At 68.6% G+C, this 81714-nt stretch carries 75 protein-coding genes and 21 pseudogenes (1 of these 96 running past the window's edge); 45 read left to right on the top strand and 51 right to left on the bottom strand.

Annotated elements, in window-relative coordinates; all coding sequences use genetic code 11:
* Window positions 1–441 precede the first annotated feature (441 nt).
* Together ACFZDJ_RS50455 and ACFZDJ_RS50450 are read right to left on the bottom strand one after the other, a co-directional pair.
* Window positions 442–1545, bottom strand: coding sequence for a histidine kinase (locus ACFZDJ_RS50455; protein ID WP_390940772.1), 1104 nt, complete (start codon window positions 1543–1545; stop codon window positions 442–444).
* The gene (locus tag ACFZDJ_RS50450; protein WP_390940774.1) at window positions 1542–2204 is read right to left on the bottom strand and encodes a response regulator; all 663 of its coding nucleotides are present in this window, start codon (window positions 2202–2204) and stop codon (window positions 1542–1544) included. The genes ACFZDJ_RS50455 and ACFZDJ_RS50450 overlap by 4 nt, the downstream gene beginning before the upstream one ends.
* Window positions 2205–2379: 175 nt before the next feature.
* Here ACFZDJ_RS50450 and ACFZDJ_RS50445 point away from each other — a divergent pair, with 175 nt between their 5' ends.
* From ACFZDJ_RS50445 to ACFZDJ_RS50430, 4 genes are all read left to right on the top strand, one after another.
* Window positions 2380–3615 (top strand): DUF418 domain-containing protein, encoded by a 1236-nt coding sequence (locus ACFZDJ_RS50445; protein WP_391069654.1) that lies wholly within the window; start codon window positions 2380–2382, stop codon window positions 3613–3615.
* A gap of 122 nt (window positions 3616–3737) precedes the next feature.
* Window positions 3738–4418, top strand: coding sequence for a histidine phosphatase family protein (locus tag ACFZDJ_RS50440; RefSeq protein ID WP_391069652.1), 681 nt, complete (start codon window positions 3738–3740; stop codon window positions 4416–4418).
* A gap of 489 nt (window positions 4419–4907) precedes the next feature.
* The gene (locus ACFZDJ_RS50435) at window positions 4908–6011 is read left to right on the top strand and encodes a DUF4037 domain-containing protein (RefSeq protein WP_391069649.1); all 1104 of its coding nucleotides are present in this window, start codon (window positions 4908–4910) and stop codon (window positions 6009–6011) included.
* A 452-nt stretch (window positions 6012–6463) separates the two neighbouring features.
* Window positions 6464–6991, top strand: coding sequence for a hypothetical protein (locus ACFZDJ_RS50430; protein WP_391069647.1), 528 nt, complete (start codon window positions 6464–6466; stop codon window positions 6989–6991).
* A 309-nt stretch (window positions 6992–7300) separates the two neighbouring features.
* On the opposite strand, the gene ACFZDJ_RS50425 is transcribed toward ACFZDJ_RS50430, so the two are convergent.
* From ACFZDJ_RS50425 to ACFZDJ_RS50400, 6 genes and pseudogenes are all read right to left on the bottom strand, one after another.
* Window positions 7301–7675, bottom strand: coding sequence for a zf-HC2 domain-containing protein (locus tag ACFZDJ_RS50425; RefSeq protein WP_390940784.1), 375 nt, complete (start codon window positions 7673–7675; stop codon window positions 7301–7303).
* 147 nt (window positions 7676–7822) lie between these two features.
* Complete coding sequence (locus ACFZDJ_RS50420; protein ID WP_391069670.1) at window positions 7823–8518, bottom strand: response regulator; 696 nt, start codon at window positions 8516–8518, stop codon at window positions 7823–7825.
* Window positions 8490–9719: a histidine kinase gene (locus tag ACFZDJ_RS50415; RefSeq protein ID WP_391069645.1), complete on the bottom strand. Its 1230-nt coding sequence runs from the start codon at window positions 9717–9719 to the stop codon at window positions 8490–8492. Before ACFZDJ_RS50415 ends, ACFZDJ_RS50420 begins: the two co-directional genes overlap by 29 nt.
* A 95-nt stretch (window positions 9720–9814) precedes the next feature.
* Window positions 9815–10172 (bottom strand): annotated as a pseudogene (locus ACFZDJ_RS50410) (IS701 family transposase); the annotation flags it as partial.
* A gap of 58 nt (window positions 10173–10230) precedes the next feature.
* Complete coding sequence (locus tag ACFZDJ_RS50405) at window positions 10231–10986, bottom strand: glucose 1-dehydrogenase (protein WP_391069643.1); 756 nt, start codon at window positions 10984–10986, stop codon at window positions 10231–10233.
* A 92-nt stretch (window positions 10987–11078) separates the two neighbouring features.
* Window positions 11079–11510, bottom strand: coding sequence for an Rrf2 family transcriptional regulator (locus tag ACFZDJ_RS50400; RefSeq protein ID WP_384926668.1), 432 nt, complete (start codon window positions 11508–11510; stop codon window positions 11079–11081).
* 837 nt (window positions 11511–12347) lie between these two features.
* On the opposite strand from ACFZDJ_RS50400, the gene ACFZDJ_RS50395 reads away from it, so the two are divergent.
* From ACFZDJ_RS50395 to ACFZDJ_RS50380, 4 genes and pseudogenes are all read left to right on the top strand, one after another.
* A complete protein-coding gene (locus tag ACFZDJ_RS50395) occupies window positions 12348–12647 on the top strand; it encodes a DUF1259 domain-containing protein (RefSeq protein ID WP_391069640.1) in 300 nt (99 codons plus the stop codon).
* Window positions 12647–13852, top strand: a complete 1206-nt coding sequence (locus tag ACFZDJ_RS50390) for a cytochrome P450 (RefSeq protein WP_390940794.1) — start codon at window positions 12647–12649, stop codon at window positions 13850–13852. Before ACFZDJ_RS50395 ends, ACFZDJ_RS50390 begins: the two co-directional genes overlap by 1 nt.
* A gap of 681 nt (window positions 13853–14533) precedes the next feature.
* Window positions 14534–14884: pseudogene (locus ACFZDJ_RS50385) on the top strand (GNAT family N-acetyltransferase); the annotation flags it as partial.
* A 337-nt stretch (window positions 14885–15221) separates the two neighbouring features.
* Window positions 15222–15344, top strand: coding sequence for a hypothetical protein (locus tag ACFZDJ_RS50380; RefSeq protein ID WP_391069676.1), 123 nt, complete (start codon window positions 15222–15224; stop codon window positions 15342–15344).
* A 219-nt stretch (window positions 15345–15563) separates the two neighbouring features.
* Here ACFZDJ_RS50380 and ACFZDJ_RS50375 read toward each other — a convergent pair whose 3' ends face one another.
* The 3 genes and pseudogenes from ACFZDJ_RS50375 to ACFZDJ_RS50365 all read right to left on the bottom strand — a co-directional run.
* Complete coding sequence (locus ACFZDJ_RS50375; RefSeq protein ID WP_390940800.1) at window positions 15564–15836, bottom strand: hypothetical protein; 273 nt, start codon at window positions 15834–15836, stop codon at window positions 15564–15566.
* A 129-nt stretch (window positions 15837–15965) separates the two neighbouring features.
* Complete coding sequence (locus ACFZDJ_RS50370) at window positions 15966–16280, bottom strand: hypothetical protein (RefSeq protein ID WP_391069638.1); 315 nt, start codon at window positions 16278–16280, stop codon at window positions 15966–15968.
* Window positions 16281–16610: 330 nt separating this feature from the next.
* A pseudogene (locus ACFZDJ_RS50365) lies at window positions 16611–16922 on the bottom strand (IS630 family transposase); the annotation flags it as partial.
* Window positions 16923–17045: 123 nt separating this feature from the next.
* On the opposite strand from ACFZDJ_RS50365, the gene ACFZDJ_RS50360 reads away from it, so the two are divergent.
* Together ACFZDJ_RS50360 and ACFZDJ_RS50355 are read left to right on the top strand one after the other, a co-directional pair.
* On the top strand, window positions 17046–17765 hold the full coding sequence (locus ACFZDJ_RS50360; RefSeq protein WP_390940804.1) for a DinB family protein: 720 nt from the start codon (window positions 17046–17048) through the stop codon (window positions 17763–17765).
* Window positions 17766–17892: 127 nt separating this feature from the next.
* Window positions 17893–18315, top strand: a complete 423-nt coding sequence (locus ACFZDJ_RS50355; RefSeq protein WP_391069636.1) for a transposase family protein — start codon at window positions 17893–17895, stop codon at window positions 18313–18315.
* Window positions 18316–18652: 337 nt separating this feature from the next.
* Here ACFZDJ_RS50355 and ACFZDJ_RS50350 read toward each other — a convergent pair whose 3' ends face one another.
* Both ACFZDJ_RS50350 and ACFZDJ_RS50345 read right to left on the bottom strand, forming a co-directional pair.
* Window positions 18653–19201, bottom strand: coding sequence for a GNAT family N-acetyltransferase (locus ACFZDJ_RS50350; RefSeq protein ID WP_391069634.1), 549 nt, complete (start codon window positions 19199–19201; stop codon window positions 18653–18655).
* 164 nt (window positions 19202–19365) lie between these two features.
* Window positions 19366–19974: an AraC family transcriptional regulator gene (locus ACFZDJ_RS50345; protein WP_391069632.1), complete on the bottom strand. Its 609-nt coding sequence runs from the start codon at window positions 19972–19974 to the stop codon at window positions 19366–19368.
* Between the two features lie 753 nt (window positions 19975–20727).
* Between ACFZDJ_RS50345 and ACFZDJ_RS50340 the strand changes: the two genes are divergently transcribed.
* The 4 genes and pseudogenes from ACFZDJ_RS50340 to ACFZDJ_RS50325 all read left to right on the top strand — a co-directional run.
* Window positions 20728–21135, top strand: a complete 408-nt coding sequence (locus ACFZDJ_RS50340) for a YciI family protein (RefSeq protein WP_391069630.1) — start codon at window positions 20728–20730, stop codon at window positions 21133–21135.
* 8 nt (window positions 21136–21143) lie between these two features.
* Window positions 21144–22289 carry a DUF6596 domain-containing protein gene (locus ACFZDJ_RS50335; RefSeq protein WP_391069668.1) on the top strand — a complete coding sequence of 382 codons (1146 nt, stop codon included), beginning with the start codon at window positions 21144–21146 and terminating at the stop codon, window positions 22287–22289.
* Between the two features lie 542 nt (window positions 22290–22831).
* Window positions 22832–23128: pseudogene (locus tag ACFZDJ_RS50330) on the top strand (SDR family NAD(P)-dependent oxidoreductase); the annotation flags it as partial.
* A gap of 46 nt (window positions 23129–23174) precedes the next feature.
* Window positions 23175–23342: pseudogene (locus ACFZDJ_RS50325) on the top strand (SDR family NAD(P)-dependent oxidoreductase); the annotation flags it as partial.
* A gap of 168 nt (window positions 23343–23510) precedes the next feature.
* Here ACFZDJ_RS50325 and ACFZDJ_RS50320 read toward each other — a convergent pair.
* Both ACFZDJ_RS50320 and ACFZDJ_RS50315 read right to left on the bottom strand, forming a co-directional pair.
* Window positions 23511–23876 (bottom strand): annotated as a pseudogene (locus ACFZDJ_RS50320) (transcriptional regulator); the annotation flags it as partial.
* 458 nt (window positions 23877–24334) lie between these two features.
* Window positions 24335–25291, bottom strand: a complete 957-nt coding sequence (locus tag ACFZDJ_RS50315) for a helix-turn-helix domain-containing protein (protein WP_391069628.1) — start codon at window positions 25289–25291, stop codon at window positions 24335–24337.
* Window positions 25292–25553: 262 nt separating this feature from the next.
* Between ACFZDJ_RS50315 and ACFZDJ_RS50310 the strand changes: the two genes are divergently transcribed.
* The 3 genes from ACFZDJ_RS50310 (at window position 25554) to ACFZDJ_RS50300 (ending at window position 28104) form a co-directional block, all read left to right on the top strand.
* On the top strand, window positions 25554–26132 hold the full coding sequence (locus ACFZDJ_RS50310) for an ester cyclase (protein ID WP_391069626.1): 579 nt from the start codon (window positions 25554–25556) through the stop codon (window positions 26130–26132).
* A 169-nt stretch (window positions 26133–26301) separates the two neighbouring features.
* Window positions 26302–27069 carry an SDR family NAD(P)-dependent oxidoreductase gene (locus tag ACFZDJ_RS50305; protein WP_391069625.1) on the top strand — a complete coding sequence of 256 codons (768 nt, stop codon included), beginning with the start codon at window positions 26302–26304 and terminating at the stop codon, window positions 27067–27069.
* Between the two features lie 189 nt (window positions 27070–27258).
* Window positions 27259–28104 (top strand): SDR family NAD(P)-dependent oxidoreductase, encoded by an 846-nt coding sequence (locus tag ACFZDJ_RS50300; protein ID WP_391069623.1) that lies wholly within the window; start codon window positions 27259–27261, stop codon window positions 28102–28104.
* A gap of 28 nt (window positions 28105–28132) precedes the next feature.
* Here ACFZDJ_RS50300 and ACFZDJ_RS50295 read toward each other — a convergent pair.
* Window positions 28133–28258 (bottom strand): annotated as a pseudogene (locus ACFZDJ_RS50295) (short-chain dehydrogenase); the annotation flags it as partial.
* A gap of 421 nt (window positions 28259–28679) precedes the next feature.
* On the opposite strand from ACFZDJ_RS50295, the gene ACFZDJ_RS50290 reads away from it, so the two are divergent.
* The 3 genes from ACFZDJ_RS50290 (at window position 28680) to ACFZDJ_RS50280 (ending at window position 31898) form a co-directional block, all read left to right on the top strand.
* Window positions 28680–30230, top strand: coding sequence for an APC family permease (locus ACFZDJ_RS50290; protein WP_384921603.1), 1551 nt, complete (start codon window positions 28680–28682; stop codon window positions 30228–30230).
* Between the two features lie 807 nt (window positions 30231–31037).
* Entirely contained in the window at window positions 31038–31427 is a 390-nt protein-coding gene (locus ACFZDJ_RS50285) for a hypothetical protein (protein WP_391069621.1), read from the top strand.
* A gap of 120 nt (window positions 31428–31547) precedes the next feature.
* The gene (locus ACFZDJ_RS50280) at window positions 31548–31898 is read left to right on the top strand and encodes a VOC family protein (RefSeq protein WP_391069619.1); all 351 of its coding nucleotides are present in this window, start codon (window positions 31548–31550) and stop codon (window positions 31896–31898) included.
* Window positions 31899–32258: 360 nt separating this feature from the next.
* Here ACFZDJ_RS50280 and ACFZDJ_RS50275 read toward each other — a convergent pair whose 3' ends face one another.
* A complete protein-coding gene (locus tag ACFZDJ_RS50275; RefSeq protein WP_391069617.1) occupies window positions 32259–32849 on the bottom strand; it encodes a TetR family transcriptional regulator in 591 nt (196 codons plus the stop codon).
* A gap of 516 nt (window positions 32850–33365) precedes the next feature.
* Here ACFZDJ_RS50275 and ACFZDJ_RS50270 point away from each other — a divergent pair.
* Window positions 33366–34328 (top strand): alpha/beta fold hydrolase, encoded by a 963-nt coding sequence (locus ACFZDJ_RS50270; protein ID WP_391069615.1) that lies wholly within the window; start codon window positions 33366–33368, stop codon window positions 34326–34328.
* Here ACFZDJ_RS50270 and ACFZDJ_RS50265 read toward each other — a convergent pair.
* On the bottom strand, window positions 34312–34578 hold the full coding sequence (locus tag ACFZDJ_RS50265; RefSeq protein WP_390940887.1) for an ankyrin repeat domain-containing protein: 267 nt from the start codon (window positions 34576–34578) through the stop codon (window positions 34312–34314). The genes ACFZDJ_RS50270 and ACFZDJ_RS50265 overlap by 17 nt on opposite strands.
* 134 nt (window positions 34579–34712) lie before the next feature.
* Here ACFZDJ_RS50265 and ACFZDJ_RS50260 point away from each other — a divergent pair, with 134 nt between their 5' ends.
* Window positions 34713–35696, top strand: coding sequence for an aldo/keto reductase (locus ACFZDJ_RS50260; RefSeq protein ID WP_391069614.1), 984 nt, complete (start codon window positions 34713–34715; stop codon window positions 35694–35696).
* 104 nt (window positions 35697–35800) lie between these two features.
* Here the strand turns inward: ACFZDJ_RS50260 and ACFZDJ_RS50255 are convergent.
* The 3 genes and pseudogenes from ACFZDJ_RS50255 to ACFZDJ_RS50245 form a co-directional block, all read right to left on the bottom strand.
* Window positions 35801–35994, bottom strand: a pseudogene (locus ACFZDJ_RS50255) (hypothetical protein); the annotation flags it as partial.
* A 180-nt stretch (window positions 35995–36174) separates the two neighbouring features.
* Window positions 36175–37710, bottom strand: a complete 1536-nt coding sequence (locus tag ACFZDJ_RS50250; RefSeq protein ID WP_391069612.1) for an AMP-binding protein — start codon at window positions 37708–37710, stop codon at window positions 36175–36177.
* A 153-nt stretch (window positions 37711–37863) separates the two neighbouring features.
* Entirely contained in the window at window positions 37864–38157 is a 294-nt protein-coding gene (locus ACFZDJ_RS50245; RefSeq protein ID WP_391069610.1) for a hypothetical protein, read from the bottom strand.
* A 474-nt stretch (window positions 38158–38631) separates the two neighbouring features.
* Here ACFZDJ_RS50245 and ACFZDJ_RS50240 point away from each other — a divergent pair, with 474 nt between their 5' ends.
* Entirely contained in the window at window positions 38632–39153 is a 522-nt protein-coding gene (locus tag ACFZDJ_RS50240) for an HAD domain-containing protein (protein ID WP_391069608.1), read from the top strand.
* Between the two features lie 956 nt (window positions 39154–40109).
* Window positions 40110–40691 (top strand): DUF2231 domain-containing protein, encoded by a 582-nt coding sequence (locus ACFZDJ_RS50235; protein WP_384921629.1) that lies wholly within the window; start codon window positions 40110–40112, stop codon window positions 40689–40691.
* Between the two features lie 290 nt (window positions 40692–40981).
* Here the strand turns inward: ACFZDJ_RS50235 and ACFZDJ_RS50230 are convergent.
* Window positions 40982–41415 (bottom strand): annotated as a pseudogene (locus ACFZDJ_RS50230) (hypothetical protein); the annotation flags it as partial.
* Window positions 41416–41710: 295 nt separating this feature from the next.
* Here ACFZDJ_RS50230 and ACFZDJ_RS50225 point away from each other — a divergent pair.
* On the top strand, window positions 41711–42205 hold the full coding sequence (locus tag ACFZDJ_RS50225) for an SPW repeat protein (protein ID WP_391069606.1): 495 nt from the start codon (window positions 41711–41713) through the stop codon (window positions 42203–42205).
* A gap of 424 nt (window positions 42206–42629) precedes the next feature.
* A pseudogene (locus tag ACFZDJ_RS50220) lies at window positions 42630–42826 on the top strand (IS5/IS1182 family transposase); the annotation flags it as partial.
* 57 nt (window positions 42827–42883) lie between these two features.
* Here ACFZDJ_RS50220 and ACFZDJ_RS50215 read toward each other — a convergent pair.
* The 4 genes and pseudogenes from ACFZDJ_RS50215 to ACFZDJ_RS50200 form a co-directional block, all read right to left on the bottom strand.
* A pseudogene (locus tag ACFZDJ_RS50215) lies at window positions 42884–43422 on the bottom strand (PQQ-dependent sugar dehydrogenase); the annotation flags it as partial.
* 293 nt (window positions 43423–43715) lie between these two features.
* On the bottom strand, window positions 43716–44966 hold the full coding sequence (locus ACFZDJ_RS50210) for a SpoIIE family protein phosphatase (protein WP_391069604.1): 1251 nt from the start codon (window positions 44964–44966) through the stop codon (window positions 43716–43718).
* 684 nt (window positions 44967–45650) lie between these two features.
* Window positions 45651–45977, bottom strand: a pseudogene (locus ACFZDJ_RS50205) (LysR substrate-binding domain-containing protein); the annotation flags it as partial.
* 147 nt (window positions 45978–46124) lie between these two features.
* Window positions 46125–46415, bottom strand: a pseudogene (locus ACFZDJ_RS50200) (permease); the annotation flags it as partial.
* 57 nt (window positions 46416–46472) lie between these two features.
* Here ACFZDJ_RS50200 and ACFZDJ_RS50195 point away from each other — a divergent pair.
* Entirely contained in the window at window positions 46473–46754 is a 282-nt protein-coding gene (locus ACFZDJ_RS50195) for a hypothetical protein (RefSeq protein ID WP_384921638.1), read from the top strand.
* 128 nt (window positions 46755–46882) lie between these two features.
* On the opposite strand, the gene ACFZDJ_RS50190 is transcribed toward ACFZDJ_RS50195, so the two are convergent.
* Window positions 46883–47314 (bottom strand): SRPBCC family protein, encoded by a 432-nt coding sequence (locus ACFZDJ_RS50190; protein ID WP_371651023.1) that lies wholly within the window; start codon window positions 47312–47314, stop codon window positions 46883–46885.
* Between the two features lie 213 nt (window positions 47315–47527).
* Here ACFZDJ_RS50190 and ACFZDJ_RS50185 point away from each other — a divergent pair, with 213 nt between their 5' ends.
* A complete protein-coding gene (locus ACFZDJ_RS50185) occupies window positions 47528–47734 on the top strand; it encodes a hypothetical protein (RefSeq protein WP_390940841.1) in 207 nt (68 codons plus the stop codon).
* A complete protein-coding gene (locus ACFZDJ_RS50180) occupies window positions 47734–47892 on the top strand; it encodes a hypothetical protein (RefSeq protein ID WP_391069602.1) in 159 nt (52 codons plus the stop codon). Before ACFZDJ_RS50185 ends, ACFZDJ_RS50180 begins: the two co-directional genes overlap by 1 nt.
* A gap of 116 nt (window positions 47893–48008) precedes the next feature.
* Here the strand turns inward: ACFZDJ_RS50180 and ACFZDJ_RS50175 are convergent, their stop codons facing one another.
* Entirely contained in the window at window positions 48009–48755 is a 747-nt protein-coding gene (locus tag ACFZDJ_RS50175; RefSeq protein ID WP_391069600.1) for a protein phosphatase 2C domain-containing protein, read from the bottom strand.
* A 418-nt stretch (window positions 48756–49173) separates the two neighbouring features.
* Window positions 49174–49660 (bottom strand): annotated as a pseudogene (locus ACFZDJ_RS50170) (transposase family protein); the annotation flags it as partial.
* A 170-nt stretch (window positions 49661–49830) separates the two neighbouring features.
* On the opposite strand from ACFZDJ_RS50170, the pseudogene ACFZDJ_RS50165 reads away from it, so the two are divergent.
* A pseudogene (locus tag ACFZDJ_RS50165) lies at window positions 49831–50260 on the top strand (Hsp20/alpha crystallin family protein); the annotation flags it as partial.
* 153 nt (window positions 50261–50413) lie between these two features.
* Here the strand turns inward: ACFZDJ_RS50165 and ACFZDJ_RS50160 are convergent.
* The 8 genes and pseudogenes from ACFZDJ_RS50160 to ACFZDJ_RS50125 form a co-directional block, all read right to left on the bottom strand.
* The gene (locus ACFZDJ_RS50160; RefSeq protein ID WP_391069598.1) at window positions 50414–51118 is read right to left on the bottom strand and encodes a hypothetical protein; all 705 of its coding nucleotides are present in this window, start codon (window positions 51116–51118) and stop codon (window positions 50414–50416) included.
* 100 nt (window positions 51119–51218) lie between these two features.
* Window positions 51219–51563, bottom strand: coding sequence for an SsgA family sporulation/cell division regulator (locus tag ACFZDJ_RS50155; protein WP_391069596.1), 345 nt, complete (start codon window positions 51561–51563; stop codon window positions 51219–51221).
* A 651-nt stretch (window positions 51564–52214) separates the two neighbouring features.
* Window positions 52215–52770: pseudogene (locus ACFZDJ_RS50150) on the bottom strand (GTP cyclohydrolase).
* A gap of 95 nt (window positions 52771–52865) precedes the next feature.
* Window positions 52866–53048: a hypothetical protein gene (locus ACFZDJ_RS50145; RefSeq protein ID WP_391069594.1), complete on the bottom strand. Its 183-nt coding sequence runs from the start codon at window positions 53046–53048 to the stop codon at window positions 52866–52868.
* Window positions 53020–53241 (bottom strand): hypothetical protein, encoded by a 222-nt coding sequence (locus tag ACFZDJ_RS50140; RefSeq protein WP_391069592.1) that lies wholly within the window; start codon window positions 53239–53241, stop codon window positions 53020–53022. Before ACFZDJ_RS50140 ends, ACFZDJ_RS50145 begins: the two co-directional genes overlap by 29 nt.
* Before the next feature lie 60 nt (window positions 53242–53301).
* The gene (locus tag ACFZDJ_RS50135) at window positions 53302–53436 is read right to left on the bottom strand and encodes a hypothetical protein (RefSeq protein ID WP_391069590.1); all 135 of its coding nucleotides are present in this window, start codon (window positions 53434–53436) and stop codon (window positions 53302–53304) included.
* 132 nt (window positions 53437–53568) lie between these two features.
* A pseudogene (locus ACFZDJ_RS50130) lies at window positions 53569–53703 on the bottom strand (zinc-binding dehydrogenase); the annotation flags it as partial.
* A gap of 45 nt (window positions 53704–53748) precedes the next feature.
* Window positions 53749–54081, bottom strand: a complete 333-nt coding sequence (locus tag ACFZDJ_RS50125; protein WP_391069588.1) for a hypothetical protein — start codon at window positions 54079–54081, stop codon at window positions 53749–53751.
* Between the two features lies 1 nt (window position 54082).
* Between ACFZDJ_RS50125 and ACFZDJ_RS50120 the strand changes: the two genes are divergently transcribed.
* Together ACFZDJ_RS50120 and ACFZDJ_RS50115 are read left to right on the top strand one after the other, a co-directional pair.
* A complete protein-coding gene (locus ACFZDJ_RS50120; RefSeq protein WP_391069586.1) occupies window positions 54083–54379 on the top strand; it encodes a hypothetical protein in 297 nt (98 codons plus the stop codon).
* A 545-nt stretch (window positions 54380–54924) separates the two neighbouring features.
* Window positions 54925–55561 (top strand): annotated as a pseudogene (locus ACFZDJ_RS50115) (HoxN/HupN/NixA family nickel/cobalt transporter); the annotation flags it as partial.
* Between the two features lie 261 nt (window positions 55562–55822).
* Here ACFZDJ_RS50115 and ACFZDJ_RS50110 read toward each other — a convergent pair.
* From ACFZDJ_RS50110 to ACFZDJ_RS50090, 5 genes are all read right to left on the bottom strand, one after another.
* Window positions 55823–56440 carry a malonic semialdehyde reductase gene (locus tag ACFZDJ_RS50110; RefSeq protein ID WP_391069584.1) on the bottom strand — a complete coding sequence of 206 codons (618 nt, stop codon included), beginning with the start codon at window positions 56438–56440 and terminating at the stop codon, window positions 55823–55825.
* 148 nt (window positions 56441–56588) lie between these two features.
* A complete protein-coding gene (locus ACFZDJ_RS50105) occupies window positions 56589–58607 on the bottom strand; it encodes an acetoacetate--CoA ligase (protein WP_391069583.1) in 2019 nt (672 codons plus the stop codon).
* 16 nt (window positions 58608–58623) lie between these two features.
* Window positions 58624–60246, bottom strand: coding sequence for a bifunctional 3-(3-hydroxy-phenyl)propionate/3-hydroxycinnamic acid hydroxylase (locus ACFZDJ_RS50100; RefSeq protein ID WP_391069581.1), 1623 nt, complete (start codon window positions 60244–60246; stop codon window positions 58624–58626).
* Window positions 60243–61181 (bottom strand): fumarylacetoacetate hydrolase family protein, encoded by a 939-nt coding sequence (locus ACFZDJ_RS50095; RefSeq protein ID WP_390940863.1) that lies wholly within the window; start codon window positions 61179–61181, stop codon window positions 60243–60245. Before ACFZDJ_RS50095 ends, ACFZDJ_RS50100 begins: the two co-directional genes overlap by 4 nt.
* Complete coding sequence (locus ACFZDJ_RS50090; RefSeq protein ID WP_391069579.1) at window positions 61178–62323, bottom strand: VOC family protein; 1146 nt, start codon at window positions 62321–62323, stop codon at window positions 61178–61180. The genes ACFZDJ_RS50095 and ACFZDJ_RS50090 overlap by 4 nt, the downstream gene beginning before the upstream one ends.
* A gap of 137 nt (window positions 62324–62460) precedes the next feature.
* Between ACFZDJ_RS50090 and ACFZDJ_RS50085 the strand changes: the two genes are divergently transcribed.
* The 4 genes from ACFZDJ_RS50085 to ACFZDJ_RS50070 all read left to right on the top strand — a co-directional run bounded on the left by ACFZDJ_RS50085 (window position 62461) and on the right by ACFZDJ_RS50070 (window position 64536).
* A complete protein-coding gene (locus ACFZDJ_RS50085) occupies window positions 62461–63096 on the top strand; it encodes a TetR/AcrR family transcriptional regulator (protein WP_384921673.1) in 636 nt (211 codons plus the stop codon).
* A gap of 43 nt (window positions 63097–63139) precedes the next feature.
* Window positions 63140–63493, top strand: coding sequence for a hypothetical protein (locus ACFZDJ_RS50080; protein WP_391069674.1), 354 nt, complete (start codon window positions 63140–63142; stop codon window positions 63491–63493).
* A 126-nt stretch (window positions 63494–63619) separates the two neighbouring features.
* Window positions 63620–64033, top strand: a complete 414-nt coding sequence (locus tag ACFZDJ_RS50075) for a hypothetical protein (protein WP_391069666.1) — start codon at window positions 63620–63622, stop codon at window positions 64031–64033.
* On the top strand, window positions 63943–64536 hold the full coding sequence (locus ACFZDJ_RS50070) for a SpoIIE family protein phosphatase (RefSeq protein ID WP_391069664.1): 594 nt from the start codon (window positions 63943–63945) through the stop codon (window positions 64534–64536). Before ACFZDJ_RS50075 ends, ACFZDJ_RS50070 begins: the two co-directional genes overlap by 91 nt.
* Before the next feature lie 19 nt (window positions 64537–64555).
* Here the strand turns inward: ACFZDJ_RS50070 and ACFZDJ_RS50065 are convergent, their stop codons facing one another.
* Complete coding sequence (locus ACFZDJ_RS50065; RefSeq protein WP_391069577.1) at window positions 64556–65602, bottom strand: zinc-binding dehydrogenase; 1047 nt, start codon at window positions 65600–65602, stop codon at window positions 64556–64558.
* A 134-nt stretch (window positions 65603–65736) separates the two neighbouring features.
* Window positions 65737–68958, bottom strand: coding sequence for a cytochrome P450 (locus tag ACFZDJ_RS50060; RefSeq protein ID WP_391069575.1), 3222 nt, complete (start codon window positions 68956–68958; stop codon window positions 65737–65739).
* A gap of 1112 nt (window positions 68959–70070) precedes the next feature.
* Here ACFZDJ_RS50060 and ACFZDJ_RS50055 point away from each other — a divergent pair.
* Both ACFZDJ_RS50055 and ACFZDJ_RS50050 read left to right on the top strand, forming a co-directional pair.
* Window positions 70071–70727, top strand: a complete 657-nt coding sequence (locus ACFZDJ_RS50055) for a TetR family transcriptional regulator (RefSeq protein WP_391069573.1) — start codon at window positions 70071–70073, stop codon at window positions 70725–70727.
* Window positions 70728–70911: 184 nt separating this feature from the next.
* Window positions 70912–71130: pseudogene (locus ACFZDJ_RS50050) on the top strand (trehalase-like domain-containing protein); the annotation flags it as partial.
* On the opposite strand, the gene ACFZDJ_RS50045 reads toward ACFZDJ_RS50050, so the two are convergent.
* The 3 genes from ACFZDJ_RS50045 to ACFZDJ_RS50035 all read right to left on the bottom strand — a co-directional run bounded on the left by ACFZDJ_RS50045 (window position 71100) and on the right by ACFZDJ_RS50035 (window position 72907).
* On the bottom strand, window positions 71100–71558 hold the full coding sequence (locus tag ACFZDJ_RS50045; RefSeq protein ID WP_391069571.1) for an alpha/beta fold hydrolase: 459 nt from the start codon (window positions 71556–71558) through the stop codon (window positions 71100–71102). The pseudogene ACFZDJ_RS50050 and the gene ACFZDJ_RS50045 sit on opposite strands and share 31 nt — an antisense overlap.
* 52 nt (window positions 71559–71610) lie before the next feature.
* Window positions 71611–72363 (bottom strand): TetR family transcriptional regulator, encoded by a 753-nt coding sequence (locus tag ACFZDJ_RS50040; RefSeq protein ID WP_391069569.1) that lies wholly within the window; start codon window positions 72361–72363, stop codon window positions 71611–71613.
* Window positions 72364–72619: 256 nt separating this feature from the next.
* Window positions 72620–72907, bottom strand: coding sequence for a hypothetical protein (locus ACFZDJ_RS50035; protein WP_391069567.1), 288 nt, complete (start codon window positions 72905–72907; stop codon window positions 72620–72622).
* Between the two features lie 67 nt (window positions 72908–72974).
* On the opposite strand from ACFZDJ_RS50035, the pseudogene ACFZDJ_RS50030 reads away from it, so the two are divergent.
* The 4 genes and pseudogenes from ACFZDJ_RS50030 to ACFZDJ_RS50015 all read left to right on the top strand — a co-directional run.
* A pseudogene (locus ACFZDJ_RS50030) lies at window positions 72975–73130 on the top strand (transposase); the annotation flags it as partial.
* Window positions 73131–73531: 401 nt separating this feature from the next.
* Window positions 73532–73726, top strand: a complete 195-nt coding sequence (locus ACFZDJ_RS50025) for a hypothetical protein (protein ID WP_391069672.1) — start codon at window positions 73532–73534, stop codon at window positions 73724–73726.
* A gap of 239 nt (window positions 73727–73965) precedes the next feature.
* On the top strand, window positions 73966–74349 hold the full coding sequence (locus tag ACFZDJ_RS50020; RefSeq protein WP_384924504.1) for a VOC family protein: 384 nt from the start codon (window positions 73966–73968) through the stop codon (window positions 74347–74349).
* A gap of 180 nt (window positions 74350–74529) precedes the next feature.
* Window positions 74530–75674: pseudogene (locus ACFZDJ_RS50015) on the top strand (IS701 family transposase); the annotation flags it as partial.
* Window positions 75675–76108: 434 nt separating this feature from the next.
* Here the strand turns inward: ACFZDJ_RS50015 and ACFZDJ_RS50010 are convergent.
* From ACFZDJ_RS50010 to ACFZDJ_RS49995, 4 genes are all read right to left on the bottom strand, one after another.
* A complete protein-coding gene (locus tag ACFZDJ_RS50010) occupies window positions 76109–76615 on the bottom strand; it encodes a hypothetical protein (RefSeq protein WP_390937339.1) in 507 nt (168 codons plus the stop codon).
* Between the two features lie 1601 nt (window positions 76616–78216).
* Window positions 78217–78546, bottom strand: coding sequence for an NIPSNAP family protein (locus ACFZDJ_RS50005; RefSeq protein ID WP_391069566.1), 330 nt, complete (start codon window positions 78544–78546; stop codon window positions 78217–78219).
* A gap of 69 nt (window positions 78547–78615) precedes the next feature.
* Entirely contained in the window at window positions 78616–79035 is a 420-nt protein-coding gene (locus ACFZDJ_RS50000; protein ID WP_391069564.1) for an SsgA family sporulation/cell division regulator, read from the bottom strand.
* Between the two features lie 27 nt (window positions 79036–79062).
* Window positions 79063–79317, bottom strand: a complete 255-nt coding sequence (locus tag ACFZDJ_RS49995) for a hypothetical protein (protein WP_390937347.1) — start codon at window positions 79315–79317, stop codon at window positions 79063–79065.
* Window positions 79318–79826: 509 nt separating this feature from the next.
* On the opposite strand from ACFZDJ_RS49995, the gene ACFZDJ_RS49990 reads away from it, so the two are divergent.
* The 3 genes in view from ACFZDJ_RS49990 to ACFZDJ_RS49980 are tightly spaced (at most 31 nt apart) and all read left to right on the top strand, a layout consistent with a single transcriptional unit that may run on beyond the window.
* On the top strand, window positions 79827–80036 hold the full coding sequence (locus ACFZDJ_RS49990; RefSeq protein ID WP_384924483.1) for a ferredoxin: 210 nt from the start codon (window positions 79827–79829) through the stop codon (window positions 80034–80036).
* Window positions 80026–81399, top strand: a complete 1374-nt coding sequence (locus tag ACFZDJ_RS49985; RefSeq protein ID WP_390937350.1) for an FAD-dependent oxidoreductase — start codon at window positions 80026–80028, stop codon at window positions 81397–81399. The genes ACFZDJ_RS49990 and ACFZDJ_RS49985 overlap by 11 nt, the downstream gene beginning before the upstream one ends.
* A 31-nt stretch (window positions 81400–81430) precedes the next feature.
* Window positions 81431–81714 carry the 5' end (the start) of a cytochrome P450 gene (locus ACFZDJ_RS49980; RefSeq protein ID WP_391069563.1) on the top strand. The gene runs 901 nt beyond the window's last position, so 284 of the gene's 1185 nt are visible here — the first part of the coding sequence; it begins with the start codon at window positions 81431–81433; the stop codon falls past the right edge of the window.

The following is an 81714-nucleotide window of genomic DNA, read 5'->3' as shown; positions in this document are numbered from 1 at the left end:
CCAAACCCCCACCCCCACCACCCACATCACCGCACACCAAAACAACACCACCGTCTTCACCGCACAACTCACCACCCACACCCCCACCACCACCTAAACCAACCGGCAACATGGCACGGCAGCCCCCGCAGCAGGTCGGCTACGGCACCCCCGACCGGCAGACGACGACTCGTCAGCCGACGCCCCGCCCGCGCCTCACCCCATACGGCTCCCGCAACTTGTACCGCTGGAGCTTTCCGGTCGCCGTACGCGCCAGCACCTTCCGGAACTCCACCGAAGTCGGCGCCTTGAAACGGCCGCGTCGACTCCTTCGTCACCACCCGCTGAAACATCTCCCGCACACCGTCAGGCGCCAACCGTTCAACCATGGGCACCCGCAGAAATCACCGGACCCGTTGAGAAAGGTGATCTTTTCTGGACGTGGCGGCGGCCAGTAGTCCGTCACGACGCGCCCTCGACCGGAAGCTCCAGGTGCAGTTCGTAGCCACCGTCGGCCGTTGGGCCGGAAGTGACGGTGCCCCCGAGGAGGGCGGCGCGCTGCCCCAGGCCGACCAGACCGTGGTGCGCACTTGGCAGAGGGAGGGGAGGCCGGGTCGGTGCGGTATTGGTGACCGTGGCACGGATAGCACCGCCTTCGTGGCGGATGCGAACTGTCGCGCTGGTCCCGGGGGCGTGCTTGCGTACATTGGTCAGCGCTTCTTGGACGGTGCGGTAGACGGCGCGCTGAACGGTGGGCGGAAGGCCGTCGGACACGTCGGTCTGCAGCTCGACCTGGATGCCGCTGTTGTCGACCAACCGCTCAAGGTCGGCCAGGGACGGCTGCGGTGTCAGCTCCGTGGGGCGGCCCCCGGAGGCGCGTAGGACGCTGACCATGTGCCGCAGTTCGTCCAGAGTCTGTACGCTCAGCCGCCGAATCGTGGCGGCGGCTTCCTTGACTTCGGCGTCCCTGGTGCCGACCTGAAGGGCTCCGGCCCGCACCGCGATCAGACTGACCTGGTGGGAGACCACGTCATGCATCTCCCGGGCGAGCTGCGCGCGTTCCCTGGCCAGCACTGCCTGGGCGGTCAGCAGCCGCTTGTGGTCGCGCGCCTCGGAGATCTCGGCGAGCCGCTGCGACAGATCGCGCCGGGTCTGGACGAGTTGCCCCAGGAAGACCGGAGCGGCCGCCGTCGCCGCGGTGTAGCCCAAAGTGACGATGGTCGAGGTGGCGACGAGGTTGAGGTGCAGTGCCGGCCACGAGGTCATGTCGCAGATCGCGAATGTCGTCGCGCAGACGGCCAGCAGGGTGCGGTGTCGGGTGAATGAGGCGAGGGTGTACAGCGCGGCCAGCGCGGCGAAGACCGCGTCGGAGACCAGGACGGCGGGCAGAGTGAGCAGGAAGGTAAGCAGCGGCCGGCGACGGCGCAAGAGAAGAGAGAAGGCGGCAACCAGGGCGCAACCCAGGCGCAGCGGCTCGTCGATGTGGACCTTGACCCAGACATCGAGCAGCGAGGCTCCGACGAGGGTGGCGTCCAGCAGCGGGCCATGCAGGCGGCGAGGGATCATCCCCCCTCCTGGTCCCGCGGCGGTTTGAGCAGGCAAGCCCGTTCGGCGAGCAGGGCTGCCTGAACACGGCCGTCAACCTCGAGTTCGGTGAGGATGGCGCTCACATGGTCCGTGACCGTGCTCGTGCTCAGATGCATCCGTGTGGCGATGTCGGTGTTGGACAGTCCCTCGGCGATGAGGACGAGTACGGCGCGCTCGCGGTCAGTGAGTCGGGCGAGGCTGCGGGCAGCGGGACCCTGGGGTCCGGTTTTCAGGTGGACGTCCACGACCGTCCGGGTGACCTTGGACGACAGTACGGTACCGCCACCGGCCAGGGTCCGCACCAGGAACGGAAGCCGCTCGGGGTCGGTGTCCTTGAGCAGGAAGCCCGCGGCGCCCGAGCGCAGTGCCGTTGCCACGTATTCGTCCATGTCGAGTGTCGTGAGCATGGCCACCACCGGAGGGTGGCGCAGTCGGCGGAGGCCGGCCAGGACGGTGAGGCCGTCGACGTCCGGCATCCGGATGTCCAGGAGCACGACGTCAGGACACATCTCCCGCGTCGCCTGAAGCGCCTGGCTGCCAGGAACCGCCGCGACCTCGATGTCCTGCGCCGCGTCGAGGATGTGCTGAAAACCCTTACGAATCAGGGCCTCGCCGTCGACCACCAATACTCGGATCACGGGTCCTCCACTCGCCATCGGACCACTGTCCGATTCGTACCATGCCGTGACACTCCCGGCGGTGTGAGTCACGGAATCCAGCCAGTCGGCGGGGGCTGCATCGGCCAGTCGGCGGGGGCGGTTCCGGACACCTGCCGGATGGTTGTGACGCACACCGTCCACGACCCTGGATCACATGTCGCACGTCGTATCAGAGGTCGCACCGTCCGAGGCGGCACCCGCTCTGGGGGCAGGTCCCGCCCCCTCTCTTACGGCGTCAACAGGACGGCTGATCGGCCTCGACCTGGCCCGCGGCCTGGCGGTGTTCGGCATGTACGCGGCCCACATCGGTCCCGACCCCTCGGTGGGCGGCCCGCTGGGCTGGTTGATGGAAGTGGCACGTGGCCGTTCCTCTGCCCTGTTCGCCCTGCTCGCCGGGTTCACCCTGGTCCTTCTCACCGGTCGGCCGCAGCCACGGACGGGGCGAGCCGGGCGGCAGGCCATGGGCAGGGTACTGATCCGCTGCGCCGTCCTGGTTGCCCTGGGATATGCCCTGACCTGCCTGGACACCTCGGTCGACGTGATCCTCGCCGCCTACGGAATGGTCTTCCTCCTCGCCCTTCCGCTGTACCGGCTGCGGGCCGAAACCCTGGCCGTCATCGCCGCGGCGACCGCGCTCGTGCTGCCCCAAGTCCTGTATGTGCTTCGGGCTGCGGTCGAGGGAGGAAGCTGGGCCGATGCCGTCATCGCCCACGACCCGCTGGCCCGGATCACCGCTTCGGACGGGATCGTTGAACTATTCATCACCGGCGCGTACCCGGTACTGACCTGGCTGCCCTTCGTCATCGCCGGAATGGCGGTGGGCCGACTCGACCTCGCCAGGCCCGGCATAAGCGCCAAGGTCGCTCTCGTCGGCAGCGCACTGGCCCTACTCGGCTACGGCGGCTCTTGGCTGGCCCTGAACCTGGTCCCTGGCGCGCAGGCAGTCGTGAGCGCGACGGCGGTTGGCGGGTCGGCCGCATCGGCCTGGTGGTCCGACGCCGTGGGCGACCCCACCACCAGTACCCCGGACTGGCTGCTGGTGGCCGCGCCGCACAGCCAGACGACATGGTCGATCCTGGGTAACACCGGCGTCGGCCTCCTGATCGTCGCCGCCTGCCTCATCGCCACGGACCGGTCGGCCCGCCTTCGGCGGCTTGCCACGCCCGTCATCGCGGTCGGCTCGGTCTCCCTGACCGCCTACGTCGGCCACATCGTCGCCATCAAGACCTTGGGCATCGACGACCTGCCGGCCTCCGCTGCCCTGCCGGCCCTGGCCTGCCTGGCCGCGGCCACCATACTGCTGGCCGTCGCCTGGACGCGGGCCTTCCGACGCGGACCACTGGAATACATGCTGCACGCCGCCGCCACACCCGCTCGCCTGATCAACTAGCCGACCGTGGTCGGCCAAAGCCCTTACAGGACACAGCCTCCGTCACCGATTCCGCAGCGCCCAAAGTTTCCGAAGGTCTCACACCATCCGGCGCCACGCCGGGCCAGGAAAGAGGTAAGCCGATGTCGGTCCGCCTGACATTCATGTGCGCGACAGCCGGGGACACCAGCAGGAACGCAGTCTTCGGTGACGGTCTCCTCAGCGAGCGCGGCCTGCGCGAGGCACGCGTCGTCGGCGCAACACTCCCCCCGTACTCGCTGGCCATCCGGGCACCGTCGAACCGCTGCGCGCAGATCGCCGACGCTCTCGGCCTGAACGCCACGCTCGAACCCGCACTGCGCGACTTCGACTACGGCACGTGGCGCGGGCGCGCAGTCGGCGAGGTCACCGAGGACGACCCCTACGGGTACGGCGCCTGGCTTACAGACCCGGATGCCGCGCCACACGGAGGCGAGTCGGTACGCCAGCTCTGTCGCCGAACCGCCAACTGGCTGAGCAGGGTGCCGCCGGGCACGGGCGACGCACTGGCCATCACCGAGCCGGCGATCATCCGGGCCGCGCTCGTCCATGCTCTGTCCGCACCACCAACGGCCTTCTGGCATTTCGATGTGCCACCCCTGTCCGCGGTCTCCCTCACATTGCGTGGTGACCACTGGAACGTCCGGCCCGGGCCCGTCACCTCTGGAGGAGGCGGCACCAGTCGCGCTGTTCCCAGGCCTTGTGTCGCCGCACGGAATCAGACGACGCTCCTGTGGAACGAGGCGGCGAGCCACGAGCGATACGACCTCGTCGCCTGGGTGTGACGCACGAGCAACCTGAACGCGAACGTCCCCGGGAACCCTCCCGCCTTGCTCGTGGTCATGGACACCGGCCTGGGTTTCGTGCAGGGGCACGGCGGCGGGCTCGTCGCCCGGAGCAGGGAGTGGGTGGCACCGCGCCTGGAGGGCTCGCCTGCCTATCGATCGGCCCGGGAGTCGCCGTCCACGCCGCGGCCTGGCGGACGACTGTCATCAACGCCGCCCCTGCCGGGCGCCAGAAGACCTGCCGACCTGCCAACCAGCCGCACCCGCGGCTCGATCCCCCGATACGGTGCCGATACGGTGCCGAGCGGCAGCCTCGGGCAAGGGCTGGACCACCACCCGGACCTCCGGGAGGAACTCGACGCCGCCTCGGAAGAGTTGGTCCGCCGCTCCTCAAACCTACGGCTTCCTCACGAGTGGAAGACGACGTGAAGACACCACGCATGCCCCGCCATAAAATGGGCACGGCTTGCTGGCATGAGCGTCACGAATATGCCACCCTTCATTCCCGGCCTGGAACTCTCCCGCCGCTTCTATACCGAAGCAGTACGCCCCCTGCTGGAGGAAGCCTCCCCCGGAATCCCTCACTCCGCAGCACGCCTGGGCAGCGGCTCCGAGGTGCTCGGTTTCGACACCCCACGCTCCGCCGACCACGAATGGGGACCCCGTCTCCAGCTCTTCCTCCGCCGCCAGGACGTCTCCCGGCACGCGGGACGCATCAGACACGTACTCGCCGAGCACCTGCCGAAGACCTTCCACGGCTACCCCACCCACTTCGCCCCCACCGGCGACGGCGACATCCGCGTCATGCGGGCCACCGACCGCCCCGTCCACCACCGCGTCGAAGTCACCCACCTCTCGGGCTGGTTCACCGACGCACTCGGCTTCGACCCTTCCTCCGGCATCACCCCGACGGACTGGCTCGCGACCCCCACCCAGTTACTCGCCGAAGTCACCGGCGGAGCCGTCTTCCACGACGGTCTCGGTGAACTCGCTCCCATACGAACGGCCCTCCGCTGGTACCCGCACGACCTCTGGCTCCATGTCCTGTCCTGCCAGTGGCAGCGCATATCCCAGGAGGAGGCCCTCGTCGGCCGCTGCGGCGAGGTCGGCGACGAGCTCGGATCCGCCGTGGTCGCCGCCCGCCTCGTGCGCGACCTGATGCGCCTGTGCCTCCTTATGGACCGCCGCTATCCGCCCTACAGCAAGTGGCTCGGCAGCGCGTTCGCCCGCACCCCCATGGGCCCTCGCCTCACCCCTGACCTCACCGCCGCCCTCGCCGCCACCGACTGGCGCGACCGTGAGCGGCATCTGGCGCACGCCTACGAGACGGTCGCGGGCCTGCACAACCAACTGGGCCTGACCGACCGCGTCGACCCCGCCACCCGCCCCTACCACTCCCGCCCCTTCCAGGTCCTGCGCGCCGACCGTTTCACCAAGGCCCTCACGGCCCGCATCACGGACCCGACGCTTCGCCATCTGCTGCCCGTCGGTTCCGTGGACCAGTTCCTCGACAGCACCGACGTCCTGAGCCGCCCGAAACTGACCCGCGCGGCAAGCCACACCGTGCGAAAATCCAGGTCGGAGTGGACCTGACCTGGGCTTCCGAGCCAGCAGCGTGCCGCCGCAGCCGACCCAGGGAGTCGTCGAGGAAGTTCAGGAGCATGATCCGGCCGGCGTTCCGACCGCCCGGCTGTGGCGTGCCGATGACCGGCTCCGTTTCCGCCGGCCCGACGCCGTGCCGCCTCAACTGCGGCCGTTCGGGGTCCAGTTGGCCCGCCTTGGCATCGCTCACGTCATGGACGCCACCCCGGACCTGGACAGCACCGCGATCGAAACCATCGGCCGGGCCATGCGCGCCGGGGCCCTCCCTCAGCAGTCCGGCTGTTGGACGCGCCCCTGCACGGGACGTTGCGTTGAGGCCGGTTGCAGGTGGTCGAGGCCGCACCACACTGACGCGACGCAGGAGCAGGAGAGGTGACGCCGGAAAAGCGCCGAGCCGGGAGGGCCAACTTCCCCATGCCCCGCCGGTGATGGAGGATCCACACATGACTCAGCAGCGAACCGATGAAACGCCGTCGGCCGACGCGGCCAACGCCTACCTGGAGGTACTCCGTGAGCGGCTGGCGGCCGACGGATGCGAGGTGACCGCGACCACCTGGCGCGACTACCGGGTGGTGATCGGAAGTCGATCGGACCGCAGGGTGCGGTGGTTCGGCACCAAGGTGGAGCTGTTCACCCTCGCCGCCGCTGTCCCCGAGGTCGACAACGCCTCGATGGCCGAGTTCACCGGGTGGGCGATGGACTACGTGAAGAGCCTCCGCAGCGGTCTGCCCGGCGCCCGCAACGCGGCGATGATCCTGCCGGCCCTGGTCGGCTGCAGCGTCCAGCCGTCCGCGAGAAACTGGGCTGCCAAAGACGCACGGATCCTCGGGACGTCCCTGATCAGTCGCCCCATCACGGTGGAGACGCCGACACCGAGGGCCACCCAAGTCACCATGTACCGGGGCAGGGTCGTGTACGGCGGGATGTTCACGCGTCACGTCCTGGAAAAGGCGTCACTGTACTTCCCCTGAGTGCTTCTCTGAAGGCGCTCCGATGGCGCGGCGGTGATCTGGTCGGCTACGACGCCCGGTGGATAGGGAAGGTCAGACAACAGCCGCAGCCGGATGCGGCGGCGGTAACCGGTTCGGTACGCGCGGGTTGCGGCCGATCGTGATGAACAGGCCAGGCCTCACGCCCCGTTCGCAAGGCGGTGGACCCCTCCGCCGTCCGTCTCCTCATCAACCGTACGAGTGCTCTTCGCCGGTCGGCGGTGAGACGCCTCAGAAGGGTCCCCCTTGCCGTTCCGCCCCAGGCCACATCGTCTCTTCCGCGACGTCTGCTCACGTGATGGGCGACGTGGTCCTGCTGACCCATTGGGACAGCGTGAGCTGCGTGGTCAGGTTCGCTCGGTGTGGCCCGCGGTGGCGGGGCGACGCGTGGCCGCGCCCTGGCCGGGTGGCAGCGTGCGTCCGCGTGTTACGGCCCTTGCCGCAGGCCAGGGCGTCGCGTAGAAGAGACAGGTGTGCGGGCACGGCTGCGAGGCGGTTGTACTCGTCCCGGCATATGTTGCAGGTTGCCAGGTGGGCCCGCACCGCGCTTGCCTCATTGGCTGCAAGGGTCTCGCGTTCGTTTGCGGCCAGAAGTTCACGGATCGCGCGGCATTCCTCGGCGGCCGTCTTCTCGTCGGACTTCGTCAGGCAGTGGGCTTCGGTCATGGCGAAACCTCCGTTCAGGGTTCCACCTTGGCTCAGAAGCGGCCCTCAGCGCGTCGTCCCCACGCAGCGACTTCCGGCTACCACGGCTGCGGTATGCGGTACGTCGGCCTACAGCCTGGACAGAAGTTGGACGCACCGCGCCGGCGATCATGCGGGTTGCTGGGACTGATCTGCTTCCGTAGCCGGGCTGACCAGCCCGCACTGGTAGGCGATGACCACGAGCTGGGCGCGGTCACGGGCCGCCAGCTTGGTCATGGCCCGGTTGACGTGGGTCTTGGCGGTGAGCGGGCTGACGAACAGGCGCTCGGCGATCTCGTCGTTGGACAGGCCCAGAGCGACCAGGCTCGTGACGTCGCGTTCCCGCGGCGTCAAGTTCTCCAGCCGCTCGTGTACGGCCGACGGGCATGGATCCGGCTGGGCCAGAAAACGAGTGATCAATGCTCGCGTCGCCGACGGGGACAGCAGTGCCTCGCCGTCTGCGACCGTGCGGACGGCATCGAGGAGCTCCTCGGGTCGCGCACCTTTGCCGAGAAAGCCGCTCGCACCCGCACGCAGTGCGTCGGCGACGTGCTCGTCGTCTTCGAAGGTGGTCAGGATGAGCACCTTCACACTTGCCAGTTCCTCAGACTCGGTGATGAGCCGTGTCGCCTCGAGGCCGTCCATCTCCGGCATGCGGATATCCATCAGGACCACGTCCGGGCGCTGTGAGCCGGCCAGCTCGACCGCCTCACGGCCGTTGGACGCCTCGGCCACGGTCTCCATGTCATCCGTGGCGTCGAACAGCATGCGGAAGGTGCCCCGCAGCAGGGCCTGGTCATCGGCAAGCAGTACGCGAATCGTCATGCTCATGTCTCCGATTCCCTGCCGGACTGGGGCGCAGCGGGAGTTCCGCGGTCACGGTGAAACCGCCCTCGGGGCGCGGTCCCGCATACAGCGTGCCCCCTATCGTGGAAGCCCGCTCACGCATCCCGATCAGCCCGTGACCGGCCCCCGGGTGAGGATGGTACGGTCCGGCGCACCCGTCGTCCTCGACGGTGATCGTCAGCCGTTCACAGTGGTAGTGCAGGAACAGCCGGGCGTGGTCGGCCCCGGCGTGCTTGCGCACATTGGTCAAGGACTCCTGCACGATGCGATATGCCGCCAGGTCGACCGCCGGCTCCAGCGGTTCGGTGGTGCCCAGCCGTGTGTGGCTCACGGCCAGCCCGGCGCGTTCGAACGACGCCAGAAGTGCTGGTACTTGCGCAAGGCCCGGCATCGGGTCGCGGAGCGCGACCGGCTCGTCGGACTGCCGCAGCAGGCCTACCGTCACCCGTAGTTCGTCCAGCGCTGAGCGGCTGGTGTCCCGGATGTTCTCCAGAGCCGTCAGGATTTGTTCCGGGCGCTGGTCCACCAGGTGGACGGCGACGCCCGCCTGAGCGTTGATCAAGGCGATGTGGTGCGCGACGATGTCGTGCAGCTCGCGTGCGATCCGGACGCGTTCGGCCGCCACTCGCTGCTGTGCTTCCTGCTCGCGGGTGCGCTCGGCGTGCTCCGCCCTTTCCACCACGGCCGCCACATAGGCGCGCCGTGAGCGCAACCCGTCCCCGACGGCGGCCGGCAGGGCCGTCCAGGCCACCATCGCAGCCTTGTCCGGGTCCAGCCACGAATTCGAGGTCCACACCGCGTCGGCGCCTACCAGGACGGCGGCCGAGACAGCTGCCGCGGTCCAGGCGGTACGCCGGTCGGTCCGCAGGGCCACGTTGTAGATGGACGCCAGAACCGGGCTTGTCACCAGCGGGCTCTCCCGGAAGCCGAGCATCTGAAAGACCACCCCGCAGCCAATGGTGATGGCCAGTACTCCGAACGGGTGACGGCGCCGCCAGAGCAACGCCGAACAGCCGACGGCAGCCAGCACCACGGCGGACCAGCGCAGCACGAATTCGTGCTCGTGCGGGTCGACCGAGGCAGCCACGACCGAGAGCACGCACAGCACGCCCACGCCCAAGGCATCGACCGCGCGGCTCCGGGCTCGCCCTCGCCGCCTCCAACCGTTGAGCACCGTCATGCCATCACCGTAGGGTCGGTGGCCGGGTCGGGCATCGTTTCACCACGGCAGGGGCGCCCCAGGGCGCCGTTGCCTGATCCGCGATGCTCCAAGGGTGCTTGTGTGGCCAGGGCTATGTGACGGTGCGAGCCCAGGTAGCTGTCGGCGTTGCGGATCAGCTCGTCCGGAACGGTCCCGGGCGGGCAGTAGGCAATGTCGTAGGAGATCTCCTCGGGCCTACGCACGCTGCGGCGAGCGAGTACCCAGTGGCGGCGGTCCTCACGGTGCCAGGGCCGGAACGCGACGCGGGCCCAGCCGTAGATCCGCCGTCCGCGGGCCCCTCGCCGCACGAACGTGGTCGATGGACCAGCGGGTGACGACGGCTTTGTGCCGGTTGATGGCCATGATGTGGACGACGTCGGCCTGCTCCATCTCGAACCGCCGGCCCTGGTTGAAGCCGTAAGCGGCGCCCGCCGCCGCCCGGACGTCGTGCTCGGTGACCGCGGCGACGACCATGACAAACAGTCTCGGTCTAAAGCTGGGTGGCGCCGCCGTCGACGAACAGTTCCGCCCCGGTGGTGAAGGAACTCTGGTCCCCGGCCAGGTAGAGGGCGGTGGCGGCGACCTCGTCGGGGCGGCCGACGCGGCCGAGCGGGGTCGGCACGGCGGACTCGGTCGCAGCGGTGGCTTGATCGCCGTGCGGGAAGGTGGCCCGCAACTCGTCGCCGCCGGGGGTTGCGACGGGGCCGGGGGTGAGGGCGTTGACCCGGATGCCGCGGCCGGCGAGTTCGGCGGCCCAGGTGCGGGAGAGGCTGCGGATCGCGGCCTTGGTGGCGGCGTAGACACCCAGGCCCGGGACGCCGCGCAGGGCCGCGCTGGAGGAGAGCAGGATCACTGAGGCACCGGCCGACAGCAGCGGGAGCGCCTTCTGGACGGTGAAGACTGTGCCCTTGAGATTGATGGTGGTGGTGCGGTCGTACTCCTCCTCGGTGATCTCGCCGAGCGGACGGAAGTCCCCGACGCCGGCGTTGGCCACGACGATGTCGAGATGACCAATGCGCTCGGTGATCTCGGCGAAGAGCCGGTCGAGGTCATCGAGCCTCGACACGTCGCTCTGGATGCCGATGCCGCGGCTGCCGACCTGCTCGACGGCGGCCTCCAACTCGGCCTTGCGACGGCCGGTGAGATAGACCGTCGCCCCCTCGGCGGCGAACCGACGGGCGACGGCCAGGCCGATACCGGTGGAGGCACCCGTCACGAGAGCGGTCTTGTTGTCCAGTTGCCCCATGAGATTCTCCCTATGCTTGACGTAACTATTTTTGTTACATTATTGGGTGCAAGAAGTGCCTTACCGTGCCCAGAGGAGGCCAGCGGTCGAAGCTAGGCGGCTTTCAGCACGTCCTGCAGCACGTCCTCGAGCGTGGTTCCCGCCAGCTCCCTGCGGAGGGCGGCTTCGATCCCGTCATAGACGGCTGTCATCACCGGCACGATGCCGTGGCCCACGACGCACTCGGGGTCAGGCGCAGCGCGGTGCAGGGCGAAAATCGGCCCCACCTCCACCGCCTCGTAGACATCGAGCAGGGTGATCGCCGACAGGTCCCGCGACAGCGTCCAGCCGGCACCGGCGCCCCTCCGCGAGTCGGCCAGGCCGGCCTTGCGCAGCTCGGCCAGCAGGCGACGAATCACCACTGGATTCGTATTGACGCTGGTCGCGATCTGCTCGGAAGTGGCGACGTCGTGGCCACGGCGCTGATACAGCCCGATCCAGGTCAGGGCGTGTGCAGCGACAGTCAATCTGCTGTTGGCGCTCATATCGCCCATCACCTCCACTATGTTGTAACTGTAATAGTTACGACTACCTACGGCAAGCCCGATGGAGAGATCAGCGCCTGATTCGTGCGCCAGGAGACCAGAGCGTGTCGCCCCCAGACAGTCAGACGACCTGGAGCACTGTCGCCAAGTGGGCGGCCCGCACGCGCAGGCCATACGGGTGACGCACGTCGCCGAAGATGGCCGGCGGCACCTGCGCACCCGCCGTTGGGCCGCCACGGCGTGTCCGCCAGACGCTGGTTGGGGCGGCCTCGATGGCTGCGCGGCGAGCTGCTGTACAGCTGCGGTCCATAGGCGGCGGCCAGTTAGCCCACCTGGCGGGTTGTGGCTGTGCCGATCAGCGGTCGACGAGGTCTCCTGTGCTTCCATCGCGCAAGGAGGCATATGACATGGCTGACAAGCGACAGCAGGACACCCGCTCCCGACTCACCCCGTCCCGGCGCCGTGTGCCCGCCGCGGCCGCCCTTGCGCCCGTACTCACCGGTGTGCCTGCCAGGGCCCGCGCCCTGGCCGCCAGAGCGGAGGACCGGTCCCCGATCGAACCGGTAATGACCGAGCCGGCGGACTGGACGGACGCGGACGAGGCGCTCGGCCCGCCCAGTGACCTGAGGCGGTTCATGCACCACACGCGCTTGCCGCGCCGGGGCCTCACGGCTTTCTCTCGCGGCACCCGGATCAACCGCGAGCCACTCCTGGGCACGCACGTGCCCTTCGTCCGCCACGCAGACCACACCATGACTTTGTTGAGCGACGCCGTGGTCACCGAGCGCGAACTGCGGCATTTTGGATGTCCGCCGCGAGACCGTCGCCGACGGCCCTGTGAGCCCGCCTCCGGGACCGGGCGCCACCACCTCCGTCACCTTCCAGCCGCTCTGCGGCGGAAGCGCCGCCCTCAGCGATGACCTGGTCATGATCGCCAAGGAGGTCCGCCCCGCCCTCGTGGCCCTGCCGCGCGGAGGCGTCGAACTCGTCGAGGGACACCAACACACCCTCAACGACGAACCACGCCTGTTCTTCGTCCACTACCGGGCCGTCGGCGACGCCGTCGGCCTCGCCAAGGCCATTCGCCGGGCTGTGGACACCACCACCGTCGTACCCATGCCCGGAGGAGCCGCCTGATGACCGCGGACAACGAGACAAACATCTGCCCGTTCGACTTCAGTGAAGCCCTGGAGTTCGACCCTGTGCTCACGGACCTGATGGACCGCGATTCCCCTGCACGCATCCGGCTTCCCTACGGCGATGCGGACGTCTGGCTGGTCACCGGCTTCGACTCCGTCAAGCAGGTGACCACCGATCACCGGCTCAGCCGGGCCGCCATCATCGGCCACGACTACCCCCGGTTGACGCCGGAGCCCATCGTCTCGCCCGAATCGATCAACGTGATGGACCCGCCCCACAGCAGCCGCGTCCGCCAGCTGGCCTCGCAGGCCTTCACCCAGCAGCAGGTCGACGGGATGCGGAGCCGGATCATCTGGCTCGCGGACGTCCTGCTGGACAAGATGGAGGAGGACGGCCCGTCTGCGGACCTGGTTCAGTACCTCTCCGACCCGCTTCCCCAGCACACCATCCTGGACCTCCTCGGCGTCGAGCAGGAGGACTGGCCCCAAATGCAGGAGTCCGTACGCCAGTTGCTCGTCGTCGGCGCGGGCAACAAGGAGGCCGCGGCGAGCGCCAAGGCCGATCTGACGTCCTACTTCGCCAAACTCGTCGAGCAGCGCCGGAACTCGCCCGGCAAGGACCTCATCAGCGCGATGGCCGCAGCGCGGGACGGCGCGGACCAGCTTGACGACAGGGAACTGGCCGTCATGGCACTGACGTTGACACTCAGCGGCCAGGACACGGCGACGTGCCAGATCAGCGACATCGCATACCTGCTCCTGACGCGTCCCGAGCTGATGGAACACGTCAGGCGTCGGCCGGAGACCCTGACTGACGTCCTGCAGGAGATGCTCCGCCACATCCCGTTCCGCAAAGGGGTCGGTATCCCCCGGATTGCCCTTGAGGACATGGAGCTCGACGGCGTACGGATCCGGGCGGGCGACTTCGTCCACGTGTCGTACCTGGCGGCCAACCGTGACGCGAAGCGCTTCCCGGACCCGCACGTCCTCGACCCCGACCGGCCGTACCAGACGCACATGACGTTCGGCTGGGGCGGACACCGGTGCATCGCGGTGCCCTTGGCCATGGCGGAGCTGGAAGTGGCGATCGGGCGCCTCTTGGAGCGCTTCCCCACGCTGCGACTTGCGGTACCGCCGGAGGAAGTGCGATGGGACACGGAGACGATCCGGCGTTTTCCGCTGGAGCTGCCGGTGACTTGGTAGGAACGCCTGAATCGCGCCGGGCCTGATGGGCTAGTGCATCGGCTCGCTCGGCCGATGCGAGCCCTTCAGGTGGGGGGCACGGGGACGGCGACCAGGCTGTCCGTGTCGCAACAGCACTTCGCGGGACGCGACCTCAGCGTGTGCCTGCCGGTCACGTCTTACGGCGTGCCCGGCAGGCACGCGCCGCAGTGGCAGCAGCATCCTCGTGCACCCCTCGTACGAGCACCTGCCCCGGGCTCAACGGCGGGGGCGAGTAGCTGGCCGAGGAGGGCGGGCGACCGCTGACGCTCGTTCAGAGTGCCCCTGTCCGAGTGAGACGCACCCCGTACGGCAACTCGCGGAGCGTGCGCGGCCACGATGCACGCTCCGCGTGGTCGAAAGTCGTACACCTTGCCGCAGTACCAGCGGCCCGGCCGACGATCCGGGTTCCCCTAACGTTCGGTCCGGACGACGTCGGCACAGTCTCGCCTTCTTCAACGGTGCCGCCATCTCGCTGCGGAATCAGCGCTCAGGTCAGGCGCGTCTCGGACTGCTGAGGAGGTATTCCTCGTCGCGCGCGTGGCGGCGGCCATGCCCGATCGCTTCAAAGAGTCACCGAGTACGCTCCTTCAGTCCTTCGTCGAGAGGAGTTGCTGAGTGGCCCGGTCAAGTGGACCCGTTCTGCGCACCCAGAGGCTTGTGATGGAGCCGATCCGCCACGAGGACGGCGACGATCTCTTTGAGGCTGTGGTCAGTCAGGACAGCGTCATGCGATGGCTCGCGACCGGACGGGCGGACAGTCGGTCTGCGGCCACGGCCATGTGCGACGACCACGTCGCCCACTGGACCAGACATGGCTACGGCGACTTTGCGGTCAGGGATAGTGCAACGCACGCGTTTCTGGGCCGGGTGGGACTGCGTAATCGGGCCCAGCACGGAGTTGACCTCGGTTTCGCCGTGCACCCACGGGCCCAAGGCCGTGGGATCGCCGGCGAGGCGGGCCGTGCGTGCCTGGACCTGGCGTTTCGCCGCCTCTCGCTCCCTTCCGTTTTCGCGTTCGTCCTGCCCGGCAACACGGCCTCGATCGCGGTACTGCGCCGCCTGGGTGCCCAGGCGGACGGGACTGTCCAGTCCAGCGGCCTGCATTGTCTGCGCTACCGGTTTGACCCAGCGGCCACGACCACCACGGTCGCTGCGGAGCATGTGGTGGACGACGATGGTGCGGACCTCCAGCTGATCCATGCGCTGGGCCCCGGTTATCCGGATGATGGAGCCGCACTCCGCTATGGCCTGGCCGACCCCTTCGGGGTGAACGGGCTCGGTCTGGTGTGGGCGGACAAGCAGCACACCCTCACGGCTGTCTCCGAAGGCCGGCCGGAGCCGACTCTCCGTGCCCGTCACCCTCCGGCAGCCCGACGGCGCTCGGACCTCGCCGCTGACCACCATGATCTACGACCTGGCCGGCCTGCCTCATCCGACCATCGGTGTGGACCTGCGGGGCCTGCCCTTCTGATGCAGCACCCCGCGGATGGCATTGCTGTCGGGCAGGGGGGCGAGAGCGGCAGGCCGAAGCTCCAGTCGTTCGGGAGGATGCGCTCCAGAACGTCCGAGAAGACGCCCTGCGTGTTCTGTCCAATCCGCACGGCCTCGCCGGGCGCTGTATGAGGGCCTCGGTGAGGGTCTACGGAGCCCTGGCCTGATCACCTGGCTCAGCGTCTGATCCAGGATGGCGCTAGTTGCGCGCGTAGGTGGGGCTGTTGCCGTCGTATCCACCGAAGCCGGAGATCCGCAGGTAGCCGGTTCCGTCCGGCAACCGGGCGTACCCGATGCGACCGTTCGCGAAGGTCCGCAGTCGCGTGCCGGCGAGGTCGCGCTGCTCGACGAACGCCTGGGCCTGCCGGTCAAGTCCGGGGCCGGGGATCATGGTGCCGGGGCGGCTCTGCCCGAAGCCCCCGGTGTCACCGGCGTCGATGCCCACATGCGCGTCGTACAGCGGCAGCACCATCTCCCGCAGAAGGGCGAGGAGCTCGGTGTCGGGTATTCCGTCGTAGATCCGTGGGCGGTATCGGTCCCTGACTGTCTGCCAGTCGGTCTTCTTGGCTGCGAAGAGGGGATGGTTTTCCTCGAAGGTCTGTCAGAAGACGTCGAACGTCGCCGGCGCTCCCGTCGGTGCAGCCTTGGTGCAGCCAGCAGGCAGTGCCGGAAGGCGCAGCAGCCTGCGGTCGCCGACCGAGCCGTCGAGGGGCAAGGTCGCGTCGGCTCCATCCACCGCGGGGCGTATCCGGTAGATGGTCGCGTCGTCGCCGGTATAGATCACCGAGCCGTTGCTCCCCTGGCCGGTGCGCCGTGCGGTGTCGCCGGCCAGACAGCTGACGGCGGTCGCCTGGTATTCCTGCAGCCGCCCGTCCTCGATGGACAGCACGGCGCCGTAGCCGTCGAAGCGCCACACGCCATCGCCGCGGTCGGCTGTGTGCGGCGGGGCCGACAGCCGGCTCCAAGCCCGCTACCAGGGTGAGTAGAACAACGGCTGCGGCGCCCCTGCTCCTTGTTCGCCCCCTGAGTCCCCTGGCTTCTTCGACCGGTGAGTTCCTGCTGAGCACGGTCGCGCCTTCCTGTTCGCCTTGTCAGCTCCGGACATCATGATCTTCGGCGCGGTCTCGGCGTGGTATCCGGCTGACCGGCCCAACCGCGCGGGGGGGGCAAACCCCACCCCAACGTCGTTTGCAGGCCGCATGGCTGCGGCCCAGCCAGCGTCACCTGCGCACCGAACCGCCCGGAGCCCGGCGCGCCCCCAGCAGGAGCCTGCGGTGATCCGGATACCCAGGGGCCCGAACTCGTCGAAGGCGAAGACCCGGTCCGGGAGGCGTTCCAGCAGCTACTCGACACGGTCAAGCTTGGCGTCGTGGGCACCGTAAGGCCTCACGGCCGATGCGGGTGACGCGTCCGGGGACGCGGCGCAGCTAAGTGGCGAGTTTGCGGATCGACCGGCGAGTGAAGGGCCGGCCGAGTTCGGTGGGCGGGCGGCGGCCGTCCCGATGACGAAGTCCTCATCGTCATCGCTGAGCAAGCGGGGACGGCCTGAACGAGTGCGGTGATGCGGGTGGTGCTGCACCGTTTCGTGGGCGAGGAAATCGGTGGCACCTCGTGAGGTGAGCCGTTAACTTCCGCCTGAGCGCAGTGAAGTACGAGACACGACGGCGAAGGGAAGCAATGCGTGGAGACTGAAGGCGTGCGGACCGACCGTTTGGGCTTGCTGCTCGACCAGTTCGACCAGGCCAGGGAGATGGCCCAGGTACGGCTGTCGGGGCTCGGCGACGAGGAGTACCTGTGGGAGCCGGTGCCTGGTTGCTGGTCGATCCGGCGCCGGGGTGATGCGGCGACGCCCAGGGCGTTCGGGCCGGGCGAGTGGGTGCTCGACTTGGGCGAGGCGGACATCCCGGCGAGCGAGTACGCCGAGGTCGCCCGGCAGGCCGCCGGCGGCATGACCATCGCCAAGATCGCCGATGACTGGAGCGTGAGTACCGAGCGGGTGGAGCAGATCCTCGCCCACACCGGTGTGCCGGAGCCTGACTCAGCGCCGGTCTCGACCATCGCGTGGCGGCTGGGGCACCTGCACTTCCACTTTGCGGGGGGATGGGAGTGGACCTTCGGTGAACGCCGACAGGAGCCGAAAACGCTGGTCGACTTCACCCCCTCCGCCGCCGTGGCACTCGAGCGGTTCTGGGCTCTGATCGACCGCTGGCGAGAGAGTGTCGCCGCCCTCACCGACGAGCAGCTCGACAAGGTCGGCTTCTCGCAGTACCCGTACGCCTCCGACCCCGACGACCCATACATTGCCGTGCTGTCCGGGGCCAACCTCGAATTCATCCATCACATGGCCGAGATCGCGTTGCTCCGCGACCTGTGGCGGGCCCGCTTCACCACTCCTGGGTAGGCCCGCGAACGCTCCGTAACCTCGTTCGTAACCTCCGGCGCGCGCTTGCCAGTTGAGCAGACAGGAGAGCGACGCCCCCGGTAGACGGGTTTTCGACCAGGAAACCCGTCTCCACCAGGGACTTCGTGTGCTCGTCTACCCGCCCGGCAGAGACATTCCAGCTCCACCCTGCGCTTGGTGTCCGCCCGCCTGTTCGTCCGTCACCGCGACCGCGGCACCCGTCTGGCACCGACTGACCACCGGCCGCGAGACCCCGCTCGCTCGCCCTGGCCACCTGCGCCGCGGCCACACCTACACCCAACTCGCCGCCGGGTTCGACATCGAGGTCACCACCGCCTGCCGGTGCATCGGCGAGGCCGTCGACGCTCTCGCGCCCCTGGTGCCGATCTGCCAGGGCGCTGTCCGAACGGCACGCGCGAAGGCGTACGTCATCCTCGCGACGGCACCCTGTTGCCGATTCAGCCGGGCGGCGGCCTGTTCGGACGTCTTGGCCCGGGCGGCCTCTCGCACCATGAGATCGGCCAACGAGCGTAAAGGTGACGGCAATTGACGCTCATGGCATCAAGCCGGCCTACATAGCGGGCTTCTCGTTTCCCTGTCTGGCGACGGCGGCGGTGCAGTTGTACCAGCATGGCGGCCCGTTCTGGCTGATGATCACCGTTTTCGTGGCTGTGGCCTGGAGCAACGGCCGATGGCGGGAGGCGGCACAGGCGCGAGAGGCAGGTCAAAGCGATGACCATCTGCTCACCGGCCCTGCCTTCTCCTTGATGTTGCTGGCTCCGCTGTCAACCATAGGGTCATCAAGACCGCCACCATCCACCTGGCCGCACTCCACATCGCAGGCATCATCATTTGGTCAGGGTCATGATCCGAAGAGACGACCTAGCTCAACCGGACGGCGTGACCGAGGACCACACGCCGAACCACTGCTCGGCGCCGTAGTCCTCGAACCGCTCCACCTCGGTGAACCCCAGCTTTGCCGCGAGACGCATCGAGCGCTCGTTGGCGGTCTGGGTGCGCAGCACCACCGGCTTGCCGGGAAGCGCGTCGGCGAACCAGTCGAGTGCCGCTGCGCACGCCTCGGCGCCGTACCCGCGTCCCCATACCTCGGGCAGGAACAGGTAGCCGAGCTCGGCGTCCCCGACATCCGGACGGACGTGCCCCGGACTCTCCGCGTCGTGCCGATCGAGCTTGACCATGCCGATCATCGCTCCGCCGAGATCGATCGCGAAAAGGCCAGGCCGCCGTCGGGATATCTCGGGCACCGCGCGCTCGAGTTCATCACGCGATCGAGGGCCACCGAGGTAGGTATGCACCTCCGGTGAGGCGAGCAGCTCGATGAACGCCGCATGGTCTCGGGCCTCGGGCTCGCGGAGCACAAGCCGTTCGGTTCTGATCGGGGCAGGTGGCCAGGCGACGGAGCCGAGTCCATTCATGGCGCGCAACCTATCCCACGCCCGTGAGAGTGATCCGAAAGAGATGGCCAAGACTGAACCCGGTCACGCGCCCGAAGCTCCCGCAGTGCGCCTTCCCGCGGAGCCCACCGCGGGTCGGCCCACGGCTCGGTCAACTCGGCCAGGAGCTGCCTGATCGCGGGGCATCAGCCCAGTACGGCCTCGCCCGCGTGGACGGCACGCATGGCGCGCTCGACAGTCTCCTGGTTTTCGCCGACCGGAGCCACGTACCCGATGACGTCGCGCGCGGCGTCCTCCCCGAGCGTCCGGGTGATCACCCACGTGGCGAGATACTGGGACGCCAGACAGCCGCCCGCTGTAGCGATGTTCCCCTCGGCGTGGAACGGCGCGTCCAGCACGGTGACATCGCAGGCTTCGACAAAGGGCCGGCTCTTCATGTCCGTGCAAGCCGGCATGCCGCCCAGCAAACCGAGCCGCGCAAGCACCAGTGCGCCGGAGCACTGTGAACCGATCAGTTGTCGCGAGGGGTCGAGTGGCAGCCTGGAGATCAGCCGGTCGTCGTCGACCACGTCTCGCGTCTTCACTCCGCTGCCGATCAGCACGACGTCGGCTTCGGTCACGAACTCCATCGGGCGCTGCCCGGTCACCTCGACGCCGTTCATCGACGTGACCACCGGCGTCGGCGTCGTGATGAAGGCCTCCAAGCCGTCCTTACGGCACCGGTTGATCAGCGCGGAAGCGATAAAGCTGTCGAGCTCGTTGAACCCGTCGAAGGTGACCACGGCTACCTGCATCACGACTCCTTCAAGTACGGCATCGGACCGCCAGTCTCCCTGGCGCACCGTTCCGGAGCGAGAGCCAATCAGCGGCTGGTGGCATGCCTATCGCCGCTCTGCGTCTCGGGTTCCGGCCTCAGTACCGTACTTACTGTCCCGCCGACCTGCTGACGTCCCGAGGCTCTCCAGGTTCGGCTCAGCGAGAGCCCAATCGTGCTCGCCCTCGTCAGTGGGCACGCGCGCCGCACCATGTAACTCCGGCGTCGTCCGCGATCTCCTGAAGGGTTACTGGCCCCGTTCAGTGAACCTTCGCGACGCTGCGCGGAGAGTGCCGTCCCGCCTAGCTGCCCAGTCCTTGACGCGCCTCGTGTCACGGCCCTTCGAACGAGTGGTTCGCGTCGCCCGTTTCGTCCCTCGTGATCCGGCCTCACCCACATCGTCGAGTCCCCCATACCCTTGCCGGCGCGAGCGAGTCGAGGATGGTCTTGGATGGCTTTGGCAGCTCGGACCGTCTTCGCCTCGATCGCACGTACCGGCACGCACGCAAGGCCTTCTCCAGATTCTGTTGCTTGGTCGCTGCTGATCTTGGAAGGCCTCGCTCCGTCCCGCCCTCGCGCCACGCCGTGGACCCGGACATGGCGAGACGGCTCACCCAGGCTCATCCACGAGAGCCAAAAAGATTCGGTCGGCGATGTCGAGAACCCGTGCCCGGCTCCGTCCCCGAGGTGAACGCGCCCACAATGGGTCGCACCAGCACCGAGGAGAACGACGATGGCCAAGTGCCTGCTGCTGAAGCACTACCGCGGCGCCCCCACTCCCGTGAACGACGTACCCATGGACCAGTGGACGCCCGAGGAGATCTCGGCCCACGTGCAGTACATGAACGACTTCGCGGCCCGGCTGGAGAAGACCGGCGAATTCGTCGACAGCCAGGCCCTCGCCCCCGAGGGGACGTTCGTCCGCTACGACGGCGAGGGGCGCCCGCCGGTCACCGACGGCCCGTTCGCCGAGACCAAGGACGTCATCGCCGGCTGGATGGTGATCGACGTCGACAATTACGAGCGCGCTCTAGAGCTGGCCGGGGAGCTGTCGGCCGCCCCCGGGGCCGGTGGCAAGCCGATCCACGAGTGGCTGGAGCTGCGCCCGATCCTCGGCGTGCACCCCACCGTAACGGAGTGACCTCCGAGGTGAACGAGGTCCTGCTGAGAAGCCTCACGCCGAGCGTGCTCGGGATCCTCGTCCGCCGCGGAGCAGACTTCGCGGCGGCCGAGGACGCCGTACAGGACGCGCTGGTCGAGGCGGTCCGCGTCTGGCCGGCCGATCCGCCACGGGATGCGAAGGGCTGGCTGGTCACGGTGGCCTGGCGGCGGTTCCTCGACGCCACCCGCGCCGACACCGCCCGCCGCCGGCGCGAGGACCTCGTGGACGAGGAGCCGGCGCCCGGGCCCGCGCCCGCGGTGGACGACACGCTCCAGCTCTACTTCCTCTGCGCCCACCCGTCACTGACGCCGTCGTCCGCCGTCGCGCTCACCCTGCGTGCCGTCGGCGGACTGACCACCCGCCAGATCGCCCAGGCCTACCTGGTCCCCGAGGCGACCATGGCGCAGCGCATCAGCCGGGCCAAGCGCACCGTCTCCGGCGTGCGGTTCGACCGACCCGGCGACGTCGCCACCGTGCTGCGCGTCCTCTACCTGGTCTTCAACGAGGGCTACTCCGGCGATGTCGACCTCGCCGCTGAGGCCATCCGGCTCACCCGGCAGCTCGCGGCCGCGATCGACCACCCCGAGGTGGCGGGGCTGCTCGCCCTCATGTTGCTCCACCATGCCCGGCGCGCCGCTCGGACCGCGCCCGACGGCAGCCTGGTGCCGCTCGCCAAGCAGGACCGCGGCCGGTGGGACACCGAGTCGATCGCCGAGGGCGTCGAGATCCTGCAGACGGCCCTCGCCCGCGACCGGCTGGGCGAGTTCCAGGCCCAGGCCGCCATCGCGGCACTCCACGCCGACGCACCCACCGCCGAGGAGACCGACTGGGTACAGATCGTCGAGTGGTACGACGAGCTCGCACGCCTGACCGACAGCCCGGTCGTCCGGCTCAACCGCGCGGTGGCCGTCGGCGAGGCCGACGGACCACGCGCCGGCCTGGCCGCACTCGCGACGCTGGACGACACACTGCCCCGCCACACCGCGGTTGCGGCGTACCTGCACGAGCGCGACGGCGACCTGGCGACGGCGGCACGGCTGTACTCCGAGGCGGCCCAAAAAGCACCCAACCTCGCCGAACGCGACCACCTGACGCGCCAGGCCGCCCGGCTCAACGCGCGCAGGTGTCTCTGACCGGTCGCGCTCGGCTTTGCCCCGCTGCACTTGGCGCGGCCTCGCAGCCACGGCGGTCGCCTCAAAGTGAGTCGGAGGTCGAGACGCGTTGAACGACCCGTCCGCGACGGTTCGGCTGCCCGAAAAGCGGCTCACGCAGGCTCATCTGCGAAGAGTCGATATCGGCGGGGGTGCCCTGCGCGGCGAGCCCGAGGAGGCGCGGGTCGTACGGCGAGCGGGTTTCGAGCAGTCCGGCACCGGCCGGTGCGACCCCCGGCCGCCGACGTAGAGCTTGTCGTAGCCGACGTGGTCGCGCCGACGTGATCGCCATGCAGGTGCATGAGGAAGGCCGCACTGAACGGACGGTCGCGGCGGCCCGTGCCCGGCCGTGACGATGTCGCCGCCAAGCCACGTCGACGTCTACGGCCATAAGCAGTACGGCGGGCTGCCTGAACCAGGTGAGCACACCACCCAGCCTGCCAGGGCGGTATCGCGATGCGCCTGCCGGGGCGGTATCGCGGTACGCCTGCCGACCGGCAGGTGGGAGTTGGCTTACCCACGCAATGCGAAGGAGGGTGTGCGGCACCCACGTCGGTGGGGCCTTCTTGCCGGAGTCACGTGGCCGAAGACCCGGGTTGTCGGCGATCGCCGATACCGAGCTTCACCCCACTCCGGAGGGTCCTGAGACCACGACTTCCATCCCGTCCGACCGCAAAATCGTCCGCGTGACAGGGGCGTCCAGCGGCATCGGCGAGGCGACCGCCCGCCACTTGGCCGCGGCCGGCCACCACGTCGTCCTCGAGGCCCGGCGCACCGACCGCCTCGCATTGCTGACCAAGGAGCTGAGCGAGGCCGGGTTCAGCGCCGAGTACGCCGAACTGGACGTCACCGACCAGGCCGGCGTCCATGCCTTCGCCGAGGGTGGCACCGGCCCGTCACGGCCGCATCGACGTGCTGGTCAACAACGCGGGGGTGATGCCGCTGGCACCGCTGGCAGCCGTACGCGTCACGGAGTGGGACCAGATGATCGACGTGAACGTGCGGGGTGTGCTCCATGGCATCGCGACCGTGCTGCCGTCGATGCTGGAGCGCCGGTCTGGGCACGTCATCAACATCGCGTCCGCCGCCGCCCCGCAGTGCCACCGAGATGATCGGGCTGAACGCCTCGGCGGACGCAAGGTAGGTCAGGTCCTCCGCGCTACGGCTGCCTGGCTCTGCCGAACCCACCAGCAGTTCCTGGCCGGGCGCGTCGTGCACGTCGAAGCGTGGGTAGGTGAGCTCGATGCGGCCGACCTCTGGGTGGACGAACACCTTGTGGGCGCGCGTGAGGGTCCCGACGGTCTGGTCGTGCCACAGGGCCCGGAACTCCTCTGACGCCTCCAGCAGTTCCTGGACCAGGTCGCCGATCTCGGGGGCGTCGCTGAACCGGGCCGCATTCAGGCGGAGCACGTACACGGTCGCGCTGGTGACCAACTGCCGGTCGGGGAAGACCTCGCGGGCCCGCAGGTGGGTGAACAGAATCCGCGGCATGCTGGTCTCCCCCTTGAAGGGGGACAGGAGGGCGTCGGCGATGGCGTTGGTGGCCAGGATGCCGAACGCCGGACCCATCACGTAGGCCGCGGCCGTCGGGAAGGTGTCGAGCAGCCGCAGCAGGTCGGGGTGTATTTGGTCGCGGAAGCTGTCGGCCTTCGTGCGGGGGTTGATGCCGGCGAGGCGGAACAGATGAGTGCGCGCATCGGCGCCCAGGCCCATGCCCTGCCGAGCGCGTCGACGACCTGCGGTGAGGGGTTGGTTTCGCAGCCCTGTTCCAGGCGGATTAGTAGTCGGCGCTCACGCCCGCCAGCACGGCGGCCTCTTCCTGGCGCAGGCCCTTCACTCTGCGGGTGCCGCCGCCGACGGGCAGCCCGACGTCGGACGGTTCCAGGCGGAAAGGCCGACGCGCAGGAAGCCGCCGAGTACGTTGGCAGGCGCGTTCCGCATGTGACCGACAGTACCGCCCGGACGGCTTCCCGCACCTGTGAGCGGCCGTTGACGACTCCCGCGGATCGACACGCCCGGCCCGTCGATCAGTCGGTTGTCTCGGCCGACTCTGTCGACTCGGGATCGTCGGTCGGCGCGGACCGCTCGATGTCCTGGTCGGCCGCGGCCCAGCTGGCCAACAGGTTCAGGGCCTCTTGCGAAGGTGACCCGGGCTCGGCGGTGTACGTGAGAAGGCTCTGGCCCGCGTCGGCCCCCAGGGAGAAGGCCTCGAAGGGCAGGTCGAGGTCCCCGACGACCGGGTGATGGAGAAGCTTCATGCCCGTGGTGTGGATCCGGACGTTGTGAGCGGCCCAGCGGCGACGGAACTCCTCACTGCGGGTGGACAGCTCCCCGATCAGGTCCGACAGTCGCCGGTCGTAGGGATCGCGGCCCACCTCGGCGCGCAGCATGGCGACCGTGTCACCTGCGACCTTGTCCCAGTCGCGGAAGAACTCGGTCGCGCCGGGGTCGAGGAAGACGAACCTGGCGTTGTTGGGCGGCCGCACCGGGTCGGCGTAGACCGGCGAGAACAGCGCGCGTCCGAGATGGTTGGCGGTCAGGATGTCCAGGCGTCCGCTGAGTACGAAAGCGGGCGTGCCGAGCATCGAGTCGAGGACGCGCTGCACCGTGGGGCGGACGCGCTGCTGGGCCGGTCGGCGGCGCGGCGGACGGGTCGTGTTGGCGCCGCGCAGGAGGTCGAGCAGGTGGGTTCGCTCGGCCTCGTCGAGCCGTAGCGCTCGCGCGATGCCGTCGATGACACTCTCGGAGACGCCGGTGGCGTTGCCGCGTTCCAGGCGGGTGTAGTACTCGCTCGAGATGCCGGCGAGCAGGGCGACCTCCTCGCGGCGCAGCCCGGTGACCCGTCGGCGGTCTCCGTACACGGGCAGTCCGACCTGCTCCGGGGTGACCCTGGCCCGCCGTGTGCCCAGGAATTCCCGGATCTCCGCGCGGAAATCACCACGGACATCGCGATTGGTGCCGTAAGGGATGTTTCTGCCTGCCATGGGCTCCACTCTACGAGCGCTGCCGCACGGCTGGGGGTCCCTCTCAGTACCCCCTCCCATCAGGGTCTCCCACCGTCTCGTGACAACCGGTTCTGTAGATGGTGCACCGCCCACGGTGGTGTGAATCGCCCGGAAGCGGCGGCGCATCCGCCGCCCGTCGCCGGCCTCTCCGCGGAGCCGTCCGCGCTGCGGTTCTCCGCCAACAGCAACACGACCCTCCGGAACAGATTCAGAAGCCGGAACAGAATCAGAAGGACGAACAATGCGTCGATACACCAAGCCGGCCGTCGCACTCACGACGCTGGGAGCGCTCACCCTCGCGGCCTTGGGATCGGGTGCTGCGGACGCGGCCGGCGCGGCGGGCGGCACCACCGACTCCGGGTCGACGTCGCGCGCCGCAGCGGTATCGCTCTCGTGGAAGCACGGGACCGCCCGGGTGAACAAACGCATCATGGAGCGCTTCACCAGTGAGTTCCTGCCCACCGGCGACCCGGCGCTGGCGAGGAAGTTCATCAGCCCGGACATCGTCATGCACTTCGGCGGCCGGACGCAGCAGGGCCGGGACACGTATCTCGGCGTCGTCGCCGCGAACATGAAGGCATTCCCCGACCTCAAGTGGACAGTGGAGGACATGCGCGCCGAGGGCGACACCGTGGCCGTCCGCTACACCATGACGGGCACCCACAGGGGCCCCTTCGCCGGTGTCGAGGCAACAGGCAAGGCCATCCGCGCGGAGAGCATGGCGTTCTACCGCCTGGCCCACGGCAGGATCGTCGAGGAGCGCGCCCAGCTCGACATGCTGAGCATCCTCCAGCAGATGGGCGCCGTACCGGCCGCGTAGCAGCGCCCGACTTCACCCACGTCCCCTGCGCCCGCCCCACCCCGCCGCACCCACCGCCACGGCCACGCGGTGACCGGCGCTCGCCTCGCCCCTCGGCACAGATGGGTCCGCCCCCACCGACCCTGCCCCGCACATCCAGAGAACCAAAGAAAGAGAACAGGACACCCCCATGGCATCGAAACTGACCGGCACCGTCGCGCTCGTCACCGGCGCGAGCAGCGGTATCGGCGCGGCCACCGCCCGTCGGCTCGCCGAGGACGGCGCCTCCGTCGCCCTCGTAGCCCGCCGCAAGGGCCGTCTGGACGACGTCGCCGCCGAGATCGAGAAGGCGGGCGGCACCGCCCTGGTGGTGGAAGCCGACATCACCGACCGCACCCAGGCCGAGGCCGCAGTCCAGCAGGCTGTCGAGCACTTCGGGCGCCTCGACACCCTGGTCAACAACGCCGGCCTGATGCTTCTGGGCCCCGTCGTCGGCGCGGACGTCGACGAGTGGGAGCGCATGCTCGCCGTCAACGTCCAGGGCCTGCTCCACACCACCCATGCCGCCCTCCCGCACCTGCTCAAGGCCGCCGAGGACGGCCCCCGCAAGGTCGCCGACATCGTCAACATCAGCTCGATCGCCGGCCGTGTCGCCTGGAACGGCTATGGCGTCTACAACCTCACCAAGTTCGGCGTGAACGGCTTCACCGAGTCCCTGCGCCAGGAGGTCACCCAGCGGCACGTCCGCGTCGGCGTCCTGGAGCCGGGCGGCGTGGACACCGAACTCGGCTCGCACAACGATCACAAGCCCGAGATCCGCGAAGCGATCGGCACCTTCTACGAGCAGACCGAGGTCCTCGCCCCCGAGGACATCGCCGACGGCGTCGCCTACATGGTCACCCGGCCCCGCCACGCTTCCATCGGCGAACTGTGGATCATGCCCACCGACCAAGCCTGACCGTGACCGGTCGCGTCGGCTCCCGCCCACCCCCTCTCCCCTCCACCGCCCGGACATCCACCTCCGGGACATCCACCGCCCGGACATCCCCCGGGACATCCACCGCCCGGCCGGCCGCCGGGACGGACACCACGCGTCATCACCGCACCACACCGGGTGCCGGACCACGGCACCTGAAAGGAACCCCTCATGAGCAAGGTCATTCTCGTCACCGGCGCCGGACGCGGTCTGGGCACGGACATCGCCCGCCAGGCCCTCGCCGCCGGCCACCAGGTCGTCGCCACCGGCCGCCGTCCCCAAGAGGTCGAGAAGACCCTCGGCGGCCCCCAGGACAACCTGCTCGCCACCAAACTCGACGTCACCAGCCTGGACGACGCCGAAGCCGCCGCGCAGGCCGCCGTCGACCGCTTCGGCCGCATAGACGTCCTGGTCAACAACGCCGGCAATTTCTTCGCCGGCTACTTCGAGGAGATCACGCCCGCGCAGATGCGCCAGCAGATCGAGACCAACCTCTTCGGCCCGATGAACGTCACCCGCGCTGTCCTGCCGGTCCTGCGGAAGCAGCGCGCCGGCCACATCATCACGCTCTCCTCCTCCGCCGGTCTGATCGGCCAGGAGTTCTGCGTCGCGTATGCCGCCTCCAAGTTCGGGGTGGAGGGCTGGATGGAATCCCTGCGCTACGACGTCGAGCCCTACGGCATCCACACCACGGTCGTGGAACCCGGCTTCTTCCGCACCGAGTTGCTCGTGGACGCCTCCACCACCTGGCCCGAGCCGACCATCGGCGACTACGCCGAGCGCACCACCGCCACCGTCGCGGCCTGGAAGAACATGAACGGCCGGCAGACCGGCGACCCCGCCAAGCTCGCCCGCGCCCTGCTCACCATCGCCGACCAGGACAAGCCGCTGCTGCGTTTCGTCGCCGGCGCGGACGCCATCGAAGGCGTCGAGGCCAAGGCCAGGGAACTCCTCGCCCAGGCCCAGGCATCCCGCGAACTGGGCGGCGACCTGGCGTACGACGACACCCCGCAGTAGGGGGACGGACCCGGATTCAGGACCAGTCGATCGGTCCGGTGCGGGCGATGACGGACTGAGGTCCGCTGTGGCCGCTGAAATTGGTTGCCGTACAGCAGGGATCGGCGGCATTGACGCGAACGTCCTTCAGCCTCTTGGCGTACTGAGTGGTCAACTTGGCGTACTGAGTGGTCAACAGGGTCAGGTGGTGCTCTGGGACCGCGAGTAAGAGTGGGTCGAAATGCGGCCGCACGCCCGTTACGCCCTGACCGCCGAGATCCCCGTGCCCGATCTGACTGTCGACTTCGCCTCGGTCGAGGAGCTGCGCCGAGATGTCCGCGCAATTCCGCCAGGACGGCATCCGCGTGGAGCCGACGGCCGCCGGGATCGCACTCCGCCGTCGGCGGAACGATTCGGGCGGTCGCTCCACACTGTCACCGACATTCCCCACAACGTAGCGAGTACATTTCGACGGCGTTTCCGGTGGCGTGCCGAACTTGGGATTTGGTCAAGAATGGGATTCAACCCTTGTCGCCCGTCGGCACACCGACACACCATGTGCCGAACATATCGACGCCTAACAGCAGGAGGCCTGGGTGTCCGCTGGTCTGTCCAAAATCGAGGTGGACACCACTACACTCGCGGCGGAGTCCGAGCGGAACAAACTCCGCAAACATTTCGGCCGCTTCGACATCCTGTTCTTCCTGGTCTGCACCCTCGTCGGCCTCGACACCATCGGTACGGTGGCCGCCTCCGGAGCGGAGGCGTTCACCTGGCTGATCGTACTGGCCGTCATCTTTTTCGTGCCCTCAGCACTGCTCACCGCGGAACTGGGCACGGCCTTCGCGGAGGAAGGCGGCCCGTACATCTGGACCAGCCGGGCCTTCGGGCGGCTGGCCGGAGCGGTCAACAACTTCCTCTACTGGGTGACCAATCCGGTCTGGCTCGGCGGCACTCTCTCCGTCTCGGCGGTCGCCGCGTTCACCACCTTCTTCAATGACGGCAAGGATCTGAGCACCCCCGCCTTCTACGCCTTCACCCTGATATTCATCTGGGTCGGCGTGCTCGCGGCGATCCTCTCCTTCGACGTCGGCAAGTGGATCCCCACCGCCGGGGCGTGGTCCCGTTTCGTGCTGCTCGGCCTGTTCACGCTCACTGTGGTCATCTACGCCTTCAAGCACGGCCTGCACGGTTTCGGCTTCGGCGACTTCTCCCCGACGTACGCCGGCTTCGTCGGCCTGGTCCCGGTCCTGATGTTCAACTACGTCGGCTTCGAATTGCCCAACACCGCGGGCGACGAGATGACCGACGCTCAGAAGGACATCCCTTACGGCATCTTCCGCGCCGCCGGGCTCGGCGTGCTGCTGTACGGCCTGCCGATTCTCGGCATCCTGCTGGTCCTCCCGGTCAAGGCCATCACCGGTCTCGGCGGCTTCCTCGACGCCATCCGCCAGGTTTTCACCGTCTACGGCGGCCACGTCGCCTCCGACGGCACGGTCACCCTCAGCGGGGCCGGGACCGTGCTCGGTGATCTGGCCGCAGTGATGTTCATCCTGACTGTGCTCTCCTCGGGCGTCACCTGGATCATGGGCTCGGACCGTGCGCTGGCGGTCTCCGGATACGACGGCGCCGCACCCCGTGCCCTGGGTGTGATCTCCGAGCGGTTCGGCACGCCGGTCCGGGTGAACCTGCTCAGCGGAGTGCTCTCCACCGGCGTGCTGATCCTCGCCCACCAGCTCACCGGTGGTAACGCGGGCAAGCTCTTCGGCGCCGTGCTCGGGCTCGCCGTCTCCACGACGCTCATCAGCTACCTCGGCATCTTCCCGGCGCTGCCGGTGCTCCGCCGCAAGTACCCGCAGGTGGAGCGTGCCTACCGGGCACCCGCTGCCTGGCCGATCACGATCGTGCTGACGCTGCTGATCCTGTTCGCCTCGGTGCAGCTGCTGGTCCCGGGCGCGCCCTTCGACTGGTTCAGTTCGGACTTCCGACCGGACGGCTGGAGCTACAGCGAGCGCTGGACCTATCTGCTGACGGAGGCGGTGCCGCTGGCCGTCTTCATCGTCACGGGCGTGATCTTCTGGGCACTCGGCGCACCGACCCGCGCCAAAAGCAAGAAGACGGGCGCCGCAGGAGTGACCCAGGGTTGAGCGCCGGCTCACCGACGCGGCCGTGATCTCGTTCCAGCGTCAGTGGCAGGCCGTGGCGTGGTGCTGGTGGCGACGTCGCCACCAGCACCAACGCAGGGCGACATGAGAACGAGTCAGCGCCCAAAACTCCCCTCGCCCCTGTCCCCCACGATGGACAGTGAACTATTTCTCGTCCTCCCACGTCGGTCCCGGTCAGTCGGGACGGCGCTCCCCACGACATCGCCCTGGTGGGCGAGTTAGTTGGCCGCAACCTTGCCCGGGTAGCAGCGTCGCGCGCTATGGCGCAGCGAGCGGAAACAGGGCGGTCGCCGATAACCGCACAGCTGCGTTTCACCGGGGCGCAGACGGTCCGACTGGTGAAGAGTGCGGGATGCCTCGTCGTAGCGACGCGGGTGATTGCCGGATTCGGCCGCCAGCGTCCTCGATCCACAGGTGGGTGGTGGGTGGCGAGCCTGCTTCGCAGACCGTCCGCCCCGGCCCTACGGCGACCCGAGGCTGAGGCACCGTCTTCCGCTGCCGCTGCCGCCAACGGCTCGGCGAGCAGTTCCCGGAGCTTGAGCGCGGTCTTGTCCTCGGCGGCCACGAAGTCGACTGAGCGTCGACTCTGACGATCGGCAGACGTTGCGAACCTCGTGGAACCGACCCGTAGTCCGTCCCGTCGGCCGCGAGACTGGCGGGCCAATGAAGCCACGGCTTGACTGCGTTGCCAGACGGGTTCGCCACCAGCTCATCGAGCCTCGGGCTCGTCCGAGGTGACCGAGGAGACCCCAGCGCAGGGTCAAAGCCGACTCGCACAAGGAGAACCTCGTGAAAGTTGCGCGGTCGGCGCTGATGCGGGGTGCCTTCGTCCTGTTGAGTGCTCTGGGAGGAGTGATCGCCCTGGGTGCCAGTCCGGCACAAGCGGCGGACAAGTGCGTGAACCTTGGCAACGGCAGGCTGTGCGTAGCCATCACACCCGTCAATGCCCAGGGAGCGATACAGGTGATCTATCAGAAGACAGGAGGAGCGCCGATCTACGGACATCTGGCCTGGCAGGTTCCGGGCGGAGATGATTTCGTGTCGCCGGATATCTCCATGACCGCCGGGCACACCTACTACCACACCTGGCCGACTTGGGTCGGTCCTGGTTACGTGGAGGGCGCCTTGTGGTCAGACCGGTACGGGCGTCTCAGCACCGGCTATGTGAAGGTGAACTGACGGCTGTTGAGGGCTGGGGTGCACCGGCCCTCTGCTCGGACGGTTGACCGGCAACGAACCGCAACACTCTGTGTGACTCCGCAGCACCGTGCTGTCCGTATCAGCACCTACCCTGGACGCATGATCAATGGTGGGCACATCATCATCTACAGCCATGATGCGGAAGCGGACCGGGTCTTCTTCAGGGATGTTCTGGAGTATCCGCATGTCGACGTGGGAGGTGGCTGGCTGATCTTCAAGCTTCCGCCGACCGAGATCGCCATGCATCCCACGGACGGCCCGGAGACACAGGAGCTCTATCTGATGTGCGACGACGTTGACGCAACCGTGAAGAGCCTGACCGCGAAGGGAGTGGAGTTCACGCAGCCGGTCACCGACGCGCGCTGGGGGCGGCTGACCAGGTTCCGTCTGCCGGGTGGCAGCGAGGTGGGCTTGTACGAGCCCCGCCATGAGCGGGCGACCGACCTGTGAGGCATCCCGGCACTCGGAACGGCCCCGCCGGGAAAGAGACTTCGCGGCCTTCGTCCGCGACTCGACGTCATCAAGCCGGCGATCGCCACCCTGGTCTCCGAGGGAAACCACTGGATCACCGCCCAGAACAGCGAGGCTGAGGCGGGATGTGTACGTGATGGATGGCTTGCGGTACACACACGGACCCGAGTGGGTCCGCGTCCAGGACGGCAAGGCGACCATGGCCGTGATGCCGTACGCCTTGGAGCGCCGTGACGTCATCTACGCCGAAGTCCTCGGTCAAGAGAGCCACTTGGGGGGCGGTGAGTCTTTCGCGACGGGGAGTCGGTCAGCGCCCTACGTCGGATGCCCTGCCGATCGTCACTGTGGCTGGCGCAGTCCGGCGATGAGGAGGCCGACCAGTCGGCGTGCGTCGTAGCGCGGATCGCTGTCCGCACCGACGCAGAGGTTGCCCACGCCTCGCATCAGCTCAAGGCCCTCAAGGCCGGTACGGATCTCGCCGCGATCGGCCGCGGCGTCGAGCAGTTCGTCGCACACGGGCACGAGCCGGTCGAGGAAGTAGGCGTGCAGCGTGTCGAAACCGGCATTGTCGGGCTGCAGCACGGCAGCCAGTCCGTGCTTGGTGACCAGGAAGTCGACGAAGAGGTCGATCCACTGCCCCAGCGCGGCGTAAGGAGTGGCGCAGGTCGCCAGCAGGGCCGGACCGGCCTCGGCGCAGGCGTCGACCTGGTGACGGTAGACCGCGATGATGAGATCCGCCCGTGTCGGGAAGTGCCGGTAGATCGTGCCCATCCCGACACCTGCCTTGGCCGCGATGTCGCGTACCGGCGCCTCTACGCCCGAGGTGACGAAGACTGCGGCAGCCGCATCCAGCAAGGTCTGTCGATTGCGCCGGGCATCCTTGCGCTTGGATCCCGCTGCACTTTCCGCGCCCTGACCGCTTTCGTCCACCGCGGCGATCCTTCCATGAGACTCATGAAGCGGAACATTGCTCCGTATCAACTGCGGAGCGAGGTTCCGCTTCGTGCATTGTGGCAGACCTGGGACCAGTGCCCAAGCCGTCTGCCGTCAACACGCTCCGCCCGGACGACAGACACGCACTCGTCGACACCTGACGTCGATATGGCCGCGCGTGCGAGCTGTAGGTGTAGGGATCGGTGAACCAGCGTTCTTCGGTTCGGTGGGCCCGTCGACCGGCGCCCCTCCCTTGTTTCGGAAGGCGTCACCGTGCCCCGCCCCGAGCGACACGCATCCAGCAGGGACCGCCGACACGGCCAAGCCCGCTTCAAGCTGGTCCGCCGGGTGGAAGCAGACGGGCTTCGGCCCATGGCCCGGAAAGGGAACAGAACGCGCTCTCTTGGCCTCGCCCCGCAGCGTCGGCCAGACCGAAGCCGGCTCGCTGCGACACGAGCGAGGCGGGCTGCCAGTAGGACCAGCCCGAAGATCACGACACGTACCCTTACGCCCATGGTTGAGCATCGAATGGTTGACGTGAACGGCGTTCGGCTGCACATCGCCGAGCAAGGCGACGGCCCCCTGGTAGTTCTCCTGCACGGCTTCCCCGAGTCATGGCACTCCTGGCACCACCAGTTCGGTCCTCTGGCCGATGCCGGCTTCCGAGTGGTCGCCCCCGACCAGCGTGGATACGGACGCAGCGACCATCCCGACGACGTCGACGCGTACACGATCCTCCACCTGGTCGGCGACGTCGTCGGACTGATCCAGGCCCTGGGCGAGGAGAAGGCGTACGTCGTCGGGCACGACTGGGGCGCGCCGGTCGCCTGGCACACCGCGCTGCTGCGACCGGACATGGTGCTCGGGGTGGCCGGCCTGAGCGTGCCGCCCCCGTTCCGGGGGACGGAGCCTCCGCTGGCCGCCATGGAGAAGAGGTTCGAAGGCCGCTTCTACTGGAACTACTTCAACCGCCCCGGTGTCGCCGACGCCGAGTTCGCCAAGGACACCCGCACCGCGTTGCGGAAGTTCTTCTATTCGGCCTCCGGCGACGCTCCGGGCGCCCTCGAGAGCAGGCAGCCGCTGGTCGACCCCGAGCGGGGCTGGCTCGCCGCCATGCCGGACCCCGAGGTACTGCCGGGGTGGTTCACCGAGGACGATCTCGACGCGCTCACCGAGAGTTTCTCCAAGGGCTTCACCGGGGCGCTCAACTGGTACCGCAACCTCGACCGCAACTGGGAACTCACCGCTCCCTGGCACGGCGCCGTCGTCACCCGACCCGCGCTGTACATCTACGGCGACCGCGACTTGGTCCCGGCGTTCCCCGGCACTCCCGAACTCATCGAACGCCTTCCCGACCTCATGCCCAACCTCTGGCGCGAGCCCCTCAAACTGACCGGCTGCGGACACTGGACTCAGCAGGAACGCCCGGCCGAAGTGAACGCGGCGCTCATCGAATTCCTCAAGGCCTGCGCCTGAGCCCGGCCTGCCGAATCGCCGAGCCCGCCAGGCTCTGACCTGCCTTGTGAAGCGGCGTCGCGCCTGCGACGGTGAGGAGATCGGCAGTTTCGGGATGAGGGCCATTGAGTGCCCAGTCCAGTGGGGACCAGCCTGCGCCGTGATCTTCTCGGAGATTCGGATCGGCGCCGTGCGCCAACAGTTCGCGCACTGTCTCGGTGTGCTGGTTCACGAGCGCCGAGGTTGGCGACCGGGCGCGTGGCGGGGCCAGTCATATCCGCTCGTTGACGGCCGCGACCAGCGCGGTTGCCGCGTAGGGGACCGCAAGCCTGATAACCCACTTGGGAAGGTGGCACGGGCCACGGGAGGATGGTCGCGTCACCAGCCGCATGAGGGGAACGGTGGATGAGGCGAAACCGGCTTGGGAAGAGCAAGGTGCAGGTCACGGAACTTGGCTTCGGCGGCGGACCACTCGGGGGACTCTTCGCACCGCTGGACGACGAGACCGCCGCGGGAGCCCTTGAGGCAGCCTGGGACAGCGGGATCCGCTACTTCGACACCTCTCCGCACTACGGCATCGGACACTCCGAGCGCCGTACCGGTGGAATGTTGCGCGGCAAGCCGCGTGAGGAGGTGACGCTGTCCACGAAGGTCGGCCGGCTGCTGGTCCCGCAGGACCCGGCGGGCCGGATGGACGAGAGTTTCATGGTGCCCGCCACACACCGTCGAGTGTGGGACTTCACGCGGGACGGTGTTCTGCGCAGCGTGGAGGACTCGCTCGAGCGGATAGGCGTCGACCGTATCGACGTGCTGTTCCTGCACGACGCGGAGCAGCATTTCGAGGATGCGTTGCGCGAGGGCTGTCCGGCCCTCGCCGAACTGCGTGCCCAGGGGGTGGTGGGTGCGATCGGCGCGAGGATGTACCACCCCGGCAAACTGACCCGGCTGGTCGAGGAGTCGGACATCGATGTAGTCATGCTCTCCGGCCGCTACACGCTTTTGGACCAGAGCGCCCTCGACGAACTGCTGCCCGCCTGCACGGACCGGGGGGTCTCGGTACTCGCGGCGTCGATCTTCAACTCCGGGCTGCTCGCGACGGCCCGACCTGCCGAGGGTGCCACCTTCGACTACGCGCCCGCCGCGCCGTGGATGCTGGAGCGCGCGCATCGCATCGCCGATGTCTGCGAAACACACGGTGTGACGCTCCCGGAGCTGGCGATGGCCTTTCCGCTCCGTCACCCAGCCGTCTCGGGCATCGTGGTCGGCACGCGTACCGCCGACGAAGTACGCCGCAACATGGCGGCGTTCGCCGCAAAGATCCCGGCTCAGGTCTGGGACGATCTGCGAAGCGAAGGCCTCTTGGACGAGCGGGCACCAGTGCGCGCCTGACGGTCACCCGACCGATGGTCCGCCACCCAACCCTCAGGCCCTGTCCGGCGTGTCTTCCTGGCCCAACAATTCGCGGCCGAACGGCTTGACTTGCTGCAGGGCCTGTAGCGGCGACTGCGGCGGGAGGAGTACGCCTCATCGCCTCCGGGGTGGGCCGGCCTGGTACGGGGCGCCCGCCGCCGAGCCGACCGACGCGAACGCGTTCCAGGACGGGTATCTGGTGAGCCCGGCAGGAGGTGGAGTCCGCGCTCACCATCACCATCGACCAGTCAATGAGGCCTTCCGCGTCAGCGGCCGCGAAGAGCTTGTCCCCCGTGCACTGGCCGATGCAGGACCCCGTTGATGATCCTGCGATGTGGAGTCCGGCGCGAAAGACTGTGGCGGTGTTCCCGTAGCGGGCGGCGGCAACAGCCAATCCCCCGCCATCTACGTCACCGAACACCTCGCCACCAGCATCGGCCCCCACCTGGCAGACAGCTCAGCCAATGCCCCGCTCGCGGCCCTCCCAATACGGCTCCCGCAACTTGTATTTCTGCAGCTTGCCGGTCGTCGTACGCGCCAGCTCCTCCCGGAACTCCACCGAAGTCGGCGCCTTGAAGCCGGCAAGATGCTCCTTGCAGAACTGGATCAGCTCGTCCTGCGTCACCCGCGCGCCGGGAGCGAGAACCACCAGCGCCTTCACAGTCTCGCCCCACTTCTCGTCAGGCACCCCGATGACCGCGACCTCGGCAACCGCCGGATGGCTGAAGAGCACGTCCTCCACCTCGATCGACGACACGTTCTCCCCGCCCGTGATGATCACGTCCTTCTTGCGGTCACTGATCGTCAGATGGCCGTACTCGCCGATCGACCCCCCGTCCCCGGTGTGGAACCACCCCCCGGACAACGCCCGCGCACTCTCCTCCGGCTGCTCCCAATACCCCTCCAGAACCACATTCGAGCGCGCGAGAACCTCACCGTCGGCGTCCGTCCTGAGCGTCACGCCCAGTGCGGGAGCACCGGCCCGCACCAGCTTCTCCGCCCGCTCCGCAGCGCCGAGGTCGTCCCACTCGGAGCGGGCACGGTTGACGGTCAGCAGCGGCGAGGTCTCGGTCAGGCCGTAGATCTGAATGAACTCCCACCCCAGCTCCGACTCCACGCGCGCGACCGTCTGGGTCGGCGGCGGAGCGCCCGCAACGATGATCCGCACCCGATCACGGCCGGGGATCTCTCCCTCCCAAGACTCGGCGGCCGCCAGCACCGCCCCCACGACCGCAGGCGCCGCGCACATCACCGTCACGCCGTGCTCGGCCACCCGGCGCAGGATCTCGGCCCCGTCCACCTTGCGCAGCACGATCTGTCGCACGCCCAGGGCCGCCATCGCGAACGGCATGCCCCAGCCGTTGGCATGGAACATCGGCAACGTGTGCAGATACACGTCCCGGTCCGTCACCCCGGCGTGCAACGCGAAGGTGACCGCGTTCACCCAGATGTTGCGATGGGTGATCTGCACCCCCTTGGGCCGGGCCGTCGTGCCACTGGTGTAGTTGATGGTCGCGGTGGCGTTCTCGTCCGGCTCCCAGGCCTGCGGGGCGGTGCCGAAGCGGTACAGCTCGGCGTCGGCGGCGGCCCCGAGCGTGAAACGGTGCCTGCAGCTGACACCGGCCAGACGCTCCGTCAACTCCGGATCGACAAGGAGCACATCGGCCCCGGAGTGACCGACGATGTAGCTCACCTCGTCCGCCGTCAGGCGGAAGTTGACCGGGACCAGCACCCGCCCGTGACCGCTGACACCGAAGAACGACGTCAGAAGCCGCGCGCTGTTCGGCGAGACCACCGCCACCCGAGCACCCAGCGGCACACCCAGCGCATCCAGCCCGGCAGCCTGAGCCCGCGCCAACTCCCCCACCCGCCCGTACGTCAGCCCCTCCCAGACCTCGGCCGGTTGGTCCGGCTCGTCGACCACACCCACCCGGTCGGCATACACAGTGACGGCACGGTCCAGAAAATCACGGACCCCGAACGGGACGATCATCACAGCCTCCGAAGCTTGAACGACACAGAGCCTCTATCCCGCCACGCCCTCGAGTATCCCGACAAGCCATCCGACACCCTGCAAACAACTCAGCACCACCCGGCCTCGCGAGACCCGGCCGGCCGCGGTGCTACGGCCGGACGGTCGCCGTGGCTAGGAGCTCCGCGTGATGTAGTTGTTCCCGATACGGTCCGATCCGCCGACGGCGTAGATCCCGATGTGGTGGCCCACGAACCGGTTGTCCCGCACGACCGTGCCCGCGGTGCCGGCCACGATGCCCGCATGCTGGGTCTCGCTGAAGAAATCGGGGCCGCAGTCCGGATCTGGTTCCTTGCAGTCGTTGCCGCTGACGGTGCTCCGCGTGACGCGCCCGACCGCGCCGGCCACGAACCCGATCCCGTCGGTCGACAGTCGCCGATGCCCCATGGCGGCGCTGTCGACGATCACGGCGCTGAACCCTCAAGACGAGCTGCGACAGCGCTGCGGACGCACCGTTGTGGATCTCGACGATCGAGGTACCGCCGTCCTCACCGGCAACCAACGTCTGCGGAGCCAGGATCCTTGTCTTCCGAGCCCCCGAGCCGGTGATCGACACATTCTCGCCGGCCAGTCGGTCGCGACGACGGCCCACAGGCCCAGGCGTGCGGCCGTTCTGATGCGCGGGAATGCCATTGCGTTTCCGCTCTCGTGCGGTACTCCATGGGGCCGCAGCATGACCGTGGCCCGCCTGCCGACTGCGCACGCAACGTATCCACGGTTCGGAGTGCGGGAACTGAGGTACACCTGATCGCGAGCCTGCTTCCCTCTGACGGACGACCGGCAGACCTCGATCGGATCGCCGTGCATGTTCGGAGGCCGGCCGCAGGGCTGACGTGATCGAGACGGACCGGTCCCGTTGCGATCCGCGGCTATCGTGCGGGCGTGACTGGCTCTCCGCAGCATCCGCTGCTGTTTCTCGATGTCGACGGACCGCTCATCCCGTTCGGCTCGGCGCCCGAGCAGTATCCGGCCCATGCCACCTGCCTCGAACCGCTCGATGCCGATACGAATCCGCTCTTGGCCCGACTCGATCCCGAGCACGGGCCTCGGCTGGCGGCGCTCCCGTGCGAGGTGGTCTGGGCCACGACATGGATGGCTGACGCGAACGAGTGCATCGCCCCGCGCATCGGTCTGCCGCAGCTGCCTGTGGTGGTCTGGCCGGAACCGTCCGCCATCGATGATCAGGACGAGCGGAACGGACTGCACTGGAAGACCCGCACCCTTGTCGAATGGGCGGCGGGACGTCCGTTCGTCTGGGTCGACGACGAGATCACCGACGCCGATCGGGCCTGGGTCGCCGCTCACCATCCAGCGAACGCCCTGCTCCACCGGGTCGACCCCCGCCGTGGTCTGACTGATCACAACTATGCGGCGATCGACTCCTGGCTGAGACGGTTGTTCTGACTCCCTCGTGGAGCAGGTGAGGTAACCGTCGGTCCGCAGCCGGGCCCAACACTGTATGGGCCTGTCCAGCCTGTGGCCTGGTCCGATTCGCCGGCTGAACCTCGGATCACCTATGGTCGTCCATCACGTACGCGTCCCACTCCGCCCCGTTGGCGCCGCACGCGAACCGAGCGATGGGCAACCGCGCCGCATCCGCGCCCTGTTGGCCGGATCACCGGCAAGCCGGGGCGGGCCCGCCCCGCTGATCTCCGGCTACTCCGACATAGCCATCGGCACCCGCCCGGCCCGCGGCTCCCGGGTGACACGCGGTCCCAAACAGAAGATCATCTCCCGTTGCTGCCGGGCTCTTTGCGCAGTGCTCCAGGTTTCGACCCGGGGGTGAAGCGCATCCTGTGGCTGCGACGCGGGGTGTCGTGGCGCCGGGTGGGGGCGGAGCGCCCGCAGGGCTGCCCTGCGGAGCCGGGGAATGCCTCATCCGGGCCGGTGTTGCCCGTATGACAGCAGTGCAGAAGTACACCTGGTTCATCCACGAGGACCAACGCCTGTCCGCCCCAGAGGCTTACCTCAATGGCGATGCGCGCCGTACCCAAGCGACCGCTGTCGGCCTCGAGCTCCAGCCAGCGGGGCGGTTCCACCCGACGAACCCCCATCCGCCCTTCGTACGTCCATGGGCCCAGGCCGACGCGATACGCCCCTGGTCGCACACTGGATCGATGGGTGCTCCCTCATGCCGCCGCCGACGAGGAGACTTCACGGTGATCACCCCGACCTGCGCGGCTCCGGCGAATCCGTCAAGCACACCCTGCTGCCCAGCCGACCTGCCGCCCGTCCGGGAGGCATCGAGCCGCAGCGCACGGCCGGCCCGGCGCCCGGACATCGAAATCGTGCAGGCCAACCGTTCGGGTTCAGTCGAGGCCACGCTGGGACAGCGGCGTGATGCTGGGTAGTCGTTGTGCATGAACACTCACGCCCTCGACACCTCTGCGAAGGCCAGAAGGACCTCGGCCCTGGACACCGCGTCGACATGGTGGCTGACGGCCCTGGATCGTATCGAACGGTCGGTAGTAGCGGATCCGGCGATCCGGGCCCTCCAGCGGGGAATCCGCTCGGTGCCGCTGGGCGAGGTACGCGACCTGCTGCGCGGCAGGCCGCTGGGTCATCCGGTGCATCCCGTTCTGGTACAGGTACCGATCGGCTGCTGGCTGTCGGCCGCTGTACTGGACATCGTGCCGGCAGGGCAGCGTGCGCCTACAACCCTCACGGCCGTCGGTTTGGCCGGAGTCGCCCCGGCAGCGGTCGCCGGCTGGGCTGACTGGGCGGACCTGCCGCCCGAGCAGGCCCGGGTCGGACTGGCCCACGCGGTCTCGAACGTGGCTGCGGTGGCCTTCTACACCGCGTCCCTGACGGCGCGGCTCCGCGGTCGCTCGACGAAGGGCAGGCTGTGGTCGTTGGGCGGATTGACAGCGGTCGCTGTGAGCGGTGCGCTGGGCGGGCACGTGGCCTATCGGCAGGCCGTCGGAGCGCATGCCTCAACCTAGGCAAAGCGCATGGCAACCATGCCGAATGGGTGTGAAGGTCTAGGCGCCGTGCCCGCGAAACGACAGGGGCCAGACGCCCATCCGGCATGTTGCGCCGATCGGGCGCACCCCCTCCCGCGGCCGTCACCGCTGGTAGCGCCCGGCGGCGGCGACCCCTTGCGCGCAGCCGAGCTGGTCGCTTCCGGACGGCCAGGAGGCCCCGGGCCGAGCAGCTGGGCCCTGGATGGGGCCCGCTCCCCGCGGATCGCGGACGAGCCCTGGCTTCCACGGGTTTCGTTCCAGGAGGTGAGGGGTGTCGCGGTGTGGTCGGGATGGTGATGGGTGCGGCGGCTCGCCTTCAGGCGGGCCTCGTGCAGGTGGTCGCGTCCGTCGGCCAGCTCGTCCACCATGTCGCGTTCCGTCGCGGCGAAGGGCTGGTAGTGGGCGGAGTTGTAGGCCTCAATGATCTGGAAGGTCCATTGTCCCGGGATGACGTCGCAACCTGCGATGTCGCGCTCGACCAGTGCGGCCTGCTCGTCGTGGCCCGCCCCGCGCAGGAGCCGGACGGCCTCACCGAGCTCGAAGTCCGCCGAGCCGAGGTCAGCTGGTGGAGCCCATAGCGGTGGCCGCGGGCCCGCTCCGTGGTCTCCAGCGCTTTCGAGAGCGCGTCCAGCGCGAGCACCGTCTTGACGTCGACACCGTCGGGTACCTGGTGCGCCGCATCCAACTCGCGATTGCTTTCCATGGTGGTTCCTTGCCCGGAGGGTGTCTTGCCGAGCAGTCGATTGCGCCATGCGGCGTACGCGCTTCCACCGGGCGCAGGGCCCGAGGTCGAGGTCGAGGTCGAGGTCGGTAATGCCTATCGGGTCGCGGGCACCGCTGTGCGGATCAGCTGACCCACCAGCGCGGGCGGGCGTGCGTCAGCGGCCACATCCGGCACCGGCGCACGCCTCCGCAACCAGAGACATGCCCTGTTTGAGTATTTATGTCGGCTTTACGAGGGTAGACGGTGGGTGAATATCTCTCCCTTGGAGGCCATCATGGCGTCAACCCATCACGCGCCCATCGAAGAACACCCCGACCTGATGGAACTGCGCGCCCGGCACGACCGCGCCGCCGCCACCCCACGAGCCCAGATGATCGAGGCCCTCGCGCTCATCACCGGCCTGTACCTCGCCGCGTCCCCCTGGATAGTCGGCTTCAACGGCTTCACCACCCTCGCCGTCACCAACCTCATCGCCGGGATCGCCTACATGCTGCTCCTGGGCGGCCTCGGCAGCTCCTACGAGCGCACCCACTCCATGGCCTGGGCCGCCGCCGCCATCGGCATCTGGACCTGCGTCGCCCCCTGGGTCGTCGCAGGCGACGTCGCCCACACCCGCTCCATCACCAGCAACCTCATCACGGGCGCCATCGCCACCCTCCTCGCCCTCGCCGCCGCCTCCGCCGCCCGCGACCGCACCGACAACCGCCGCAGCAGCACCGGTAACTACAACGACCGCCGCACCATGTCCCAGGGGCGCGACGACCGCTGACCCTGCGAACCCCGCCGCGAACGCCGCCAGGAGGACCGCACCCCTTCGCCTCCTGGCGGCCCCACCTGCCGCCAGCAGCTCTCAGCACCAAGATGTCTGCCAGGGCCTCTCCCAGGAAGTCCTGACGGCAGTGTGGGTACCGATAAATCATCCGGCCTGGTCACGCGGCATGTTGATACTCGTGGAGGGTTCCGCCGAGTCGGTCTCGTCGACGAACCTCGAGACGTCTGATCTTTGCCGGTTCGTGGAATGAGTGCGGGAATGGACGGAGTGGAGCAGCTCGGCCGAGGGCCCGGTGGGGCCGATGCTCGTTGTAGAGGGTTTCGAGATCATGATGCCGCCGATACCCTGCGCAGGTGAAGACACTGGGGTGAGGGACAGGCACGGCCGAAGACCGGCGATCAGTGCGGTGACCTGCGCAGATGTTGTATCGGCACCCGCAGTGCTCAAGAGCAGGCAACGGCGCGCTTTGGACTCCACCGTGCTCGATGACGCGGTAGCCACCCAGGGCACCGTCACCCAGGTCATCTCCGCCATCCGGCGGGTGATCCGCGAGCTCCTCCGCGGCCGCGAGACGGCCGCGAACACTGCACCGCACACGACTACCAGTCCGGACGGCCGACTCCGACGGCCGGGGCAGCAGACCTGATGTACCCGCCGTGGCGTGCCTTCAGGACACCTGAGCAGCAGGATGCGGTCGTCGCCGCCTCCGGGGAGCTTGCCATAGGTGTTGCTGGTGGCCAGCCACAGCCTGTCTCCACCTGCCGCCATCACGGTGCGCAGCCTGCCGTACGAACCCTCAAGGGCGACTGACGGCTCGCCCGCGACCTTGGAGCCGCCGAGCGGAATGCGCCAAAGGCGCTCGCCCCGCAGGCCCGCCATCCAGATGGCGTCCTCGGCGTAGGCGATGCCGCTGGGTGAGGCGTCGGCGGGACGCCACTGGGGCACCGGATCGGCGAAACCCGCCCGGTTGCTGCTGCCCGCGCCCCCCGGCCAGCCGTAGTTGCGACCGGGCTGGATCAGGTTCAGCCCGTCCCAGGTGTCCTGGCCGAACTCCGATGCCCACAAGCGCCCTTCGTCGTCCCAGGCCAGGCCCCGCGGGTGCGGTGACCGGAGGAGTACACCAGCGAGTCAGGCTCGGGATTGCCGCGGGCGGGGCGGCCCTCGGGGGGCATGCGGAGGATCTTGCCGCCCAGGGAGTCCTGGTCCTGGGCCAGCGGCTACTCCCACTTCTCGCCGGCACAAAGACCGAGGCCGGCACCGCGGCGGAAGACGGCGGCCTGGCGGGCAACACGCGCGCCCAGGTGCTCCGCGGGCCTGTGCACGTATGCGCTCGACGAACTCGAGCCCCGGGGCAGTACGACGTCGGCCCCCAGCCCCCGCTGAAGCAGACCGATACGGCTGCCCATCAGGAGTCCGAAGCTGTTAGCCACGATGAACAAACGCGCCCGGGAACAGCTCGAAATCGAGCGGCCCGCCCCGACATCCAGAGCTACTTCCGCAGAGAGTCTCATGGAATGCCGTTCAGGCGGGCCATGAGGACGGTGATGTCGTCGTGGTGGCCGTCGGGATGCTGGTGCCGCATCAGCGCCTCACAGGTGTCCTCCAGCGAGGAGTGCTGAGCGGTGAGTCTGCGGCCGAGCGCGCGGAGTGCCTCCTCGATGTCCTGCCCGCGGGTCTCCACCAGGCCGTCGGTGCACAGCAGGAGGAGGCTGCCGGGGTCCGTGAGCAGTTCCAGGGTGTCGAAGGTGACGCTGCCCACTCCGATCGGTGCGCCCACGGGGACCTTCAGCAGTTCATTGCTGCCGTCGGGCCCCACGAGGACTGGCGGAAGGTGGCCGGCACTGGCGAGGGTGGAGCGGCCCGTCGTCGGGTCATAGACGCAGAACAGGAAGGTGGCCAACTGGGTGTGGCCCAGGTGCTGTGCGAAGGCGTCGAGCTGGGCCAGAAGCCGCCCAGGGGGCAGGTCCAAAGTGGCGAGGGTTCTGACCGCCGTGCGTAGCTGCCCCATGACGACCGCTGCGTGCAGGCCGTGACCTGCCACGTCGCCGATGGCGAGTCCAACTCGATGGCCCGGCAGGGGGATCACGTCAAACCAGTCGCCTCCGACCTGCGTGGTGCGACTGCTGGGGTGATACCGGTAGGCGATCTCCACCCCTGGCAGGCGAGGGGGCTGCGTGGGAAGCAGGCTGCGCTGCAGCACCGCGGATGCCGTCGCTTCGTCGCTGTGGATCCGAGCGTTGTGCAGGGCCACGGCCGCCCGCGCGGCCACCTCCTCACAGGCTGTCAGGTCCGCGGCGACGAAAGCGGGGCGGTCAGGTTTGCGCCCGAACACCAGGAAGCCGAGGGCCCCGCCGTGCGCCACCAGATGCACCAGCAGGACGGAGGAGCCCTTCAGCACCAACCGGGCGGCCGGGCTGTCGAGCTCCGCCGGAAGTTGCTGCAGGACCTCATCTCCTACGTGGGGAATGAGGACTGGTTCGCTCTCCGCGAGGAATCGCGCCATGGCCGTGCCGGTCGTGTAGACGAAGGTCTTCCCCGGGCGGAGTTCCTCCCGGCAGTCCAGGTCCTCATGGTGGACTGCCGCCACGCGGTGCATCACCACCGCACCCTCCAGGCCCTGGGGCGCGAGGTCATCTTCCGACGCGACGACCTGATCGCACAGATGAACCGAAGCGAAGTCGGCGAACCCCGGCACCGCCAGGCCGGCCAGTTGGCCGGCCTGGCGCTTGAGATCCAGGGTTGTGCCGATACCACGCACGGCGTCGCACAGGAAGGTCAGCCTGGCTGTGTCGGTGCTGGTGGTCGCGCCGGGGGTCGCTCGGCGATCGGAGCCCGGGAGCGTCAGAGCGCATCGTTGTGTCTCTGGCGGCAAAGAGGCCCCCTGACGTGTGCCGGGCGCAGACGCACCCCTGGGATGACAAGGACAACTGCACCGGACCCGGCCCTCGAGACTGCCCAGACCTTCCGTTATGACCCTATCGCCACAGCTCAGCAGAGGCGTTCACTCACAGGGGTGATCCACGCTGGTGGATCGGCGGTGTGGTGAAGGGCCCGTGAGGTCTGTATCCAGCTCGGTGTGCTCCGGCGCTGGGTAGGGGCTCACTTCGCAAGTCAGGCCGTGCGCGAGCGGGTGCGCTTGCTCGTCGCCGACGGCTTTACACGGGGTGAAAAGAACGCAGTGATAGCCAAACGGCTCCCGTCCAAGAGGGTGTTTGGTGAAGGTCCGTCTCTCGGTTCAGGCTTTTACGGCCGCGAGGACCTCATGGGCGTGTGCCACCAGGTCCGGGATGGCCGGGTGCCCCAGCCCCTCGCGCCAGGCGAGCGCGACGGGAACGGCTGGCGCGTCCACGAGTGGGCGGTAGACCAGCGAGGGGTGCGTGTGGTTGCCCGGGGTCGCCGTCGTGGAGATCCCTACGGCGCGGCCGACGACGACGGCAATGAGCTACTCGTCGGTGTTGGTCACCTCGATGGTCGCGATGGGCCGGGCCGTGGGCTGCCACAGGTCCATGGTCGTGGTGCAAGAGACGGTGTTGAGGGCAATCGGATGGGCGGCGAGGTCCGCCAGGGTGACCTGGGCGAGAGCCGCCAGGGGGCTGTCCGCGGGCATGGCCACTACTCGTTCCTCCGACAACAGCAGCCCGGTGCGGAGCCCGACCGAGGGGACTGGGCCGGGCAGCAGGGCCACGCCGACCCTGCCCTGCGTGAGGCCCGCCATGCGGTCGTCGATGCGCAGCAGCTCCAACGGAATGCCGGGGCGGGTCTCGTCCCAGCGGCGTAGCAACGGGATGGTGTAGTCGCCGAGTGCCGCCCAGGGGTGGCCAAGGCGCAGGGGCCAGATGTTCAGCCCTCCGGGGTCGTGAGCAGTCTGTAGAGGCGCATGCGGTCCGCGTCCTCGGCCGTCAGCGCGGTCCACAGTGTCAAGCCAGGTCGTGTAGTTCCAGGTGATCCCTTCCCCTGGGATCTTGGCGTCGGCCTCGTTGGGGATCAGTCCCAGACCGCCGTAGGCGAACTCGACGACGTCTCGGGCGACAACCATCGCGGCGGAGAAGGTGACCAGGGGAAAGGCGGCGACGCGGGCGCCGTAGTAGTTGCGGTAGCTGTTGAGGGTCGGGAGGATCAGCAGGTCGGCGTAGCTGAAGGCAATCACGCCACCGAAGCTCATGCCGCCCTTCCACAGCACCACGGACAGGGGCACGTTGCCGATAGCAGACGATCCACCGCGACTCGAGGCTGCGGGCGGGTCGCGGCCGCCTACTGTGGAGGCATGGGCGAAATCGTCGTCGTGTACGAGCTCGACAAGCCGATGGCCAAGCGCTCCTCCCTGGGGATACCGGCTGGTGAGGAACGGTCCGTCCGCAAGGTGCACGCAGCGCCCTCCGCCCCGGGGGTGCCCTCCGCGACGGGACCGCGGACCCTCTGCGGCAAGGACACCTTCGCCATGGAGACGGCCTGCTGGAAGCCCTCCGAGCGCCCTGAGGCGCCCTGGTACCCCGCGGAGTACGTATCCGTGGTCTGCTCCGACTGCGATGCCGTGATCGAGACCTGACCGGCGTTCGGAGCATGCGACTCCAAACGGGGCCATTCCATATCCGTCAGATCCCCCGGCCCGCCGGCGGCGGCTCCGAGCGGAGGATGCCGTCCTCGACAGCCCCCGGCGCCCGCCTTCTCTACCGCTCAACCCCCTTGTTCCACGCACTCCTTGAAATGCTCCAGATCGCTGCGCACGAGCCGTTCGATCGCGTTCACCTGGGCGAATCCCCTCTGCCCGCCGAAGGTCTCCCTGATCGCGTCGGGGTCGTACTCGAGCCGCGCCTGGACGCGGGTGCGGTTCTCGTTGATCGGCTGCAGCGAGAAGGAACCCACCAGTTCGGGGTCGCTGGTGGTGTGCCACTCCATCACGCGTTCCCCCTTACGATCGGAGATCTCGGCCTCGAACACCCGGGCCCGGCCGCCGGCCTCGACGTCCAGACGCGCTCGACCACCCGCCTCCGTACGGACCTCGCGCACTCCTTCCACGAACCGCGGATAGTTCTCCACCCGGTGGAGGTCATCCCAAGCCTTGTCGATCGGCACTCCAACGTCGACGTGTTCTTCGAGGGTGCTCATGGCCCACCTCCATGTTCGACTCGTGACGCATGAGCTTTCTGTGTCCAGTGTGCGCCCAGTGGGGGTGCCAGGTGGTGGCGTCGAGTGTTCCGGTGAACGCGGTCCGCAACACGCACCGCTACGACCACGCTGCCCGATGCTGTCACCCCCGGCAGATACCTATGGGGTGTTCGGCCGGCAGGACACTCCGAAGCCGACAAGATCATGCACGGCATGCTGGAGACGCCGGGCGGCTTCACCCTGATGAGCGCCGACACCCCACAGGGCCTGGAGCACAGCCCGGGCAACAACGTCTCGGCGAGCCTCAGCGACGACGACTGGAAGCTGCGGGCCGACCGGTCCCGGCGCATGCTGGTGAAATGGACGTACGCCCTCCAGTGGTCGTGCTTGCGCCGGAGTCGGACGGGGGTCGGCGCGTGATGATTCACGGCGAGTACACGGGCACCGCGCACAGCCTGTTCGACGTGCTGGACTTCCTGCACCGTGCGGGCCTGCCCGCCGAGGACCGGGTCATCGACGACCCGGAGCTGATCGAGTGGCGCGGTGGCGGACCGTACGACTGGGACAACACGACGTAGCCACCGTAACCCCGGCCTTCCGCCCCACCGCGTATCGCCGTCCTGACGCGTTAGGGGTCTTCCCTGTCTGACCGCTTACCGAAAGGGCGACAGGGGCCTCCCCTACTCCCCTTCCTCTACTCGTCTCCGATGCGTACGACCGCCAGCGTGATGTTGTCGGGTCCGCCCGCCACGATGGCGGCCTTCCACAGTTCGAAGGCCGCCCGGCCGTCGTCGTACTCCCGCGTCACCGCGTCGATCTCGTCCGGTGTCACCGGGTCGGTCAGGCCGTCTGTGCAGATGAGGTAGCGGTCGCCAGGCGACAGCGACGCGGCCGTCACGTGAGGACTGATGGGGCGGTAGCTGGGCGTACCGCCCAAGCACTGGGTGACGAGGGACGTGGTGCGCTGCCCGGGTTCGAGCGGCGGGCTGTCGTCGACGCTCACCTGGCGCAGCCCGTCGCGGGAGGCCGCGAACACCCGGCTGTCACCCACGTTGAACGTCAGCAGCAAGCCGGGTTGTACGACGACGCCGGCGACGGTGGTCCCCATGGTGGCCAGCTCACTTCCGGTGCCGCCGGCGGCCTGGTAGAGGGCGCGGTTGCAGGCGTTCAAGGCCTCGCGGACGGCGTCCTCGCTGCTCAGAGTGGGACCGATCGACGCGATCCGGTGGGCGACCAGGGCGCTGGCCACGTCGCCGCCGGGATGTCCGCCGAGCCCGTCGGCGACGGCGACGACGAGGGGCGTCCCCAGCGGGAAGACCAGAGTCTGCGGGTTGTCGGTCACGGTGGCACACAGTGTCCACGGTCCGACGGCGAGGCTGTCCTCGTTCCGCTCGCGGAGCAGCCCGGGGTGGCTCAGCGCACTCACTGCGACGTACGACATGGAGCGCCACCGCCTTCCCGCAACGGCACACCGCCGGAGGCCGGGCCCCGGACCTGCTGACACTCGCACACGAGTCCTCACGGCCGAAAGCCTGAGCCGAGAGATGGACCCTCACGTGACGTCCTGTCCGGGGCACTCCGCGAGTTGATGCCCGTCGCTCAGACGTCGGCCAGCCGCGCGCACACGCGGAACTCGCGGGGTCCGGCCCAGCGGTCTCGCTGGCCGGCGAAGGCTACGACATCGCCCCGCCGTAGCGAATCCAGGCACAGTGCGTCGGTCGGTTCCAGCGCGCGCGGAGCGACCCGGCCGAGCCTGTCCATCCGACCACCACCCAACCGACGAGCAGGGCAGCAGCACCATTCTCCGCTCCGGCGTGCCCTCCGGCCAGCCTCCACGGACGGTCACAGTGGCCTGCCGCGCGCCAGGGAGCCTCGCGGACGGTGCCGCCAGCTCCTTGGTAGGCCCTGTCCGCCCAGCAGCGGATGCCCGCCCGGGCCACGGCGGCGGGGATGTCGTGGACGGCCCTGGGCAGTGCGGACGAAGCCCACAGCAGGCGGCCGAACGGGGCGGTGATGACCTGCACGTTCATGCCGTGCTTCCTGTGCTTGCCGGAGGAGAAGGGGTGATCCGCAGCGATGCGGTCGATCGGCAGCAGAGTGCCGTCCGGGAGCACGAATGCCTTTGCTGCCGCTGTTGTGATGGCCTGTTCGAGGCTGGGCGCGAGGGCGGACAGGACCTCGACGGCTTCGCGGATGGAGCGGTAGACGGTGGCGATGCCGATGTCGAACGCCGCGGCGAGGTGGCTGTAGGCGTCGGCACACCGCAGGTGCGCCAGAGCGAGCAGGGCCTGGCGCCTATAGCTGTCGCCACCGGCTGCCGATCTCCCGGCGGCGTTGATGAGTCAGGAATGCACAGCCAGAACAACGTGATACAGGACGCGGAGTTCGTCGCGGTGAGTTTCCGTGCCGTGTGCTGCGTATCGGCCGTTGCACCCGTGTCGCCACCGCGTCAACAACGAGGGCAGGTGAAGGCATTGGTGGCAAAGTGTCTGACCTGAATGCTGGAGTTTTTCACGATGTTGATGCGCACCGATCCGTTCCGTGAGCTTGACCGGCTCACCCAGCAGCTCCTGAACACGACCGGCACCGGGTAGCGTCCGTCGGCGATGCCGATGCGCCTACCGAGCGGGCGAGAAGTATGTGATCGCGCTCGACCTGCCGGGCGTCTCCGCGGACGCGCTCGACATCGACGTCGAGCGGAAGATGCCGACCGTCAAGGCCGAGCAGCTGTCCGTCACCAAGGCAGCCGGCCTGCAGATGGAGCTCTCCGAGCGGCCTCTGGGCGTGTTCTCCCACCAGCTCATGCTGGCCGACACCCTGGACACCGAGCACATCAAGGCGGTCTGCGACGCGGATGTACTGACCTTGCGTATCCCGATCGCCGAGCGCGCCAAGCCCCGCAAGATCGCCATCCGGGGCGGCTCCGCGCAAAAGGAGATCATCGGCCGAGTCCCCTCCCGGCCGAGTAGGAGACGGGGAGAGGGCCCTTTCCGGCCGCCGCCGTCCTCCGCTCGCCCCCGGGCGGGCGGGCGGCTGCTGCAAAGAGTCCCGCCGCTTCCTCTCGCCCGGAGCAGCGAAGCCCGGGACCGTCCTCCCGGCCTAGAGATTCGTGCCGGTGTCGCCCTCTTCATTCAAAGAGTCCCGCCGCTTCCTCTCGCCCGGAGCAGAGAGGTCCTCCTGCTCGTCCAGCAGCTCCAGTAGCGCGGCGTCTGCCTTCTGCCTGTCCTCTTTCGTCAGTTCAAGAGGCGCATTGCTGTAGACCGTGTACCGGTCGGGATCAATGATGTTGGCGGCCCTCAAGGTGAACGTCAGAAGGGAGCGCCATCCTTTGCGGTGGCCGACCCTCACCTGAAGCTGGACCTTGTAATCACGGGGCTCCGGAACGAATCCGGAAAACGGTGCCTCGAACTCGATGAGGAGCTGCTTCGCTTCTCTGCCGGCCACGGCGAATCCGGCCGGCAACTTCGGCTCGTCCTCCGGCCCGGGTTGGAGACGGGACGGTGAAGACATCCACAGGAGTGGCAGATGGGAGGCAGGCTCATCGGGGAAGGTCAACCTGAGATCCTGCACGACTATCGGCTTGGCACCGGTGTTGTGAAGGACGAGCGGAAGCCGCAGGCGAGCCATGGAGCAGTGGACAATCGCGGCGAAGGAATGGGGTTCCCAGGACTTCAGGTGCCCTTGCCTGGCGTTGATCCACCAGAAGGACGCGACGGTAAAGATCAACGCGCAAACCGACACAACGCCGGCACCAGGAATCGATGGAAACGCATCCTGAACTGCAGCGGCCATCAGCGGAAGCACAAATTCAGTGTGCCAGTCCCAGGGTGCACACGCGAACAGAACTCGGTGGGGTGGGGCCCTTGAGCGGCCCAGCCTCTCGGTGCGGAGCAGCTGGTTTCCGTCATCCTTCGGCGATGAGGTGCGCCAGCAAAGCGTCCGAGTCGATGCGATCGGGCTCGGCCCCCCGGGGCACCACCGCCTCCGTTTCCTGCAGGAACGTCTTGATTTCCCGCGCCGGAGCTTTGAGCAGGGCCGTGCCATCGGGCGGATTGAGGAGGATGTACAAGTCGCTGACGTCTCGCTCCTCGGCGGGCCATACGTGTATATCCCCCTCGCCGGCGGGGCCCTCCAGGCCATCGGCCAGAAGATCTCGTCCAATGACCCATTCCACCGTCTCGTCGCTGCCGACAACGGCGAATGCGGCGCGGACGGCATAGGGATCGCTGGGCTCGTACTGCAGCCTCATACTCATGGACAAGGACATCTCATGCGAGACGACAAGCTGTCCAGGTAGCCCCCGAATCACGGTTTTCAACGAATTCATTGCTCTCACTCCAAGCGCTTCGCGAGGCTACTCACAAGTTGCAGCAGCGCGGGCCGCTCTGCTTCCTGTGCATCGGTCGCCCCTGCACTGCGTCACTGGACGCGAGAGAGCTGCCGATGCGGTGATACCCCGAGGTTCCATACGTGGTACGGAACTCCTCCTCAGTAATACCATACGCCGTATGGAAAGTCGAAGGATGCTGTCAGCGAGGGAGAGACTCACCTGCCACTCGTGATGACGGCGATGCGGCGTTGCCCGAGGGCGGCCGTTAGGGAATACCCCGGCCCATCACGTGGTCAACGGCAGGTCGAGAACTTGTCCTTTGCGAACATTGCTCATTGCCACTGAGTGGTCTTCATCCATCTGCTCGACCTGCGGCCGAAGCTGTCGCTACCGCTGGGAGCTCCAACTGAGATACAGCGAGAGCCCACGACTTACCGAGCACAGCTTCCCGGGTTCGCATCGACCGCTGGCGCCGGGGACGCTTCTTCCTCCTCGGTCACGCGGTCCATCTACCGCGCCCGGCATCGCGGTGACGACAGGGTTGGGCCATGACCCGATGGGCATCGGCCGTCATCCCGACGTCAGTTCCGTCAGCGGCAGCGTGTGCCGGGTGCGGACCGCCTTGGTACAGAAGTAGCGGACGTTGTGGGCCGTGGTGAAGACGCCCGTGGGAACGTGGTGGGCCACCGTCAGGCCCAGGATTCGCAGCTGGGCCGCCTTGTCCGGGTTGTTGGACAGCAGGTCCAGCTCAAAAATGCCGAGGGCGGTAAGCATCTGAGCGGCCGCGGTGTAGTCGCGGGCGTCCTCGGGGAGGCCGAGGGCCGCATTGGCCTCGTAGGTGTCGAGGACCTGGTCCTGGAGGGAGTAGGCCTCGAAGACATCGCCGGTCAGGCACTCGGAGTGCAGGCGCACCAGGCGGTGGCCGGCCGGCGGCGGGTTCGCCGAGGATGACGGTCACGTGTTCCTGCCCGTCGGCGAGGTGGTGGAAGGTGACGAGGTCGGCGGTCACCGCACAGCCGTCGCCGAAGTGGGACGGGACCGTCACGCGGGTGCGCACCGTGGCTGCCGACAGGCCTGTCGGATTGCTGCTGTCGCTGGATGCGATGGCGTTGCGTGATTCGCGCATGTCGGTCTGCTTCTCCGGGGCGGCGGTTTTTCGGGTGTTGGTCGCACAATGGGCCGGCTCCGTCGCCGGGGCGGCCCACGCGCTCGGTCGAGTCGTCAGGGAACGAGGATGAGGCGGATCGGATAGCCGATCTTGTTCTCGAGGCGGTGGATCGCCTCGGGGGCGTCGGCCACGGAGATGCGGTCGGTGATGGACGGGGCCAGGTCGAGACGGCCGCTGCCGGCCAACCGGATCAGCTCGTAGACGTGATCAAACGAGGATCCGTAGGGTCCGAACACCTTCTTGTTCTTCAGGCTTGTTCTTCAGGTTGAAGGTCATCTTCTCCCGGATCTTCAGCGGCTCGGTGGTGATACCCACCAGGACGAGCGCACCGTGGTTACCGAGGAGAGGTGACGCCTGCTCCCGGACCCGGGGAACGCCTGCGAAGTCGAAGGCATAGTCCAGGCCCAGGCCGTCGGTGGCCCGCAGCACGGCTTCGGCGAAACCGGGGGCGGACGGGTCGAGCGCGATATCGGCGCCGAACGCGAGGGCTCACACACGCGCATTGGGCAGCGGGTCGACGGCGATGATCGGCGTGGCACCCATCATGCGGGCCAGCCGGACGGCGTGGGCGCCCACCCCTGCGACTCCCCATGTGCCCACGGCCTGGGCGGAGCGCACCTGCACCGTGCCGACCAGGGCCGCGTACGAGGTGGGAACGGCGTCCGGGATGATCGCCGCCTGGTCTAAGGGAAGTGTGTCGGGGATGGGGACGGCGGTGTCCTCACGGGCGATCGTGTACTGGGACCAGCCACCGTCGCAGTCGACGCCACGGCCGCGGAACGATACGCACGTGCCGCCGCTGACACAGCGGGCGCAGTCTCCACAGGGCTGTCCCGCCTGCAGGGCGACCCGTGTGCCGACGGCAAGGTTGCGCTTGAGGCCGGGTCCCAGGGAATGGATGACACCGGAGATATCGCGAACATGACCGCTCGACGGCTATGAGGCAGCCCGTGCAACCCGGTTCTGCGCGAGGACAGCGCGCTGGAACAGGGCATGGGCTCGAGATGTCTGGCGGAATGCGAGGTTCTGCAGCGCCAGTTGGAGCCCCCGCTCGGCATCGGCCCCCACGGTGAGCCAGAAGTCGGCCGCGTGGTCGGCGTAAGCCTCCGGGTGACACAGCACCAGTTCGTCGTAACGCGCCGCCGCGCGCTCGAGCCACTGGTTCGCCTCCTGGAACCTGCCGCATGCGTGCAACGCGGCCGCGAGGTGGCCGTCGTATTCGGGGTCGTCGCTGGCCCGGGTAGAGGGGTCGCAGGAGGGCGACGGCACCGTGAAGCTCCCCGCGCAGCATCTCGACCTCGGCCAGGTGGCCCAGTTCCGGTGCGTAGTCGGGCACGCGGCGCCGGGCGGCCTCGTAGCACGAGCGGGCGGCATCGAGATCTCCCTCGCGGTGCCACATCACACCGCGTCGGAAGTCCAGCTGAGCAAGTGGAAACGGCGAGGTGCCCTGATAGTGGCGCCGCGCTTCACTGAACAGCCGCTCCGTCTCGGTGACCTCCCCACACTCGGCCTGGAGTACGGCGAGCGCGCCGAGCGTCGTGACATCCATGCACCGAATGGAACTTAGCGGAGTGCCACCGAACCAGCGGCTTCCGTTTCGACCGATGGCCGCCGGCTGCGCCCTCACGAGGGGTGAACTCGCCGATGCGGCTTCGACATTGCTGGGGCGCACCGCATCACCTGCATAAGCAATCGCCGGGACTGCGCATGACGCCAACACGAAGGAGGTATCCATGAGGAAGCTCACGAGGCGCATTCCTCTCGCTGCCGCCGCGGTCGCGGTCGCGGTCGCGGTCGCGGTCGCGGGGACAACCAGTGAGACAGGCGTGTTGGCACGGGTGGGCTCGGACCGTGCACGTCGCCGTGATATCCGCTGGCGGCAGGGAGGCGGCCGCTGGTCTCAGGATCAGTGACTCCTGACCACGCCCAGGCAGCAGGCTCCGACTTCGTCCGGCCGGAAGACCCCTCTGGGCACCGGCTCCCGGACCTGCTCGTCGGAGTCAGCACCAACACCGACGAGAGCCGCGGCCGGCGACGAGGTGACAACGGTTGCTGCCCGGCGAGAGCCGCGCATCTTGATCACGTTCCTTCAGAAGTGAGGGAAGACCGCACATGACAGCCGCGCCGACGGCCACCGGCGGTCTCCGCACCCGATGGCGACGCATATCCGGCTCGGTGAGCCGTGCCGAGTGGGGCCGCGCAGCCGGGATGGTCACCTCTATCATCGCGCTCCACGTCATCGGGTGGTTCACGCTGATGGCGATCGTGGCCCCGGAGCACTACAGCCTGGGTACCAAGGGCTTCGGGATCGGCATCGGGGTGCGCGCCTACACCCTGGGCATGCGGCACGCGTTCGACGCCGACCACGTCGCCGCGATCGACAACACCACCCGCAGGCTCATGGACGAGGACCGACGTCCCCTGTCGGTCGGCTTCTGGTTCTCCCTGGGGCACTCCACTGTCGTGTTCGTGCTGACCCTCCTGCTCTCCCTGGGCGTCAAATCCCTTGCCGCACCGGTTCGCAAGGATCATCGACATCGTCATCCTTGCGGGCATCTGGAAGGTGTTCCGGCAGATGCGGTCCGGCCACTTCGACGAGGCCGCGCTGGAGCAGCAGCTCAACAACCGATGCCTCATCAACCGCCTGCTGGGACGCGTGGTGAAGTCGATCACCAGGTCGTGGCAGATGTATCTACTCGGCCTGCTGTTCGGCCTCGGCTTCGACACCGCCACCGAGGTCGCTCTGCTGGAAGCTCGGCCGTATCGAGGAGAGGTAGGCCGCCGGCCTGCGCCCCGCCGAGCAGCAGGCCGAATGACAGCAGGCAACTCGTGAGCGGCACGACGGCGCACTTATTGTCACGGTGCCGATCGGCGCCCTGGTCTCGTTCTCGTGCCCTGACACCTCTGCGGAAAGTCCATCACAGCCACTTCAGTGAAAATGGGCGCCGGTACTCGGAAGAGCACCGGCGCCCACGGCATGGCGCCTCTCACCTACCAGGCGGCGGTGCCCTCAGGCATAGGCGACGGCGTCCTCGACGGGCACGCGGGGCAGCCGCGGGAACCACGGGTCGGCACCGGGGTGCCCGATGTTGACCACCAGTTGCGAGCGCCAGCTGGTACCGGCGAAGAACTCCCCGTCCACACCCGCCTTGTCGAAGCCCGCCATAGGACCGGCCGCGAGCCCCGCCGCGCGCACCGCGAGCAGGAAGACCCCGGTCTGCAGTGCCGAGTTGTAGACCGCGATGCTCTCGCGCGCGTCGATCTGGTTGGCGAACGCCGCTCGCAGCATGTCGCCGCGAGCCGGGAAGACTGTCGGCATCTGCTCGTGGAAGTCGACGTCGTACCCCAGGATCGCCACGGCCGGCGCACTGAGTGTCTTGGCCCTATTGCCCTCGTCGAGATGCCGGACCAGTCGCTCCTTACCTTCGCGGGTGCGCACGAAGAGCACGCGCAGAGGCTGGCCGTTGGCGGCGCTCGGCGACCAGCGGGCGAGTTCCCAGATCATGGCGAGTTCGTCGTCGGCAACGGCCACCTCGGCGAAGGTGTTCGCGGTGCGGGCCTCGGTGAACAGCACCTTTCGTCCGGCGTCGTCGAGGACATCGAGGGCCTGCGGTTCGCGGTCGGTCATGCTCATCATTTCTCTCTTACTTCGGTTGTGTGTGGTGCCGGGGCGGGTTGACCGCCCCGGCACCACCCCGTGGGGACGGGGTTTGCGGAGCCGGGCGGGGCGCAAGGACCCGGTGCTGTCACGTGCGCCTGTGGTCCCCTGGCCGACGTCATGTGTCTTGTGCTGACCTCTTGTTCCGCTCCGCGCCCAGGCGGGCGAAGTAGGCGATCAGGTCGGGATTGTCGACCGCCTCGGGGTTCAGGACTTGCTCGGCAGGGGCACCCTGGAGCAGGCGCTTGACGGGAACCTCGAGCTTCTTGCCGGTCTTCGTGTGCGGCAGGGCCCGTACGGCGAGGATCTCGTCGGGGACGTGGCGGGGTGAGGCGCCGGTGCGGATCGCGTCGCGGATCCGGACGCGCAAGGAGTCGTCCAGGGCGACCCCGTCGGCGAGGACCACGAAGAGGGGCATCCAGTAGCCGCCGTCGGGTTCCTCCGCGCCGATGACGAGGGCCTCGGTGATCTCGGGGAGGCGTTCGACGACGTCGTGGATGTCGGCACTGCCCAGGCGCACGCCGTTACGGTTGAGGGTGGCGTCGGAGCGGCCGTGGACGATCACCGAGCCGTGCGAGGTGAGCGTGATCCAGTCGCCGTGCCGCCACACACCGGGATAGGCGCCGAAGTAGGCGTCGCGGTAGCGGCTGCCGTCGGGGTCGTTCCAGAAATACAGCGGCATGGACGGCATGGGGCGGGTGACGACCAGTTCGCCGACCTGGTGGATGACAGGGGTGCCCCTCGCGTCGTAGGCGGCCAGGGCCACGCCGAGGCTGGGGGCGGACAGCTCCCCCGCCCAGACGGAGGTCGTGGAGGCGCTGCCGGCGAAGCCGGAGACGATGTCCGTGCCGCCGCTGGTGGAGGCCAACTGGACGTCGGCGCCCACGTGGTCACGGACCCAGGGGTAGGCAGAGGCGGGCAGAGCGGAGCCGGTGCAGCCGACGACGCGGATGGCCGACAGGTCGTGCACGGAGGGTTCGATGCCCAGCTTGGCCATGGTCAGCAGGTACTGAGGACTGGTGCCGAAGACGGTGACCTTGTGACGGGCCGCCAGCTCCCACAGGACGTCCGGACGCGCCTGCGGTACCGGGCTGCCGTCGTAGGTGCAGGTGGTGGCACCGGTCAGCAGTGTGGAGACAACCAGGTTCCACATCATCCAGTGGGTGGTGGTGTACCACAGCAGGCGGTCCCCGGTGCCCAGATCGGTGTGCAGGCCGAGGGTCTTGAGGTGTTCGAGCAGGACCCCGCCGTGCCCGTGGACGATTCCCTTGGGCAGTCCGGTGGTGCCGGAGGAGAAGACGACCCACAGGGGGTGGTCGAACGGCACCGGGGCGATGGTGAGGTACTCGACACGGGTGGCCGCGTCCTCCCAGGGAACCGTCAGCCCCGAGTCCCCGCCCTCGGGCCACGCAAGGCCCACGTGGTCCACGAGCACCGTGGCCTTCAGCGTCGGCAGGGCGGCGGTGAGTTCGAGCGAGGCGGCGCGGCGGTCGTGGGTGGTTTCGTTGAAGAGGTAGCCGTCCGCGGTGATGAGCACCGTGGGTTCGAGCTGGGCGAAGCGGTCGGCGGCGGCCTTGGGTGCATAGTCCTGGCCGCACACCGACCACACCGCGCCCAGGCTTGCGGTGGCGAGGAAGGCGATGACGGCGTGGGGGGTGTTGGGCAGATAGCCCACCACCCGGTCGCCCTGTCCGACGCCCAGGTCGCGCAGGCTGGCAGCGACGGAGGCGACCCGGGCGCGCAGTTCCCGGCCCGTGATCTCATAGCCGGCCCCGGTCTCGTCCAGGGCGGTGATCGCGGGAGCGTCCGGCTGCAGGTTGCGCAGCGCGTGATGCGTGTAATTGAGGGTGGCGCCGGGGAACCAGCGGGCGCCGGGCATGGTCTCCTCGGCCAGCACCCGCTCGAACTCAGTTGTCGCGTCGATGTCGAAGTACTCCCACACCGCGGCCCAGAACCCTTCGAGGTCGGTGACGGACCACTGGTACAGGGCTCGGTAGTCCGTAGGGTCCTGGAGCCCTTCGGCGCCCCGGTGCCGGGCCGCCCATCGGGCGAAGTCCGCGATGCGGCTGTGGGCGGCCGACTTCGGGTCGGGAGTGAAGAAGGGTTCCGTATACGGCTCAGGGCGCGGGGTGGTCATGGTGTGGTGCTCCTCGTCAGGCGGGCCGGGCGTCGGCGGTACGGCGGGCCGTGTGCAGCAGGGGGGCCCAGGCGACGGTGTCCGTGAAGTCGCTGGTGCCGGCCGGGACGGTGTCCATCACGACACGGTCGGGGCGCAGCAGGACGGCGTCGGCACGGCCGCGTGCCAGCCAGCCGGCCAGGGTGCCGTCGTCGGCCAGGTCGTCGACGTGGATCGTCGGGGCGCCGAGTGCCGTGGCCACGGCCGTCATCTGCGTCGTGGGTGGCACAGCGGTCAGGACGGCGAAGGAGTCCCCGAGGACGTCATCGAGGCGTACTCGCCTGCCGTCGTGCCGTACCCAGGGCTGCGGGCAGAAGGTGCCGGCCAGCATGCGGCCGGTCAGCCTGGGGCGGCGCCGTACGAGTGGACCGGCGGTCAGGGCGGGGCTGAGGTCACGGCTCACCGCAGCGGTCACACCGGGGATGCGACAGGCCGTGCCCACGACGGCCCGGCGGAATGCCGCACCGCGGTCCTGTCCGCCGGTCATGGCCCAGCCGACGGCGACCGCCACGCGGATCACATGGCGGACGTGCGGCTTGCGCTCGCGTTCGTAGGTGTCCAGCAGCCCCTCGTGTGCGCCCCGTTGGAGCACTTGGGCGAGCTTCCAGGTGAGGTTTTGGGCGTCGCGCAGGCCCGCACACAGTCCCTGCCCGACGAAGGGCGGGGTGAGGTGGGCGGCATCGCCCAGCAGAAAGACACGCCCCTTGCGCCACCGGTCGGCGAGGCGGGCCCGGAAGGTGTACTGCGCCTGCCGGATCACCTCGAAGTCGTTGCCCGGCGAGGCGTCGGGCGGCAGGTCCACCCAGGGGGCGACCAGCTCGCGCAGGCGCTCCCATCCGTCCGGGCCGTCCAGGTGCTGATCGTCGGCCAGCCGGAACTCCCAGCGGTAGCGGTCCTCGCTGACGCGCATGAAGGTGGCCGGCTGGGTCGGGGAGCAGATCTGCTCGGCGCCTTCCCAGGTGCGCACGGGGCGGCTGGTGCGCACGTCGATGACCCGCCAGCTCTCCTCGAAGTGCAGGTCCTCCCACAGGGCGCCGATGGCGTCACGGGTGAGACCGCCCGCACCGTCGCAGCCGAGGACGGCATCGGCCCACAGGTGCTCGTCCTCGTCGCTGCCGTCGCGACGAAGGGTGACCCGGACCGGACCCGTCGGATCGTTCGGTCCGTCGGTGTCCCGTGCGACGGACTGGGTGACGGACACGACCTCCACCCCGCTCCACAGCTCGCACTCCGGGCGGCGCGCCAGGGCGTCACGCAGCAGGCGTTCCAGCTCGGGCTGGTCGAACATGCTGGTCTGCGGGAAGCCGTGGTGTCCGTGCATGGACCGCGGGAATTCGGCGATCACGCGGCGCCCGGCGTCCAGCAGCCGCAGTCCGGGAGCCGGGCGGGCGAGGGCGGCGAACTCCTCGTGGACACCGGCGCTCTGCAGGATCCGGCGGATCTCGTCGTCCACGACGACGGCGCGCGGCAGGGGGTAGATGTCCCGGTGACGTTCGAGGAGCAAGCTGCGCACTCCGTGCCGGGCGAGCAGGAGGCCGGCCATGACCCCGACGGGCCCCGCACCGATGATCACCACCGGTCTCCGGGATGCGACCTTCATGACGCGTCCGCAATGGGGGTCCGCTGCTCGCCGAGGTCGATCCGCCCGTCCGCGGTGGCGATGGTGGCGGTGATGAGGTCACCGTTGCGCAGGTAACGGGGGTTCTTGGCCTGGCCCTTGAAGAACGCCTTCCATTTCAGTGCGGGCGGCAGCAGCGCAGCGATCTTCTCGGCCGCCTTGGGCGGGGCCTTCAGGGCCGTGCCGCCGGGAGTGCCGGTCAGCAGCAGGTCGCCCGGGGCGAGGGTCTGGAAGCGGGCGAGCAGGGTGAGCGCCTGTGCGGGCCGCACGATCATGTCGGCCAGCGTGCGGTCCTGGCGCGACACGCCGTTGACCGACAGCCGCAGCCGCAGGTTCAGCAGATGGCTGAAGTCCTCGGGCTCCAGCAGGGCCAGGTACGGACCCGTCGGCGTGAAGGTCGGATAGGACTTGCTCTCGTAGAACTGGGTCTTGGTCAGCTGGACATCGCGGGCGCTGACATCGTTGGTCAGGACAAGGCCGGCGACATAGCGCCGTAGGTCCTGCTCCTCGACCACGGTGCCGACGGGCAGGGTGGCGCCCACGACGAGGCCGAGTTCCACCTCGTAGTCGAGGAACTTCACGTGTCCGGGGCGGATGATCGTGTCATGGGGGCCGCTCACCGAGCCGGACGCCTTACGGAAGAAGGTGGGCGGGATGTCGCCGGTGAAGCCCGAATCCTTGGCGTGGCTGCGGTAGTTGACCATCTGGGCGACCACCCGGCACGGGGTGGTGACCGGAGGCAGCGGCACCAGGTCGGCGACGGGCGTGCCGCTCTCGGTGGAGGCGGCGGCTTCGCGGACCGCGTCGCGGTCGACGAGCAGTTCGGCGGTGGTGACGGCCTTGGTGTCGATGCGGACGGCGCGTTCGTCCCGGACGACCCACCAGCCGTCGGTGGTACGCAGAACGTTGGTGCTCATGAGCTCATCGCTTTCATCAGGCCCAGCAGGCGTGCGGGGTCGAGTTCGTTGTCGCCACGCAGGGCCGTCATGACCTCGCGCAGCTTGGCGGGGGAAGGGTTCCTGCCCAGGAAGTCGCGGGTGACCGGCGGGCCCCACTGGGCCAGGCCGCTCGCCGACATCGGCGCCCACCCGGCTTCAACGTCGCAGGAGAAAAGGTCGCCGTCGGCGAAGTGCTCCAGCATGAAGTGGTCGGGGTCGCGCCAGTAGTCGAAGAGCTGGCTGCCCTGGATGTGCCGGCCGATGCCCCAGCTGCGCCGGTAGCCGCGCTCGGCCAGGTACTCCCCACCGGCGGCGATCGCGTCGAGGTCGGTGACCTGGTAGGCCGAGTGGACGTAGCCGGTTCCGGGCCCCAGGTGCAGGGCCAGCGTGTGGTGATCGACGGCCACGCTCCCCTGGTCGCACCGGATGAACGTCATCGTCGGCCCGCGCCCGCGCTGCCCGTCCAGGAACAGGAAGTCGGACACGATCATCCCGAGGGTGTCCAGGTACCAGTCCAGAGTGCGGGCGAACACCCTTGTTTCCAGCACCACATGGCCCAGCCGCTGGATACGGGACGGCTCACGGGGCGGACGCTGGGTGGCGTTCGTACGACGGTGATCTGTACCGAAGTTGAGGATCAGCGGCTCCTGCTCGGGCAACGCGGGCAGCTGCTCGGCGCAATGCACGACCCGGACCGGCAGGCCCGAGGGATCGAGCAGGGCGATCGACTGCCCACCGCCCGGTACGCCGATGTCCCGGACGGTACTGCCGGTGGCGCGGGCCAGCCGGTCCAGGTCGGCTCGCTCGGCCGCGCGGAACGCCGGCCCGATGAACCGGGACGCATGTCCCCGCCGGATGACCATGCAGGGTGAGCCCGCGAAGGTGCCGCGCAGCCACAACTCCCCCTCGGTGCGGGCGGCGATCGCGAAACCGAAGTCACGCGCGAAGACCTCGGCCCGCTCCAGGTCCGGCTTCTCGAACTCAAGCCAGGCCAGATCCGCCACCTTGATCACAGGATTCCGGGAACGTCCAGGGTGCTCTCCGCGCAGGGCGCCCTGGTCACTGTGGAGGTCTTGGTGGGGCGTCTGGGGAGCGGCCCCGTCAACGGGGGTGTGGGACATGGTGTCCTCCAAGCAACATTGCCGTAATGAGGAAATCATCAACTTTGCCGTTCCTCATCGTCAATAGGGTGGACCCAAATAATTGATAATCTCATCAGTAATGGCAGACTCATCGCGGCGGTTGTTACACTCGCTGTATGCCGACGTCAGCCCCGCCCAAGAACCGCTTCGAACGACGCCGAGCCGAGACCCGTCAGGCGCTCGTCCGCGCGGCCCGGCAGATCCTCGCGGAGACCGGGGACACCAGCGCCAGCATCCAGGCCATCGCCGAGCGCGCGGACGTCGGCTTCGGCTCCTTCTACAACCACTTCGAGTCGAAGACAGAGCTGTTCGACGCCGCGGTGACAGACGCCCTGGACGAGTTCGGGCAGGTCATAGACGAGCGCGTACAAGGAATCGACGACCCGGCCGAGCTCGTCGCCGCGGGCTTCCGGCTCACCGCCCGCATGGCCGACTCCCACCCTGAACTCATGCGGATCCTGCGTGACCGCGGTCTGGCCTACATCCACTCCGACCGCGGACTCGCCCCGCGAGCCCTGCGCGACCTGGAGAACGGCATCGCCTCGGGCCGCTTCACCTGCCGCAACGCGACCACCGCCCTGTCCGCCTTGGGCGGCACTCTGATGTCCCTCGTGGCGCTGCGACTGGCCCGCCCCGACCTCGACGGGGACGAGGCCGCCTCCGACCTGGCAGAGATGGTCCTGCGCATGCTCGGCGTCCCCCCGGACGACGCCCACCAGGTGACCCGGCGGCCGCTGCCCGGCCTCGGTTGACCCGGACCCCGGCTACGCCAGGCCCCCTGGACACCGGAAAGCCGTGGGCCTCACCCCGCGAGCGGACGAGCTGATCCACGACGTGAAGCAATGCCTGCGGCGCGAGGTCCCCGAGCTGCGGGACGAACCGGACATCGCGCAGATGACGGCGGAGAATGTCGCCGAGCACGTCGTCGCCATATTTTTCGGCGTCGAGCACGAATCGAGCCAAGGCGGATCGAGCCGCCGGCCGCCGACGCGGAGCGCGCGCGTCGGCTGGCTCAGCGCGGGAAGCCGGGCACAGCGATGCTGCGCGCCCTCCGGCTCGCGCAGGGCCTCGTCCTCGACCGGCTGCTCGAAGAGCTATCACGGTTCACCAGCGATGCCGAACCGATCAACGCGGCGACACGCAAGCTGATCGCACTGGCGACCGAGTACATGGACCGCACATCGGAAACGGGCGTCCTGGCCTTCCAGGACGAGCGGGATCGCCAGGTGCAGTGGCGGCTGCCAGTGGTGAACGAGGCGAGCGTACGCGTCGGAACTGCTGGTACCGCTGTGCGCCCGTGGCACAACGCTGGGTGTCGCTCAGTTCTTCCGTCACCACAAACCCGACGCGTACGGGGACGAGGACCTGCTCCTCGCCCAGGAGATCGCGGCCAGGGCGGCAGTGGCCATCGACAACGCCCGCCGATACACGCATGCGCGTACCACCGCCCTCACCCTCCAGCACAGTCTGCTCCCGCGCCGTACACCCGTGCAGTCCGCCGTGGAGGTCGCCGGCCGCTACCTTCCTGCTGCCACCCAGCTCGGCGTGGACGGCGACTGGTACGACGTCATCCCGCTGTCACCGAATCCGCGGGGGACATCGGAGCCACCTGCCTATACGCCGTATACGATCCCGTCGCCATCCGCTGCACCCTCGCCCGCGCGGGCCACGTGCTGCCCGCCGTGGTGACCCGGGACGGAACCGTCAACCTCCTCGAGTTGCCCGCCGGCCCGCCACTCGGCCTGGGCGGCCTGCCGTTCGAGACGGCGGAGATCGACCTGCCCGAGGGCAGCCTCATCGCCCTCTACACCGACGGCCTGATCGAGGTCCTCGACCACGACATCGAGGCGGGCCTCACCCGACTGTGCCACGCCCTCGCGCGGTCCTCCGCCTCCCTGGAGGCGACCTGCGACACCGTCCTCGAAGCGCTGCTGCCCGCAGACCGACCGCACCACGAGGAGTCACCTGATTCTCCACTTCGCCGTGGCGCTCACATGGAGACCTCGCGTTCCTGTCCTCCCGCGGCGGCCTGTACATCGGTGCGTCCCACGCAGAGGCATCACCCGGCTCGCCCTACCCGACTTCACATGCCCCGGAGTCGGTTTGCCCCAGACCCGGACAACGGGAAACCGTGGGCGCCGGTGCTCCCTCAAGCACCGGCGCCCACTCACCCCTGCCCGAGGTGGTCTTGATGAACTTTCTGTTCAGTTGTCAGGGGACGAGGATGAGGCGGATCGGGTCGCCGATCTTGTTCTCCAGCCGGTTGACCGCGCCGGCGGCCTCGGCGAGCGGGATGTGGTCGGTGATGGAGGGGGCCAGGTCGAGACGGCCGACCTCGGCCAGCCGGACCAGCTCGGTGACGGACTCGGGGGTGCCGCCGTAGTGGCCGCGCACCTGCTTGCCCAGATAGTTGAAGGTCAGGCCCTCGCTGATGGTGATCGGCCTGGGGCTGATACCGACCAGGATGAGGACTCCGTTCAGGCCGAGCACGGCGGCGGCCTGCTCACGGACCGCCGGCACGCCGGCGCAGTCGAAGGCGAAGTCCAGACCCCGTCCGCCGGTGGCCGCGCGGACCTGGTCGGCGAAGTCGGAGGCGGCCGGGTCCAGGGCGAAATCCGCACCGAAGGCCAGGGCACGCTCCCGGGCGCCGGGCAGCGGGTCGACGGCGATGATCGGCGCGGCGCCGGCCAGGCGGGCGACGCGGACGTTGTGGGCGCCGACACCGCCCACGCCCCAGACACCGACGGACTGGGCGGGGCGCACCCCAGCGGTGGCGACAACAGCGGCGTAGGGGGTGGAGACCGCGTCGGGGATGATCGCTGCCTGGTCGAAGGGGAGGTTGTCGGGGATGGGGATGAGGGTGTCCTCGCGGGCGAGGGTGTACTGGGCCCAGCCGCCGTCGTAGTCGATACCGGCGGTGAGCATCTGGGTGCAGGGGCGGCGGCGCACGCAGCCGGCGCACTGGCCGCAGGTCTTGCCGGCCTCCAGGGTGACGCGGGTGCCGACGGTCAGGCCGCGCTTGAGGTCGGGGCCGAGAGTGTGGATCACACCGGCGATCTCGTGGCCCACGGTGACCGTGTCGGAGGTGGCGAACAGCGGGACGAGGGAGCCGTCGATGAGGTGGACGTCCGAAAGGCAGACGCCTGCGGCCTTGACCTCGATGAGAACCTCGCCCGGGCCGGGCACGGGGACGGGGACCTCCTCCACGGCGAACTTCTTGCTGTCCAGGTGGAAGCGTCCGGCGAGCATGGTGTCCATGGTGCTCTGCTTTCTGTGAGCGGCACTCCCGGCGGTTCGGGCCGATGGGTGCCGTGTGGTGCCTCGCGGGTGAGTGGTGGCCGGAAGGCGCGCGGGACGACAGGTACGCCGCACGCCTCCCGGCGTCTGGGGGGTCAGGCGAAGACGTCCTGCTGGTAGCGCTCGTCCGCTTCCAGTTGGGCGAGCCACTGCTGGGCGGCTTCGTCGTCGCTGCCGGTGTGCTTGCGGTAGATGGCGGCGAGCGCCCCGCGCACGGCGGGTGCCATGCGGCGGCCGTCGCCGCAGACGTAGAGGTACGCGCCGTCCTGGATGGCCTGCCACACGGTGTCGGCGGCGCCTGCGATGGCGTCCTGGACGAACCGGGCCGGGTGTCCGGTCACCGCGGAGAAGGCGGTGTGCACCTGGGCGATCCCGGTCTGCTCCCAGTCCTGCATCTCCTGGCGGTAGAAGTAGTCGTGCTCCGGGTGGCGGCAGCCGACGAAGACCTGGGACAGGCCCACCCGGGTGCCGTTCGCGTGCTGGTGGGCACGCTCCTCCAGGAAGCCGCGCAGCGGCGCGATGCCGGTGCCGGGGCCGATGAGGAGCAGCGGCGTGGCGGGGTCGGCCGGCGGGGCGAAGGTCGGGGAGGGCACGCGCACGTAGCCGTAGAAGACGTCCCCGGGATTGAGGCCTGCGATGTAGGAGGAGCAGGTGCCGCGGTACCGGCCGTCGCCGGACAGGGCCGGGCCTTCCAGCAGACCGACAGTCAGCCGCACGTGCCGCGGATCGGCCAGCGGGGAGGAGGAGATGGAGTAGAAGCGCGGGCGGATCGGGCCCATCATCTCCAGGAAGACCGCCAGCGGCAGTTCGACCGCCGGGAAGCGCTGCAGCAGGTTGAGCACGGAGACGCGCTTGCCCAGGATCTCACTCTGGTAGCGCTCCTCGGCCTCGATGGTGTCAGCCGCATAGGCCTCCAGTTGCGGCCGGGTCCACGGGCAGTCGGTGTGGCCGGCCAGCGTCTGTATCTGCGAGCGGGTGGCCACGTCCTGCAGCTCCACGAACTCGGTGAACAGCAGACCCGCGGTGACGGGCGTGCCCACCGGAAGGTGGGTGCGGCCGCCGGCGGGCTGGTCCAGACGCAGGACCTGGTCGCGGTCGACGCCGAGCCGCGCGAGGGCTCGGTCGACCAGCTGCGGCTCGTTCTTGGCGAACACGGCCAGGTGGTTGCCGGTGTCGTAGGTGACACCGTCGGGGAGTTCGATGGTGATGGACTTCGCGGCCGGGCGTGGCGGCTCGATGCTGAAGTCCCACAGCCCGGTCGCGTCGCTGACCAGCTCCTCGTTGGCCACGATCGTGAGGGGGTAGGCCTGCTCGGAGACGATCGCGGGACGCACGTCCGCCTCGGTGAGCAGCTGGACCTCGAAGCGCGGCCCGGTGGTTTCGGAGGTGTCGGCGGCGTACTCCTCGGCCAGGGTGGTCCACAGGGTGTCCATCCAGCGGGTGGCCATGCCGTCGAAGTCACCTGCGGCGTCCGCGATGCCGCGCTCGATGACGCGGGTGGCACCGGCGGCCAGCAGGCCTGCCTCGATCCGCTTGGGGAAGCCCTGGTAGGTGGCCACCCACTGGGTGTTGCCGGCACCCAGCAGCGCGAACCGCACGTTGGACAGCGAGCCCTCCGGGAGTCCGGTGGCGAGCAGGTCGTCGAAACGCTGCGCGTTGTCCGGGGCCTTGCCGTTGTAGCTGGAGGCCACGACGACGAGCAGGCCCTCGGTGGGCAGGTTGTCACCCAACTCGTCCAGGCCGACCAAGGTGGTGCCGAATCCGGAGCGCTCACCGCGGTCGGCGATGGTGCGCGCCAGGTCCTCGCACGAGCCCAGGCTGGAGCCGTAGGCGACGGTCAGGTTCACTCCGACACCGCTGACCGCGGCCTGCGCCCGCGTGTCGTCGGTCTGCAGGTCCACTGCGCCGAACACGGTCCGCTCGTGCTCCTGACGGGCCCGCACGTTCAGTTCGAAGCCGCCGGGCTTGCGCGTCAGCGCCTCCTTGACGTCCATCTTGTAGTCGTCGGTGTCGGCGAACTTGAACTTCTGCAGCACCAGCGCGAGGGCCAGACGGGCCTCGGTGAGCGCGAACTGCCGGCCGATGCAGGCACGCACGCCGTTGCCGAACGGCTTGTAGGCGTGCGGGTGGTGGTTGACCCGGTTCTCCGGCAGCCACCGGTTGATGTCGAACTCCTCCGGCCGCTCCCACGCCTTGGGGTGGGTGTGCAGCGGACCCTCAAGGATGTTGACCCGCGCTCCCTTCTTCAGCCCGTAGCAGCCGCCGATGACGGTGTCCTCCAGCGGGGACTTGCCGATCATCGGGATGGGAGCCCACAGGCGCAGGGTCTCCTCCAGGATCCGCGGGATCACGTCCATCTGCATGATCGTGTCGTAGTCCGGGACCGTGTCACCCGGCAGCAGCCGGTCCACCTCGGCGTAGGCCTGGGCGAGGATGTGTGGGTTGCGCATCAGCGAGTACGTGGCGAACGACAGCAGACCGCTGGTGGTCTCGTGACCGGCGATCAGGAACGTCACCACCTGGTCACGGACGTTGTCGTCGTCCAGCCCCTTGCCGGTCTCCGGGTCCGTGGCTTCCAGCATCAGGCCCAGCAGGTCATCCTCACCCGTGCCCATCCCCTCACGGCGCTCCTTGATCACACTCTCGACCAGGTCCCGCATCAGCCGGATGTTCTCGCGGTACTTCTTGTCATCGGACTTGCGCATCTTGGTCATCATCGGCAGCTCCTGCGAGCGCCGCAGCGACTCAACCAGCGCCTGCAGCAGCGCGTTGAGGAAGGGGTGCAGATCCTCCTTGGCGAAGGAGTCGAACCGGTAACCGAAACCCGACAGGGCGATGGTGTCCAGGGTCAGCCGGGTGTAGTCGTCGGTGATATTGACCGGCCGGCCCTCCCTGCGCTCCCACTTGCCCACCAGGTTCTGGGCGATCTCCAGCATCTGCCCGAAGTAGCCCTTCATCGCCCGCTGACTGAAGGCCGGGAGGAGGACTCGGTGCGCCATGCCCCATTCCTCTTCGTGCTGGTGGGCCGTGAAGAGGCCGGCTCCCGCGTAGTCCCGGACGTGGGCCAGTGGCGTCTTGTCGATCTGCTTGAAGAACCGCGTCTCGTCGCAGACCTCGGCCACCAGGTCCGGGTCCCAGACGAAGACCTGCTCGATGCCGGCGATCTCCATGCCGTAGAGCCCCTCGGGGAACTGTTTGGTCAGCCTGCCGAAGTACTCCACCGGGTTGGTGCTGGGGATCTGCGGCGTGTGGCCGAAGAGCGGGACCCCCCGCGGAGACCGGATGGGCCGCAGGTCGGTCTCGGGCTGTGTGGTCATGGCTGGCTCCTTCAAGGGGAAAGGCAGGCAAGGGCGGCATTCGGTGTGGCGGGGCGCCGGTACGGCAACACCCGGTTTCCATACGCTGTATGCCTTCAGTGATACCATACGACGTATGGAAACTCCATCGGCGGGCCTGGGAGCGAGAAACAGGAATGTTCGGCTCATCAGGGACGACGCCGCTCGCGCAGCGGGGTCGATCAAGATCAGGCGTTTCCGAACGCACTCCCGACCGGAGGAGGCGAGGGGGGCGAGACCGGCCGTCGTCAGCCGGCGGCTTGACCGGGCTTCTCCTGGCGAATGCGACCGATGGAGGACACCTACGATCCGCGACGGCGGCCGCGGGGACATCCTGGCGAGCAGCCAACGCCCCCGCCTGCCGGTACGCATCACGGAGATCGGGTCTGCACCCATGTGCGTTGGCGGCTGACGACAGCACCGGAGAAGCAGGCGCGCGTGCCGCCTCGCGGTGGCGCCTCTGATCTCTACGCCGCGCTCGATCAGTCCGGCATCAGTCCGTGGGAGCTGGCAAGCCGGGTTTCGCCAGGGTCTCCTGGGCAGGACATACCTGCGATCTGCCGCCACAGGCGAGCACACCAGGAAAGGGGGGCGGCCGACACGTCTTGCCTGGTTCCATGTCTGCCCGCGTTAGGGCCTGTCCGGCGGATCAGGTCGCAGGAAACGGGCGGTGCCTCATCGACGCCGGCGAGCGGGGCTTGGTGCGTCCAGCTGCAAGGCGGAGGAGGGCGTCGACGCGGAGCGTCGGCGACCGACGACAACGCCGCAGATGTGCGTGCCAAGCCCCACGTCTGCGGCATGATCCGCCGGACAGACCCTAAGCGGCAGTGCGCTGAAGCCGCTGCTCAAGCGCCTTGCCGCACTCCTCGAGCACGGCTTCCAGTCGTGCCTTTCCCGTTCAAGGCGCGCCTTGGCGACCTCGTCGCCCACCAAGGCCACCAGTCCGGGACTGTCCACCGCTCGCTGTCAGTCGGCACCGCCCACCAGCGCGCACAGCACCGTAACCAGCCCCACCGCCGCGAAGCCGGATGAACGGAGGGGTGAAAACGGTGCCACTGTCCTCGGCGGCTGCCGACGCTGCTACCATACACCGTATGGCTACTGAACGTAAGCCCACTCGGGGCACGAGAAAGAGGGACGTACCGCTCACCACGGACGGCATCTACGCCATGGCGTTGCAGCTCATCGACGCCGACGGGGTCGAGGCGCTCACCATGCGCAAACTCGCGACCGCGCTCGATGCGAACCCGATGTCGCTGTACCACCACGTGTCGAACAAGGACGCCGTGCTGCGCGGCGTGGCCCACCGGGTCGGTTCGCAGTTCAGCGCGGGGCAGCGGGAGGGCGTCCCCTGGCAGGACCGGCTGCGTGAACTGGCCCGGGACTTCCGCGAACTGTCGCACCGCCACCCGAAACTGATGGGGTATTCCTTCACGCGCCCCGACTACGTGCAGCGGGAGGACCCCTTCTGGCAGGCACTGATCGACATCCTGGCCGCCGCGAAACTGCCCGAGGAGGAGATTCCGCGCGTTGCCGCAACCCTGGTCGGTGTGTTCACGGGTCTGCTGCTCAGCGAACTGAACGGGGCACTGCAGCGGTGGGCCACCCTGCCACCGGCACCGTCGGACGCCGACGAGGAAGACGCGCCCCCGCCCTCCAAGGACGTGATCGACACCATGTTCACTTCCGCGCTGGACGCCGCGGTCGCCGGAGTGGAGAACCATGTCGCACGAGCCCGCGAGAGGGTGTGACGGAAGCGGAACAGCTCCGGTGCGGCGGTGCGCGGTCCGGCGGTGTCTCCGCCGGGCCGACCTGGTGCCGCAGCGACAGCGAAGGGCCATAGTCGAGGCAGGATCCCAAGGAGGCCGCTGCGATGCCCGGAGCGGCGACACAGCACTAGTCAGCCCGGTACCTGCGCACCAGTCAGCCCGGTACCTGCCGATCGCCGAGCACAGCCTGATCGGGGATCTGCGCACAGCGGCCCTGGTAGGTACCGACGGGACCATCGACTGGTACTGCTGCCCGCCCTTCGACTCCCCGAGCGTGTTCGCCGCCATCCTGGACGCGGACCTGGGCGGGGCGTTCGAACTGTCCGCGGCCGTGCCCGCCGGCACGAAACAGTTCTACTTCCCCGACACCAACGTACTGATCACCTGATTCATCACCGAGGACGGGCTCGGGGAGACCCAGGACTCCATGGCGAAGGACGCCGGGTAGAGCTCGCCCATGAACCGGTCGCCCTCGACCGGGTCCTGCCAGATCTTGGTCAGCGGATGCCAGACGTACTCGGCACTGACCGGAGCGCTGCGGCCGGTCCACGTACGAACGAGGTCCGGCCGCAGGGAAGCGACGCGCGCGGTGATGATGCAGTCCCAGTCATGGCAGACCAGGTCCATCGGCTCGCCCACCCGCTCCATGAGCCAATCGACGTACTCCTCCTTGGTGGAGCCGAAGCCGCGCGGCCGGGACGTACCGAAGCCGGGCCGATCCCAAGCCTCGACATCGCTCCGGATCAGGTGTCGGCGCACGCAGTCCCGCCACAGAGTGGGTGTCGGGACGCCGTGGATCAGAGCTGCAGGCATGACTGAACTCCCTTACCGCTGAACAAAAGCAGCATGTCTGGGCTTTTGGTCGTCACTGCTCTTTCGACTCGAAACCGGCCGCCAGATCCGAGGCGCGATTGCCCATGGGCTCTCCTTCGCAGCGTGCGACCGGTGGGCTGAGTTGACGGGGGATGCGTCCGGAGGCGCGCTGGGAGTTCTGCGGGTGCTGACCCCCGCGCCCACCGGCGTGATCGGCTGTGAGCCGGCTTTCCAGGCCGCTGATGATCGTGTCCAGCACCAGGCGGAACATCCGGTCCTCGCCAAAGCCCTCGTTCGTCGGCCCGTCCTCGCCGGAGGCGGGTGTGGTGGGCTGGAGGTTCGACCACCGGTGGAGCGCGCCGTTGAGCTCGGCGATCATCACGCCGATGACGACGGCGCACACGAGCGCGGCGAGTTGCGGGATCTCCGAATGCGGCACCCCTGCAGCGTCCAATACGGCGGTGAGCGCGACCCAGAAGGGATCTTCGGGCTGGATGAAGTCCGGCTGGCTGAACGAGTAAGCCATGAAGTTGGGATGGCGGTGTGCCAGCGTCCGGAAATCCGTGGCAAGCAGGCGCATACGCTCCTGCCAGGGCGCGTCCTCCAGCGTCACGGTGCGGAACCGGGCGCCGACCATTCTCGCCACGCCACGCAGCAATGCGTCCTTGTTCGGCACGTGGTGGTACAGCGACATCGGGTTCGCGTCCAGCGCCGCGGCGAGTTTGCGCATCGTGAGCGCCTCGACCCCGTCCGCGTCGATCAGCCGCAGGGCGGAGGTGCAGATCCCTGCCTCGGTCAGAGGCACATCCCTCTTCCGAGTTCCTCTAGGGGTAGGCTTCGCTCTTTCCATACAATGTATGCTATCAAGCCGTACGGCGTATGGAAATCTCTTGCCCGGGTGGGCCGTGCGTTCCGGCGGGCCGACGAGAGGGCTCACCGCCCGTGGTGGCGATGACTCCTACGGACCTACGTACAGCACCCGGAACGGGCAGGACGGGCCCTGGTTCCTGTCGGGTGGGTGATCCTCGGATCGCGATGCCCCAGCCACTCAGCCACGTCCGTCACTGGAACGCCCTTCGACAGGCCGGCTCAGTACTGCTGCCACGGTTGCTGTGCCCGGTGGTCGGGCTGTTCGTTGAGCTGGGCATGGGTGGGGACGTCAGGGTTGATGAGGTGCACCCGCCGCGCACCTCGTCGCGGACCGCGTCGGCGTCCCAGTCGGCCTGGTTCAGCAGCCGCTGCGTACCGTCCGGGCACAGCTCCCCGGCCTGCTCGGCCGGCATCCAGCCGTTCTTGCGCTCCAAGGGCGCGAGCAGTCCGCGCAGATACTCCGTTGGGCCCGCCGACACGGCTCCGACCTCCGGAAATGCCCACCGATCCGAGCGTATAGAGCCTCCAGACCGGCCGCCTAGGTTCGTGCTGGAGCATCTGGGCGCCGAAGACGGCGTGCTGGCCGTGGACGAGACCGGCTTCATCAAGAAGGGCACCCGGTCAGCCGGCGTGCAGCGGCAGTACACCGGCACCTCCGGGAAGATCGACAACTGCCAGCTGGGGGTGTTCTTGGCCTACGCCCCTACGAGGGGGCGGGCGTTGGGCGCGGGTGCTCGCCGCCAAGGTGCCGTTTCGCTGGGTGATCGGCGACGAGGTCTACGGCCAGGACCCGGTCCTGCGCGGCTGGCTGGCCGAGCAGCGCCTGAGCTACGTGCTGGCGATCGCCTCCAAGCATCGATGCGGGCCGCGCGGGCAAAACGCCCGCACCGTCTCGGCGATCCTGCCGGATCATGTCTGGGAGATCCGCTCCGCCGGCGATGGCGCCCACGGCTTACGCGAATATGCCTGGGCCCTGGTCCCGATGCCTGGGGGCAGCGACGACCTCTTCGACGACGCCCTGCTGATCCGCCCGCAGCCTCGCCGACGGCGAGCGTGCCTACTACCCCACCCATGCCCCGGCGGGTACTGCGCTGGCGGAAATCGTGCGGGCCGCCGGCGCCCGTTGGGCGATCAAGGAGTGCTTCCAGGCCGCGAAGAACGAGACCGGCCTGGACCACTACCAGGTACGCCAGTACCCGGCCTGGTACCGGCACATCACCCTGGCCATGACCGCCGCCGTCCACCTGACTGCCATCCGCGCGACCGAGCACGAAAAGGGGGAGCCGGCCGCGACCTGATCCGACTGAGCGTGAGCGAGATCCGCCGCCTGCTGAGCAGATTCGCCCATGCCGTCCGGCACGAAGCCGGTCACATCCTGCACTGGTCACGCTGGCGCCGACGCCATCAACACCGGGCCCGACTCAGCCACTCCCGCCGCCGAGGCCACCGACTCCCGTAATCTCGGCTCCAGTAGTAGGCTGCGGGTGTGGCCATATTCTGGTGGCGGGCAGGGCGCCACTCGGACATGATCGCGCGCATGGCCTCAATGGTGACGAACATAGCGATCGACTGCGCGAACGCCTACCAACTGGCGCGGTTCTGGAGCGATGTGACCGGACACCCGCTGGATCCCGAGGACGAACCGGGTGACGACGAATCCGAGATCATGCTGCCCGGCGGCCCGGCTTTGCACTTCAACGAGGTTCCAGAGCCGAAGTCGGCCAAGAACAGGCTTCATCTATGCCTGCGTCCGGACACCTCACGGGACGCAGAGGTTGAGCGGCTGCTGAAGCTGGGCGCTTCCCTGGTCGCCGATCGCCGCAAGCCCGACGGCTGGGGCTGGGTCGTTCTCGCCGACCCGGAGGGCAACGAGTTCTGCATATTGCTGGCCGAATCCGAGCGGGCAGCACTGTCCTCGTGACCTCACCCCTTGCTCAAGCCCAGCGTCAGCCCCGCGATAAGTGCCACTGAAGTATTAGTACTCCAGTCGCGGTTCTCTATTTTCCCTGGTCACAGGCCTTGTTTGGAGTGTAGTCGGCTGACGCCGCATCAGGGCGATGGCGGTTCGTGACTCACTCGATCAGGGTGCGTTGAGCCTGTCATGGAGTCGGATATCGAAGCAGGGCTGTGGGCCACCGAGTTGGAGTCATTGCTGCTGCGGATGGGCCAGCGGTTCTCGCGTATCGAGCCGCGGCGGCGGATGCAGGACTACGTGCGCGGGCTGCTCGGCCGGTCGGCCGGAAGAACAGCTGGCAGCTCGCCGAGCACGCCGGCCATGCCACCCCGTACGGCCTGCGGCGGCTGCTGTCATGGCGCCAGTGGAATCCGGACGAGATCCGTGATGACCTGCAGGATTACGTCGCCGAGCGGCTCGGGCGACCTCACGGTGTGCTGATCGTGGACGACACTGGCTTCCTGAAGAAAGGCACGGTCTCGGCCGGGGTGCGGCGCCAATACTCGGGGACGGCCGACCGCACCGAGAACTGCCAGATCGGTGTGTTCGCCGCCTATACCTCTACGAAGGGGCGGACCTTGGTGGATCGGGAGCTTTATCTGCCCAGGTCGTGGATGGATGAGCCGGATCAGTGCCGCACGGCGAGGATTCCTGAGGGCAGGTCCTTTGCGACGAAGCCGGATCTGGCACGTGCGATGGTGTTGAGGGCGCTTGACTCCGCGCTGTCGATCGCCTGGGTGACCGCTGATGCGGCCTACGGCCAGGAACGGGGCTTCCGGCGGATGCTGGAGGAGGCAGGTGTGAACTATGTCCTGACGGTTCCCAAGTCACAGCAGGTCAAGTCACCTGCGGAAGCCGGCGCATTGACCATGTCCTGACCGGTGCCCCGGACGCTTGGGAGCGGATCTCGTGCGGGGACGGCACGAAGGGTCCTCGGGGCTACGACTGGGCCGCAGCCAAACTCCCCGTTGACGACCATGCGGACGGCGAGGCACGCACGCACGCACGATCGCTGGGTACTGGCCCGTCGCAGCCTGACCCACCCCGAGGAGATCGCGTACTACCTCGCCTTTGCCCAGGCGGACACGACCGTCTCCGAGCTGGTTCGGGTAGCCGGTTCGCGGTGGGCCATCGAGGAGTGCTTCCAGGAGGCCAAGAACGAGTGCGGCCTGGACCAGTACGAGGTCCGCCGCTACGTGGGCTGGTACCGCCACATCACCCTGGCCATGACCGCCCGCGCATTCCTGGCAGCGATGACCGCCCACGCCCTCGAAAAGGGGGCCGCAGAAACGGTCCGAGCAGTCTCGTTCCCCTCACCGTGGCAGAAGTGCGACGGCTCCTGGATCTTGCCTGTCCCCCGACGACCTGGCTCCAGCCACTCTCACACCGGCTCCACTGGCCTTACTGGCGCCGACGCCACCAAGCCATTGTCCACCACCGCCACTACCAACGCCGCACGCGCCCCGATCGGGTGAGTCACGAACCGCCACCGCCCTGATGCAGCGTCAGCCAACTACACTCCAAACAAGGCCTGTGACCAGGGAAAATAGAGAACCGCGACTGGAGTACCCGCTGTAAGGTCGTGATCTTCATGTCTGGGCGGCTTGTCGCTGATAGTCGATGGCCTGGGATCGAGCCTGGTGGCGGCGTCGCCAGGGGGATCAATCGAGCCGGTGGGCCGTGCCGTGGACGGGCCAGCCTTCTCACCGGGCGGGGGCAGGGTCAGTCAGCGGTCGAGGTCGATCGTGAAGCGCCTCGTGCCCGGAGCGATCGTGTCGGCGTGGACCGAGCCACGAGCCCGGTCGAATTCCCCGGTGCCGCCGGTGATCCCGTTGTCGAACGAAGGGGGAGGGCCCGGGTTGAGAATGCCGAAGACCGTCCCCTGCACGGAGAGCTGGCCGCCCGGGAAGTTGTAGGTCACGACGCACTCCTCCGCTCCGCCATTGTCGACCCGGGTGGTGGTGCAGGTGCCGCCGGTGTCGCCGACCTGGTTGCCGTACTGGTCGAAGAGGATCGAGCGGAAGACGGTCCGATCGCCCTGGGCGGGGCCGCCGCCGGGGTTGACGGGGAAGCGCGTCTGCTGCGCGAGCCGGCCGATGAGTGTGATGACCCGGTCTCCGCCCTTGGCGTGGGCGGAATCGGTGCCCGTCGTGGCGGCCGCGACAGGGGCGCAGGCGAGAAGGGTAACCAGCGCAGTGGTCGTGCCGAGACTGGCTGCTCTGATGGGGCGCATCGTGTGGCTCCTGAGGTTGATGCTCACGGATGGTCAGGTGACGCATTCATAACCTCGGCTCTGCCGCCGCCCGGAACGTCCCGGCGCGACCCACCGGCAGATCCGACCAATCGGACCAACCCGGGACGAGAGGCGGCCCGCCCGACCGGACGAGTCGCGCGGGCGGGTTGACGCTGGTGCAGCACATTGGCTCCTGGATCTTGCCCGTTCCCCGACGACCCGGCTCCAGCCACCCTCACACCGGCTCCACTGGCCTTACTGGCGCCGACGCCACCAAGCCATTGCCCACCACCGCCACTACCAACGCCGCACGCGCCCCGATCGGGTGAGTCACGAACCGCCACCGCCCTGATACAGCGTCAGCCAACTACACTCCAAACAAGGCCTCTGACCAGCGGTAATGGAGAACCGCGACTGGAGTATTAGGCGAAGATGTGCCGAAGCCAGTGTGTGGTGATCCTGCGCAAGAAGCCCGCCGCCTTCTCCGCGTTGCGCCAAAGCCGGTCTACGAGGGAGTGCATGAGGACTCACCGATGCCAGCTAACGGATGCCACCGGCTTCCCGACCTGGCCGAGCGCGGCCTGGCCTACGCGGTCGCCTTCAAGGGCGCCACGACCGCCTACCCGAGGGAGGCGCGACCCGAGCGCCCGCCCTGCAGCGGCCGAGGCCACCCGGCCCGCCCACCCGATGCCGCACAGCATCCTGCGCGCCCTCGTCCTGGCCGCCGGACGCAGCGCCGCCCGCAGCGTGAACATCAGGAATTGCGCAGCAGAGTCACCGCGTTCCTGGCGCCGCAGGGGTGCGACACTCGGAGATCCCGCAGATCACCGCTCCGTGGACGCCGTCATCACCGGAGTCCTCACCGCCGAACTCAACGGCGCGCACCACCAGTGGGCGAGACCCACCCCCCTGTCGGCGATACGAGCCCCCATCCAGGCCATGCCCAGAACCACGTCTTCCACCTGCCGCTGGACACGATCATCATGGGCCTGGAGAGCCGACTCGACACCAGTCGTGACGGCCAGGGCCCGGGCCGCGGCTCAACTTTCACAGTTGATTTCGCAGTCCTGAAGCTTGCGGCCTGAGGGCAGCCGTGGTCGGGCGGCCTCAGGCTGCGGCGCATGAGGAGGCACCCATCAGATCCGGGAAGGCCCTCTCCATGCGGACGCCCGACCTGCCCGTAGTCTCACCCTTGTCGCTGGTTCGCTCGCCTGGATGGCGTGCCTCGTCCCTGGTCTCGTAAGGTTCCGGGAACCGCAGTGTCTGGCGGCGGCCAGGGCCTGGACGCTGCCGTACGGCTCGCTCGCACTCCGGACGACGATCCTGCGCATGACTCGGCCGGGCGAGCCGCGGACGCGGCAGCAGCCGAAGCCTCGCGCACGGTGTCGCCGGTACGCGTTCACTCCCCGGCCGGCTGGGCCTCCATGTCACTGAGCGTCGGCCGCCCGTACTGACACGCACTCAACCGGTCTTCCGCAACTCCCCCCGACCTCGCCGATCTCGTCCATACCCGTTGCCGTCCGGCGAGCGCCTTGGCCGAGTTCCGCGGCGTTCTGACACGACCGAGAAGGTCGCCGCAGACTTCGAGCGGCTCGGACCCGTCACCGCAAGGGTGAGTCGGCGGTGGGCGTCAGCACGGACTCGGCGACGCCGACGATCTGGCTGATGTCGAAGCCCTCCATGTCCGCGCGGAATTCGGGGCTGGACAGGTATGCCCCCAGCCGCTCCTGAACGTCGTCGGCGTCCCGGTAGGAAACGAGGGCGTACAGCTGGGGCGCCTCACTCCCGGGGGCCGCAGGCACCGTCCAGACGCCATGTGTGGCGATCCCGTGCTTGGCCATACCGGGAATGTGCTTGGCCCAGATGTTCTCGTAGGCGACGAGCGCCTCAGGGCTGCGCAATGTGTAGACACGAAGCTGGTACTGGGACATGAACTCTCTTTCCTTCTCTTCTGTGACGGGCCAAAGATCCCCATCCGCACGGCGGTTGGGAGGCTTCTCTCAGCCTTTTGCAAACAAGTTCGCCAGTTCGAGCTCCCAGTCGACGTGTCCGGACTCGGCACCCCGTGGCACCAGCGCCTCCGTGTTCTCGAGGAAGGTCCTGACGTCCTGCACGGGAACCTCGAGCAAGGCGGTCCCCGCGGGAGACCCGAGGACGATGTACATCGCTTGGTCACCACGGCCGACGGGCGGCCAGACCCGGATGTCCCCGCAGCCTGCGGAACCGGTCAGGCCATCGGCCAGAAGATCACGCCCCAGAACCCATTCGGCCGGCTTGTCGGTGTCGGTGAAGAAGACGGCACGGACGACATAGGGATCAGCGGGCTCGTACCGCAGGCTCATGCACATGGGCAGCGAGTAGGTGCGCGAGATGACAAGCTGCACGGCCACCCCCTGCATGACGGTCTTCAAAGACTCCATCGGCTTTCACTCCCGGCTGGGCGGCGGTCAGCGAACGCTGATCTCAACCTGGCCGTCGTGATACCAGCCACGGATCTCGTCCCAGGAGTAACCCAGTTCGACCAGGTAGCCGACACCGTGGTCCCAGCGGTAGTCGCCGGCGTAGACCCTGCCGGCCGGACGCTGGACGTGCGCGGATGCAGAAGTCGCCGCCGAAGCGGTACCCCCGGCACCAAGAACAGCGGCACTCGCGACCGCCACGGAGGAAACGGTGACGGCAACGCGCCTCGTGAGCTTCTTCATGATCTTCCCTTCCCGATTGGTGCGATCTACACCAAGCGGCCACACGCAGGCGCTATGCGGCGCCTGGCGTGGCCGAGCAAACTCTTCCATACGGTGTATGGAAGCACTCTCCAGAATTACCATACGCCGTATGGAAATGTCGAGGCGGCAAGAATGACCCGCACGGCCGACAACGGCATGAACAGCTCGACGTTCTCGCCGAAACCGCGCCGGCCGCCTGGACGAAGTCCGCCTGGCCTTCGAGAAGATGCCCACCTGCATCGACCATCTCGGACTCCACGCCGAGGAGACCAGCCACACCGCCGAGCAACTGGGCAGCAATTCCCGGATGTTCACCCACCCTTCTCTCATCCGCGCAGCCTTCGGACTCGACCACGTCCTGGGCCAAGCCCTCACCCCTGAGGGACGAGCTGCCCGGGATTTCCGTCTCCGGAGCCGTGGCATGCGGGCGCCCGGGTCCGGCCCCATGCTGGAAGCGAGGGGGTGAGGCCACGGAGGAGGTGGTGAGGATGCAAGCCGTTGTGGATCTCACGCGCTGCCAGGGCTATGCGCAGTGCGTGTTCCTCGCACCGGAGGTGTTCGAGCTGCACGGCGAGGAGGGGTTGCTGTACGCCACGGCCGTCCCGGACGACCAGGTCGAGCGCGTGCGCCAGGCTGCGGCGGCGTGCCCGGTTCAGGCCATCCTCCTCGGTGAAGGGGTGAGCGCCGGTGCCCGGTGATCTGAGTGACGGCCGCATCGTGATCGTCGGCGCGTCGCTGGCCGGGTTGAGGGCCGCGGAGACGCTGCGCGAGGAGGGCTTCACCGGCTCACTGACCGTGGTGGGGGACGAGCCCTGTGCGCCTTACGACCGGCCACCGCTGTCCAAGCAGGTGCTGCTCGGCAAGGCGCCGGCGGACACCACGGCGCTGCCGATGCGCCGGGACCCGGACGCCGACTGGCGACTGGGAGTAGCCGCCACCGGCGTGGACCCTTTGGAGAAACGGGTGATGCTGGCCGATGGCGATTCGCTGCCGTACGACCGGCTGCTGATCGCCACCGGGACCCGGGCGCGCCCCTGGCCCGACGCGGAGGAGGCCTCCCTGGACGGCGTGTTCACCCTGCGCACCAGTGACGAGGCCGGGAGGCTGGCCGAGCGGCTGGCCGCCGGGCCGGAGCGGGTGCTGGTGATCGGTGCCGGTTTCACCGGTTCGGAGATCGCCTCCGCCTGCCGGGAGCGGGGTATCGAGGTCACGGTCGCAGAACGCGGCCCCGCGCCCCTTGTGGGCGCGCTCGGCGGCACCCTGGCGAAACTCGCGGCAGCCATGCACCGCAATCACGGCGTGGACCTGCGCTGCGGGGTGACGGTCACCGCTCTGCGCGGGGACGGGAACGGCCGGTTCACCGGCGCGGACCTGTCCGACGGCAGTCGTGTCGAGGCGGATGTGTGCGTGGTGGCGTTGGGGGCGGTCCGCAACGTCGAGTGGCTGGCGGAGTCCGGGCTGGCGGCGGGTCCGCGCGGGATCGCCTGCGACGCCGGGTGCCGGGCCTTCAACATGTACGGGATAGTCACCGACGACGTCTTCGTGGCCGGTGACGTCTCCCGGTTCCCACACCCGCTGTTCGGGTACCAGATGCTCTCCCTGGAGCACTGGGGCAACGCGGTCGAACAGGCCGAGGTGGCAGCCCACAACATGGTCAGTCCGGGGCCCCTGCGGCGCCCGCACCTCGCCGTCCCGACTTTCTGGTCGACCCAGTTCGGGCTCAACATCAAGTCGGTGGGCGTGCCCACCTACTCCGACCACGTGGTCATCGCCCAGGGCTCTCTGGAGGCTCGCCGTCTGGCGGTGGTCTACGGCTACCAGGGACGGGTCACCGCCGCGGTCACCGTCGACATGGCCAAGTCGCTCGACTACTACAAGCACCTGATCGAGACGGCCGCTCCGTTCCCGCCCCCGCCCGGCGCGGCGGACCGCGCGATCGCCGCCGACGTCACGATTCCGTCCGACGTGCCCGACCCGAGCGTGCTGTCGCACGGCCCCACCGTGGCGCTCACCGGTCACCTGCCCGATCGACGACTGACGGTGGTGCAGCCCACGCGCTGACCCACGTCCCGCCCAACCACGAGGAGCCACCATGGCCTCCGAGACCTTGCTGGCACGGATCACCGACTACGCGAACCGCCCCAACCCCTACCCGCTGTACGCGGAACTCCGCGAGGCCGGTCCCGTGGTGCGGCAGGCCAACGGCAGCTACCTGGTCGGCACCTACCACGAAATCGCCGCCCTGCTCCACGACCCGCGGATGAGTGTCGATCCCCGCAGCCGTGGCGAAGTGACACACAAGCCGCCGTTCCTGCGGCTCGACGACCCGGAGCACCACAGGCTGCGCACCCTCGCCATGCGGCCCTTCGGCCCGCC

Origin of the sequence: Streptomyces sp. NPDC007896 (assembly GCF_042959425.1) — a bacterium.
In the GTDB taxonomy this organism is placed as follows: Bacteria; Actinomycetota; Actinomycetes; order Streptomycetales; family Streptomycetaceae; genus Streptomyces.
The sequence above is the reverse complement of the archived record's forward strand: the minus strand, read 5'-3'. Positions and strand labels throughout refer to the sequence as shown.

What these genes read in the sequence shown, in the direction of transcription:
- ACFZDJ_RS50455 (WP_390940772.1), bottom strand. Translation starts at nt 1,545, where the DNA reads ATGATCCCTCGCCGCCTGCATGGCCCGCTGCTGGACGCCACCCTCGTC.
- ACFZDJ_RS50445 (WP_391069654.1), top strand. Translation starts at nt 2,380, where the DNA reads ATGTCGCACGTCGTATCAGAGGTCGCACCGTCCGAGGCGGCACCCGCT.
- ACFZDJ_RS50440 (WP_391069652.1), top strand. Translation starts at nt 3,738, where the DNA reads ATGTCGGTCCGCCTGACATTCATGTGCGCGACAGCCGGGGACACCAGC.
- ACFZDJ_RS50435 (WP_391069649.1), top strand. Translation starts at nt 4,908, where the DNA reads ATGCCACCCTTCATTCCCGGCCTGGAACTCTCCCGCCGCTTCTATACC.
- ACFZDJ_RS50430 (WP_391069647.1), top strand. Translation starts at nt 6,464, where the DNA reads ATGACTCAGCAGCGAACCGATGAAACGCCGTCGGCCGACGCGGCCAAC.
- ACFZDJ_RS50425 (WP_390940784.1), bottom strand. Translation starts at nt 7,675, where the DNA reads ATGACCGAAGCCCACTGCCTGACGAAGTCCGACGAGAAGACGGCCGCC.
- ACFZDJ_RS50420 (WP_391069670.1), bottom strand. Translation starts at nt 8,518, where the DNA reads ATGACGATTCGCGTACTGCTTGCCGATGACCAGGCCCTGCTGCGGGGC.
- ACFZDJ_RS50415 (WP_391069645.1), bottom strand. Translation starts at nt 9,719, where the DNA reads ATGACGGTGCTCAACGGTTGGAGGCGGCGAGGGCGAGCCCGGAGCCGC.
- ACFZDJ_RS50405 (WP_391069643.1), bottom strand. Translation starts at nt 10,986, where the DNA reads ATGGGGCAACTGGACAACAAGACCGCTCTCGTGACGGGTGCCTCCACC.
- ACFZDJ_RS50400 (WP_384926668.1), bottom strand. Translation starts at nt 11,510, where the DNA reads ATGAGCGCCAACAGCAGATTGACTGTCGCTGCACACGCCCTGACCTGG.
- ACFZDJ_RS50390 (WP_390940794.1), top strand. Translation starts at nt 12,647, where the DNA reads ATGACCGCGGACAACGAGACAAACATCTGCCCGTTCGACTTCAGTGAA.
- ACFZDJ_RS50375 (WP_390940800.1), bottom strand. Translation starts at nt 15,836, where the DNA reads ATGGTGCTGCCGCTGTACGACGCGCATGTGGGCATCGACGCCGGTGAC.
- ACFZDJ_RS50350 (WP_391069634.1), bottom strand. Translation starts at nt 19,201, where the DNA reads ATGAATGGACTCGGCTCCGTCGCCTGGCCACCTGCCCCGATCAGAACC.
- ACFZDJ_RS50345 (WP_391069632.1), bottom strand. Translation starts at nt 19,974, where the DNA reads ATGCAGGTAGCCGTGGTCACCTTCGACGGGTTCAACGAGCTCGACAGC.
- ACFZDJ_RS50340 (WP_391069630.1), top strand. Translation starts at nt 20,728, where the DNA reads ATGGCCAAGTGCCTGCTGCTGAAGCACTACCGCGGCGCCCCCACTCCC.
- ACFZDJ_RS50315 (WP_391069628.1), bottom strand. Translation starts at nt 25,291, where the DNA reads ATGGCAGGCAGAAACATCCCTTACGGCACCAATCGCGATGTCCGTGGT.
- ACFZDJ_RS50310 (WP_391069626.1), top strand. Translation starts at nt 25,554, where the DNA reads ATGCGTCGATACACCAAGCCGGCCGTCGCACTCACGACGCTGGGAGCG.
- ACFZDJ_RS50305 (WP_391069625.1), top strand. Translation starts at nt 26,302, where the DNA reads ATGGCATCGAAACTGACCGGCACCGTCGCGCTCGTCACCGGCGCGAGC.
- ACFZDJ_RS50300 (WP_391069623.1), top strand. Translation starts at nt 27,259, where the DNA reads ATGAGCAAGGTCATTCTCGTCACCGGCGCCGGACGCGGTCTGGGCACG.
- ACFZDJ_RS50280 (WP_391069619.1), top strand. Translation starts at nt 31,548, where the DNA reads ATGATCAATGGTGGGCACATCATCATCTACAGCCATGATGCGGAAGCG.
- ACFZDJ_RS50270 (WP_391069615.1), top strand. Translation starts at nt 33,366, where the DNA reads ATGGTTGAGCATCGAATGGTTGACGTGAACGGCGTTCGGCTGCACATC.
- ACFZDJ_RS50260 (WP_391069614.1), top strand. Translation starts at nt 34,713, where the DNA reads ATGAGGCGAAACCGGCTTGGGAAGAGCAAGGTGCAGGTCACGGAACTT.
- ACFZDJ_RS50250 (WP_391069612.1), bottom strand. Translation starts at nt 37,710, where the DNA reads ATGATCGTCCCGTTCGGGGTCCGTGATTTTCTGGACCGTGCCGTCACT.
- ACFZDJ_RS50235 (WP_384921629.1), top strand. Translation starts at nt 40,110, where the DNA reads ATGAACACTCACGCCCTCGACACCTCTGCGAAGGCCAGAAGGACCTCG.
- ACFZDJ_RS50225 (WP_391069606.1), top strand. Translation starts at nt 41,711, where the DNA reads ATGGCGTCAACCCATCACGCGCCCATCGAAGAACACCCCGACCTGATG.
- ACFZDJ_RS50195 (WP_384921638.1), top strand. Translation starts at nt 46,473, where the DNA reads ATGGGCGAAATCGTCGTCGTGTACGAGCTCGACAAGCCGATGGCCAAG.
- ACFZDJ_RS50190 (WP_371651023.1), bottom strand. Translation starts at nt 47,314, where the DNA reads ATGAGCACCCTCGAAGAACACGTCGACGTTGGAGTGCCGATCGACAAG.
- ACFZDJ_RS50185 (WP_390940841.1), top strand. Translation starts at nt 47,528, where the DNA reads ATGCTGGAGACGCCGGGCGGCTTCACCCTGATGAGCGCCGACACCCCA.
- ACFZDJ_RS50180 (WP_391069602.1), top strand. Translation starts at nt 47,734, where the DNA reads ATGATTCACGGCGAGTACACGGGCACCGCGCACAGCCTGTTCGACGTG.
- ACFZDJ_RS50175 (WP_391069600.1), bottom strand. Translation starts at nt 48,755, where the DNA reads ATGTCGTACGTCGCAGTGAGTGCGCTGAGCCACCCCGGGCTGCTCCGC.
- ACFZDJ_RS50155 (WP_391069596.1), bottom strand. Translation starts at nt 51,563, where the DNA reads ATGAGGCTGCAGTACGAGCCCAGCGATCCCTATGCCGTCCGCGCCGCA.
- ACFZDJ_RS50110 (WP_391069584.1), bottom strand. Translation starts at nt 56,440, where the DNA reads ATGACCGACCGCGAACCGCAGGCCCTCGATGTCCTCGACGACGCCGGA.
- ACFZDJ_RS50105 (WP_391069583.1), bottom strand. Translation starts at nt 58,607, where the DNA reads ATGACCACCCCGCGCCCTGAGCCGTATACGGAACCCTTCTTCACTCCC.
- ACFZDJ_RS50100 (WP_391069581.1), bottom strand. Translation starts at nt 60,246, where the DNA reads ATGAAGGTCGCATCCCGGAGACCGGTGGTGATCATCGGTGCGGGGCCC.
- ACFZDJ_RS50095 (WP_390940863.1), bottom strand. Translation starts at nt 61,181, where the DNA reads ATGAGCACCAACGTTCTGCGTACCACCGACGGCTGGTGGGTCGTCCGG.
- ACFZDJ_RS50090 (WP_391069579.1), bottom strand. Translation starts at nt 62,323, where the DNA reads ATGTCCCACACCCCCGTTGACGGGGCCGCTCCCCAGACGCCCCACCAA.
- ACFZDJ_RS50085 (WP_384921673.1), top strand. Translation starts at nt 62,461, where the DNA reads ATGCCGACGTCAGCCCCGCCCAAGAACCGCTTCGAACGACGCCGAGCC.
- ACFZDJ_RS50065 (WP_391069577.1), bottom strand. Translation starts at nt 65,602, where the DNA reads ATGGACACCATGCTCGCCGGACGCTTCCACCTGGACAGCAAGAAGTTC.
- ACFZDJ_RS50060 (WP_391069575.1), bottom strand. Translation starts at nt 68,958, where the DNA reads ATGACCACACAGCCCGAGACCGACCTGCGGCCCATCCGGTCTCCGCGG.
- ACFZDJ_RS50055 (WP_391069573.1), top strand. Translation starts at nt 70,071, where the DNA reads ATGGCTACTGAACGTAAGCCCACTCGGGGCACGAGAAAGAGGGACGTA.
- ACFZDJ_RS50045 (WP_391069571.1), bottom strand. Translation starts at nt 71,558, where the DNA reads ATGCCTGCAGCTCTGATCCACGGCGTCCCGACACCCACTCTGTGGCGG.
- ACFZDJ_RS50020 (WP_384924504.1), top strand. Translation starts at nt 73,966, where the DNA reads ATGGCCTCAATGGTGACGAACATAGCGATCGACTGCGCGAACGCCTAC.
- ACFZDJ_RS50010 (WP_390937339.1), bottom strand. Translation starts at nt 76,615, where the DNA reads ATGCGCCCCATCAGAGCAGCCAGTCTCGGCACGACCACTGCGCTGGTT.
- ACFZDJ_RS50005 (WP_391069566.1), bottom strand. Translation starts at nt 78,546, where the DNA reads ATGTCCCAGTACCAGCTTCGTGTCTACACATTGCGCAGCCCTGAGGCG.
- ACFZDJ_RS50000 (WP_391069564.1), bottom strand. Translation starts at nt 79,035, where the DNA reads ATGGAGTCTTTGAAGACCGTCATGCAGGGGGTGGCCGTGCAGCTTGTC.
- ACFZDJ_RS49995 (WP_390937347.1), bottom strand. Translation starts at nt 79,317, where the DNA reads ATGAAGAAGCTCACGAGGCGCGTTGCCGTCACCGTTTCCTCCGTGGCG.
- ACFZDJ_RS49990 (WP_384924483.1), top strand. Translation starts at nt 79,827, where the DNA reads ATGCAAGCCGTTGTGGATCTCACGCGCTGCCAGGGCTATGCGCAGTGC.